This is a genomic window from Alcaligenes nematophilus (assembly GCF_026344155.1).
Classification (GTDB): Bacteria; Pseudomonadota; Gammaproteobacteria; order Burkholderiales; family Burkholderiaceae_B; genus Alcaligenes; species Alcaligenes phenolicus.
This window is the reverse complement of record NZ_JAPKMZ010000002.1, coordinates 344,147-456,978: the sequence shown is the minus strand read 5'-3', so window position 1 is coordinate 456,978 and position 112,832 is coordinate 344,147. Positions and strand designations below refer to the sequence as shown.

Annotated in this window: 106 protein-coding genes, 1 tRNA gene and 1 pseudogene; 62 read left to right on the top strand and 46 right to left on the bottom strand. The window is 57.0% G+C overall.

Annotated features, from left to right (window positions below):
* Positions 1–250: 250 nt before the first annotated feature.
* From OSH04_RS07210 to OSH04_RS07200, 3 genes are all read right to left on the bottom strand, one after another.
* On the bottom strand, positions 251–1,420 hold the full coding sequence (locus OSH04_RS07210) for a YncE family protein (protein WP_009461136.1): 1,170 nt from the start codon (positions 1,418–1,420) through the stop codon (positions 251–253).
* Between the two features lie 131 nt (positions 1,421–1,551).
* On the bottom strand, positions 1,552–2,025 hold the full coding sequence (locus tag OSH04_RS07205; protein WP_042482892.1) for a nucleoside deaminase: 474 nt from the start codon (positions 2,023–2,025) through the stop codon (positions 1,552–1,554).
* 174 nt (positions 2,026–2,199) lie between these two features.
* Positions 2,200–3,036, bottom strand: coding sequence for a bifunctional allantoicase/(S)-ureidoglycine aminohydrolase (locus tag OSH04_RS07200; protein WP_026485011.1), 837 nt, complete (start codon positions 3,034–3,036; stop codon positions 2,200–2,202).
* A gap of 261 nt (positions 3,037–3,297) precedes the next feature.
* On the opposite strand from OSH04_RS07200, the gene OSH04_RS07195 reads away from it, so the two are divergent.
* Positions 3,298–4,173, top strand: coding sequence for a LysR family transcriptional regulator (locus OSH04_RS07195; RefSeq protein ID WP_196784069.1), 876 nt, complete (start codon positions 3,298–3,300; stop codon positions 4,171–4,173).
* A 42-nt stretch (positions 4,174–4,215) separates the two neighbouring features.
* Here OSH04_RS07195 and OSH04_RS07190 read toward each other — a convergent pair whose 3' ends face one another.
* The 3 genes from OSH04_RS07190 to OSH04_RS07180 all read right to left on the bottom strand — a co-directional run bounded on the left by OSH04_RS07190 (position 4,216) and on the right by OSH04_RS07180 (position 7,854).
* Complete coding sequence (locus tag OSH04_RS07190) at positions 4,216–5,112, bottom strand: cation diffusion facilitator family transporter (RefSeq protein WP_060186263.1); 897 nt, start codon at positions 5,110–5,112, stop codon at positions 4,216–4,218.
* Positions 5,113–5,308: 196 nt separating this feature from the next.
* A complete protein-coding gene (gene metG / locus OSH04_RS07185; RefSeq protein ID WP_266108175.1) occupies positions 5,309–7,378 on the bottom strand; it encodes a methionine--tRNA ligase in 2,070 nt (689 codons plus the stop codon).
* Between the two features lie 218 nt (positions 7,379–7,596).
* Entirely contained in the window at positions 7,597–7,854 is a 258-nt protein-coding gene (locus OSH04_RS07180) for a hypothetical protein (protein WP_009461132.1), read from the bottom strand.
* A 102-nt stretch (positions 7,855–7,956) separates the two neighbouring features.
* Between OSH04_RS07180 and apbC the strand changes: the two genes are divergently transcribed.
* From apbC to gcvH, 7 genes are all read left to right on the top strand, one after another.
* Positions 7,957–9,042: an iron-sulfur cluster carrier protein ApbC gene (apbC, locus tag OSH04_RS07175; protein ID WP_060186266.1), complete on the top strand. Its 1,086-nt coding sequence runs from the start codon at positions 7,957–7,959 to the stop codon at positions 9,040–9,042.
* Positions 9,043–9,048: 6 nt separating this feature from the next.
* The gene (locus tag OSH04_RS07170; protein ID WP_060186267.1) at positions 9,049–10,827 is read left to right on the top strand and encodes an autotransporter assembly complex protein TamA; all 1,779 of its coding nucleotides are present in this window, start codon (positions 9,049–9,051) and stop codon (positions 10,825–10,827) included.
* A complete protein-coding gene (locus OSH04_RS07165) occupies positions 10,827–14,870 on the top strand; it encodes a translocation/assembly module TamB domain-containing protein (RefSeq protein WP_266108173.1) in 4,044 nt (1,347 codons plus the stop codon). Before OSH04_RS07170 ends, OSH04_RS07165 begins: the two co-directional genes overlap by 1 nt.
* Before the next feature lie 128 nt (positions 14,871–14,998).
* A complete protein-coding gene (gene dcd, locus OSH04_RS07160) occupies positions 14,999–15,562 on the top strand; it encodes a dCTP deaminase (protein ID WP_009461128.1) in 564 nt (187 codons plus the stop codon).
* Positions 15,563–15,571: 9 nt separating this feature from the next.
* A complete protein-coding gene (locus tag OSH04_RS07155) occupies positions 15,572–17,845 on the top strand; it encodes an arginine/lysine/ornithine decarboxylase (protein ID WP_009461127.1) in 2,274 nt (757 codons plus the stop codon).
* 6 nt (positions 17,846–17,851) lie between these two features.
* A complete protein-coding gene (locus OSH04_RS07150) occupies positions 17,852–19,081 on the top strand; it encodes a BaiN/RdsA family NAD(P)/FAD-dependent oxidoreductase (RefSeq protein ID WP_137430722.1) in 1,230 nt (409 codons plus the stop codon).
* A gap of 86 nt (positions 19,082–19,167) precedes the next feature.
* A complete protein-coding gene (gene gcvH / locus OSH04_RS07145; protein WP_021446974.1) occupies positions 19,168–19,542 on the top strand; it encodes a glycine cleavage system protein GcvH in 375 nt (124 codons plus the stop codon).
* 171 nt (positions 19,543–19,713) lie between these two features.
* On the opposite strand, the gene OSH04_RS07140 is transcribed toward gcvH, so the two are convergent.
* The 3 genes from OSH04_RS07140 to OSH04_RS07130 are packed head-to-tail and all read right to left on the bottom strand — an operon-like array spanning position 19,714 to position 21,435.
* A complete protein-coding gene (locus tag OSH04_RS07140; protein WP_035271262.1) occupies positions 19,714–20,208 on the bottom strand; it encodes a dihydrofolate reductase in 495 nt (164 codons plus the stop codon).
* A complete protein-coding gene (locus tag OSH04_RS07135; protein ID WP_266108172.1) occupies positions 20,205–21,005 on the bottom strand; it encodes a thymidylate synthase in 801 nt (266 codons plus the stop codon). Before OSH04_RS07135 ends, OSH04_RS07140 begins: the two co-directional genes overlap by 4 nt.
* A 7-nt stretch (positions 21,006–21,012) precedes the next feature.
* Positions 21,013–21,435 carry an OsmC family protein gene (locus tag OSH04_RS07130; RefSeq protein WP_009461122.1) on the bottom strand — a complete coding sequence of 141 codons (423 nt, stop codon included), beginning with the start codon at positions 21,433–21,435 and terminating at the stop codon, positions 21,013–21,015.
* Positions 21,436–22,028: 593 nt separating this feature from the next.
* Here OSH04_RS07130 and OSH04_RS07125 point away from each other — a divergent pair.
* The 6 genes from OSH04_RS07125 to coq7 are packed head-to-tail and all read left to right on the top strand — an operon-like array spanning position 22,029 to position 26,917.
* A complete protein-coding gene (locus OSH04_RS07125) occupies positions 22,029–23,684 on the top strand; it encodes a cbb3-type cytochrome c oxidase subunit I (protein ID WP_035271261.1) in 1,656 nt (551 codons plus the stop codon).
* Positions 23,685–23,691: 7 nt separating this feature from the next.
* Entirely contained in the window at positions 23,692–24,282 is a 591-nt protein-coding gene (locus tag OSH04_RS07120; protein ID WP_026485025.1) for a cbb3-type cytochrome c oxidase subunit II, read from the top strand.
* Positions 24,283–24,337: 55 nt separating this feature from the next.
* Positions 24,338–24,925 (top strand): c-type cytochrome, encoded by a 588-nt coding sequence (locus tag OSH04_RS07115; RefSeq protein WP_026485026.1) that lies wholly within the window; start codon positions 24,338–24,340, stop codon positions 24,923–24,925.
* A 21-nt stretch (positions 24,926–24,946) separates the two neighbouring features.
* Positions 24,947–25,582, top strand: a complete 636-nt coding sequence (locus tag OSH04_RS07110; protein WP_009461119.1) for an SCO family protein — start codon at positions 24,947–24,949, stop codon at positions 25,580–25,582.
* Entirely contained in the window at positions 25,582–26,217 is a 636-nt protein-coding gene (locus tag OSH04_RS07105; RefSeq protein WP_035271257.1) for a hypothetical protein, read from the top strand. The genes OSH04_RS07110 and OSH04_RS07105 overlap by 1 nt, the downstream gene beginning before the upstream one ends.
* Positions 26,218–26,248: 31 nt before the next feature.
* Complete coding sequence (gene coq7, locus OSH04_RS07100) at positions 26,249–26,917, top strand: 2-polyprenyl-3-methyl-6-methoxy-1,4-benzoquinone monooxygenase (RefSeq protein WP_009461117.1); 669 nt, start codon at positions 26,249–26,251, stop codon at positions 26,915–26,917.
* Positions 26,918–27,533: 616 nt separating this feature from the next.
* Here coq7 and pyk read toward each other — a convergent pair.
* From pyk to gcl, 6 genes are all read right to left on the bottom strand, one after another.
* Positions 27,534–28,955 carry a pyruvate kinase gene (pyk, locus tag OSH04_RS07095; protein ID WP_060186271.1) on the bottom strand — a complete coding sequence of 474 codons (1,422 nt, stop codon included), beginning with the start codon at positions 28,953–28,955 and terminating at the stop codon, positions 27,534–27,536.
* 29 nt (positions 28,956–28,984) lie between these two features.
* Positions 28,985–29,383: a GlcG/HbpS family heme-binding protein gene (locus OSH04_RS07090; protein WP_083054176.1), complete on the bottom strand. Its 399-nt coding sequence runs from the start codon at positions 29,381–29,383 to the stop codon at positions 28,985–28,987.
* Between the two features lie 22 nt (positions 29,384–29,405).
* Positions 29,406–30,683, bottom strand: a complete 1,278-nt coding sequence (locus tag OSH04_RS07085; RefSeq protein ID WP_060186272.1) for a glycerate kinase type-2 family protein — start codon at positions 30,681–30,683, stop codon at positions 29,406–29,408.
* A 222-nt stretch (positions 30,684–30,905) separates the two neighbouring features.
* The gene (locus tag OSH04_RS07080) at positions 30,906–31,790 is read right to left on the bottom strand and encodes a 2-hydroxy-3-oxopropionate reductase (protein ID WP_203145114.1); all 885 of its coding nucleotides are present in this window, start codon (positions 31,788–31,790) and stop codon (positions 30,906–30,908) included.
* Between the two features lie 39 nt (positions 31,791–31,829).
* A complete protein-coding gene (gene hyi, locus OSH04_RS07075; RefSeq protein ID WP_266108171.1) occupies positions 31,830–32,618 on the bottom strand; it encodes a hydroxypyruvate isomerase in 789 nt (262 codons plus the stop codon).
* 28 nt (positions 32,619–32,646) lie between these two features.
* A complete protein-coding gene (gene gcl / locus OSH04_RS07070; RefSeq protein ID WP_266108170.1) occupies positions 32,647–34,422 on the bottom strand; it encodes a glyoxylate carboligase in 1,776 nt (591 codons plus the stop codon).
* A 110-nt stretch (positions 34,423–34,532) separates the two neighbouring features.
* On the opposite strand from gcl, the gene OSH04_RS07065 reads away from it, so the two are divergent.
* The gene (locus OSH04_RS07065; protein ID WP_026485032.1) at positions 34,533–35,450 is read left to right on the top strand and encodes a LysR family transcriptional regulator; all 918 of its coding nucleotides are present in this window, start codon (positions 34,533–34,535) and stop codon (positions 35,448–35,450) included.
* Positions 35,451–35,514: 64 nt separating this feature from the next.
* Here the strand turns inward: OSH04_RS07065 and OSH04_RS07060 are convergent, their stop codons facing one another.
* The 6 genes from OSH04_RS07060 to uraD form a co-directional block, all read right to left on the bottom strand.
* Complete coding sequence (locus OSH04_RS07060; protein WP_266108169.1) at positions 35,515–36,390, bottom strand: hypothetical protein; 876 nt, start codon at positions 36,388–36,390, stop codon at positions 35,515–35,517.
* Between the two features lie 195 nt (positions 36,391–36,585).
* On the bottom strand, positions 36,586–38,070 hold the full coding sequence (locus OSH04_RS07055; RefSeq protein ID WP_060186274.1) for a nucleobase:cation symporter-2 family protein: 1,485 nt from the start codon (positions 38,068–38,070) through the stop codon (positions 36,586–36,588).
* 373 nt (positions 38,071–38,443) lie between these two features.
* Positions 38,444–38,629 carry a 4-oxalocrotonate tautomerase gene (locus OSH04_RS07050; RefSeq protein ID WP_009461108.1) on the bottom strand — a complete coding sequence of 62 codons (186 nt, stop codon included), beginning with the start codon at positions 38,627–38,629 and terminating at the stop codon, positions 38,444–38,446.
* A gap of 27 nt (positions 38,630–38,656) precedes the next feature.
* Positions 38,657–39,448: a class II aldolase/adducin family protein gene (locus OSH04_RS07045; RefSeq protein WP_022983252.1), complete on the bottom strand. Its 792-nt coding sequence runs from the start codon at positions 39,446–39,448 to the stop codon at positions 38,657–38,659.
* Complete coding sequence (locus OSH04_RS07040; RefSeq protein ID WP_035271249.1) at positions 39,445–39,957, bottom strand: ureidoglycolate lyase; 513 nt, start codon at positions 39,955–39,957, stop codon at positions 39,445–39,447. The genes OSH04_RS07045 and OSH04_RS07040 overlap by 4 nt, the downstream gene beginning before the upstream one ends.
* Before the next feature lie 145 nt (positions 39,958–40,102).
* Positions 40,103–40,633: a 2-oxo-4-hydroxy-4-carboxy-5-ureidoimidazoline decarboxylase gene (gene uraD / locus OSH04_RS07035; RefSeq protein WP_035271248.1), complete on the bottom strand. Its 531-nt coding sequence runs from the start codon at positions 40,631–40,633 to the stop codon at positions 40,103–40,105.
* Positions 40,634–40,922: 289 nt separating this feature from the next.
* Between uraD and OSH04_RS07030 the strand changes: the two genes are divergently transcribed.
* The 9 genes and pseudogenes from OSH04_RS07030 to OSH04_RS19695 all read left to right on the top strand — a co-directional run bounded on the left by OSH04_RS07030 (position 40,923) and on the right by OSH04_RS19695 (position 51,660).
* The gene (locus OSH04_RS07030; RefSeq protein WP_009461103.1) at positions 40,923–41,879 is read left to right on the top strand and encodes a LysR family transcriptional regulator; all 957 of its coding nucleotides are present in this window, start codon (positions 40,923–40,925) and stop codon (positions 41,877–41,879) included.
* 198 nt (positions 41,880–42,077) lie between these two features.
* Positions 42,078–43,202 carry an MraY family glycosyltransferase gene (locus OSH04_RS07025; protein ID WP_009461102.1) on the top strand — a complete coding sequence of 375 codons (1,125 nt, stop codon included), beginning with the start codon at positions 42,078–42,080 and terminating at the stop codon, positions 43,200–43,202.
* A gap of 49 nt (positions 43,203–43,251) precedes the next feature.
* Complete coding sequence (gene tviB / locus OSH04_RS07020) at positions 43,252–44,532, top strand: Vi polysaccharide biosynthesis UDP-N-acetylglucosamine C-6 dehydrogenase TviB (protein WP_022983251.1); 1,281 nt, start codon at positions 43,252–43,254, stop codon at positions 44,530–44,532.
* A gap of 14 nt (positions 44,533–44,546) precedes the next feature.
* Positions 44,547–45,572, top strand: coding sequence for an SDR family oxidoreductase (locus tag OSH04_RS07015; RefSeq protein WP_022983250.1), 1,026 nt, complete (start codon positions 44,547–44,549; stop codon positions 45,570–45,572).
* Positions 45,569–46,930, top strand: a complete 1,362-nt coding sequence (gene murJ / locus OSH04_RS07010; protein ID WP_035271247.1) for a murein biosynthesis integral membrane protein MurJ — start codon at positions 45,569–45,571, stop codon at positions 46,928–46,930. Before OSH04_RS07015 ends, murJ begins: the two co-directional genes overlap by 4 nt.
* A gap of 39 nt (positions 46,931–46,969) precedes the next feature.
* Positions 46,970–48,079: a glycosyltransferase family 4 protein gene (locus OSH04_RS07005; RefSeq protein WP_009461099.1), complete on the top strand. Its 1,110-nt coding sequence runs from the start codon at positions 46,970–46,972 to the stop codon at positions 48,077–48,079.
* 63 nt (positions 48,080–48,142) lie between these two features.
* Positions 48,143–49,270 (top strand): glycosyltransferase family 4 protein, encoded by a 1,128-nt coding sequence (locus OSH04_RS07000; protein WP_266108168.1) that lies wholly within the window; start codon positions 48,143–48,145, stop codon positions 49,268–49,270.
* Positions 49,267–50,337, top strand: a pseudogene (locus OSH04_RS19700) (glycosyltransferase family 4 protein); the annotation flags it as partial. The gene OSH04_RS07000 and the pseudogene OSH04_RS19700, both read left to right, overlap by 4 nt.
* A 207-nt stretch (positions 50,338–50,544) precedes the next feature.
* Positions 50,545–51,660, top strand: coding sequence for a glycosyltransferase family 4 protein (locus OSH04_RS19695; RefSeq protein WP_031232434.1), 1,116 nt, complete (start codon positions 50,545–50,547; stop codon positions 51,658–51,660).
* A 300-nt stretch (positions 51,661–51,960) separates the two neighbouring features.
* On the opposite strand, the gene OSH04_RS06990 is transcribed toward OSH04_RS19695, so the two are convergent.
* Complete coding sequence (locus OSH04_RS06990) at positions 51,961–53,349, bottom strand: phosphomannomutase/phosphoglucomutase (protein WP_266108166.1); 1,389 nt, start codon at positions 53,347–53,349, stop codon at positions 51,961–51,963.
* A gap of 129 nt (positions 53,350–53,478) precedes the next feature.
* On the opposite strand from OSH04_RS06990, the gene OSH04_RS06985 reads away from it, so the two are divergent.
* Positions 53,479–54,894: an FAD-binding oxidoreductase gene (locus OSH04_RS06985; RefSeq protein ID WP_266108165.1), complete on the top strand. Its 1,416-nt coding sequence runs from the start codon at positions 53,479–53,481 to the stop codon at positions 54,892–54,894.
* A gap of 21 nt (positions 54,895–54,915) precedes the next feature.
* The gene (locus OSH04_RS06980) at positions 54,916–55,602 is read left to right on the top strand and encodes a phosphatase PAP2 family protein (protein WP_266108164.1); all 687 of its coding nucleotides are present in this window, start codon (positions 54,916–54,918) and stop codon (positions 55,600–55,602) included.
* Positions 55,603–55,738: 136 nt separating this feature from the next.
* On the opposite strand, the gene fahA is transcribed toward OSH04_RS06980, so the two are convergent.
* The 6 genes from fahA to mutM all read right to left on the bottom strand — a co-directional run bounded on the left by fahA (position 55,739) and on the right by mutM (position 62,224).
* Positions 55,739–57,064, bottom strand: coding sequence for a fumarylacetoacetase (fahA, locus tag OSH04_RS06975; protein ID WP_009461093.1), 1,326 nt, complete (start codon positions 57,062–57,064; stop codon positions 55,739–55,741).
* A complete protein-coding gene (hmgA, locus tag OSH04_RS06970) occupies positions 57,061–58,365 on the bottom strand; it encodes a homogentisate 1,2-dioxygenase (protein WP_266108163.1) in 1,305 nt (434 codons plus the stop codon). Before hmgA ends, fahA begins: the two co-directional genes overlap by 4 nt.
* 15 nt (positions 58,366–58,380) lie before the next feature.
* Positions 58,381–58,590, bottom strand: a complete 210-nt coding sequence (locus OSH04_RS06965) for a DUF2783 domain-containing protein (RefSeq protein ID WP_009461092.1) — start codon at positions 58,588–58,590, stop codon at positions 58,381–58,383.
* Positions 58,578–60,251 (bottom strand): FAD-dependent oxidoreductase, encoded by a 1,674-nt coding sequence (locus OSH04_RS06960; protein ID WP_266108162.1) that lies wholly within the window; start codon positions 60,249–60,251, stop codon positions 58,578–58,580. Before OSH04_RS06960 ends, OSH04_RS06965 begins: the two co-directional genes overlap by 13 nt.
* 24 nt (positions 60,252–60,275) lie before the next feature.
* Positions 60,276–61,232, bottom strand: coding sequence for an MBL fold metallo-hydrolase (locus OSH04_RS06955; RefSeq protein WP_009461090.1), 957 nt, complete (start codon positions 61,230–61,232; stop codon positions 60,276–60,278).
* 164 nt (positions 61,233–61,396) lie between these two features.
* On the bottom strand, positions 61,397–62,224 hold the full coding sequence (mutM, locus tag OSH04_RS06950) for a bifunctional DNA-formamidopyrimidine glycosylase/DNA-(apurinic or apyrimidinic site) lyase (RefSeq protein WP_266108161.1): 828 nt from the start codon (positions 62,222–62,224) through the stop codon (positions 61,397–61,399).
* Positions 62,225–62,346: 122 nt separating this feature from the next.
* Here mutM and OSH04_RS06945 point away from each other — a divergent pair, with 122 nt between their 5' ends.
* From OSH04_RS06945 to ychF, 9 genes are all read left to right on the top strand, one after another.
* Positions 62,347–64,092 carry a tetratricopeptide repeat protein gene (locus OSH04_RS06945; protein WP_266108160.1) on the top strand — a complete coding sequence of 582 codons (1,746 nt, stop codon included), beginning with the start codon at positions 62,347–62,349 and terminating at the stop codon, positions 64,090–64,092.
* Positions 64,089–64,685, top strand: coding sequence for an outer membrane lipoprotein LolB (locus OSH04_RS06940; protein WP_266108159.1), 597 nt, complete (start codon positions 64,089–64,091; stop codon positions 64,683–64,685). The genes OSH04_RS06945 and OSH04_RS06940 overlap by 4 nt, the downstream gene beginning before the upstream one ends.
* 21 nt (positions 64,686–64,706) lie before the next feature.
* Positions 64,707–65,645, top strand: coding sequence for a 4-(cytidine 5'-diphospho)-2-C-methyl-D-erythritol kinase (gene ispE / locus OSH04_RS06935; RefSeq protein WP_266108158.1), 939 nt, complete (start codon positions 64,707–64,709; stop codon positions 65,643–65,645).
* A 5-nt stretch (positions 65,646–65,650) separates the two neighbouring features.
* A tRNA-Gln gene (locus OSH04_RS06930) sits at positions 65,651–65,727 on the top strand.
* A 104-nt stretch (positions 65,728–65,831) separates the two neighbouring features.
* Positions 65,832–66,782 (top strand): ribose-phosphate pyrophosphokinase, encoded by a 951-nt coding sequence (locus OSH04_RS06925; protein ID WP_009461085.1) that lies wholly within the window; start codon positions 65,832–65,834, stop codon positions 66,780–66,782.
* Between the two features lie 96 nt (positions 66,783–66,878).
* Positions 66,879–67,478 (top strand): 50S ribosomal protein L25/general stress protein Ctc, encoded by a 600-nt coding sequence (locus tag OSH04_RS06920; protein WP_035271240.1) that lies wholly within the window; start codon positions 66,879–66,881, stop codon positions 67,476–67,478.
* A gap of 128 nt (positions 67,479–67,606) precedes the next feature.
* Positions 67,607–68,203, top strand: a complete 597-nt coding sequence (gene pth, locus OSH04_RS06915; protein ID WP_009461083.1) for an aminoacyl-tRNA hydrolase — start codon at positions 67,607–67,609, stop codon at positions 68,201–68,203.
* Between the two features lie 3 nt (positions 68,204–68,206).
* On the top strand, positions 68,207–69,028 hold the full coding sequence (locus tag OSH04_RS06910) for a CPBP family glutamic-type intramembrane protease (RefSeq protein ID WP_266108157.1): 822 nt from the start codon (positions 68,207–68,209) through the stop codon (positions 69,026–69,028).
* Positions 69,029–69,159: 131 nt separating this feature from the next.
* Entirely contained in the window at positions 69,160–70,251 is a 1,092-nt protein-coding gene (gene ychF / locus OSH04_RS06905; protein WP_026485056.1) for a redox-regulated ATPase YchF, read from the top strand.
* A gap of 144 nt (positions 70,252–70,395) precedes the next feature.
* Here the strand turns inward: ychF and OSH04_RS06900 are convergent, their stop codons facing one another.
* Positions 70,396–71,193 carry an AraC family transcriptional regulator gene (locus OSH04_RS06900; protein ID WP_266108156.1) on the bottom strand — a complete coding sequence of 266 codons (798 nt, stop codon included), beginning with the start codon at positions 71,191–71,193 and terminating at the stop codon, positions 70,396–70,398.
* A 122-nt stretch (positions 71,194–71,315) separates the two neighbouring features.
* Between OSH04_RS06900 and OSH04_RS06895 the strand changes: the two genes are divergently transcribed.
* Positions 71,316–72,200, top strand: coding sequence for an EamA family transporter (locus OSH04_RS06895; protein WP_266108155.1), 885 nt, complete (start codon positions 71,316–71,318; stop codon positions 72,198–72,200).
* Between the two features lie 107 nt (positions 72,201–72,307).
* Positions 72,308–73,084, top strand: coding sequence for an aminoglycoside adenylyltransferase domain-containing protein (locus tag OSH04_RS06890; protein WP_266108154.1), 777 nt, complete (start codon positions 72,308–72,310; stop codon positions 73,082–73,084).
* 88 nt (positions 73,085–73,172) lie between these two features.
* Here the strand turns inward: OSH04_RS06890 and OSH04_RS06885 are convergent, their stop codons facing one another.
* Positions 73,173–74,786: an ABC-F family ATP-binding cassette domain-containing protein gene (locus OSH04_RS06885; RefSeq protein WP_266108153.1), complete on the bottom strand. Its 1,614-nt coding sequence runs from the start codon at positions 74,784–74,786 to the stop codon at positions 73,173–73,175.
* Positions 74,787–75,277: 491 nt separating this feature from the next.
* Between OSH04_RS06885 and OSH04_RS06880 the strand changes: the two genes are divergently transcribed.
* The gene (locus OSH04_RS06880; protein WP_266108152.1) at positions 75,278–75,919 is read left to right on the top strand and encodes a DsbA family protein; all 642 of its coding nucleotides are present in this window, start codon (positions 75,278–75,280) and stop codon (positions 75,917–75,919) included.
* A gap of 85 nt (positions 75,920–76,004) precedes the next feature.
* On the opposite strand, the gene OSH04_RS06875 is transcribed toward OSH04_RS06880, so the two are convergent.
* Together OSH04_RS06875 and OSH04_RS06870 are read right to left on the bottom strand one after the other, a co-directional pair.
* A complete protein-coding gene (locus OSH04_RS06875) occupies positions 76,005–77,804 on the bottom strand; it encodes an autotransporter outer membrane beta-barrel domain-containing protein (protein WP_266108151.1) in 1,800 nt (599 codons plus the stop codon).
* Between the two features lie 261 nt (positions 77,805–78,065).
* Positions 78,066–78,716 (bottom strand): carbonic anhydrase, encoded by a 651-nt coding sequence (locus OSH04_RS06870; RefSeq protein ID WP_035271229.1) that lies wholly within the window; start codon positions 78,714–78,716, stop codon positions 78,066–78,068.
* Positions 78,717–78,824: 108 nt separating this feature from the next.
* On the opposite strand from OSH04_RS06870, the gene cynR reads away from it, so the two are divergent.
* Entirely contained in the window at positions 78,825–79,712 is an 888-nt protein-coding gene (gene cynR, locus OSH04_RS06865) for a transcriptional regulator CynR (RefSeq protein ID WP_035271228.1), read from the top strand.
* Between the two features lie 45 nt (positions 79,713–79,757).
* On the opposite strand, the gene OSH04_RS06860 is transcribed toward cynR, so the two are convergent.
* Positions 79,758–80,294, bottom strand: a complete 537-nt coding sequence (locus OSH04_RS06860) for an ureidoglycolate lyase (RefSeq protein WP_115634256.1) — start codon at positions 80,292–80,294, stop codon at positions 79,758–79,760.
* Between the two features lie 222 nt (positions 80,295–80,516).
* On the opposite strand from OSH04_RS06860, the gene ccmA reads away from it, so the two are divergent.
* The 10 genes from ccmA to OSH04_RS06810 are packed head-to-tail and all read left to right on the top strand — an operon-like array spanning position 80,517 to position 87,735.
* Positions 80,517–81,137, top strand: a complete 621-nt coding sequence (gene ccmA, locus OSH04_RS06855) for a cytochrome c biogenesis heme-transporting ATPase CcmA (protein WP_035271226.1) — start codon at positions 80,517–80,519, stop codon at positions 81,135–81,137.
* Positions 81,131–81,799, top strand: a complete 669-nt coding sequence (ccmB, locus tag OSH04_RS06850; RefSeq protein ID WP_083054158.1) for a heme exporter protein CcmB — start codon at positions 81,131–81,133, stop codon at positions 81,797–81,799. The genes ccmA and ccmB overlap by 7 nt, the downstream gene beginning before the upstream one ends.
* A 5-nt stretch (positions 81,800–81,804) precedes the next feature.
* Complete coding sequence (gene ccmC, locus OSH04_RS06845) at positions 81,805–82,536, top strand: heme ABC transporter permease CcmC (protein WP_009462363.1); 732 nt, start codon at positions 81,805–81,807, stop codon at positions 82,534–82,536.
* Positions 82,536–82,721: a heme exporter protein CcmD gene (ccmD, locus tag OSH04_RS06840; RefSeq protein WP_080655600.1), complete on the top strand. Its 186-nt coding sequence runs from the start codon at positions 82,536–82,538 to the stop codon at positions 82,719–82,721. The genes ccmC and ccmD overlap by 1 nt, the downstream gene beginning before the upstream one ends.
* Positions 82,714–83,163, top strand: a complete 450-nt coding sequence (gene ccmE / locus OSH04_RS06835; RefSeq protein WP_022983242.1) for a cytochrome c maturation protein CcmE — start codon at positions 82,714–82,716, stop codon at positions 83,161–83,163. The genes ccmD and ccmE overlap by 8 nt, the downstream gene beginning before the upstream one ends.
* The gene (locus OSH04_RS06830) at positions 83,160–85,127 is read left to right on the top strand and encodes a heme lyase CcmF/NrfE family subunit (RefSeq protein WP_137430707.1); all 1,968 of its coding nucleotides are present in this window, start codon (positions 83,160–83,162) and stop codon (positions 85,125–85,127) included. The genes ccmE and OSH04_RS06830 overlap by 4 nt, the downstream gene beginning before the upstream one ends.
* Positions 85,124–85,654: a DsbE family thiol:disulfide interchange protein gene (locus OSH04_RS06825; protein ID WP_009462261.1), complete on the top strand. Its 531-nt coding sequence runs from the start codon at positions 85,124–85,126 to the stop codon at positions 85,652–85,654. The genes OSH04_RS06830 and OSH04_RS06825 overlap by 4 nt, the downstream gene beginning before the upstream one ends.
* Positions 85,651–86,124: a cytochrome c-type biogenesis protein gene (locus tag OSH04_RS06820; protein WP_035271223.1), complete on the top strand. Its 474-nt coding sequence runs from the start codon at positions 85,651–85,653 to the stop codon at positions 86,122–86,124. Before OSH04_RS06825 ends, OSH04_RS06820 begins: the two co-directional genes overlap by 4 nt.
* Positions 86,121–86,996, top strand: coding sequence for a c-type cytochrome biogenesis protein CcmI (ccmI, locus tag OSH04_RS19690; RefSeq protein ID WP_022983240.1), 876 nt, complete (start codon positions 86,121–86,123; stop codon positions 86,994–86,996). Before OSH04_RS06820 ends, ccmI begins: the two co-directional genes overlap by 4 nt.
* Before the next feature lies 1 nt (position 86,997).
* Positions 86,998–87,735 carry a cytochrome c biogenesis CcdA family protein gene (locus tag OSH04_RS06810; RefSeq protein WP_022983239.1) on the top strand — a complete coding sequence of 246 codons (738 nt, stop codon included), beginning with the start codon at positions 86,998–87,000 and terminating at the stop codon, positions 87,733–87,735.
* Positions 87,736–87,799: 64 nt separating this feature from the next.
* Here the strand turns inward: OSH04_RS06810 and OSH04_RS06805 are convergent, their stop codons facing one another.
* The 4 genes from OSH04_RS06805 to OSH04_RS06790 form a co-directional block, all read right to left on the bottom strand.
* A complete protein-coding gene (locus tag OSH04_RS06805; RefSeq protein ID WP_266108149.1) occupies positions 87,800–88,549 on the bottom strand; it encodes an SDR family oxidoreductase in 750 nt (249 codons plus the stop codon).
* A 117-nt stretch (positions 88,550–88,666) separates the two neighbouring features.
* The gene (gene ada, locus OSH04_RS06800; protein ID WP_266108148.1) at positions 88,667–89,731 is read right to left on the bottom strand and encodes a bifunctional DNA-binding transcriptional regulator/O6-methylguanine-DNA methyltransferase Ada; all 1,065 of its coding nucleotides are present in this window, start codon (positions 89,729–89,731) and stop codon (positions 88,667–88,669) included.
* A 229-nt stretch (positions 89,732–89,960) separates the two neighbouring features.
* Complete coding sequence (locus tag OSH04_RS06795) at positions 89,961–90,155, bottom strand: heavy-metal-associated domain-containing protein (RefSeq protein ID WP_022983238.1); 195 nt, start codon at positions 90,153–90,155, stop codon at positions 89,961–89,963.
* A gap of 73 nt (positions 90,156–90,228) precedes the next feature.
* Positions 90,229–90,666 (bottom strand): Ivy family c-type lysozyme inhibitor, encoded by a 438-nt coding sequence (locus OSH04_RS06790; RefSeq protein WP_009462247.1) that lies wholly within the window; start codon positions 90,664–90,666, stop codon positions 90,229–90,231.
* A gap of 325 nt (positions 90,667–90,991) precedes the next feature.
* Between OSH04_RS06790 and OSH04_RS06785 the strand changes: the two genes are divergently transcribed.
* From OSH04_RS06785 to serA, 7 genes are all read left to right on the top strand, one after another.
* Entirely contained in the window at positions 90,992–92,161 is a 1,170-nt protein-coding gene (locus tag OSH04_RS06785; protein WP_009462245.1) for an ABC transporter substrate-binding protein, read from the top strand.
* Positions 92,162–92,181: 20 nt separating this feature from the next.
* Entirely contained in the window at positions 92,182–93,102 is a 921-nt protein-coding gene (locus tag OSH04_RS06780) for a branched-chain amino acid ABC transporter permease (RefSeq protein ID WP_022983237.1), read from the top strand.
* Between the two features lie 3 nt (positions 93,103–93,105).
* Positions 93,106–94,068, top strand: a complete 963-nt coding sequence (locus OSH04_RS06775) for a branched-chain amino acid ABC transporter permease (RefSeq protein WP_035271219.1) — start codon at positions 93,106–93,108, stop codon at positions 94,066–94,068.
* Complete coding sequence (locus OSH04_RS06770) at positions 94,065–94,886, top strand: ABC transporter ATP-binding protein (protein ID WP_009462241.1); 822 nt, start codon at positions 94,065–94,067, stop codon at positions 94,884–94,886. Before OSH04_RS06775 ends, OSH04_RS06770 begins: the two co-directional genes overlap by 4 nt.
* A complete protein-coding gene (locus OSH04_RS06765; RefSeq protein ID WP_009462239.1) occupies positions 94,879–95,583 on the top strand; it encodes an ABC transporter ATP-binding protein in 705 nt (234 codons plus the stop codon). The genes OSH04_RS06770 and OSH04_RS06765 overlap by 8 nt, the downstream gene beginning before the upstream one ends.
* Positions 95,584–95,858: 275 nt before the next feature.
* The gene (locus tag OSH04_RS06760; protein ID WP_009462237.1) at positions 95,859–96,860 is read left to right on the top strand and encodes a cytochrome-c peroxidase; all 1,002 of its coding nucleotides are present in this window, start codon (positions 95,859–95,861) and stop codon (positions 96,858–96,860) included.
* A gap of 220 nt (positions 96,861–97,080) precedes the next feature.
* A complete protein-coding gene (serA, locus tag OSH04_RS06755) occupies positions 97,081–98,289 on the top strand; it encodes a phosphoglycerate dehydrogenase (RefSeq protein ID WP_045930875.1) in 1,209 nt (402 codons plus the stop codon).
* A gap of 166 nt (positions 98,290–98,455) precedes the next feature.
* Here the strand turns inward: serA and OSH04_RS06750 are convergent, their stop codons facing one another.
* Both OSH04_RS06750 and OSH04_RS06745 read right to left on the bottom strand, forming a co-directional pair.
* The gene (locus tag OSH04_RS06750) at positions 98,456–98,908 is read right to left on the bottom strand and encodes an RrF2 family transcriptional regulator (protein WP_009463896.1); all 453 of its coding nucleotides are present in this window, start codon (positions 98,906–98,908) and stop codon (positions 98,456–98,458) included.
* Positions 98,909–98,910: 2 nt separating this feature from the next.
* The gene (locus OSH04_RS06745; RefSeq protein WP_009463895.1) at positions 98,911–99,315 is read right to left on the bottom strand and encodes a group III truncated hemoglobin; all 405 of its coding nucleotides are present in this window, start codon (positions 99,313–99,315) and stop codon (positions 98,911–98,913) included.
* Positions 99,316–99,658: 343 nt separating this feature from the next.
* Between OSH04_RS06745 and OSH04_RS06740 the strand changes: the two genes are divergently transcribed.
* Entirely contained in the window at positions 99,659–100,678 is a 1,020-nt protein-coding gene (locus OSH04_RS06740) for a glycosyltransferase family 2 protein (RefSeq protein ID WP_060186300.1), read from the top strand.
* Between the two features lie 142 nt (positions 100,679–100,820).
* Positions 100,821–102,491, top strand: a complete 1,671-nt coding sequence (locus tag OSH04_RS06735) for an ArnT family glycosyltransferase (protein WP_266108147.1) — start codon at positions 100,821–100,823, stop codon at positions 102,489–102,491.
* Here OSH04_RS06735 and OSH04_RS06730 read toward each other — a convergent pair.
* The gene (locus OSH04_RS06730) at positions 102,430–102,807 is read right to left on the bottom strand and encodes a GtrA family protein (protein WP_022983235.1); all 378 of its coding nucleotides are present in this window, start codon (positions 102,805–102,807) and stop codon (positions 102,430–102,432) included. The two genes, OSH04_RS06735 and OSH04_RS06730, sit on opposite strands and share 62 nt — an antisense overlap.
* A 60-nt stretch (positions 102,808–102,867) precedes the next feature.
* Here OSH04_RS06730 and OSH04_RS06725 point away from each other — a divergent pair, with 60 nt between their 5' ends.
* Positions 102,868–103,626 (top strand): ChbG/HpnK family deacetylase, encoded by a 759-nt coding sequence (locus OSH04_RS06725; protein ID WP_254002700.1) that lies wholly within the window; start codon positions 102,868–102,870, stop codon positions 103,624–103,626.
* Between the two features lie 9 nt (positions 103,627–103,635).
* Here OSH04_RS06725 and OSH04_RS06720 read toward each other — a convergent pair whose 3' ends face one another.
* Positions 103,636–104,232, bottom strand: a complete 597-nt coding sequence (locus OSH04_RS06720) for a GNAT family N-acetyltransferase (protein ID WP_266108146.1) — start codon at positions 104,230–104,232, stop codon at positions 103,636–103,638.
* A gap of 50 nt (positions 104,233–104,282) precedes the next feature.
* Here OSH04_RS06720 and OSH04_RS06715 point away from each other — a divergent pair, with 50 nt between their 5' ends.
* Positions 104,283–104,624, top strand: a complete 342-nt coding sequence (locus OSH04_RS06715; protein ID WP_009463890.1) for a TIGR01244 family sulfur transferase — start codon at positions 104,283–104,285, stop codon at positions 104,622–104,624.
* 87 nt (positions 104,625–104,711) lie between these two features.
* Complete coding sequence (locus OSH04_RS06710) at positions 104,712–105,173, top strand: universal stress protein (RefSeq protein ID WP_035271213.1); 462 nt, start codon at positions 104,712–104,714, stop codon at positions 105,171–105,173.
* A gap of 61 nt (positions 105,174–105,234) precedes the next feature.
* Here the strand turns inward: OSH04_RS06710 and OSH04_RS06705 are convergent, their stop codons facing one another.
* Genes OSH04_RS06705 through OSH04_RS06685 form a run of 5 tightly spaced genes read right to left on the bottom strand, consistent with a single transcriptional unit; the run spans position 105,235 to position 111,388 of the window.
* Positions 105,235–105,486 carry a formate dehydrogenase subunit delta gene (locus OSH04_RS06705; RefSeq protein WP_045930881.1) on the bottom strand — a complete coding sequence of 84 codons (252 nt, stop codon included), beginning with the start codon at positions 105,484–105,486 and terminating at the stop codon, positions 105,235–105,237.
* Positions 105,483–106,349: a formate dehydrogenase accessory sulfurtransferase FdhD gene (gene fdhD, locus OSH04_RS06700; RefSeq protein WP_266108145.1), complete on the bottom strand. Its 867-nt coding sequence runs from the start codon at positions 106,347–106,349 to the stop codon at positions 105,483–105,485. Before fdhD ends, OSH04_RS06705 begins: the two co-directional genes overlap by 4 nt.
* Before the next feature lie 32 nt (positions 106,350–106,381).
* Entirely contained in the window at positions 106,382–109,303 is a 2,922-nt protein-coding gene (gene fdhF, locus OSH04_RS06695; RefSeq protein WP_060186304.1) for a formate dehydrogenase subunit alpha, read from the bottom strand.
* 13 nt (positions 109,304–109,316) lie between these two features.
* Entirely contained in the window at positions 109,317–110,885 is a 1,569-nt protein-coding gene (locus tag OSH04_RS06690) for a formate dehydrogenase beta subunit (RefSeq protein ID WP_083054150.1), read from the bottom strand.
* Positions 110,882–111,388 (bottom strand): formate dehydrogenase subunit gamma, encoded by a 507-nt coding sequence (locus OSH04_RS06685; RefSeq protein ID WP_042483136.1) that lies wholly within the window; start codon positions 111,386–111,388, stop codon positions 110,882–110,884. The genes OSH04_RS06690 and OSH04_RS06685 overlap by 4 nt, the downstream gene beginning before the upstream one ends.
* Before the next feature lie 200 nt (positions 111,389–111,588).
* Between OSH04_RS06685 and OSH04_RS06680 the strand changes: the two genes are divergently transcribed.
* Complete coding sequence (locus OSH04_RS06680; protein ID WP_026485086.1) at positions 111,589–112,695, top strand: substrate-binding domain-containing protein; 1,107 nt, start codon at positions 111,589–111,591, stop codon at positions 112,693–112,695.
* Positions 112,696–112,832: the final 137 nt, after the last annotated feature.

Sequence of the window (112,832 nt, the reverse complement as noted above, 5' to 3'; positions counted from 1 at the left end):
GAGCAAGTGGCCGGTTGCAGCAATCCGCTTTGCTGCTTGTTTCCAGACCGCATTGCTAAAACAGCGTTGAAACGCCCAAGAGCCAGCGATGGCGGGCCTTGGCTTAGAGCTTGAACAGCGGACAAAACTATCCTGCGGCCAAGGCACAGATGAGGGGCAGGCCGCCTGGCAGACCAAAGTGGCAGGTACAAAAAAAGCCGAGCTGCCTTGTGGGCAGTCTCGGCTTGGGACTAGGCTTTAAGCCAGGGGCTTAGAGCTGATTCAGGTTCAGACGCAGAACGCTGTCCTTGGCACCTTTCAGGTAGTGCGGGCTCTTGTCGCCATGAGGGATTTTGATAGTGACAAAAGCGGTCTGGCCGTCAGCGCTCAGCGTGACGCTGTTGGGGTGCACAGGGGCGCTGATACGGTGTTTAACAGCCAAGGTGTTGGCATCCAGAATGGTGACCGAACCTGTACCGGCTGGTGTTTCACGATCCACGCCACGGTTGGTGGCGATCAGCTCTTTGCGAGCGTCGTTGTACACGATATCCAGCAGCCCCAGACCCACTTCAGCCGTGTTTTCCACTTTGCCGGAGCTGGTGTCGAACTGGTAGATCTTGCCGGTATTGGCGTCAGCGCCAAATAGTTTCTTGCCATCCGCGCTCAGGGCGATGTTCACGAAGAAGTGGCGGGAATCTTCACGTTTATCGCTTTTTGCATCGCCAGTGGTGAAGCGCTGTTCGATAGCGCCGGTGGCCGGGTTGATGACGGCAATTTCATCCTTGCCGCCGTGGCCCACGAACAGACGCTTGGTGTTGGCATCGTAGGCAGCGCCAGCAGGCCACAAGCCCACGTTATCGATATTGTGCAGGATACGACCGTCGGCACCATCCACAATCCATACGCGACCACCTTCGGAGGGGTTGGTCACGAAGATGCGGTTGTCTTGCTCGTCAATAACGACTTTACGGGTGTGTTCCCAGCCGCCCTTGTCTTCTTTTTGACCCAGTTGGATCAGTTGCTTGACGGTGCCATTCAGGCTGTTGATTGCCAGCAGCGAGCCGTCCAGGGTGTTGCCCACGTACAGAGTGTGAGTTTTCTGGTTCAGGCCCAGTGCAAAGGCACGGCGCGGCAATTGGATCAGCTGCGATTCACGCAGGGTGTCTTGGTCCAGAACGTGCAGGAAGCCAGCAGCACGGTCTTCAAACAAAGGAGTAGCAGCAACAAACAACTGCTTGCTGTCCTTGGCAGCCAGAATTTCGTAGGCACCATCAATGGTGTCCTGACGGAAAGTGACCTGTGCCTGAGGCGCAGTCGCATTAAAGGACGATGTTTGGCCCGCTTGTTGCGATTGCGGTGCAGTCTGGCATGCACTGAGCAGCAAAGCGCCCATTACGGAGGCAACAATCATTTTTAAAGAGGCTGGGCGGGACGCAATCATGTATTTCCTTTTGGATTCAATAAATGAGAATCGTTACTATAACTGCTCTGTTTTATAAACTTTTCTGACTTGTCTGTCTATGTAAATACGCAAAACCCTGCTTGATGGCAGGGTTTTGAATGGCCTTTGTTTTAGTCCTGCTTGGAGCCGTTTCCAAATCGGGCTTGCCAGGCTTCATACACTTTGCGTTTTTCCGGCAAGGGCAGGTGCTCCATTTTCACGCCCTGTTTGCCAAAGTCCTGCTGCATTTTTTTGTAGAAGGATTCGGTGGACCAGCCAAAGGGTTCGCCTTCCTCATCGTCGGCGCAATACACCACGCGCTCCACGCCCGAGGCGATCATGGCGGCCATGCACATGGGGCAGGGGATGCCGCTGGCATACATGGTGCTGCCTGCATGGCTGCTGCTTTTCACGTTCTGGCTGGCAGTACGCAGCGCCTGGATCTCAGCGTGCGCGGTGGGGTCATGGGCAATGTAGGTCTCATTAACCCCTTCGGCCAGAACTTGACCATCGCGGACCAGCACTGCGCCAAAGGGCTGACCGCCGCGGGCGACATTCTCTTCGGCGATCTGGATGGAGCGCAGCAGATAGTGTTTATCGTTCATGTTTTTCTCCTGTAGAGAAGCAAGGTTGGAATGAGCCTTGGAACCAGAGTCTCTATTTGTGCCGTGTGGGACCCCTGCGGGCACAGGCGGCATCAGGGGGACGCGTTCCGGTTTGGCGTGTTTGTAATGCAAAACAGCCGCTGACGGGCAGCGGCTGTTCTGTTTCAGACCATATTAGCGGGTGCCGCCAAGTGTCAGATTGGCATGACGGTTTACGTCTTTGTACAGCAAGTAGCGGAAACGGCCTGGTCCGCCTGCGTAGCAAGCCTGCGGGCAGAAAGCGCGCAGCCACATGAAGTCACCGGCTTCCACTTCAACCCAGTCCTGGTTCAGACGGTACACCGCCTTACCTTCCAGAACGTACAGACCGTGTTCCATCACGTGCGTTTCAGCGAAGGGGATCACGCCACCGGGTTCAAAGTTCACGATGTTCACGTGCATGTCGTGACGCAGGTCGGACATGTCGGTGAAACGGGTGGTGCTCCAACGGCCTTCGGTGTCAGGCATGACGCCAGGTTTCACGTCTTTTTCGTTGGTCACAAAGGCTTCAGGGGCATCCAGGCCTTCCACACGCTGGTAGCGCTTGCGAATCCAGTGGAAGTTGGCCAGCTCGCCCGTGCGGTTGTGCAAGGTCCAGTTGGTGGAAGGAGGAATAAAGGCATAGCCGCCTTCTTCCATGATGTGCTTGGTGCCTTCCAGAACAAGTTCCAGCTGGCCCTTGACGACAAAAATCACGCCTTCGGCTTCGGGGTCGGACTCAGGATTGTTGCTGCCACCCTGTGGGCCTACTTCCATGATGTATTGGGAGAAGGTCTCGGCAAAGCCGGACAGAGGACGTGCCAATACCCACAGACGGGTATTTTCCCAACCGGGCAGGTAGCTGGTCACGATGTCTTGCAGCACGCCTTTGGGCAGCACGGCATAGGCCTCGGTGAACATGGCGCGGTCCGTCAGCAACTGAGTCTGAGGAGGATGGCCACCTGGAGGGGCGTAGTAATTGACTTTGGACATGTTGATTCCCATTGAAATTCAGTAAGGAAAAATCTGTCGAACGGCACGGCGCAATCCCGGCGGCTGGCAAAAGGCACAGGCGGGATGTCGTTGTAATGCGCGGGACCAATACACCTTAACGACTGCTGGTGATATTTACAAATTAAATGTATAAATCTCTAGTATTTGTTTTTTGAATAAATAGGCGGTGGGGTGGATTGCCCTGGCGGATTTCAGAAAGGGTTTGAACATATGGATCATCAACTATCAAGCAGTCCCAGCCTGAATCGGCCTTTGTACGATCTGGACCTGCTGCTGGCCTTGTTGACGGTAGTCGATTGCGGCAGCTTCACGGCGGCCGCAACGCGTTTGCATTCCACGCAGTCCACGATCAGCCAGAAAGTGCGGCGCCTGGAGGAACTGGCCGGGCTGCGTCTGCTGGACCGGGCTAGCCGGGGCGTCAGCACGACTGAAGCGGGGCAGACCCTGTTGGGTTACGCCCGCCAGATGCTGGCTTTGAATCATCAGCTGTCTGAAGCCCTGTCCGGTTCTCTGGTGACTATTTCCGTGCGTCTTGGCGTGCCTGAGGACTTTACCAATGGACAGACCATGCGGGCCTTGGCGGGCTTCAACCGTCGCTTCCCGCAGGTGCGTCTGGAAGTCAGTAGCGGCCTGAGCAGCGATCTGCTGGCCGCGTACGATCAGGGTGAGCTGGATCTGGTGCTGGTCAAGCAGCGTCACAATGCCCGTGAAGCGGTGGCTTGTCTACCCGAGCAGACAGCCTGGGTGGATAGCGCGACTGATCCGGTCTTTCATCTGGACCCCATTCCCTTGGTGACCTTCCCGCGTCGGGGTGTGTATCGAGAGGAAATCATCAGTGCTGTCGAGTCCTTGGGACGTCGTTGGCGTATCAGCTTTACCAGTTCCAGCTTGAGCGGTATTCAGGGGGCGGTGGCAGACGGGATGGGGATCAGCTTGCTACCGCGGCGTGCGGTGCGCGATGACCATATTGAATTGGGCCAAGCACAAGGTCTGCCCCGTATCGATGCTTTTGAACTGGCGATTTTGCATCGACCCCATGCCAATGAGATGGTGACGGCCTTGTCCCGTGTGCTGGTGGAGATGCTGGCGCCCGAGAGCGCCCGCCGTCCTGGATAGCCTGCTGTTGGGCTGGCGAGGCTCGTAGAGCTTAGACAGGGTTTAGCGCTGGGGTGTGACCGGATCAAAGTGTGTCATGACATCCAGCACGGGCTCTTCGGCCATCACACGGTCCCGTGCGGCCACGGCAATGGCATGACCTTGAGCAATAGTCAGGGTGCTGTCCATTTCCAGATCCACTTCTACCCAGATCATGTCCCCCAGCTTGCGGGTTCGTAGCTGGTGTATGCCTTCCACACCGGGGGTCTCGCGCAAGAGCTTGGCAATGCGCTCTTCCGTTTCCTGATCGACCGCTTTATCGGTCAGGTCGTGAAATGCGCCAATAGAAAACTTCCAGCCCATGCGCAGAATCATCAAACCCACAATACTGGCGGCCAAGGGGTCGCCCAAGGGCAGACCTGCCAGGTTGGCCATCACCCCGACGCTAACGACCAGCGAGGAGGCTGCGTCGGAGCGCGCGTGCCAGGCATTGGCAACCAGCATGGTCGAGCGCAAGCGCTTCGCGACACGCAACATGTAGCGAAACAGGAGTTCTTTACTACAGAGCGCGATGAAGGCAATGGCCAGGGCAATCGGGTGTACTGCTTCGATGCTGCTGGGGTCGCGCAAGGAAGACACAGCATTCCATAACATGCCCAGTCCTACGGCCAGCAAGAGGCCGCCAATGGCCAGGGTGGCCGCCGTTTCGTACCGCAAATGTCCGTAAGGGTGATCTGCGTCCGGACCTCGACGGCTATGGCGGTTGGCGATCAGCACTACAAAGTCTGACAGCAGGTCGGACAGGGAGTGGATGGCGTCAGCAATCAGGGCCTGCGAATGAGCAAACAGACCCACCACAATTTGCAGCACGCTCAAACTGATATTGACGATGACACTGACCCAGGTGGAGCGCTGTGCACCAAGGTGCCGATCCAGTTCAGAAGGGGGGATGTTTTCCATGCCAAGAGGTCCTTGCATTCAAAGCAGCAGACTGTGCATCAATACAGCAGTCTCAAGATAAAGAGTGTATCGGCTTTCCTGGGTTACGGGTCGCTGAAAGGGGCTTGGCAGGCTGTTTTGAGCCTGTTCTTTGGTATATGTAGACAAAAAAGCCTCGCTTTTTCGGCGAGGCTCTTTTGCGTATCAGGAATGCGTCTTAATTGATGCGCATACCGGGCTGGGCACCGGGGAATGGTTCCAGAATATAGATGCCTTGATCCACGGCATCATCCGCATGGCTGGCCGCCAGAACCATGCCCTCGGATACGCCGAAACGCATCTTGCGAGGAGCCAGGTTAGCGACCAGTACCGTCAGCTTGCCGATCAGATCTTCGGGCTGGTAAGCCGACTTGATGCCGGAGAACACTTGGCGCAAGCGGCCTTCGCCAGCGTCCAGGCTCAGACGCAGCAGCTTGTCCGAGCCTTCCACGGCTTCGCAACTGACGATTTTGGCAATGCGCAGGTCCACCTTGATGAAGTCCTTGATGTCGATGGTTTCGGCAATGGCTTCGCCACCGGGCAACACGACGGGAGCGGGTGGCGGAGCCAGCAGCTCGTCCACCATGGCGCTGTCTACACGCTGCATCAGATGCTTGAAGGGAGCGATGTGATCAGGCAAGGCAGCCACGTCGTCCCAGACAAAGTCGCGGTCCAGACCAAACAGTTCGTGGGCCACGCGATGGGTCAGGGTGGGCAAGATGGCGGTCAGCATGACGGACAAGTCCTTGAAGCCGGCCAGGGTGCGCGAGCAAATATCTTGCAGCGCATCTTTCTGAGCTGGCTCGGCCGTCGCAATGCCTTTGGCCATGACCCAGGGCTGGGCCGTATCGAACGCCTGGTTGATGATGTCGGCCTGAGCCATGATCTGGCGCACGGCACGACCATACTCGCGGCTTTCCAAGTCGGCGCGGACTTTCTCGGCGACTTCCTTGAGCTGGTTTTGCAGTTCGGAAGTGTCGCCCTGGTATGCCAGCTTGCCATCAAAATGCTTGCTGATGAAGTTGGCGGCACGGCTGGCGATGTTGACGTACTTGCCAATCAGGTCGCTGTTGACGCGGGCAATGAAGTCGTCAGGATTGAAATCCATGTCTTCGACGTGCGAGTTCAGCTTGGCGGCCATGTAATAGCGCATCCACTCTGCATCCATGCCCAGCTCCAGGTAGCGCAGAGGCGAAATGCCGGTGCCACGGCTCTTGGACATTTTCTCGCCGCTAACCGTGATGAAACCGTGCACGTTCAAGGCATCAGGCACTTTACGGCCGGAGAACTTCAGCATGGCAGGCCAGAACAGGGCGTGGAAGTACACGATGTCCTTGCCGATGAAGTGGACCTGCTCGGTGCTGCCTTCCGGATCCAGCAAGGCATCAAAGTCCAGACCGGCCTTGGCGCAGTAGGCTTTCAAGGAGGCCAGATAGCCAACAGGCGCATCCAGCCAGACGTAGAAATATTTGCCGGGAGCGTCCGGAATCGGGATGCCGTAGTAGGGCTCGTCGCGGGAAATGTCCCAGTCGTTCAGAGAGGCCTCTGCGCCTTCGCCTGTACCCAGCCATTCGCGGGTCTTGCCCAGCACTTCCGATTGCAGACGCGGCTTGCCCTGGGCGTTCTTGCCCGTGGTCCACTCTTGCAGGAAGGCTACGCAGCGCGGGTCGGACAGACGGAAGAAAAAGTGCTCCGAGGTCTTTAACACCGGACGCGCATTGGTCAGGGTGGAGTAGGGCTCGATCAGTTCGGTAGGAGCGTAAACCGCGCTACAGACTTCGCAGCTGTCGCCGTACTGGTCCTTGGCGTGACACTTGGGGCACTCGCCCTTGATGTAACGATCGGGCAGGAACATGCCTTTGACCGGATCGTAGAACTGTTCGATGGTGCGGGTGTCAATAAAGCCGGCGCTTTTCAGCGTGCGGTAGATATCCTGGGCCAGTTCGACGTTGTCTGGCGAGTCCGTACGGTGCCAGTGGTCGAATTTGACGTTAAAGCCGTTCAGGTAGGTGGGGCGCTCGGCCGCGATCTTGTCTACCAACTGAGCGGGGGTAATGCCAGCGCTTTCTGCCTTGAGCATGATGGGCGCGCCATGGGCGTCGTCCGCACACACAAAATGCACAGTATGTCCCGACATTCGCATGGACCGAACCCAGATGTCGGCCTGGATATATTCCATGATGTGGCCGATGTGAAACGAGCCGTTGGCATACGGCAGGGCGGTCGTAACAAATATCGTTCGTGACATGACTTAACAAAATAAAAGAGAAAGGGAACAAGGATTCTACGGTCTATTGCACACTTGTGCTGCGCCAGACCGAGGAATGTCCACGGGCAAAGTGCTGATCGGCAATTGCGAATGATACAAATGCACACACCCTGAGCCTTTGACGACTCAGGGTGTTCGGGGGCAGTGCCTAATCAGCGTTGCTGCTCGCCAAAGGCTTGGCGAACAGTCAAGAACTGTTAAGGAATCTCGCGCATCTCGATGTCGGTGACATCACGCGAACGTGGTGTGGTCGACTGTTTGCTGGCAGCGGCAGGGCGGCGGCGCTGGTCCCAGTAGGCTTTAACGCCGAAAGGACGGCCACTAATACGCGCCACAATGTATAAAATGCCGATCGCAATAGCGGTAGAAACCATGAAGATAAACGCCATGATTGCACCGAAAATTGTCAGCAAGACAAAGAGGGCTGTGCGGATAATCTGGTTAAATGTGTTCATAGGGTTAGTATGACATCATAAGTGTAAAAAAATTCCTCTTGAACCGCTAATTTTCTGGTTTAAAGGTATGGTGATGTTTCTTTATATCAAGGTTTTGGATAAATGACAGTGAGTTCCGAGCGCGTGTTGCAAGCCCTGGCGAGTGTGACCGATCCCAACACGTTAAAGAAGTTATCGGTCGATGCGGGTCGATGCGAACTGAGCATTGACCAGAACCAGGTTGAGCTGACTTTGCATCTGCCCTATACGGCTTATGACATTCAGGGACAGCTGCGCGAACGTATCGAGCAAGCCTTGGCAGGCGTGGGTGCTACCCTGTCCAAGCTGCATTTGAATCCCCGCATTGGCGTGCATGCTGTGCAGGAAGGGTTGCGACCCATGCCCAATATCCGCAACATTATTGCGGTGTCCTCGGGCAAAGGCGGTGTGGGTAAAAGTACAACGTCGGTGAACCTGGCTTTGGCCTTGCATATGCAAGGTGCGCGTGTTGGTTTGCTGGATGCGGATATTTATGGCCCTAGCGTGCCCACCATGCTGGGCCTGCACGAGCGCCCGCGCAGTGCAGACGGCAAGATGATGGAGCCGCTGATCGGTCACGGTCTGCAAGCCAACTCGATTGGTTTCCTGCTGGACGAAGACGCTCCCGCAATCTGGCGCGGCCCGATGGCAACCCAGGCGCTGACACAGCTGCTTACACAAACGCGTTGGGATGATCTGGACTACCTGATTATCGATATGCCTCCCGGCACTGGCGATATCGCCTTGACCTTGTCGCAAAAAGTGCCTTTGACGGGTGCAGTGATTGTGACCACTCCTCAGGATCTGGCGCTGATCGACGCCAAGCGTGGCTTGAACATGTTCCAGAAGGTGAATGTGCCTGTTCTGGGTATTGTGGAAAACATGTCGGTCCATATCTGCTCGAACTGTGGTCATGCTGACCCGGTCTTCGGTCAGCATGGTGGTCGCGATATGGCCAGCCAGTTCAACGTGCCTTGGCTGGGTGCCTTGCCGTTGGCAATGAGCATTCGGGCTCAGACCGACTCCGGTACCCCGACGGTGATTGCCAGCGCAGACAGTCCCGAGGCCCGCCTGTATCACGAGATTGCCAATCGCGTTTCGGCTAACTTGTCGCAACTTCCTCCAGACACGTCGGGGCAGCGCCCCAAGGTTGTTCCTCGTCCTCTTTGAGTACGTATGCGCAAATCCGGCTTTTGCCTGTTGTTTTCGATAGTCCTGAGCCCTGCAGTATGGGCTCAGTCTTCCGTTCCCGATGTCATTATTGATCCGGGGGGCGTGCCCCCCCAGGCGCTGAAAGAAATTCAGCGCGCGGTCAGTGCCATTACACGTTTGGCGGAAGACCAGGACTTGGGAGAGGTCTCGCGTCTGCGGCGCCGGGCTCACGATGCGACCGTCTCTGCCTTGCAGACTCAGGGTTATTTTGACTCTGTGGTCACGCTGGAGGTGGGCGAGGATTCCAGCGGTGAATATTGGGATATCATTATTCAGCCGGGCGAAATCACGCGTGTACGAGACATTGCCCTGGACTTCAAAGGCAAGATTCAGGAGCCGGAATACCAGGTGCGTCTGGAAGGGATCAAAGCCAGCTTTCCTTTGAAAGTGGACGATCCCTTTTTGAATTCGGTCTGGTCCTCCGCCAAATCGGATCTGCTGGAAAGCGTACAGCGCCAGGACTTTTACTACGCTCGTTACATAGACACGCGGGCGACCGTATTGGCCGATGAAGGCGTGGCCGACCTTTCCCTGAAAGTGGATAGCGGGCCGAGGGTTCGCATGGGGCCGCTGGAAACCACTGGCCTGAAGCGAGTTCCCCAGTCTCTGGTAGACCGCTATGTGCGCTATACCCCCGGTGATCCTTACGATCAGGACAAGCTGGACGAGTGGCAGCAATCTTTGGCTGCCACCACTTTTTTCCGGGGTGCCTTTGTCACTCTGGATGAAGAAGCCGGCAAAAAGAAAGAGCTTCCAGATGGTGATGTAGAACTGCCTGTACGTGTACGGGTTACAGAAGCGCCATCCAGGCAGTTCACCGGCTCCTTGGGTTTTGACAGCGACCACGGTGCGCGTGTTGAGGCCTTGTATCGAAAGAATATTGTGTTTGGCCTGCCGATCTGGACCGAGGCCGGTATTGGCGTGGATAAAAAACGTCAGCGGGCCTTTTATGACATTCACTTGCCGCCCACCATTAGCGGCTACAAGAACAGTTTTGGTGTCTTGTACGATCGTTCCGACATTGAAGGTTTGGACACGGAGCGGGCGGCCCTGGGCTGGAAGCTGCGCCAGGAACGACAGGCAGCGGGCAATAGCCGCGTGGAATATGAAACCGAATGGGGTTTACTGGGCGCCTGGGACAAGACCAAGATTTCCGGTCTGCCCACCCGTGAAACACCTTCTGCCATTGCAACCTGGCAATGGCTGCGTCGGGACGTAGACAAGAAGTACGATCCGCGCGAAGGCAATCTGATTGATTTTGGCGTGGGCGCCGGTGTCACGCTGGACAAGGGCGAGACCTTTTACCGCAGTAATTTGCGATTGCAGCAGTGGTGGCCAGTTGGGGAGCGGGATATTTTGTCCCTGCGGGGTGAAATCGGTAAGGTTTGGCGCATGACGGACCGCACACCGCCTGACTTCGGTTATCGCACCGGGGGCGCTCGCAGTGTCCGTGGTTACAAATATCAAAGCATTGGCCTTCGACAAGGCGACGCCGTGGTGGGTGCGCCAGCCATGGCCGTAGCCAGCGTGGAATACACGCACTTTTTCACCAGCATGTATGGCATGCGAGCTTTTGTTGACGTGGGTGATGCTGCGCCCAGCTTTGGTGATATGGATTTAGCCTGGGGCTACGGTTTGGGTGCGGTGGTGCGCACCCCTGCTGGCCCTTTCAATCTTGATCTGGCCTATGGTCAGCGAGACAAACGCGTACGTTTGAGCTTTTCTTTGGGAATCGCATTTTAATGGCTTGGGTTCGGCGCTGGTTCCGATATTTCGCTTTGTGGGGCATTCCCTTTGTGGTGATTGCCCTGCTGCTTGTTTGCGGCTTTGTGTATTGGGTGCTGGCCAGTCAGGCCGGTACAAGCTGGGCCTTGCGCACGGCTTTGCCCTATGCGCAGGGCAGCGCCCAAGGCGTGCGCGGAACCATTTGGGATGGCTTGAGTATCGACCACCTGGTGCTGGGCTTGCCGGACACCCATGTGGATATCGAGCGTTTGCGCTTGCAGGCCAACTGGAAAGAACTGTGGGAACGCCGCCTGCACGTGGTAGAGCTTAGTGCTCAGAAAGTGGATGTGGCCTTGACCTCCTCGGACGAGCCCAAGTCCGATGAGCCCTTCACAATGCCCGAGCTGCCTATCAGTATTGCCGTGGACAAGCTGGCTTTGGGGCAGTTCTTGTTAACGCAGGATGGCACGCCCTTGCCGGTCGCGATTGCGGATTTGTCTTCGGCACTGGCGTTGGATTCCGACAGCGCGCAGCTTCGACTGTACGATTTGATGGTGGCTAATGAGTCCATCCGCGCTGGTTTTCAGGGTGAGGTGGAATTGGCGGGACTGCAAGCGCCTTATCCGGCACGAGCCGATATTCAAATCATTGCTCGCGGTTTGACGGCCGATTCGCCTATTTGTGCGAAACAGTATTTGCCTGCTTATGCAGAGCCGTCGAAATCCGGCAAACCTGCCGAGAAGGCAGTAGTCGATCGGTCCAAACAAACAGCCACTGTTGAAACGGCCAAGACCAGTGCCAAGGCTGCAATAACACAGCAAGGTCAAGCTGAGGCCAGCGCCCCGAGTCATGCAACTCCTGCCAGCCCGCCAGTCGATCAGCCCGTAGACGCCCATGGTGTCGCCGGAGTCATCAGCTCCGAGCCCGAGGGTAGTACGGGTCTTGTCGATGAAGAACGTATCCAGGAACCAGTTGCTGTTCCTGAGCCCGAGCCTTTGCCCGATTGTGTGGTCAACGCTCAAATCACCTTGAATGGCTCTCTGGAACAAGCCACCTTGCTGCTTAACGGACAGGGCCAGGGCTATAGCCTGGACGCCAGCGCAGAATTGAGCCCGCTGGATTCCGTGCCAGTGCGTCAGGCCAAGGTGGCGGTGAAACTGCCGGACGAGTCCTCGCTGGATGCAGACTTCGCCTGGGATGCCACGCAGGAAGGTGTGCACGTTCAAGATCATTTCAAAGGTCAGTTCCGCAGCGACAAGCTGGATCTGCATGCCTTGCTGGGCGATGTGCTGCCCGACGCTCTGATCAATACCCAAGGCCAGTTCGATGTGGTCTTGGCGGATAAAGAACAATTGCTCTCCGCGGATGTGGATGTGCAGCTTTTGCAGGGCAGTCGCTGGAACAAGCAGGCCGCTATCGGGCAGATCAAGGCAAAAGCGTCGGCTCCGGCTCAGCCGGGTCAAGCGGATTGGTGGCGTTTGCTGTCGGTTTCGGATGTGCTCACCGATATGAAGATCGGGGATAACCAGGTTCAGTTGAAAGGTGGTTTTGGCATGTCTGGCAAGGCCGAGCTGGATTTGCTGGCGAAGATGCCTCGTGCCGAGCAACTGTGGCCTGGCCTGGAGCTGGGCAAGGCGTCGGCAGAAGGGCAGTTGCGTGGCGATATCGCTCATCACACCCTGCAGTTGAAGGGTCAGTACGACTTGGGCGGCAAGGCCAAGGGGCAGTTGGGCCAAGGCATGGCCGAGGCCGATCTGGCACTGGAAGGTGGCTGGCATTTTGCCGATCAGGGCAAGGCCGCGTATTGGGATGGCAAGGTAAACCGTTTGGTGGCCGACCATGCCGGTTTGATCGTGCGTTTGCAGTCGGCACTGCCTGTGCGTTTTACCGATGCTCTGCGGGCGCCGGAGCCTCCTGTTCAAGTTGCCACAGCAGAGGCCAAGGACCAATCCAAGGTTGAAGGTGATGTAGCAGGCCAGGGGGCCGCCAAGGAAGAAGGAGCGGCTCAGGCCGGTATAAATCCGGAAACGAAGGACAACCCTGATACTAAGTCTGCTGCTCCGTCTGCTTCAGCGGCAGCAGAGCAAGCGAAGGCACAGGCTGGCGTTCCCGAAAACGCAGCCGATAAAACAGCAAACGCTCCCAAGGCACCCGAGCCATTGGCTCCCTGGTCAGTGCGAGTTGGTGCCGGTACGTTGAGCACCACAGTTGATGGCGAACCCTGGATCAATCTGCGTCATCAGGAATCCACTTACCAGCCTGGACAATGGGCCAGCCGTGGTGAGTTGTTGGATCTGGTGCTGTCCGAGCCTCGCATCGCGCGCTTGCTGCGTAAAGTCGGCGTAGAAGAAAACGCTGACAAGGCCAAGGGTGGCGTCAAGATTGCCAAGAACAAGAAAACCCAGCCGCCCGAAATTGATATCAAAGCGCGCTGGGACCTGAAATTTAATGGCGCCTTGTCCGGCCAGGTGCGCGTCGACCGCGTGGCGGGGGATGTACAGGTTTTTGCTGAGCCGCCCATGTCCCTGGGGCTGGAAGATCTGAGTATCGTCATCAATGCGAAACCTACCTCGGCCACGACCAGCCGTCTGGATGCCCAGATGGATGTGCGTACCAAGGAAATGGGTTACGTCACAGCCAAGGCCCAGACTCCTCTTCACGGGCTGGCCTTGAATGAGAACGATCGCAAAACGGTCAGCATACAAGCCAATATTGATGACTTGAGCTGGACGCGCCTGTTCCTGGGCGATGCCATGGAGCTGGGCGGTCGCTTGAATGCAGACGTGAATATTGATGTGGGTGCGAAATGGGCCTGGACCAGTCGTGGCACGGTAAGGGGCCGCGAGTTGCGTTTCACACGTCTGGATGACGGCATCCGTCTAATTGACGGTCAGTTGGATGCCCGTTTCGATGGTGACATCTTCCGCCTGGAGTCCTTGACGTTCCCGGCCCGCCCACGAGTAGAGCCGCAGGAATGGCGTACCGCAACCTGGTTGAAAGAGAGCCCGGACGCCAAGGATGGCAAGCTGACTGTGTCGGGGCAGTGGAACCTGAGCACTCAGCAAGGGGCCTTTGACGTGGATATTTTCCGCTTCCCGATTCTGCAGCGCTCCGATCGTTACGCCATGATGTCCGGCAATATCAATCTGGACATGGAACTGCCGCGTATTGCCATTACCGGCAAGGTTGTTGCTGATGCGGGTTGGTTCAACCTGGACATGTTGGGTGGTATTCCCACTGTTGATAGCGATGTGGTGATTGTGCGGGCAGGCGACGAGCCGGCTTCCGAGCCTTCCCAGGCCGCAACCGACATGAGCATGGAAATTGATGTGGATCTGGGGCCGCGTTTTTACCTGACGGGTTACGGCGTGAACTCCGGTCTGGTTGGCAGCCTGAGGGTCACCATGATCGGCGGCAAGTTGACCGGCATGGGTGCCTTGCGCACTCGTGGCGGGCGAATTGAGCTCTATGGTCAGAAGTTGCTGCTCAAACGCGGAACCGTGACCTTCCAGGGTGACATTACCTCGCCTATTCTGGACATCGAAGCCTTGCGTACCGGTCAGGCAGTAGAGGCAGGTGTTAAGGTAGCCGGTACGGCTCGCAAGCCCAGAATTGATTTGGTGTCCTACCCGGAAGTCAGCGAAGTTGAAAAACTGTCCTGGCTCCTGCTGGGCCACGGGCCGGATGATTCTGGTGGTGACATGGCCTTACTGCTCAGTGTCGGGACGTCCTTCCTGGGCGATGGCGAGCCCTTCTACCGCAAGTTCGGGATTGATGAAGTGGCCATGCGCTCGGGCGACCTGGGCAGTGCCGGTAGCATTTTGCCGGTGGAAAGTGTGGTCAAATCCCTGAACAGCGGCACCAGCAACGAAGAGCGCAAGTTTATTGCGATCACCAAGGCACTGACGGCGGATATTTCCGTTAGCCTGGAGCAGGCCATGGCCGATACCGGAACGGTGGGTCGAGCCAGCTACCGCCTGGCACGAGGCCTGACGGCTGAGGTCAGCGCCGGTACGGTAAACGGTCTGGCCCTGATTTACCGCTGGTTCTCGAAGGATTGATGCGGGCTTGCCCGGCGCAAAGCGGGCAGAGAATTGTGGCGCAAATGACATATTTGCGCCGCAATTGGCTTGTGTGTGTATCTAAACGATAAAATAACCGGTTACTGATTTAAGGCGGCTAATTTCTTATGAGTATCAAAAGCGACCGTTGGATTCGGCGGGCTGCTGCCCAGGGCATGATCGAGCCTTTCGAACCAGGCCAAGTGCGCAATGTAGACGGACAACGTATCGTCAGCTACGGCACCAGCAGCTATGGCTACGATGTGCGTTGTGCCAACGAATTCAAGATTTTCACCAACATCAACTCGACCATCGTGGACCCCAAGGCTTTCGATGAGAAATCCTTTGTGGATTTTGTCGGTGATGTGTGCATTATTCCGCCCAATTCTTTCGCGCTGGCCCGCACGGTTGAGTACTTCCGTATTCCTCGCAGTGTGTTGACCATGTGTCTGGGCAAGAGCACCTATGCCCGTTGCGGCATCATCGTGAACGTAACTCCGCTGGAACCCGAGTGGGAAGGCCACGTCACCCTGGAGTTTTCCAATACCACCCCGCTGCCAGCCAAGATTTACGCCGGTGAAGGGTGCGCACAGATGTTGTTCTTTGAAAGCGATGAAGTGTGCGAAGTGTCGTACCGCGACCGCGGCGGCAAATATCAAGGTCAGCTAGGCGTTACCCTGCCTCGTACCTAGGAGTTCTGGATGAAGTTTCGTTTTCCCATCGTCATCATCGACGAAGACTACCGTTCCGAAAATACGTCGGGCCTGGGCATTCGAGCCCTGGCCTCGGCGATAGAGGCCGAAGGCGTAGAGGTTCTCGGGGTCACCAGCTATGGTGACCTTAGTTCTTTTGCGCAACAGCAAAGCCGCGCGAGCGCCTTCATTTTGTCGATTGATGATGAGGAATTCGATGTGGATTCCCCGGAGGATGTCGCCAATGCGATCAAGAACCTGCGCTCCTTTATTGGCGAGCTGCGGTTCCGCAACGAGGACATCCCCATCTATCTGTACGGCGAGACACGCACCTCGCAGCATATCCCCAACGATATTTTGCGCGAGCTGCACGGCTTCATTCACATGTTTGAGGACACGCCCGAGTTCGTGGCGCGTCACATCATCCGCGAAGCCCGCTCCTACCTGGAAAGCCTGGCGCCGCCGTTTTTCCGCGAGCTGGTCAAGTACGCTTCTGACGGCTCCTATTCATGGCACTGCCCAGGGCACTCGGGAGGCGTAGCCTTTCTGAAAAGCCCGGTTGGCCAGATGTTTCACCAGTTTTTTGGTGAAAACATGCTGCGTGCCGACGTCTGTAATGCGGTCGATGAATTGGGCCAACTGCTGGACCACACCGGCCCGGTGGCCGAGGCCGAGCGCAATGCTGCCCGTATCTTCCATGCCGACCACTGCTTTTTCGTGACGAACGGAACGTCCACGTCCAACAAGATCGTCTGGCACGCCAATGTGGCCAATAACGACGTGGTGGTTGTGGACCGTAATTGCCACAAGTCGATTCTGCACGCCATTACCATGACGGGCGCTATCCCGGTGTTTCTGCGCCCCACGCGCAACCACCTGGGCATTATTGGCCCGATTCCGCAAGACGAGTTCCTGCCGGAAAACATTGCGCGCAAGATCGAGGCCAACCCCTTTGCCAGCAAGGCCAAGAACAAGAAGCCTCGTATTCTGACGCTGACGCAAAGCACCTATGACGGTGTGATCTACAACGTGGAAATGATCAAGGAAACCCTGGACTCCAAGATCCCCACGCTGCACTTTGATGAAGCCTGGTTGCCGCATGCGGCGTTCCACGATTTCTATCACGACATGCACGCCATTGGTGCGGATCGTCCACGCACCAAAGACACCATGATTTACGCTACGCACTCCACGCACAAAATGCTGGCTGGCTTGTCGCAGGCTTCCCAAATTACGGTGCAGGATGCGGAGAACCGCCCCTTGGACCGCAACGTGTTCAATGAAGCCTACCTGATGCACACCAGCACCAGCCCGCAGTACGCGATTATTGCGTCCTGTGATGTGGCGGCGGCCATGATGGAGCCGCCCGGCGGCACCGCATTGGTCGAGGAGAGCATTTGCGAGGCCATGGACTTTCGTCGCGCCATGCGCAAGGTGTCCAAGGAATACGGCGAGAACGACTGGTGGTTCAAGGTTTGGGGACCGGACAATCTGCCTGAAGAAGGCATAGGCGAGCGTGACGACTGGATTCTGCGCTCCGATGCGGAGTGGCACGGCTTTGGCAAGTTGTCGACCAACTTCAACATGCTGGACCCGGTCAAAGCCACGGTAGTGACTCCTGGCCTGGATATTTCCGGCACCTTTGCTGAACAGGGTATTCCTGCCGCTCTGGTCTCCAAGTATCTGGCCGAGCACGGCGTGGTAGTCGAAAAAACCGGCCTGTATTCCTTCTTTATTCTGTTTACCATTGGCATCACCAAAGGCCGCTGGAATACCTTGCTGACCGCCTTGCAGCAGTTCAAGGACGATTACGACCGCAACCAGCCCATGTGGCGCATTTTGCCGGACTTCTGCAAGACTCAGCCTACCTACGAGCGCATGGGCTTGCGTGACCTGTGTCAGCAGATTCACCAGGCCTATCGCAAGTATGATCTGGCCCGTCTGACGACCGAGGTGTACCTGAGCGACATGGTTCCCGCTTTGAAGCCTTCGGATGCCTATGCCAAGATGGCGCACGGCGATATCGAGCGCGTTGGTATTGACGAACTGGAAGGCCGTGTGACGGGTGTCTTGCTGACGCCTTACCCCCCAGGCATTCCTTTGCTGATTCCTGGCGAACGCTTTAACTCGCGCATTGTGGAGTACCTGCAATTTGCGCGCGAGTTCAATGCCCGCTTCCCTGGCTTTGAGACCTATGTGCATGGACTGGCGCAGGATATCGGCCCTGATGGACTGCCACGCTACTACGTAGATTGTGTGCTTGAGTCTGAAACCAACGAGTAACCCCGCGTGATCCCTTTTTTTGATGTTGCCGTCATCGGCGCAGGTGCGGCCGGTATGATGGCTGCCAGTATCGCAGGCCAGCGTGGCCTGCGAGTGGTACTGATTGATCACGCTGAAAAGCTGGCCGAGAAAATCCGTATTTCCGGTGGAGGGCGCTGCAACTTCACCAATACGGGCACCTCGCCAGAGAATTTTCTGTCCAAGAACCCGCACTTTTGCCGTTCGGCCTTGGCGGGCTATACCCCCCAGGACTTTCTGGAGCTGGTGCGGGAGTATCGCATCGGCTTTCATGAGAAGCACAAAGGCCAGTTGTTTTGTGATGACTCCAGCGAGTCCATCATCCAGATGCTGCGTCAGGAGTGTTTGAAAGGGCAGGTGTCCTGGCGCATGCCCTGTTCGGTGCAGTCCATTGGCCGTACCGAGGACGGCTTTGTGCTGCGCACCGGTCAGGGGGATTTGAATGCCTTGCAAGTGGTGATTGCCACGGGCGGCATGGCGATTCCGCAGCTGGGTTCCACGGACTATGCCTTGCGCGTGGCACGTCACTTCGGCTTGAAAGTGATTGAGCCACACCCCGCTCTAGTCCCTTTGACCTTTGACGGTCGGGATTGGAAGCCATTTTCTGCCTTGAGCGGCATGGCTTTGGAGGTGGAGGTCAGCACAGGGCAGGGCAAGCAACGTCAAGCCTTTTTGGAAGATCTGCTGTTTACGCACCGTGGCTTGTCCGGGCCGGGTATCTTGCAGATCTCCAGCTACTGGCAGTCGGGCGAGAGCATTAGTGTGGACCTGGCCCCCGGTCAGGACATCGCGCAACAATTATTGGATCTGAAGGCGGGTAACCGTCAGCAACTGGTCACTGTCTTGTCGACCTTGTGGCCGCGCCGTCTGGTCGAACAATGGCTGGATACCTCGGACTTGTTGCCCAAAGGCGTGGGACAGCAACGTCTGGCTGATCTGCCGGATCGCGTGTTGCGCACGGTGGGACAGGTGATTAATGGCTGGGAGTTGAAACCTAGTGGCACCGCAGGCTATAAAAAGGCGGAAGTGATGAGCGGTGGCGTGGATACACGCGAGCTGAATCAGAAGAGCATGGAAGCGCGTAAAGTACCTGGTCTGTACTTCATCGGTGAAGCGGTCGATGTCACCGGCTGGCTGGGCGGGTATAACTTCCAATGGGCCTGGGCGTCGGCAGCAGCGTGTGCACGTGCTTTGAAGGCACAGGCAGAGCAGGGTTAAGTATGCGAGCAGGAAGGGCAGTGGGCATGGTCTGCTGCCGTTTCTGAAATCATCGGGATTGTTGGCTGGTCAGTCAGGGAGGCGATATGCAGCTGCCAGGAGATAGAAAGTACGTAGTAAGCCACGAGTGGGCCAAAGATGAAGACGGTGTTGTGCTGGTTGGCATTACCGACTTTGCTCAAGATCAGTTGGGCGACCTGGTGTTTGTGGGTGACTTCACCCCAGGGACGCGTCTGGCTGCGGGTGCTACAGCGGGTGTGGTGGAGTCGGTGAAGGCCGCCTCCGACATTTACGCGCCTGTAGCGGGCGAGCTGGTGGAGTTCAACCAGGCCTTGTCCGATGCACCACATCTGATCAATGAAGCTCCATTTGATACCTGGATTTTCAAGCTCAAGGCTGACAATCCGGCTGATCTGCAAGGTTTGCTGGATGGCCCTGCTTATGCAGCGGTGGCTGAGTAAGTTCAGATATTGAGTTAGCAGGAATACGCCTTGGTCTTGCCTGATTTTGGCGGACTGATCGCAAAAAAGGCCTGAATCCGTGTCATCGGATTCAGGCCTTTTATTTGGTTTCGAGCATACGCGGTTAAGCGTGCAGTGAGACGGATAGCTTGGGCCAAGTAGCCGGTTTTTTTAACTACGGCGGCGGTACGTCACGTAGTCGTAAGTGAAACCGTTTTCCTCAGGCTGAGGCAGGCGCTCCACTTCTTGCCACTCTCCGGTAGGCAGTTCGGGAAAGAACGTATCGCCATCCACATCAGCCTTGATCTCGGTTGCGATTAGTTCCTGCGCCACAGGCAGGGCCAGACGGAAAAGCTGTTCGCCACCAATCACACAAGCGGTTTCAAAGCCGGGGCAGGCTGCCAGGGCTTCGTCCAGATTGCTGAATACCTGCGCACCTTTTGCCTGGTAATCCGCATTGCGGCTGATCACCAGATTCGGGCGGCCGGGCAAGGGGCGGCCCAGAGACTCCCAGGTTTTACGGCCCATGATGATGGGCAAACCCATGGTTACGCGTTTGAAGTGCTGCAAATCGGAAGGCAGGCGCCAGGGCAGGTCATTGTCCTTGCCAATGCAGCGATTGGCCGCATAGGCAACGACCAGGCGAATGAAAGGAGTGGAACTCATACGGCAACCGGCGCCTTGATGTGGGGATGAGGATCGTAGTCGGTGATTTCGAAGTCTTCGTACTCGTAATCAAACAGACTGGCAGGTTTGCGCTTGATCGTCAGCTTGGGGTAGGGGCGAGGCTCGCGCGAGAGCTGTAGCTCTGCTTGTTCGAAGTGGTTGGAGTACAGGTGACAGTCACCACCAGTCCAGATGAAATCACCCACTTCCAGATCACATTGCTGCGCCATCATGTGAGTCAGCAAGGCGTAGCTGGCGATATTGAAGGGCACGCCCAGGAAAATATCGGCACTGCGCTGGTAGAGCTGGCAAGACAGCTTGCCGTCTGCCACATAAAACTGGAACAGGGCATGGCATGGGGGCAGGGCCATCTGGCTCACATCCGCTACGTTCCAGGCCGAAACAATCAGGCGACGTGAGTCGGGATTCTTGCGGATCTGTTCCACTAACTGGCTGATCTGGTCGATATGACGGCCATCGGGAGTGGGCCAGGAACGCCATTGCACACCATAGACCGGGCCCAGATTGCCGTCCTCGTCGGCCCATTCGTCCCAGATGGAGACGCCGCGCTCTTGCAGCCAGCGCACATTGGACTCACCACGCAAAAACCACAGCAACTCAATAAAGATGCTGCGGGTATGCAGTTTCTTGGTGGTGATCAGCGGGAAACCCTGCGACAGATCGAAGCGCATTTGGTGACCAAATACCGAGTTCGTGCCGGTGCCGGTGCGGTCCCCTTTGGGAGTGCCTTGGGTGTAGACCAGGCGCAGCAGGTCTTCGTAGGGATACAGGGACATGGTGGCCTCAGGCTTGCTGAATGTCGACGGAATAGGTGATCTCGGCTGTTTTGCCCAGCATGGCCGAAGCGGAGCAGTACTTGTCGTGCGACAGTTGTACGGCACGCTCAACGGCGGCCTGGGGCAGGTCCTTGCCAGTGACCACAAAAGTGAAGTGAATCTTGGTAAAGACTTTGGGGTCGGTGTCGGCGCGTTCGGCCGTCAGCTTGACCTGGCAGCCGGTAATGGCGTGACGCCCACGCTTGAGGATCAGCACCACGTCGTAGGCTGCGCAGCCACCGGCGCCGGTCAGCAGCATTTCCATGGGGCGTGGAGCCAGGTTATTGCCGCCACCTTCGGGTGCACCGTCCATGGCCGTCACATGACCACTGCCTGTACGGGCAACGAACAACATTCCGTCTTTGCCGCCCCAGTCGATTGTGCATTCCATATGAATTCCTTTGTTTGCAGTGCGAGCCAAGACTCGTCAGTAGATTGATAGCGGTGATTGTACTTTTTGATGAGGGCTGTGTCGCGCCTGGATGGAAACCAGGTTTAGCGTGATTTGATGCGGATTTTTGCAGCTTTATTGCTAATTGAAATGTGAAGCCCGGATGTGGGCCTTGTTACTTCTCAGGGCATCTGATGGTGGCGGATGTGGCACCCGTATAAGAAATTCCATATGGACAAATCAGAGCAGAACCATGCTCTTTGTAAGATTTAGACTGGTTTTGTTGTTTGTCCTAGGATAAACTGCTGTGCGGTACACGGCATTTTGAAACAGATATGTCACAGGGGTTTACCCTCGCCTATAATGGCTGTCGCCCGTATACCAAAAAATGTCGTGCTCGTATTTGTTCTGTCTCAATAAACCTTGCTTTCAATGGGGGCTTTATTCGGACGTCACAAGCGGGTGTTTTAACATGACGGCTCTCGCGACCTAGGCAGTCGCAGATTTTTTGCGTCCATGCTCTTTTGATCTGCGACGCGTCAAGGTGCCGCCGAGCTGCTTGGCAGCTTCACATTAACCAGGCCTGGATCATTGTGAATACCGTTTCAATACTGCTACTAGCTTTCATATTGTCCGTTACAGGACTCTTTGTTTTCATCTGGTCGTTACGCCGTAACTTCTTTGACCACAGTCCCGCTGCTTCGCGAGAGATCTTCTCCAAAGGCGAAATCGGGCAGGTAGATGACCCCTCCGCCACCCCTGAACAACGTCAGGCACTTCAAGAAGAAATGGGCCGCAAGGCAATTTCGGCTGAAGATCGTCAGGCGCTGAGCCTTGAATTGGCAGAACGCGTGGAAGCCGACCGCTCCTCCGCCAAGGTCACTTTCATTTTGCTGGCCTGTTCGGTCTTCTGGCTGATCTTTGCCTCGACGGCAGGCTTGATCAGCTCGATCAAGCTGCACGATCCCGAATTTCTGACGCAACACGCCTGGATGACCTTTGGTCGCATGCGTACGCTGCACCTGAACGGTGTGGCTTACGGCTGGGCTCCAATGGCCGCGTTCGGCGTTGCCATGTGGATGCTGCCTCGTTTGCTCAAGACTCCCCTGATCGGTGCGCGTTATGCCATCACGGGCGGGATCTTGTGGAACATTGGCCTGGCTATCGGTCTGACATGTATCGCGATGGGTATCACCGACGGTATGGAATGGCTGGAAATGCCTTGGCAGGTTGATATCCTGATGGTTATCGGTGGTGCTCTGGCAGCCTTGCCTTTGGTCTTCACCTTGCAAAACCGTCGTGCTCACCACCTGTATGTGTCGGTGTGGTACATGGGCGCAGCCCTGTTCTGGTTCCCTATCCTGTTCTTGGTCGGTAACCTGCCTGCCGTGCACGTGGGTGTTGAACAAGCAACCATGAACTGGTGGTTTGGCCACAACGTGCTGGGTCTGTTCTACACCCCGATGGCTCTGGCTTCGGTGTATTACTTCCTGCCCAAGATCATCGGTCAGCCTATCAGCTCCTACAACCTGTCTCTGGTGGGTTTCTGGGGTCTGGCATTTTTCTACGGTCAGGTTGGTGGTCACCACTTGGTTGGCGGTCCTGTGCCGCAGTGGATGGTTACCCTGTCCATCGTGCAAAGCATGATGATGATCATCCCCGTGCTGGCTTTCTCGATCAACCAGCACTACACCATGAAGGGTCACTTCCGTACCCTGATTCACTCGCCCACCCTGCGCTTTATCGTGCTGGGCGGCATGATGTACACCGTCAGCTCCATTCAAGGTTCTTTTGAAGCGCTGCGCAGCATCAACACGATTACCCACTTCACGCACTTCACGGTTGCCCACGCCCACATCGGCTTGTACGGCTTCTTTACCATCGTGATGTTCGGTGCCATCTACTACGTGATGCCACGCGTGCTGTCCTGGGAGTGGCCTTACCCCAAACTGATCTCCCTGCACTTCTGGCTGGTTGTGATTGGTTTCTCCATCTACGCTATTGGTCTGAGCATTGGCGGTTGGCTGCAAGGTCTGGCCATGCTTGATCCTGCCAAAGCCTTCATGGAATCGGTGTTTGTCACGATGCCTTACCTGAAGTCGCGCTCGATTGGTGGTGGTTTGATGACTCTGGGTCACCTTGTGTTTGCCTTCCACTTTGTGGCAATGGCTTTGCGCTATGGCAGCCGTCGTATTGGTCCAGCCCTGTTTCACCAGCGCTCGGCAACTCGCAATGTAGTGGAGGCATGATTTAGTCATGGAAAGCGAATACAAACTATTGGGCGGCGCCATGGTGACGCTCGCCCTGGCCACATCGGCTCTGGTCGTTGTCCCTTACCTGCAAGTTAAAAAGGTGGAGCCCTCTCCAGGCCTGAAGCCTTACACGGAAGTGCAACTGCGCGGCCGTCAGCAATACATTGATATGGGCTGTGTCTACTGTCACTCGCAGCAGCCACGCAGCCAGAACCAGGCTCCTGACTTCCAGCGTGGCTGGGGTCGTGCCTCGGTAGCAGGCGACTACTTCTACGACACACCTCACCTGCTCGGCACCATGCGTACTGGTCCAGACTTGCTCAATATTGGTGCTCGTCAGCCTAGCGTGGACTGGCACCTGGGTCACTTGTATCAGCCTCGTGCTTATACCCCTGGCAGCAATATGCCTTCTTACCCCTTCATGTTCGAGCTCAAGGACAAGGCAGAGGAAGGCGACAAGGTTGTCAACTTGCCAGGTGATTTCGCACCAGAAGGCAAGGTGGTTGTGGCCAAGCAAGAGGCCCTGGACCTGGTTGAATACCTGTTGGCGCTGGATCGTACGTATCCCGTAGCGCCAGCCAGCGTTATCAAATAAACAGGCATTGCTGAGCTAGCGCGCCCCGCAAGGCGGGGCGCCTCGGAGAATTAGAATGAGCGACAATCGTAAATATGAAGCACAGCTGCGTGAGCATTCCGATCCGGAAGAAAACGCAGCACCGATCCCTTGGGTGGTTCTGCTGATCATTGCAGGTCTGTTCCTGTGGGGCATCTACTATATTTTCAGCAGTGACCTGAGCCATGACGCAACCGTGGGCGACAACCGTATCGTTGCCGACTTCGAATTGCCAGAAGGCGCGGTAGATGGTCAGCAGCTGTTCGTAGCCCAATGTGCCGCCTGTCACCAGGCAACGGGTGCCGGTGTTCCAGGCGTGTTCCCTCCGCTGGTGGGTTCCGAATGGGTACTGCGCAAGCCTGAAGTTTTGGTCCAGATCATGCTGCACGGTATTACGGGTGAGATCACGGTCAAGGGTAATAAGTACAATGGTGCGATGCCCGAGTTCCGCGAGAAGTTCAATGACGAGGAAATGACGGCCGTTGTTAATTACCTGCGTACAGAATTGGGTGGCAATAGCGCCGATCCTGTGGACGTGGCCTTTGTCAAAGCCGAACGTGAAAAAACAGCTGATAAAACCGATCATTGGAATGGGGACGCTGATCTGGCTCCCATGGAAGAGTAAGACTGAAATGATGGGCCAGCGATGAGACTATTTATAAGTATTCTCCTGGTCTTCGCCCTGGGTATTGGGGCACTGGCCCATTTGACGCAAGGGTTCTCCGCCCTGACAGCCGAGACGGCCCGTCGCAATGATGTTGCCGCCTCGCCGCGTCTGATCTCCGATGTCGAAGTACTGCTCCCTGCCGGGGGCAGTACCCAGCTAAGCTCTCTGCTGCAAAACGATGGCCGTATTACCATCGTCAATTTCATCTATACCCGCTGTGTCACGCTATGTCTGGCGATGGGCTCGGAGTATCAGCAACTGCAAAAAGCGATTGTGGATGAAGGCTTGCAGGACCGTATCCGCCTGCTGAGCATCAGTTTTGATCCCACCGATTCGCCTGATCACCTGCGCCGCTATAGCAAAACCATGAAGGCCAACCCGGACGTCTGGCAATTTGTCACCATGATGCCCGGCGAACAGCGTCAACGTGTGCTGGATGATTTTGGTATCGTCGTTATTCCCGCCCCTTTTGATGAGTACGAGCACAACGCGGCCTATCACGTTGTCAGTGCCGAACCGCGCCTGGGTCGTATCGTGGATTACGGTGAACCTATGTTGGCCCTGGCGTATGCCAAGCGTGCCCTCGAGGATCTGGATAAGAAGGGAGCGATGTAATGTCCTTAAAACGTGTCGTCGAATCCCCTAAAGTACGTCCTTATTTTGGTAGTGCCCTGGCATTGGTGGCAGCTTTGCTGTTTGCTGCCGCAGCCTTCTGGGATCGCCCGCTGACCGCCTCCATGAGTCTGCACATGCTGGTGCATATTCCCTTATTGGTCCTGTCGGGCATTACCTTGCAACTGGCCTTGCGCTACCAGGGAGTTGGACGTTCGGCTGCCATGCAGTCTTTACTACGCCCGTATTACGCCTTGAATGAGTATGGTTTGCCTGGCCTGATCATGGTCAGCTTTGCGGCGGCTTACTGGATGGTTCCCAAAGCACTGGACGATGTGCTGGTATCGCCTCCCATGGCTACTGCCAAATATATCGGTCTGGTCTTGATGGGCATGTTGTTCATGGAGTCCTGGCGCCGCGCCCATCTGGTGTTTCGTCTGTTCTTCTTTGGTAACTTCAGTTGGATGATGGCCATTGTTGGTCTGCTGTATTACGACAATCCGGTTCGGCTCTGTAATTTCTATCTGCAGTCTGACCAAGAGATTGCCGGCATAGGCCTGGTTATCATGGCTTGTGTGCTGCCATTGCTTTGGCTCTTGTCTGAGAGCAAGGCAGTGATCGCCTTTTTGCGGCAATAATACCCATCCATTTTGTTTTGCAGGTGTCCTCATGAGCCATACCGTTTCCAACAGCGATACCCGTCTGTACCGACGCAACAGCTTTTTTGACCAGATTCTGAGCGAGACGAATCGGGCCCTGGAAGTATTGGGACGTTCGGCACGCGCGTCGCGCCCGAATCCCGCTGGCAAGGAAGTGTCCGAGATTACGGCTGACGAAGCCCGCCATGCTGCCGGCTTGATGCGTGTGAACCATGTAGGCGAGATTTGCGCCCAAGCCTTGTACCGTAGCCAGGCCATGTTGTGCAAAGATCCCCAGGCAACCGAAGTGCTGCTGCAAGCTGCGCAGGAAGAGGTGGATCACCTGTCCTGGTGCGATGACCGTTTGCGCGAGCTCGATAGCCGCCCCAGCGTGTTCAACCCCTTGTGGTATGCCGGTTCTTTCGCGTTAGGCTTGCTCGCCAGCCGGGCAGGGGTGCCTTATAACCTGGGCTTTATGGCCGAGACCGAGCGCCAGGTTGAAGAGCATCTGGAAAGCCATCTGGAGTCCTTGCCTGCTACAGACAATCGCTCGCGCCGGATCGTAGAAAAAATGCGCGATGACGAGATTGAGCATCGTCGTACCGCCGAGAATCACGGGGCTGTGGGTTTGCCTCCACCCGTTAAAACCTTGATGCGCATGATGTCCAAAGTCATGACGACGACGGCTTATCGCTTGTAAAACGGGGCTCTGGGCCGAATCACTTATTGATGAGTGCCGAGCCTTCATGGAAGCAAGTAGCAAAACGGGTCAGTAATTGACCCGTTTTTCTTTGTAGGTTTGGAGCTTGTTTGGCGGCTTAGGGTTAACGACTAGATACCTGGAATGAGATTTGCGCTAGGAAATTGATGCATTAAAGCGACAAGATGGGCGTCTAAGGGTTTTCCACAGCATTTATCTTGCATTGCACCATTTTTGTGGGTAGACTTTAGTTATTGGATGTTGAAAAGAAAGCGGGAAATAAGCAAAAGCACAAGCGTAATAACCCTTAGCTTTCTGGCTCGATACTTTATCTGGTAGCCCAACTTGCCACGATTGTCTCCTCCACCCTCCTCCTTTGGTGGATTTGCCCGAGATCTCTAGATCTCGGGTTTTTTTTGCCCGTATCTTTTGTTTGTGAGTGTCCTGTCTTGAAGGGCCAGCATTTACGGGGCTTCTGGCCTTGTTGATGCCCGTGCGGCTCGCCGTCGCTGTTTTGGCTTCACGTGAAAAAAATACTGCACAGTCTGAATAGGAAAAGCCTTGCCCATCATTGTGGATGGACAAGGCTTTTTTTTATCGCCAAGGTCGAGCGACCTTACTTCTGTGGAACCGTGGCCACATGCAGCAGGTTGGTGCGACCGCTGGTGCCAAAAGGAACACCGGCAATCATCACGATGGTGTCGCCCGCCTGGGCGAACTCATGTTGCGCTGCCATATCGGTAGCGTGGTCGATCATCTCGCCCAGATCGCTGACGTCCTCGCAAGGCACGGCATGGACACCCCAGGCCAAGCTCAGACGGCGTGCGGTTTCCACACGGGGTGTCAGTGCCAGGATAGGGGCGATGGGCCGTTCACGGCTGGCACGCAAGGCGCTAAAGCCAGTCGTGGTGTAGGCCACGTTCGTTGCCGGTTCCAGAATGCTGGCCACGCGACGCAGGGCGCAGCAGATCGCGTCTGCGGTGCTGGCTTCAGCGGTGCTGTGGTTGGCTTCCAGAATGGTGCGCCAGCTAGGATCGTTTTCGATCTCCTTGATGATGCTGTCCATGATGGACACCGCTTCCAGTGGAAACTGGCCGGAGGCCGATTCGGCGGACAGCATGACGGCATCGGCACCCGAATAGATGGCGGTAGCTACGTCGGAAGCTTCAGCTCGTGTAGGCACAGGCGAGGTAATCATGGATTCCAGCATCTGTGTAGCGACAACCACCGGACGGCCTGCCGCACGGGCAGTACGCACGATTTGACGCTGCAACACAGGCACGCGCTGGGGTGGGACTTCCACGCCCAGGTCGCCACGTGCCACCATCACGCCATCACACAGCTGGACAATTTCTTCCAGGTGTTCCAGCGCTTGCGGTTTTTCCAGCTTGGCCATGATCCAGGCTTTGTCGCCGATCAGCTCGCGGGCTTCACGGATGTCGCCAGGACGTTGCACAAAGGACAGCGCAACCCAATCCACGCCCAATTCCAGTCCAAACTTCAGATCGATCAGGTCTTTTTCGGTCAAGGGCGAGATAGGCAGTACCACGCCGGGTACGTTCACGCCCTTGCGGTCGGACAGCGGGCCGCCGACCATGACCGTGGTTTCTGCAAAATCCGGACCAAAGCTGTCCACACGCAGACGCAGCTTGCCGTCATCGAGCAGCAGGTCTGTCCCATCTTCCAGTGCAGCGAAGATTTCGGGGTGAGGCAGGTAGGCACGCTGGCTGGTCCCTTCGGCGGGGTCCAGGTCCAGGCGGAATTTCTGGCCGGTTTCCAATGTCACGCGGCCATCTTGCATTTTGCCAACGCGCAGCTTGGGCCCTTGCAGGTCCATCAGAATACCGATACTGCGACCGGTTTCCTTTTCAATCTGACGAATGGTGTGATAGCGCGCGGCATGGTCTTCATGTGTGCCGTGGCTGAAGTTCAGGCGGAACACATCAGCGCCGGCCTCGAACAGTTCACGAATGCGTTCTGGCGTAGAACTGGCAGGACCCAGGGTAGCCAGAATGCGGGAATGACGTTGACGTTTCATGGGTTGTTGTCCTTAGGGGGATCGATAGCTCAAAGAGCAGCGATACCGGCGCGGGCGATCTGAGCGTCTTCAGGTGCCTTTACGCCGGACACGCCGACTGCACCAATGACTTGACCGTCCACCACAATCGGCTCGCCGCCTTCCAGTGGCGTGATGGGCATGGACAGAGCGGCAAAGCGACCATTGTTGACCATGTCTTCAAAAACCTTGCTGGGCTTGCCACCGCCCAGCACGCATGTGTGTGCCTTGGCGGGAGCAACCTGCGCGCTCATCAAGGGAGCGCCGTCCATACGTTGCATCCAGAGCGCGTGACCGCCTGCATCGCAAATGGCGATGCTGACAGCCCAGTTGTTCTTCAGCGCTTCTTGCTCGGCAGCAGCAGCAATTTTTTTAACATCGGCCAGGGTCAGTGCTTTCGTGTCTCTCATGTCCAGTCCTTTAAGAAAAGCGTTAATCGCTAGGGGGTAAAACCAGAATTGCACGGAAATCGTTGACGTTGGTCAGGGTAGGGCCCGTAACCAATGCGTCATCCAAGGCTTCAAAGAAGCCATGACCATCATTATTGTCCAGACTGGCCCTTGGGCGTATACCTTGTTGCCAAGCACGCTCCAAAGTGTCCGGACCGCAGAAGGCTCCGGCAATTTCTTCCTGGCCATCCACACCGTCGGTATCGCCTGCCAAACCGTAGATACCGGGTGCCCCGTTCAAGGCAATGGCGGTGGACAACAGAAACTCCACATTGCGACCGCCACGGCCCTGGCCGCGCAAGGTCACGGTGGTTTCTCCGCCCGAGAGCAGCACGCAGGGGGCCTGGGCAGGCTGGCCATGCTGGGAAACGCTCAGGGCAATACCAGCCATGACTTTGCCTACATCGCGCGCTTCGCCTTCAATGCTGTCGCCCAGCAAGACGGGACGCACGCCACGGGCTTCAGCGACACGAGCTGCAGCCAGCAGGGCCAATTGGGGTGTAGCAACCAGATGGGTGGTGACATGAGCCAGGCGTGGATCGTCGGGTTTGATGGTTTCGCCATCGCCGCTCTCCAGCAGGGCACGGGCTGCGGCTGGAATCTCGATGCCGTAGCGGGTAATGATTTCCAGCGCTTGCTCGCACGTGGTGGGATCTGCCACCGTGGGGCCAGAAGCGATGTCCATGGGCTTGTCGCCGGGAACATCGGAAATCAGCAGGTTCAGGACGCGGGCGGGGGCGCAAGCCGCTGCCAGACGGCCACCTTTGATGGCAGATAAGTGACGGCGTACCGTGTTCATCTCACCAATTGAAGCGCCCGATTTGAGCAGCGCTTTGTTGATGGCTTGCTTGTCCGCCAGCGTGATGCCTTCTCCGGCCAAGGGCAGCAGAGACGAGCCGCCACCGGAAATCAGGCAAATAACCAGATCGTCTTCGTTCAGATCGCTGACCGTGCGCAAAATTTCGCGGGCCGCGTCTTCACCGGCCTGGTCCGGCACGGGGTGAGAGGCCTCCAGAATCTTGATGTGATCACAAGGCACGCCGTAGCCATAGCGGGTGACGACAACACCGCTGATGGGGCCTTTGTCCCAGTGACGCTCCAGTGCCTGGGCCATCGCTGCCGATGCTTTGCCAGCACCGATCACAATGGTGCGGCCTTTGGGAGCATCGGGCAGATAAGGCGGGATGCAATGTTCAGGCTGAGCCGCGTTGACGGCAGCTTGAAACATTTTGCTGAGTAAGTCTTGTGGCTCGATCTTCATGGGTCAATCCTAATGCAGAGCGACGGCAACAAACCATCTTACTGCGCTACAACACGCCTTCACCTCCCCGCTTTGACTTGCAGCCTTCTAGAAAGGGTGTGCTGTCTGGGGGGACTTGGCGGTAAAAAAAAGCGGGCCGCAGCCCGCTTGCTGGATGTCCCGGTCGTACTGGCTTGATATCTGGAAAAAATCAGTCCGGACGGGAGCATCCTTGAACCGATCTTATTGACCAATCTCGTAGTTGGCCATGATTTCCAGAGCGCGGACCATGGCGGAGTGGTCTTGTGCGGCGCCACCGTGGGCGGCGCAGGTGTTGAACAGTTCCTGTGCCGTTGCGGTGTTGGGCAGAGCCACGCCCAGCTGGCGCGCCGTGGTCAGGGCCAGGTTCAAGTCTTTCTGGTGCAGTTCGATGCGGAAGCCTGGATCAAACGTGCGCTTGACCATGCGCTCACCGTGAACTTCCAGAATACGGGAGTTTGCGAAACCGCCCATCAGCGCTTCACGAACCTTGCCCGCATCGGCACCGGCCTTGGAGGCCAGCAACAGGGCTTCGCCCACGGCTTCAATGGTCAAGGCCACGATGATCTGGTTGGCCACTTTGGTGATCTGGCCGTCGCCGTAGCTGCCGACCAGGGTGATGTTCTTGCCCATCAGTTCAAACAGGGGCTTGACCTTGTCGAAGGCTTCCTGCTTGCCGCCGACCATGATGGTCAGCGAGCCAGCCTTGGCACCGACTTCGCCACCGGACACAGGAGCGTCCAGGTATTCGCAGCCCAGCTTGACGATGCGCTCGGCAAAGTCTTTCGTGGCCACGGGGGAGATGGAGCTCATGTCCACCACGATCTTGCCAGCGCTCAGACCGGCGGCAATGCCGTCTTCGCCAAACAGCGCATCTTCCACGTGCGGGGTGTCGGGCACCATCGTGATGATGATGTCAGCCTGACGGGTTACTTCGGTGCCGTTGGCGCAAACGGTGGCGCCAGCTTCTTTCACGCTTTTGGGGAAGTCACCACGGGTGTAGGCAAAAAGCTCATGACCACCTTTGATCAGGTTGACGGCCATGGGTGCGCCCATGATGCCCAAACCAATAAAACCGATTTTAGCCATTGTGTAATCTCCTAATAATTATCTGCAGGTATTCGACGATCAGGCAGTGACTTCAGTCAGTTCAGTCATCCAGCCCAGGCCATCCTTGGTCACGCCGGCGGGCTTGTACTCGCCGCCGATCCAGCCCTGGTAGCCAATGCTGTCGATGTACTTGAACAGCCAGGCGTAGTTGATCTCGCCTGTGCCCGGTTCGTTGCGGCCTGGGTTATCCGCGATCTGGATGTGTGCAATCTTGTCCAGGTGCTTTTTCATGGTGGCAGCCAGCTCGCCTTCCATGCGCTGGGCGTGGTAGACGTCGTACTGGATGAACAGATTGTCCGAACCCACGTCCTGCAACAGCGCCGCGGCCTGTTCGGTACGGTTCAGGTAGAAACCTGGAATGTCGAAGGTATTGATGGGTTCAACCAGCAGGCGCAGGCTGGCGTCTTTCAACTTGGCGGCAGCAAACTGCAGATTGCTGACCAAGGTCTTGTGAGCCAGTTCGCGGTCTGCACCTTCGGCCAGCTTGCCAGCCAGGCAGTTGACTTGCTTGCAGCCCAGCGCGGTGGCGTATTCAATGGCACGGCCTACGCCGTCCTGGAATTCACCCACGCGCTCGGGCAGGATTGCAATGCCGCGCTCGCCGCCGTCCCAGTCGCCCGCAGGCAGGTTGTGCAACACTTGGGTCAAACCGTGTTGTTGCAGTTTGTCAGCCAGCTGCTGTTTGTCGTAGGCGTAGGGGAACAGGTACTCCACTCCCTTGAAACCAGCTTCGGCCGCTGCCTGGAAGCGATCCAGGAAGTCGTGCTCGTTAAACAGCATGGTCAGGTTGGCGGCAAATTTTGGCATAGTGCTACTCCGTTTTTTAAATCAGCAATCAGTCCATCAGCGAGATGGCGGTGGGGGCGTCGATACCCGCTTCGGCCAGGGACTCGAATTCCGTCACATTATGCAGTTCGGTACCCATGGCAATGTTGGTGACGCGCTCCAGGATCAGTTCGATCACAACCGGCACGCTGAACTCTTTCATCCATGCGCGAGCCTGTTCAATGGCGGGCTGGATGTCTTCGGGTTTGTGTACGCGGATGGCCTTGCAACCCAGACCTTCCACCACGGTGATGTGATCCACACCATAACCTTCGGTTTCAGGGGCGTTGATGTTGTCAAAGGCCAGTTGTACACAATAGTCCATCTCAAAGCCGCGCTGTGCCTGACGGATCAGACCCAGGTAGGCGTTGTTGACCAGAATGTGCAGGTAAGGCAGCTTGAATTGTGCGCCTACGGCCAGCTCTTCAATCATGAACTGGAAGTCGTAGTCGCCCGAAATGGCTACCACTTCGCGATCGGGGTCAGCCGCAACCACACCCAGTGCAGCAGGAATCGTCCAGCCCAATGGGCCTGCCTGACCGCAGTTGATCCAGTGACGTGGTTTGTACACGTGCAGGAACTGGGCGGCAGCAATCTGCGACAGGCCAATGGTGCTGACGTAGGTGGTCGAAGGGCCAAAGGCGCGGTTCATTTCTTCGTAAACGCGCTGAGGCTTCAGGGGCACGTTGTCGAAATTGGTCTTGCGCTGCAAGGTGGCCTTGCGTTTCTGGCAGTCGGCTACCCAGGCGGCGCGGTCGCGCAGCTTGCCGGCAGCCTTGTACTCCTTGGCCACTTCAATGAACAGCTTCAGTGCAGCGCCAGCGTCCGAGGCAATACCCAGATCAGGCCCAAATACACGGCCAATCTGTGTCGGCTCGATGTCCACGTGCACGAACTTGCGGCCTTCGGTGTAGACGTCTACGGAACCGGTGTGGCGGTTGGCCCAGCGGTTACCGATACCGAATACAAAGTCCGATGCCAGCAAGGTCTGGTTGCCGTAGCGGTGCGAGGTTTGCAGGCCAACCATGCCAGCCATCAATGGGTGATCGTCGGCCACAGTACCCCAGCCCATCAGGGTCGGGATAACGGGTACGTTGACCAGCTCGGCAAATTCCTGCAGCAGCTCGGATGCGTTGGCGTTGATGACGCCGCCACCGGATACGATCAGCGGACGCTCGGAAGTGTTCAGCAGTTCGATGGCTTTTTCAGCCTGGGCACGGGTGGCAGCAGGCTTGTAGGCTTCCAGCGGGGAGTAGGTATCCAGATCAAATTCGATCTCGGCCATTTGCACGTCGATAGGCATATCGATCAGCACAGGACCAGGACGGCCAGAGCGCATGATGTGGAAAGCCTGCTGGAACACGCGCGGGATCAGATCGGGTTCGCGCACGGTGACGGCCCACTTGGTCACGGGCTTGGCAATGGATTCAATATCCACAGCCTGGAAGTCTTCCTTGTACAGGCGGGCACGAGGGGCCTGGCCGGTAATGCACAGAATTGGGATCGAGTCAGCCGATGCGGAGTACAGGCCGGTGATCATGTCTGTGCCAGCGGGGCCGGAAGTACCGATACATACGCCGATATTGCCGGGATTGGCACGGGTAAAACCTTCGGCCATGTGGGAAGCGCCTTCCACGTGGCGGGCGAGAATGTGATCAAAGCCACCTTCCTTGCGCAGTGCGGAGTAGAAGGGGTTGATTGCGGCGCCAGGCACGCCAAATACGGTGCTCACGCCTTCTTTACGTAAAATCGCGGCGGCGGCGTCCACTGCTCTCATTCGAGCCATTGATATCTCCTAGATCATCGTTTGACGAAATTCACAACTCGATAATAAGGAGTGATAGCCCTGCCTAGAAATGGTGGTACGATTGTTTCTATCGATACTTGGAGTATTGAATGAGCCGTTATACCGAAATTCGAAGTTTTGCGCTGGTCGCTGAAAAAGGCAGTTTTGCGGCTGCGTCCGTGATCGAAGGCGTTACCCCGGTGGTGATGGGTAGGCGCCTGGATGCCTTGGAGCAGAGACTGGGAGTGCGTTTGATGCACCGGTCCACGCGCGGGCTGACGTTGACTGATCTGGGCGAGCAGTTTCTGGAGCAGTGCAAACAAATTCTGAAGGACTTTGAAGAGGCTGAAGCCAGCATCAGCGCCCAGCGTAAAGTGGTGCGCGGGCACCTGGTGGTATCGGCTCCGGCTGCCTTTGGGCGCCGTCATGTGGCACCGCATGCCTTGTCCTTCAAGAAGCGTTACCCCGAGCTGAAGCTGTCTTTCAACTTCACCGACAGTGTGGTGGACCTGGTGCGCGAAGGTTATGACATGGCCTTGCGTATTGGCGAGGTCACTGACCCCAACTATGTGGCGGTACGTCTGTATCCGAACCGGCGTGTGGTGTGTGGTACGCCCGAGTATTTCGAGCGTCACGGGGTGCCGCGCGTACCGGAAGATCTGGCTCGTCATAACTGCCTGGCGTTCAATTTGCAGGGTGGGCAGCAACGCGGTTGGACCTTCTTGCGGGATGGTCGTCCTTTGGCGGTACGGGTTGATGGTGATCTGGACTGCAATGACGGTGAATTGCTCTTTAATTGGGTCAAGCAAGGTTGGGGGATTGGCTGGCGCTCCACCTGGGAAATTCAGCCAGAACTCAAGCGAGGCGAGCTGGTGACGGTGCTGAATGAGTTCGAGATTCCCAGCTACGACATCCAGGCGGTGTATCAGCAACAGCGTTATCTGCCAGCCAAAGTGCGACGTTTTATCGACTATTTGCGAGCCATCTACAACACCCCGGGTTATTGGGACGGCGAGGTGCAGTTCTAACTGCTTTGATCTTCTGAATAAAAAAACCGCTTCGAAAAGCGGTTTTTTTTATGCTGCATGGCGCTTAGAAGTGCCATTCCACTTGTACGGTGGGGGCGCTGGTTTTGATGCCAGGCTTCAGGTTGCCGTTCGCCATATAGCGATTACCGAACTTGTTGTACCAGTACTCGTAGCCAATACCCACCCACAGGGTGTTCTTCTTGTCGAAGGCCACTTTACCCACGTCAGCCATCAGGGAGGTACGGACCAGCACTTCAGACTTGGTGCTGATGCCTGCGTAGTCGTCACCTTTGGGGCCGGCGTAGTTGGCAAAGCCCTGGAACTTCAGCGGGACCGAACCCACATCGAAGGGCAGGTTCCAGTTCAGGCTGGCCAGAAACTGGGTGTGGAAGGAGCTGCGACTGTCCGGGCAGGCGGGAGCACCCAGACCGCAGTGGTTCCATTCCTTACCCACCATCAGGCTCAGGTCTACAAAACCTCGGGGGACATCGAATTTGAAGGTCGGGCCCAGCACCAGCAGGCGTTTGCGAGGTGCAAAGGCAGTGTTCTTGGTGTTCAGGTCAAAGCCTGCAGTAATGGCCACATCTTTCACGGGACCAAAGCTCAGATCCTTGTCGAATACCTTGCCCATGGAGAGCTGGTGACGGTAGGTGGCGTAGAACTCGGTGGCGCCATTGCTGCCATTGCCGCTGGACGGGTCGTAGCGATCCGACTGCAGAATATCCAGGTTAAAGAAGTTCTGGCCCAGGCTGTAGCCGTTAACGTGTGTCAGGCTCAGGATGTGCTTCTGGATAGTCCGATCGTTCATCGGCTCGGTGTATTGCGTGCTGAAGCGGTAGCCTAAAAAGGTGTCGCTCCAGTCGGCTGCCAAGGCGGGGCTGGACAGCAGTGGGGCGGCCAGCAGGGCGTATGCCCAGCGAGCAGGGTGTAGCTTTTTCATGGTGTCTCCTCTTTGTTTGAGCGCAAGCAGGTCCTTGGGATCTGATGTCCCTTACGGCCTGCGGCCTTAGTTTTCTTTGAGTGGGTGTTACTGACCTTGCTTAGATTAATTATGGACAGTCGATACTTTTATGAAGGTACTGCGGAAATTTGAACAGCCGCCCATTTCAGGCAGGGCGGCTGATCAAAAAGGGGCTTAGCCGTTTTGCGAGGCCAGGTGATTGCCGCTGTCTTCAGTCGCGTTTTGAGCGGCGGCCTGTTTGCGGGCCTGGGTAGCAGCGGTGGATTCAACGGTGTGACCTTGGTCGGCGTATTTTTCCATGCCGTTGAAAAACAGGTTCAACAAGATGGCAGATACGGCAGCCAGCAAGATTCCGCTATGCAGCAAGGGAGCCAGAGCAGGGGGCATCTTGTCCAGCAGGTGCTCGGCAACCAGGGGAATCATGCCAAAGCCCAGGCTGATGGCCACGATATAGGGGTTGTAAGGGTTACGGTTCAGGTTGGCCGACATCAGGATCTTGATGCCGGTAGCGGCCACCATGCCGAACATCACAATGCCAGCACCGCCCAGAACGTAGTTGGGGATGGAGGCCACAATGAAAGCCATTTTGGGGAACAAGCCCAGCATGATCAGGAAGGCACCGCCCATGACACATACCCAGCGGCTGCGCACGCCGGTCACGCTGACCAGGCCCACGTTTTGCGAGAACGAGCTATGCGGGAAGGTGTTCATGATGCCGCCCACCAGGGTACCCAGACCGTCGGTACGCAGACCGCGCACCAGCGCTTCTCGGTCGGTAGGACGGCCGCAGATGGAACCCAATGCCAGGAACATGCCCAGAGACTCAACCATGATCACAACCATGATCAGGGACAGGACTGCCGCTGCGCCCAGCAGGGCCCAGCTGAAAGTAGGCACGCCAAAGTGGAATGGAGTCACCACCGCAAACCAGCTGGTCTGATCCAGACCTTCAAAGGTGATGCGACCCATGGCCAAAGAGACAAAGAAACCGACCAGCAGGCCAATCAGCACTGCCACGTTTGCCAGGAAACCGCGTGCAAACTTGGTGATCAGCAGGATCACAGTCAGCACCATCAGGGCAATGCCCAGGTTTTCCAGCGAGCCGTATTCGGGGTTGGGGATGGACAGGCCGGTGGCGGCGTCAGTAATAGTAGGGGAGCCGCCGCCGATCCAGTTCAGACCCACGCGCATCAGCGTCACGCCAATCACGGTAATGATGATGCCGGTCACGACCGGGGGGAACAGGCCCATCAGACGGCTAAATACCGGAGCAATCAGAATACTGAAGATACCGGCCAGAATGGTGGCGCCGAAAATACCGGGCAGGCCCAGTTGCGGATCCAGGCCAATGGCGATCATGGGGCTGACCGCTGCAAAGGACACGCCCATCATGACGGGCAGTTTGATACCGAACATACCCAGGCCACGAGCTTGGATGATGGTGATCAGGCCACAGCACAGCAGGTCGGCATTAATCAGGAATGCGATCTGTTCCTTGGACAGGCCCAAGGCCGCACCAATGATCAGGGGGACAGCAACTGCGCCCGCGTACATCACCATGACGTGTTGCAAACCAAGGGTTGCTAGGCGCCCCGTTGGTAGGCGTTCGTCTACACCGTCACAAGCAGCAGGTGTGGACACTTCTGGGTTGGCGGACATCCGGGTCTCCTTATTAATACGTTATGCGCAGCCGATGCCTGGGCCGCGTAAGCATAAAGTTATCGGATGGGCCGTATCACTGGAAGGCAGTACGGCTTGATAAGTAGAATACGTAAAAGCGTATGGCAGGCTGATGCTGACAGGGGGGAAAGGATATAAGCCCTGTAGATGGGGCCTGTGTTCAGGCCACGCCCTAGCAGATTCCTGCTTTTTTCATGCATTTTTCAGTGCTAGGGGTATTGCCCACCTAGTCCGTCCTGAAAATCTATGTTAACAGCCTCCAAACTACTGTTTGATTTACGTTTGAAGAGCCGTTAAGGTGCTGAAAGATATAAAAAAAGCGGCCCTGTGGCCGCTTTTTCATGGGTCTGAGTTATTTGTCCGACCACAGGACGCCGGCCGTGGCCCAGTCCTCGCGTTTGACGTCGGTAAAGACCACGTCGACGGCCTCCGGGGTACAGCCAAGCACGCGACAGGCTTCTTTAGTCAGGGCCTGGGCGAGCTCACGCTTGATTTCCACGGGACGGCCGTCGAATAGTTGTACGTTAATAGAAGGCATAAAAGCTCCGTAGGGGTGGAAAGGGTCTTAGCGGCAAAAATCCGGCTCGCTCTGATAGAGCTTGCGCAGCAAGGCTGGCCATTCTAACAAGCCCTCTGGCTCATCCCCGGGTAAAAGCTGGCGATGTGTCAAATCCAGCACATCCGTCGGGGGCAGGTGCAGTTGCGGGCTGGCAGCCATGGCCGAGAGCTGAATGCGACAGGCGCGCTCCAAGGCATCCATCAGGACATAAGCTTCGGCAACAGTACGGCCACAGGTCAGGGCGCCGTGATTGCGCAAGAGCAGGGCGGGATAGGAGCCTAATTGCTTGAGCAGGGCCTCTTGCTCCTGGGGCGGGAAGGCCAGACCGGCATAGTCGTGATAGCCAATATCCTGCCAGAACCGCATGGCGTGTTGCGATAGAGGCAGCAGTCCACAGGACAGAGCCGAGACGGCAATCGAGGCATCTGTATGTAAGTGGATGACACAGTGTGCATCCGCTCGGGCGCGGTGAACGGCGCCGTGAATGGCAAAACCGCTGGGGTTGGCACGACGGCCTGTGCCGTCCACAACCTGGCCCTGGGTATCAATCAAGAGCAGATTGGAAGCGCAGATTTCATCAAAGCGCAAACCGAAGGGATTGATCAGGAAAGTGTCGTCGTGGCCGGGCAGGCGCAGGGAAATATGGGTGTAGATGATATCGTCCCAGCCCTGGCGGGCCGCCAGCCGGTAGGCGGCGGCCAGATTGACACGGGCGCGCCAGTGCTCAGGATCAATATCGGCCGGACGATGGGCGTAAATGGCCGCTATGTCCGGCGTGATGGGACAGGACTGGCTCACGCTGCTGTGGTTTCCAGTTCAGCAATGATGGCTTTTTCTTCCAGCTGAATCACATCGCAGTTGTCGCCGGGACCTTTGCGGTCAATCACGATGAAGTCGGCCACTTGATTCAGTGCCATCAAGGGGTGGTGCCAAACGCCAGTTGCGTAGTTCACGCCCTGGTCGCCACGGGCCAGGAACAGGCGTAGATCGCTTGCCTTGGGAGTCGGGCCAGCAGGGGCCACAATCACCAGATACGGTTGGCCGGACTGCGGAATGAAGGCCTGGCTACCTTTGGGGTGGCGTTCCATCATTTCCACGGTAAAGGGCAGGGTGCGTGGCTGACCACGGAAAATGGACACAATCGCGTGACCGTCTGCACCCGGCTCGATCTTGGCCAGGTCGTGGTAGCGCTCGGTATTGCCTTCATTGATGGTGAAGTGCTGAACCGTGTCGGAGGCCTCGATGACATCACCAAAGGGGGCGAAGGCTTCGGCTGTCAGGGTTTCCAACTTCAATGTGATTGTCATGGTAGAGGTCCTTGGTAGGGCAGACCCGCGTGGGGCTGAAAGCAGCCGCGCCACGAAGGGTCAGAGGAAACAAAGGGCAGCGTGCCCGCAGGCTGGCGCTACCCCGTGAACTGGATGGGTCAACAAGACCCGGCAGGCAGCAAAATCAGCCCAGCAGCGCATCCAGACGGAAACGGGCAATCTTGCCGATTTCAGTCAGACAAGCTTGAAACTCGGTTTCAGCACTGTTGTTCAGACGAGCTTCTACTGTATCCATGATTTGGTAACGGCTCAAACCCTTGACGGCAATCACGAAGGGAAAACCGAAGCGCTCACGGTATTGGGCATTCAGACCACGCAGACGGGCCAGCTCTTCGGCCGAACACTGATCCAGGCCGGCGCCACGTTGTTCGCCTGTCGATGCGGTGGTCAGTGTCCCTTGCTCGGCTTCTTTACCAGCCAGCTCGGGGTGAGCACAGATCAGGTTCTTCTGTTCTTCGTGCGATGCTTCTTGGACCACTTGCACCATGCAGGCGTGCAACTGATCCACGCTTTCAAAGGGACGCTGGTTCCAGCTACGCTCAGGGACCCAGGGGGAATGTTCAAAAATACCTTCGAGCTTGTCCACAAATTGGCTCTGATCCAGGCTGGAGAGTTCGGTGAGCGCCTGTGTGGTGGTAAGGGTTTGAGTAGTCATGTGTCAGTCCGATTATCTAAGCGTAAATAGTGCGAGCCGAGGCGGCTCCAGGACCAGGCCTGGAGGCCGTTTTATCAAGGGTAGTGGGTGGGCGTTTACACGGTATGTTTGATTTATTCAAACCCTTATAAACCACCGCCTGTGGGCTATGATTTTCTTATATGGGACCAGTTTAAGTTTTCTGTTTATAAATAAAATAGAATTAGGCGTATAAATGATATATGCCATCTCGTATTGTGCATGTATGTCATTATCATGCTGGAAAAAAGCGTAAGAAGGAGAGAATAAGATGGCCGCCCGACGTGGGGATAACCCGCTTGATACCTATCTCTTGAGGGTATTTTGCTTACTCGTTACCGAGCGCAGCGTCTCGCGTACCGCGTTCAAAATGAACCAGTCGCAGCCTGCTATCAGTGCGGCCTTACGACGCTTGCGTGACATTATTGGCGATCCTTTGCTGGTACGCGAAAAAGGGGGCATGGTGCCTACCGAGCGCGCCATTGGCCTGCTGGCCCACGCTAAAGGAGCTCTGGCCGAGATCGACTGTATGGTTAATGCACCCGACAGTTTCGACCCTCAGGTAAGTCGCAGTGAGTTTCATATCGGAGCGCCAGATTATCTGGCGCCTGTCTTTATTGGTGGAGTGGTCGAGCGCATGCGTCGCGAGGCACCGGGGGCACGCTTGAATCTGCATTCTCTGGATGCCAGCTTTGATTTTGAGCGTTCTTTGGCGGAAGGCGACCTGGATATGGTCATTGGGAACTGGCCCGAACCGCCCGATCGCATGCATCTGTCCGTGCTGCTGGAAGATCAGATTGTCTGCCTGGTAGCGGCAACGCACCCCTTGGCTCGCAAGGGGCTGACCATGGATGATTACGTGCGGGCGCGCCATGTGGTGCCCATGCCGTATTCCATCAACCAGCGCGGTGTCATCGATACAACCTTGGCGACCTTACGTATTCAGCGTGATGAAAGCGTGGCGGTGCAGTCCTTTTCGGCAGCACCGTATTTGCTACAGAATACAGACCTGATTTTTACGACTTCGCGTCATTTCGCCGAGTTTTATTGTCGACTATTGCCCCTGGCGATTCTGGAGGCCCCGCTGGAGTTTCCGCCCATGCGCTTTTATCAGCTCTGGCATGAACGTAACCGGCATTCGCCCAGCCATCGCTGGTTACGGCGACTCCTGACCGAGTGCGGTAATCAGCTGGCCTCGACAGAACCGTTGCCGCAACCCGATTCCTGAGCCCCAATCCCGCAAAATACTTGCTTTCGGGCTCGCGCTCGGGCAAATTAGCGAGCTACTCCTGCCTACACGAAAGTGATACGGGACTTGACGGAAATTGTTGCATTTAATGCGACTGGTCACGGACACAAGCCGGAAGGCAGGTTGATAATGTGTAGTTCCTAACCTAGCAGGTGTTTTGCGGTGTCTTTACCTCAGATGGGGGAGTCTCTTACCTGGTTGTATATCTGTGTCGTGGCTTTTATGGTCGGCGGGCTGATCGTGGCCTCCGAACGTTGGCATGGCCGTCTGACCGGGGACAGCGACCTTAGTAAACCCCAAGCGTCCCATTCTCGTCCTACCCCGCGTGTGGGTGGTCTGGCCGTGGTGGCAGGCAGTTTGGCTGGCTTGCTGGTCCTTGGGCCCAGCAATATGACACTGACCTGGCTGTGGCCAGTCTTGTTTCTGGCTGCCATGCCGGTATTTGTGGCGGGCCTGGTCGAGGACATCACCAAGGACGTAGGTTCCCTGAAACGCTTGCTGGCCGCTTTCCTGTCGGCCGCGATTGCCTGGTGGTTGCTGGGCGGTGTGTCGCGTGTTGGGGTGAGCTGGGCTGATTGGGTTCTGGGTTTCTGGCCCATTTCGCTGCTCTTTACCATGATTGCGGTAGGCGGCTGTACCCATGCCCTGAATATTATTGACGGTATGAATGGCCTGGCCGGCATGATCGCCACCTTGATGGCGCTGTCCCTGGCTCTGGTGGCCTTGCAGGTGCAGGACATTCCGATTTTCCTGATTGCCGCCTCGCTGGCGTCGGCCACCCTGGGCTTTCTGGTATGGAACTTTCCTTTCGGACGGGTCTTTCTGGGGGATGGGGGCGCATATTTCCTGGGCTTCATGCTGGCTGAACTGGCTGTGCAACTGGTGGTGCGCAACCCCAGTGTGTCGCCGTTTTACGCCTTGGCCGTGCTGTTTTACCCTGTTTTTGAAACCATGTTTTCGATCTGGCGTCGCCGTTTCAAACGCGGTGTGCCTGTGGATCAGCCGGACGCGCTGCACCTGCATCAACTGGTGTTCCGTCGTCTGGTGCGTTCCACGTTCAGTCGTGACAGTGGCGGAGCCTTGCCCGCGTTTTGTAATGCCATGACCTCGCCGTACCTGTGGGTGCTGGCCCTGATCGGTTTGGTGCCGGCCACGATCTGGTGGGACAATACCTGGGCTTTGTGTGCCAGCATGCTGGCCTTCTCACTGGTTTATATCTGGCTCTATTCCCGTCTGGTTTCGTGGCGTCGCCCTTCCTGGCTGCTGCTACCCTCGGTACGGCGGCGGATAGATCGGGACTGATACTGTCAGGCGTTCAAGATTATTCCTTGCGCATAGCGCTAACTGGAGAATGAAGTTGCAACTTGAGAATGTGAAACTGGCCGTCATCGGCTTGGGATATGTCGGTTTGCCTTTGGCTGTAGAGTTTGGCAAAAAGCGTTCCGTTATTGGTTTTGACATTAACGCGCGTCGTGTCGCCGAACTCAAGGAAGGGGTAGACCGCACGTTGGAGGTCGAGAGCGAAGAACTGGCCCAGGCCAGTGGCTTGAGCTACTCCTGCGAGGCCGATGAACTGGCACAGGCCAATGTGTTCATTGTGACCGTGCCCACGCCTATCGATGAATTCAAGCAGCCTGATCTGACTCCCCTGGTCCGCGCTTCCGAGACCATCGGTAAAGTGCTCAAGCGTGGTGACATTGTGGTTTATGAATCCACGGTTTACCCCGGCGCGACCGAAGAAGTGTGTGTGCCTGTGCTGGAGCAAGTGTCGGGCCTGCGCTTTAACGAAGATTTCTACGCGGGGTACAGCCCGGAGCGTATCAATCCGGGCGACAAGGAACACCGAGTTTCCACCATCAAGAAAGTGACTTCCGGCTCAACCCCCGAAGTCGCTGAATTGGTCGACGCCTTGTACCGCGAGATCATTGTGGTGGGTACCTTCAAGGCCAGCTCCATTCGTGTGGCAGAAGCGGCCAAGGTGATCGAGAACACCCAACGCGACGTGAACATCGCCCTGATCAACGAATTGGCTCTGATCTTCAACCGCCTGGGCATCGATACGCTGGACGTGCTGGAAGCGGCGGGCACCAAGTGGAACTTCCTGCCTTTCCGTCCCGGTCTGGTAGGCGGCCACTGCATTGGTGTGGACCCCTACTACCTGACCCACAAGGCGCAAGCCATTGGCTACCACCCCGAGATCATTCTGGCTGGCCGCCGTCTGAACGACTCCATGGGCGGCTATGTGGCCTCCCAACTGGTTAAAGCCATGACCAAGCGCCGCATTCAGGTGCAAGGTTCGCGCGTCCTGTTGCTGGGTCTGGCCTTTAAAGAAAACTGCCCGGACCTGCGTAACACCCGCATCGTCGATATCGTGCATGAACTCAAGCAATACGATGTTCACGTAGATGTATACGATCCATGGGTTGACCCTAAAGAAGCGCAACATGAATACGGTATTACTCCGGTTGAAACTCCTAAAGCGGGTGAGTACGACGGGGTGATCGTGGCTGTAGCCCACAAGCAGTTCAAGGAACTGGGTGTGGAGGGTGTGCGCCAATGGGGCAAGCCCGAGCATGTGCTCTACGACTTGAAGTATGTGTTTGATCGCGAACAATCCGATCTGCGTCTTTAATTTTGGAAAGCATTATGAGCGCTGCATTTGAACAGGCGAGCCAGCAACTGCGTAATCAGCCTAAAACCTGGCTGGTTACGGGTTGTGCCGGCTTTATCGGTTCCAACCTGCTGGAAGCCCTGCTGAAAATGGATCAGCAGGTGGTAGGTCTGGATAACTTTGCAACCGGCCATCAATACAATCTGGACGAAGTGCGCGATCAGGTTGGTGCCGAGCGCTGGGCTCGTTTTCGCTTTATTGAAGGCGATATCCGCAATCTGGATACCTGTCGCGAAGCTGTTAAAGGCGTGGACTATGTGCTGCACCAGGCCGCTTTGGGGTCGGTGCCTCGTTCCTTGAACGATCCGCTGACTTCCAATGAGGTCAACGTGAACGGCGCCTTGAACGTGATGGTGGCTGCGCGTGACGAACAGGTTAAAGCCTTTGTTTATGCGGCTTCCAGTTCTACCTATGGCGACCATCCCGGTTTGCCCAAGGTGGAGGATACGATTGGTCGTCCACTGTCCCCCTACGCCGTCACCAAGTTCGTGAACGAGCTGTATGCGGACGTGTTTGCCCGTGCCTATGGCTTTTCCAGCGTGGGCCTGCGTTACTTCAATGTATTTGGCAAACGTCAGGACCCCAATGGTGCTTACGCTGCGGTGATCCCCAAATGGGTATCGGCCATGATCCAGAACCAGGATGTGCAAATCAATGGGGATGGCCAGACCAGCCGCGATTTCTGCTTTATCGACAACGTTATTCAGATGAATATCCTGGCCGCCGTGCAGCAAAAACCTGCTGTGGCCGAAGTCTATAACGTGGCCGTCAATGCTCGTACCAGCCTGAACGAGCTGTTCGAGCACTTGAAGCAGACCTTGAGTGCAAATGGTGTGAACTACACCAAACAGCCCATCTATGCGGACTTCCGCGCGGGCGATGTGCTGCACTCTCAAGCCGATATCACTAAGGCTCGCACCCAATTGGGTTACGAGCCGACTCACACGATTTTGCAGGGCCTGAACACAGCCATGCCCTGGTACGTGGCGTTTCTGAGTTGATTTGGGCCAGCCTGAAAGCACGTCTGTCTAGTTTGCATGACGACCACCGTCGCATCGCCCTGGGGGCGATGCGGGTGGCGTTTTTTCTGTTGCTGGGCAAGGCAGCGGGCGCTTTCAAAGAAATGGCGGTGGCTTATCGCTACGGTGTGAGCGATGTAGTCGATGCCTATCAGTTCACGATGGTCATGGCCAATTGGCTGCCAGTGACAATCGTTGGCTCCATGTCCGTTGTGCTGATTCCCGTTCTGGTGCGCTTACATCGTCTGGAACCGGCAGCGCGCAGCCGTTTTCTGGGTGAACTCAAGGCCTGGTGCATTGTGCTGGGCTGCGTGCTGGGTGCATTGATCTGGATTAGCTGGCCCTGGGTGCTGCAATGGACGGGACAGGGTTTAAGCCCTGCAGTCCATGAAATGAGCCAGGAACTGCTGTTTGCCTTTGCGCCAGCGGCGGTTCTGACCCTGATGATTGGCCTGAGTGCCGCCCGTTTGCGGGCGCATGAGCGTCACATCAACACCTTGCTGGAAAGTGTTCCTGCCTTTGTCATCCTGATCTGGGTGCTGGCCGCAGGCGCCAATGCCGGCATTGGCCCCTTGTTGTGGGGCACCTTGCTGGGCATGACGATCCAGGCCGTGTGGCTGATGATTCTGGCTTCTCGGGCTGATCAGATCTGGGCTCGTCCCACGATCAGCTTGCGTGCCGAACAGTGGCCGGATTTGCTCAAGGCCGCCACGATCATGCTAGTGGGGCAGGTTGCCATGAGCTTTGTCGGCCCTATCGACCAATATACGGCGGCCAATCTGGGCGCGAATGCCAACGCGACCTTGGGTTATGCCACGCGCTTGCTGGCCTTGGTTCTAGGTGTGGGTGCGGCCTCTGTAGGTCGTGCTGCCTTGCCTGTGCTGGCTGATATTCAAAGTCGGGGCGATAACGCCCGTGCTCGTTCCATGGCCTTGAAATGGTCGGTCATGATGTTGGCGGCTGGTGGAGTAGCGGCGGCCATCGGCGTCCTGCTGGCTCCTTGGGGCGTGGCACTGCTGTTTGAGCGTGGCGCGTTTACCGCGCAGGATACGGCCACCGTCGCCCAGGTTTTTAGCTGGGGACTGGTGCAACTGCCTTTTTATTTTGGGGTGCTGATTCTGGTGCAGCTATTGGCCAGTCAGAACCGTTATAAATCCATGGCAATTATTGCCGTGATCAATTTTTTGGTGAAAGCGGCCCTGAACCCGATTCTGGCGGCGCGCATGGGTCCGTCGGGCATCATGCTGGCGACCAGCCTGATGTATGCGGCTTCTTTCACTTGTTATTTCATCTTGGCTTTGAAGCCAGCCAGTGCCTTTGCGCCTGGTTCGCAGGAATAGGAAAACGTGCACAGTCATTCGGGAGTTCGCCCTCATATCATGCTGCTTATCCACTCTTTGGGTGGGGGCGGGGCAGAACGTGTCGCCGTCGATTTAAGCGCAGCCTGGGTGGCGCGCGGCTATCGAGTGTCTCTGGTGACGCAGGCCGGCCGTGACAAAGACGCGTATACCGTAGCAGAGGGCGTAGAGCGCCACGTGCTGGGAACGGCAGGCAGCAGTCGTGGCCGCCTGGATGCCTTGTGGAAGAACTGGCGGCGCGTGAGCCGGGTGCGATCCCTGATACGCAAGACCAAACCCGATGTGGTTCTGGGCATGATGACCACTTCCTCGGTACTGGCCATTTCTGCCGCCAAAGGCTTGCCCTGCAAGGTGATTGCTACCGAGCATACGCATCCGCCCTCCCAATCCTTGTCCTCTTTCTGGCAAAAAGCCCGTTTGCGTACCTATCCGCAAGCTCATGCCGTGATCGCGCTGACTGCTGGTACTGCAGACTGGTTGCGCGAGCATGTGCCCGGCAGCCAGGTTCAGGTAATTCCTAATGCCGTACGCTGGCCTATGGATAGTGCCGAGCCTGTCGTGCCGGTGCCCGAACTGCCAGAAGGCCGCAAACGTTTGCTGGCTGTGGGGCGACTGCACCCGGTTAAAGGGTTTGACACCCTGATCGAATCCTTTGCCATGTTGTCCAACTATTTCCCGGACTGGGACTTGGTGATTCTGGGCGAAGGCGAGCAGCGTGCTCCTCTGGAAGCACGAATTGAAGAGTTGGAGCTGCAAGAGCGGATTCAGCTTCCCGGCCGCGTCGGCAATATGGCGGACTGGTACGAGCAGTCTGATCTGTATGTACTCAGCTCCCGCATGGAAGGCTTGTCCAACAGCCTGCTGGAAGCCATGGCCAGCGGTTTGACCGCGGTTGCCTTTGATTGCGATACCGGCCCGCGCGAGATTATCCGTGCCAATATTGACGGCGTCTTGGTACGCCCGATTGAAGACGTGGAAGCCCTGGCAGCCCATTTATCCGACCTGATGTCCAACGACGACAAGCGTCAGCGATTGGCGCGCCGCGCCACGGATGTGCGCGATCGTTTTTCCTCGGCCCGAGTTCTGGCGCTATGGCAGCAAGTGTTGGAACAGTGCTTGCGTCGGCCTTAAAATGGCGCTTTGCCTAGTGCCAGCAGGCCCAAGCTACCCGGTCGATGAGCCCACGGAGGCCCAGTGAATATTCTGTTTTTCGTCAGCTCCCTGAACGCAGGCGGCGCCGAGCGCGTCGCTTCCACCCTGGCCAATGCCTGGGGTTTGCGGGGCGATCAGGTCACCCTGGTGCCTACTTATAGTGGAGGAGGCAGCGCCTTTTACCCTATTGACTCCAAGGTGGAACTGGTGTGGCTGGCCCATCGCATGCGCGGTAGCTGGTTGCCCAAACCCTTGGCCAAGCTGCACGCCATGCGCAAGCTGGTGCATGAAAAACAGCCTGATGTCATCGTGTCTTTTCTGACCAATGTGAATATCAATGTGTTGCTGGGGCTGGGCGGCATGGGCGTCCCTATTGTGGTGGGTGAACGCACCAACCCGGCCTTTAGCAGCAGCGCAGGCAAGCTGCTGCAAAGCCTGCGCCGCCGTCTGTACCCCAAGGCGCAGGTAGTGACTGTGCAAACCCGAGCCAGTGTGGCGGCGTTCCAGGCCATGGTGCCGGGCATGAAGCAGGTCATGGTGGTTCCCAACCCCTTGCCGCAGGCCTTGAATGCCGTGCAGCGCGAGGTGCGGGTGGAGGAGAACCGTCACTGCACCTTGATGGCCATGGGGCGTCTGGTGCCCTCCAAACGTTTTGATGTCTTGATCCGCGTATTTGCAGGCCTGGCCGCCGAGCATCCGGAATGGAAATTGAAAATCTGGGGTGATGGCCCGCAGCGAGCCCAATTGGTGCAGCAGATTGCCATGTCCGGCGCGGGCGATCGTATCGAACTGGCCGGCAAGACCGCTGAGCCCTGGCAGGAAATGGCGCGCTCCCATGCCTTTGTCATGACTTCGGAAGTAGAGGGCTTTCCGAACGTGTTGCTGGAAGCCATGGCCATGGGCCTGCCCGCCGTGACGGTTGATTGCCCCAGCGGCCCGCGCGAAATCAGTTCCGATGGCAAGGATGCCCTGCTGGTGCCGGTAGGGGATGAAGGTGCCTTGACTGCCGCCCTGGCCGAGCTGATGGGGGATGGCGTCTTTCGGGGCGTCTTGGGCCGTCGTGCCGCTGCAGCGGTGCGTCAGCGTTATGAACTAGAGCAGGTTTTGCTTAACTGGGACCAGGTCTTTCAGGCCGCCCGTGGCGGTATCGAAGAGGGAGCCAAAGCATGAGTGCAATGCAGCCAAGGTCGTTGAATCAGGAAACAGACGCCGTGGATGACAAGCTGGAGAAAGTAACGCCGCCTTTGCGAGTCGTGCATATTATTGCGGGACTGGGGCAGGGTGGGGCAGAAACCGTCTTGTTCCGCTTGGTGACGGCACCCGGTCAAGATACCGAACATATTGTGATTTCTCTGGGCGAGGAAGACGTTTTTGGGCCGCAATTGCGGGCTGCAGGCGTTCCTTTGTACTGCCTGCACATGCACTCGCCGCTGGGCTTTTTGAAAGGTCTGCGATCGCTGACGCGCTTGCTGCGCGATTTGCAGCCCGATGTGGTGCAGACCTGGATGTATCACTCCGATCTGATCGGTGGTGCCGCAGCGCGACTGGTCGGCATTCCGGCTGTGTCCTGGGGTATTCGTAACTCCGGCGCGAATCTGTATCAAGGCAGCCCGAAAGCTCGTATGGTGGCCTGGCTGTGCGCCCGCCTGTCACGCTTTATTCCCAATTTGATTGTGTCCTGCGCAGAAAATGCCGCCCGACGTCACAAGCAGTGGGGTTATCGTGCGGACATCATGAAAGTGATTCCCAATGGCTACGATCTAAGCCGTTGGCACCCTGACCCGCAGGCACGTGAAGAAGTGCGCGAAGAATTGGGCCTGTCACTGGATACGCCTGTCATTGGCAGTGTGGCCCGCTGGAATCCGCTTAAAGATCATCCCAATCTGCTGGCCGCCTTAGCTCGCAGCCTGCACCGTCATCCGGGCTTGCGTTGCCTTTTGATTGGCGACGGCATGGACAGCAATAACGAAACCTTGATGCGCTTGCTGGATCAGCATCAGTTGCGCGAGAGCGTCATCCTGATGGGACGACGCAGCGATGTCCCTCGCCTGATGAATGCGCTGGACGTGCATGTCTTGTCCAGCTCGGCAGAAGGTTTTCCCAACGTGGTCTGCGAAGCAATGGCTGCGGGGGTGTCCAATGTGGTCACCGATGTGGGTGATGCTGCCTTGATCGTCGGTAATGAGGGCTGGATTGTACCCCCCAGCAATGCTGAAGCCTTGGCAGGCGCGATCAATAGCGCGGTTGATGAACTGGGTGCACCTTCCTGGCAGGCTCGTCATGAGCATGCGCGTGAACGGGTTGCCCGCCTGTTCTCCCTGGAAGGCATGGTCAAGAATTACACGCAGGCCTGGAAGACCTTGACGGCGCAGTATCCCCCCAAGCGCAAGCGCAGCCGTCAGGCCTTGAGTGCCTTGACGGACGAAACCAGCAAGAAAACGAGCATGCTGATGTTCGTGGTCAATAACCCCGCTTTTTTCCTGTCACATCGTTTGCCTTTGGCGCAAGCCGCTCAACGTGAGGGTTATGACGTGCATGTCGCCACCATGGACGGCCCGGCGGTTGCCGAGATCGAGCGTCACGGCCTGCATCACCATGCTTTGCCCATGACACGCAGCGGGACCAACCCCTTGCAAGAGCTGCACACCATTTGGGCTTTATGGCGCTTGTTTCGCCGTGAGCGTCCGGAGCTGGTGCATGCGGTCACCATCAAGCCGGTTCTGTATGGAGGGATTGCAGCGCGACTGGCCGGCGTGCCTGGTTTTCTGGCCGCTGTATCCGGGCTGGGCTATGTATTTACCAAGCGCGACAAGTCCTTTGATCCGGTGCGCTGGATTGCCCTGCAGCTTTACCGCATTGCCTTGGGACATCCGAATAGCCGCGTGATTTTCCAGAACAGCAATGACCGTGATGTCTTGCTGGAAGACCGTGTTGTCAAACGCGATCAGTGCGTCCTGATTCGTGGCTCAGGCGTGGACTTGAATCAGTTTCAGGCTTTGCCAGAGCCCGAAGGCCCGCCCGTTGCCCTGATGGTATCGCGCCTGTTGGTAGATAAAGGTGTGCGTGAGTTTGTTGAAGCTGCACGCATCAGCGCTGCTCAAGGTAGCCCGGTTAAATGGGTACTGGCTGGCAGTCCCGACCCCGGTAATCCGGCCAGTATCAGCGATCAGGAGTGGCAGAGCTGGCAAAAGCAGGGCGTGGTGGAGTGTCTGGGCGAACGTAGCGATATTGCGCAGCTTTACGCTCAATCACACATTGCCGTGCTGCCGTCCTACCGTGAGGGCCTGCCTAAGTCCTTGGTAGAAGCCGCAGCCTGCGGGCGCGCGGTGGTTACAACGGATGTACCCGGTTGCCGTGATGCCATCGAACCTGGCGTGACCGGTGTGCTGGTGCCAGTGCGTAATGCGCAGGCATTGGCGGCGGCTGTGATGGACTTGGGTGAAGATACGGCCAAGCGGCAAGCCATGGGGGCGGAAAGCCGCCGTCTGGCTGAAGAGGCTTTTGATATAGGCCGCATCAGCGAGGCTCATCTGGATCTGTATCAGTATTTGAGCCGTTAAGGCTTTGACTGCCTGGGGCTTGGGCCAAGGCATAAAAAACGGGCTGAACTGCTTGCTGTGACTTAGGGTTGAATCCAAGGTTTCAGAGGCAGTGCAGCTCTTTTTTTATCGCAGTGCTGCCCCAAGGCTAGTCGTCCCGGTAAAAAGTGCCCCCTTGGGGGACAGCAAGCCAAAGTTGCCGCGTGGAGGCATTTTTATACTGCGCTGGAGACTAGAGACTAGAGACTAGAGACTAGAGACTAGAGACTAGAGACTAGAGACCAGCGAGCAGGGATCTGGTATTGGCGAACCTCCACCGCCTTAGAAAGGCAAAGCAGCATCAGGCTTCAAAGCCAACAGTGCAGCACGGAATTCCCCCTGAATCCGATCCAGCGCCTCTTGGGACTGGGCCTCAAAACGCAGCACAATCACAGGCGTGGTGTTGGAGGCACGAGCCAGACCGAAGCCATCCGGATACTCGGCACGCACACCATCAATCGTGTTGAGCTGATTGGAGCTGGGGAAGCGGCCATCTTTTTGCAGGCGGGCAATCAAGGCATGGGGCTCGCCCTCGGCCAAAGGCAGTTTCAGTTCCGGTGTAGACAGGTCTTGCGGCAAGGCTTCCAGCTCTGCCGTAGGGTTGTCACCGCGAGAAAGGATCGCCAGCAGACGTGCGCCGGTGTACAGGCCATCGTCAAAGCCGTACCAGCCTTCCTTGAAGAATACGTGGCCGCTCATTTCGCCAGCTAAAGGGGCACCCGTTTCGGCCAGTTTGGCCTTGATCAGCGAATGGCCGGTTTGCCACATCAAGGGCTCACCCCCGGCCTTGGCAATTTCCAGGGCGACGTGGCGGCTGCATTTCACGTCAAAAATAATCGTGGAGCCAGGTTCGCGCTGCAAAATATCGCGCGCGTACAGAATCAACTGACGATCAGGCCAGATGATCTGACCCGTTCGAGTCACCACACCCAGGCGGTCGGCATCGCCGTCAAAGGCCAGACCCACTTCGCAGTCCGTGTTTTGAACATGGGCGATCAGGTCTTGCAGGTTGTGCGGCTCGGCCGGGTCCGGGTGGTGATTGGGGAAGCTGCCGTCTACATCCTCAAACAGCATGTCCACTTCGCAACCCAGGGCCTTGAACAGGCGAGCAGCCACGACGCCACCCACGCCGTTGCCGCAGTCCAGGGCAATTTTCATGGGACGGGCCAGTTTGACACGTTCGGCGATGGTGCTGACGTACTGGTCCAGCAAGTCCTTTTTCTCGCCGGTGCCTGCTTGAGCCGCAGGCTCAATACCGGCTTGCATGCGTATCATCAGGCCCTGGATATCCTGGCCGTGCAAGGTCTTGCCGGCCATCATCATCTTGAAGCCGTTGTAGTTGGACGGATTATGGCTACCTGTGATGGCTACGCCCGAGCCGGTTTCCAGTACATTGGCCGCAAAATAGACGACGGGAGTAGGAACCATACCCAGATCGACTGTGTCGATTCCGCCTGCCTGGATCCCTTGTTGCAGGGCACGAGACAGAGCAGGGCTGCTGTGGCGGCCGTCGTAACCCACTACCAGGGTTTGCACGCTTTGTTCACGGGCCAAGGCCGCCAGGGCCAGACCTAATTGGTAGGCGAAGTCGGGATTCAGTTGCTCGGGAACGGTGCCCCGAATATCGTAGGCTTTGAATACAGCGGTCGGTAGAGCGGGAATGTGGGTCACTGTCGCGTCCTGAACGAATACACAAAGAAAGAAGTTTAGCGCGAATGCCACCGGCTTTCGTGAGTTACCATTAAGAGCTGTAGCGCGACAGCAAGAGCGCCTGATTGTTTTTCTTGAGTGGCTTGGGTCATGACTTTTCTGAACGAACTTGAACAGCGTATTGGTCAGCAACATGTGCTGACAGGACAATCCATGCAGCAGTACCTGGAGGATTGGCGTGGACGCTATACCGGTACTGCCTTGGCGGTGGCCCGGCCTGCAACGACGGAAGAAGTGGCCCAGGTCGTGCGTCTATGTGCCGAGTATCGCGTGCCTATTGTCCCTCAAGGCGGCAATACCGGTTTGTGCGGGGGCGCAACGCCGGACAACAGCGCCACTGCGCTGGTGCTGTCTTTGGAGCGCCTGAACAAGATTCGCAGCGTGGATACCGACAACGACACCATGGTGGTGGAAGCAGGCTGCATTTTGCAAAATGTGCAGCAGGCCGCCCGCGATCATCAGCGTCTGTTCCCCTTAAGTCTGGCCGCAGAAGGCAGCTGCACGATTGGCGGCAATCTGGCCACCAATGCAGGCGGTACGCAGGTTTTGCGTTACGGCAATGCTCGTGACCTGACCCTGGGATTGGAAGTGGTGACTGCCCAAGGTGAAATTCTGCATGGGCTGCTTGGGCTGCGCAAAGACAATACCGGTTACGACCTGCGCAACCTGTTTATTGGTAGCGAAGGCACCCTGGGTATCATCACCGCCGCGACCATCAAGCTCTATCCCCAGCCTGTAGCAGCGTGCACCGCCTTGCTGGCATTGAATACGATTGAAGATGCCGTTCAGGTGCTGGCATTGGCGCGCCAGGGGCTGGCGGCGTCCTTGACCGGCTTTGAGCTGATTGCAGGCAATTGTCTGCAAGCCGTGCTGCATTGCTATCCCGATCAACGTATGCCTTTCCAGGGCCCGGCTGAAAAAGCAGCCTGGTATGCCTTGCTGGAGCTGTCTGATAGCGAAAGCCTGGAGCATGCCCGCGAGCGTTTTGAAAGCGTGATCGGCCAGGCTCTGGAGCAAGATCTGGTGCAAGACGCCGTTATCGCCGAGACCATCGCACAAAGCAAGGCGCTCTGGCATTTGCGTGAAAGCATTCCACTGGCAGAGAAAGCCTATGGGAAAAGCATCAAGCATGATGTGTCCATCCCTGTGTCCGTGATGTCCCAATTCGTGCACGAGACGGACAAGGCTTTGCAAGAAGCCTTCCCGGGTCTGGAAAACGTGACATTCGGGCATTTGGGTGATGGCAACCTGCACTACAACGTTGCGCGCGGCACGGCCTTCACGGAGGAAGAGCTGCTGAAGCGTCAGGACGAGATCTATGCGCTGGTCCATGACAGCGTGCACCGTTTCCATGGCTCCATCAGTGCCGAACATGGCGTAGGCCAGCTCAAGCGCCAACTGCTGCCCCGTTATAAAGACCCGGTTTCCCTGGCCTTGATGAAGCAGATCAAGACGGCGCTGGATCCTTTGGGGATCATGAACCCCGGTAAAGTATTGCCCGACTGATTGAAGCTACTTGGTGTGTAGATGTTTTTTCGTCCTTATATCGTTGCCAGTGCCGTTTTTTTTACTGTTTTGGGAATCGTTGCGGCAGTGACGATGGGTTCAGCAACGGACCTGTCACTCAGTGCCTATTTCTATGACCCACAAGTCCAGGACTTTTCCTGGCGATTGCAGCCTTTTGTCGATTTGTTCGGGCGCAGGCTGGTGTGGTTCGTTCCCTTTGGCGGCGCAGTGGTATGGACGATCGTGGCCTGGCGGCAGCCCAAGGGTTCCCGCCGCCAACTGGCTTGGGCGGGGGCGGCTTTCTTCATGGGTAGTGGCCCGTTAATGGTAGGCGTACTGAAACATCTGACCGCCATGCCAAGACCCTTTAATCTGGCCATGTTTGGCGGTATAGAATTCATGCCCACCTACTTCTGGGCGCATTCCTGGGCTGAGGCAGGCAATGCCTTGCCCAGTGCTCATGCCGCATCCGGCTTTGTGCTCCTGTCCCTGTTCTTTGTGGGCGTCATGACAGGCTGCCGCAAACTGGCCGCCGGGGGCTTTGTGCTGGGTATCAGCGCCGGTTTGTTGTTCGGCTTTCTACGCATCATGCAGGGCTACCATTTTCTTAGCCAGGTGCTGGCTTCAGGCGCTGTGCTGGGGCTGTATGGCTGCGTTCTGTTTTATATCCTCTGGTCTTGGGCCAGACATAAGCAACTGCCTGCCTAGGGCTCTCCGAGTTTGCAGAAAGGGGACTTCAAGTCCCTTTTTTGTTTTTGCGAGCCTGTTTCGATAAAGCTTTACGTAAAAACACCCCGAAGCCAGATACCGGCTGCGGGGTGTCGTTTACAAAGGTGTCTTGAATTTAAGGCACGGCAGGCAATACTCGACCGGCACATTCACCAAAAGACAGGGTCGGGTAGCCATCTTGACGGCACAGGCCTTTCAAAATGATCTCGTCCTGATCTTCCAGGAATTTACGCTGTTCGCCCCAAGGCAGGTCGATGGGGTTTTTGCCGCCCTGGTTCATTTCCAGCAAGGAGCCTTCCTGACCCTTGGCCGGGCCGGACAAGGTGCCGGTGCCCAGCAGGTCTCCAGTTTGCAGATTGCAGCCGTTGACGCTGTGATGGGCGACCAGTTGAGCCACCGTCCAATACGCTTCCTTGAAGTTGCTGCGCGAGAGCAAAGCGGGGTCTTTCTTTTGCTGGCGAGACTGCTCGGTGCTCAGGTACACCTCCAGTTCCACGTCCAGAACGCCACTTTCCTGGTTGGTCTGATCCTGCAAATAAGGCAGGGGCTGGGGATCAGACTCGGGGCGGCTGAAGGGGCGACGGAAGGGAGCCAGGGCTTCCAGCGTCACTACCCAGGGAGAGATCGTCGAGGCAAAGTTCTTGGCCAGGAAGGGGCCCAGAGGCTGGTATTCCCAGGCTTGCAGATCGCGCGCCGACCAGTCATTGAACAGGCACAGGCCAAAAACGTGCTCGTCTGCCTGAGCGATAGGGATACGGCGACCGGCTTCGTTGCCTTTGCCAATCAGAATGCCCATTTCCAGTTCGAAGTCCAGGCGCTGGCAGGGACCAAAATTGGGCTGCTCCTGCCCTTCGGGTGGGCGGGTCTGGCCGACGGGTCGTGGGAATTGCTGGCCGGACACACCGATGCTGGAGGCACGGCCGTGGTAGCCAATGGGTACCCACTTGTAGTTGGGCAGCAAGGGCGCATCAGGGCGGAACTGTTTGCCTACCGCCGTTGCGTGGTGCACGGAAATATAGAAGTCGGTGTAGTCCCCAATTTGGGCGGGCAGGGCGTATTCCAGCTTGCTGCGCTCGATCAGCATGGGGCGCAGGCGTGACTCGGCTGAGGAGCCTTGGCGCAAGTCATGTGACAAGGCGGCACGCAGCGCGCTCCAGTATTCCTGGCCCAAGGCCATCAGGCCGTTCAGTGCAGGTTTGACGCAAGCGGCCAGGGCGTCGGCGGCTTTGCCGTGCCAAGGGGTATCGCAGGCCAGCAGGCCCAGGTCCAGCGCGTAAGGGCCGATAGCCACCATGACGCGGAAGTCTTCCTGACTGTCACGGCGACGGGCCACGGCAAAGGGCAGGTTCTGGATGGGGAAACCGTTATCGGCCTCGTTGGCGCCGGGCACCCAGCTTTGCAGCTTGGGGTCGTGAGTGTCATTCAGATAAGGTCGGGTCATGCCTTTTGTTCCGTAGAGAAGTGTTTTTCCAGTCCGTCCCAGACGGCATCGTAATTGGCTTGCAGGCTGCCGCTTTGCAAGGCCTGTTGCGAGGGGCGGATGACTTTGCGGGTCTCGAACATAAAGGCCATGGTACCGCGCAGATAGTCTGCCTTGCTCAAGTCCGCACTGCTGGCCTTGTCAAAGGTGTTGGCATCGGGGCCATGCGGGCTCATGCAATTGTGCAGGCTGGAGCCGCCGGGAGCAAAGCCATCGGCCTTGGCATCGTACACACCCTGGATCAGGCCCATGAATTCGCTGGCGAAGTTACGGTGGAACCACGGTGGGCGGAAGGTGTTTTCCATGGCCAGAATGCGTGGCGGGAAAATCGCAAAGTCCAGGTTGGCCGTGCCGGGGGTGTCGGAGGGCGAGGTCAATACACTGAAAATGCAGGGATCGGGGTGATCGTAGCTGATCGAGCCGATCACATTGAAGTCGCGTAAATCGTATTTGTAGGGGGCGTGCGTGCCATGCCAGGCCACGACGTCCAGCGGCGAGTGCGTCAGTTGCGCAACCCAGAAGCCGCCTGTGAATTTGGTGACCAACTCATGAGGCTCGCTGACATCTTCGTACCAGGCTACCGGCGTTTTGAAGTCACGGGCATTGGCCAGGCCGTTAGAGCCGATTGGACCCAGTTCGGGCAAACGCAGAGGGGCGCCGAAGTTTTCCAGCAAGTAACCACGGGCCACATCGTCCAGCAACTCTACCTTGAAGCGCACGCCACGCGGCATGACGGCAATCTCGCAAGGCTCGATTTCCATGATGCCCAATTCGCTGACCAGACGCAGGCGGCCTTGTTCAGGCACGAACATCATTTCGGCGTCGGCGTTGTAGAACACGCGCCGCCCCATGGACTTGTTGATGGCGTACAGATGGATGGCAACGCCGCTTTGCGAGTCGCTGCTGCCATTGCCTGCCCAGGTATGGACACCAGCCAGAAAATCGGTCGGCTTGCTGGGCAGATTCAGCGGGCTCCAGCGCAGGCGATTGGGGTTGGCCGGGCCTTGTCCAAAGTCTTCGTTCCAGTGGGGAGCGCCTTCAAATGCCGTAAATGCTCCTTGCTTGGCGCTGGGGCGAATGCGGTACAGCCAGGAGCGGCGGTTATCGGCGCGTGGCGCGGTAAAGGCCGTGCCGGACAACTGCTCGGCATACAGCCCGTAAGGGCAGCGCTGCGGCGAGTTGCGTCCCAGTGGCAGCGCACCGGGCAGAGCCTCGGTGGCAAAAGCGTTACCAAAACCAATCTGATAATTCAAAGAGCTCATTAGGGGTCTCCAGATTCAGGCAGCCTGCTCCAGGCAGGTCTGGCGGGCGGCGTCCAAGGCTTGCTTGATCACATCCAGCGAGCCGACATGATTGCACAGCAACAGCACCAAAGCGGCATTCATGGCATGACTTTGTGCTGTGCTCAGGCCTTGGTGGGCATCGATCAACATTTGGTAGAAATCGTCAGCCCGTTCCAGGGGGGTATCGGTATTCAGTGTAGACATGAAGCACTCTCCAGGAAATGGCCACAGGCTTTGTGCAAGGCAGCCTGGACAGTTTGCCCATCCAGATGACGCCAGCGGGCGCACAGGTGTTGATCGGGGCGAATCAGATAGCAGGAACCGGGTTGGGCGTCGTAACGCTGACGCAGCATATCCTGGCTGTCGATGATGCCGCCCTGGGCCTGGGTAGCGCTGGTGCCAGCGGGCCAGACACGCAGGCGGGTCAAGAGACCTTGGGCGACCAGTTCGTCTACCACTTCAGACTGGCTGGCCTGGCCTTCGCCAAATTCCAGCAGGGTGAAGCCGCTGCCCAATTGACCCAGCCACCAGCCTTGCTGACCGTTTTGTTCTATAGGTGCATCGGGGACGCAGGCTCCTAGCGGTGTGGCCGTGGCGGAGAACTCGTGTGTGTCAGCCGTATTCAAGGGGCTGTCTGGGTAGGCGCTGGGCAAGGACAGGCGGCCGCTATTGACCAGTACACGGGCAAAGGCGTGGCGACGCGCCAGAATCAGGGCCGCATCACGGAACAGGCGGCTGACTTCGCTTTTAGGCGTAATGAAATCTGTTGAGCGGCTGGAATGGCGAATGTTCTCGTCTGCAGCCAATTCACGTTCATGGCTGTAGCTGTCCAGCAGGCTGTCGGGAGCCTGGGCATTCAGAACCAGATTCAGCTTCCAGGCCAGGTTGTCGGCGTCCTGGATACCGCTGTTGGCGCCGCGTGCGCCAAAAGGCGAGACACGGTGGGCCGAGTCTCCGGCAAACAGAATACGGCCATGGCGAAAGCGCTCCATGCGCTCGCAGGCAAAGGTGTAAATGCTGACCCATTCCAGCTCAAAGGGGGCGTCGGCACCCAGGAGGGCACGAATGCGGGGCAGCACGTTTTCTGGTTTGACGGCTTCAACCGGGTCGGCATCCCAGCCTAATTGGAAGTCGATACGCCAGACGTTGTCCGGCTGGCTGTGCAACAAGACAGATTGATTGGGGTGGAAGGGCGGGTCAAACCAGAACCAGCGCTCGGCGGGGAAGTCGGCTTGCATGCGTACGTCTGCAATCAGGAAACGGTCCTTGAATACGCGTCCGCTGCTGCTTTCACCCAAGGCACGGCGAATGGCCGAGCGCGAGCCGTCGCAGGCCAGCAGCCATTCTGCTTCCAGGGTGTAATTGCCTTGCTGCGTTTCTACGTCCAGATGCACGCCTTCTGCCTGATTCACCACGTTCAGCACTTTATGGCCGGAACGCAGTTCGATCAGGGGCTGAGCGCAGACTGCTTCGTAGAGATAACCTTCGCAGTAATACTGCTGCAAATTGATAAAGGCGGGGCGCTGGTGGCCTTCTTCGGGCCGCAAATTGAAGCTCCAGACTTCCTGATTGCGGAAAAAAACCTTGCCCACATTCCAGGACACGCCTTTGTCCATCATGCGCGAGCCCACGCCCAATCGATCCCAGATATCCAGGGTGCGTTTGGCAAAGCAAATGGCCCGTGACCCTTTGGACAGCGTGGTGTCGTCGTCCAGAATCACGACCCGGTGGCCTTTGGCCGCCAGATCCAGGGCCATGGTCAGCCCCACCGGGCCGGCACCCACCACCACAACGGGGTGGCGGGCATGGGTAGCCGGTGGGGGCGCTTGCGTCAGCTCCAGGGTCTGGTAATTAATGTCTCCCATTTTCTTTCTCCCTGGCCTTGCGTCTTACTGACCTTCGAGCTGTTTCCACATCTCCAGATCGCGTTCGGCGGTCCAGATGCGTGGGTCTTCGTGTCCGTTGACTTCGTCGTAGGCACGGGACACGTCAAAGGGCATGCAGTGATCAAAAATGACCCAGTCTGCGTAGCGAGGCTTCATGAAATCGTAGGTTTCGCGGTAAATGGTCTTCAGATCTTTACCGGCGGCTGCGCCTTGCTGCACGCTGGAGTACAGGTCGGTCAGAAACGCGCGTGTGCCAGCCAGGGCCTGACGCACTTCGGTGGCGTTTTTCAGTGCCGGGCCACGGCCAGGAACCATTTGTTCAGCTTTGAAGTCTCCCAGACGGTCCAGTGTGCGTGGCCATTCGCGAAAGTAGCAGTCGCCTGCGTACGGGGTGGATTGGTATTCCACCAGGTCACCGGCGAACAGGATTTTCTGCTTGGGTAGCCAGGCGATGGTGTCGCCCTTGGTGTGGCCACGACCCACTTGCATCAGGTGTACTTCCAGATTGCCCAGGTCCACCGTCATATGACCTTCAAAGGTCATGGTGGGCCAGGTCAGGCCGGGAGGAATGGATTCGGCGTTGCGGAACAGGCGGGGAAAGCGGCCGATTTCGCTGGCCTTGTCTTGCTCGCCACGTTCCACGATCAGGTCGTAGGTGTCGCGGCTGGCCAGGATTTCCTGGGCGTTGTAGGCCGAGGCACCCAGCACGCGCACGGCGTGGTAGTGCGACAGCAAGACATACTTGATCGGTTTGTCGCTGACTTCGCGGATGCGGCGAATCACGTCTTCAGCCATGACCGGCGTGGCCTGGGTGTCGATCACCATAATGGCCTCGTCACCAATGATGATGCCCGTGTTGGGATCACCTTCAGCCGTGTAGGCGTAGGCGTTGTCGGACAGTTTTTCAAAGGCAACGACTTTGTCTTCCAGGTCGTTATGCGAGGCGAAGGACTTGCTCATGAAAATGACTCCACAGTCGATAGGGATGGTGTCAGATTAGTTTATGGTGAATCAGTTAGATATAGGTGAATACCTGAATAGGGTAGGCTTAGTTGGAAAAAAAGCAGACGAGCGCCTGCCTGCCGGAACCGGCATCAGACGCTGTCAGAAAAAAGGGGGAGGGTTTAGCGGCGCTGGCAGCGCGAGCAGTAATAGGTCGCGCGTTGGCCTTGGACTATCCGTTTGATAGGTTGTTGGCAGCGTGGGCAGGGTTTGCCGGCACGCTCATATACATTGGCGTGAATGTCGAAGTAAGCGCCCGGTTCACCACTGGCATTGACGTAATCGCGCAAGGTGCTGCCCCCGGAGTCCAGGGCGGATTGCAAGGTGCTCAAGATGGCCGAGTGCAGTTTTTCGCAGCGATGCAAGGAAACTTCACCGGCGGGCAGTTCGGGGTGAATACCGGCCAGGAACAAGGATTCGGACGCGTAGATATTGCCTACTCCCACCACAATCTTGCCGCCCAGCAGGGCCTGTTTGATGGCGACGCGCCGCCCTTGCAGATGCCGGTGCAGATACTCGGGGGTGAACAGGGGATCGAAAGGCTCTACGCCTAAAGTACGTAGTAAAAGGTGGTTTTCCAGAGGGCCGTCCCTATGGGCGTGCCATAATATCGCACCAAATCGTCGTGGGTCGTGCAGCAGGAAGCGGGCCTCATCAAAGATCCATTCCGCATGATCATGCTTGCGGCGTTCTTCATCCAGATCCACACGACGCAGGGAGCCGGACATTCCTAAATGGATGATCTGGACGCCTTGTTCAAAATGCAACAACAAGTATTTGCCTCGACGCGTGCAATTCTGGACGACCTGGCCTTCAATCCATTGCGGCAAAGAGGCAGGCACGGGCCAGCGCAGACGGGGCTCGTGAACCAGGAATTGTCGGACATTTTTTCCCTGGATAACCGTCGCAATTCCGCGACGAGTTGTTTCAACTTCTGGCAGTTCAGGCATGGGGGGGTGATACCATCAACAAATCTGATTCCTTTATTGTGCCATCGGGCGTTTTGTCGCGCGTATCAGGGCACGGGTTTTTCTGGATGAATGCTCTGACCTTAGCACTAAAGCTGGGCCTGATGTCGTTGCTTGCAGCGGTTTCGGTGCAAGCCCAACCCTCACTTCCCATACTCAAGGCGGAGCCGCCTGCTGACAAGATTCGTTTGCGCAGCGGGCAATTGCCTTTGGTCAGCCTGACTTCGGACATTCTGTATCGCATTCTGGTTGCCGAAGTGGCTGCTTCGCGTGGTGAATACGACGTTGCCAGCCAGACTTTCCTGTCTTTGGCGCGTGACACCAGCGATCCTCGCCTGGCTCAAAACGCCTTTCAATACGCCATGGCCGACCGTGATTTGGGTCGTGCGCTGCGTGCCGCTAAAGAATGGGCCTTGCTGGCCCCGAATGATCCCGAAGCTAAAGCAACGGCTCTGGCCCTGGAAGCCTCCAGCGGTCAGACCGAAGGCTTGGCCGATGCCTTGTGGCTGCGTATCTCTCGCGCCCAGGATAAAGAGCAGGCCGTGGTCCAAGCCATGAGCATGGTCAGCAAGATGGTGGATCGCCGTTTGGCGCTGGAAGTGCTGGACAAGGCCTTGCAGCAACCCGTGCGCTCCTTGGCCATTGCCCGTCTGGCCTTGGCGGATACCGCCTGGAGTGCTGGGGACATGAGCCGGGCCGAGCGCGAAGCACGGGAAGCCCTGAAGCTGGACCCGCATTCCGAAGCCGCCGCGCAGCGCGTGCTGGAATACGGTATCAAGATTGATCCTTCGGCTGCCTTGCAAAGTGCACGTACCTTTGTGCGAGCCAATCCGGATAGCCGCAAGTTGCAACTGCTGCTGGCCAACCGGCTGGTAGAGCGCCAGCAGTTCGACGAAGCCCAGTCCATCGTCAGCGCCTTGCAACGCGCCAATCCTGAAGATTTTGATCTGCTCTACACCCAGGCCGAAATTCATATTCGTGCCCAGGAGTTTGACCAGGCCCGTAAATTGCTGGAGCAATACATTGCGGTCCAGCAGCAGCGCCGCCAGTCCTTGAACGACGCCGTCAATACGGCTTTGGCCAGTATTTCTGAAGCCCGCTTGTCCTTGGTGCAAATTGCTGAAGCTCAGGGCGATATGAACGAAGCCATTCGCCAGCTGGACTTGATTGAAGAGCCCGCGCTGCGTTTCCAGGCCCAGATTCATAAAGCCGTCCTGCAAGCCCGCCAAGGCAATCTGCCGCAAGCACGTCGTACCCTTGAAAACTCCCGGCCACGCGACATGAGCGAGCAGGTCGTTGTGGCTTTGACGTATTCTTCTATCTACCAAGACAGCGGTCGTACCGACCAGGCTCTGGAAGTGCTGGAGCGGGCGGACCGTGAGTTGCCCGATAGTGCCGAGATCAAATACAACCTGGCCATGTTGTACGAGCAGCGCGCCAAGCACGACAAGTTTGAAACCTTGATGCGTCGTGTTATTGAGCTGCGCCCGGACCATGCCAATGCGTATAACGCCTTGGGCTACACCTATGCGGATCAGAATCGCCGTCTGGACGAGGCCCAGGATTTGCTGGAACGCGCCATGGAGCTGGAGCCGGACAATCCTTATATTCTGGATAGCGTAGGCTGGTATCTGTTCCGTGTTGGCGATCTGCAAGCCGCGCTGGAATACTTGCAGCGTTCCTACGAGCGCCTGCCTGAAGCGGACGTTGCCGCCCACTTGGGTGAAGTGCTGTGGGTCAAAGGCCGTCGTGATGATGCCATGCTGGTCTTTCGGGCTGGCTTGAGCAAAGACCCCGAAAACCGAACTCTGACAGAAACCATCAAGCGTCTGGGAGTACCGCTGCCGTGAGTACCTTGAAACAGCGGGCTTGGACCCGAGCAGGGGCTTTGGCCCTGGTTGCTTTGCTCAGTGCTTGTGCGACACCGCCCAAATCTGACCTTGGCAGCGTTACGGATGCGTCGCAAGAGGCAAGCGCCTTGTCTCGTTCAGGCCGTTTTGCGCTGAGCGTGACTCATTCCAGCTCGCAGGTCGAAGCCGTGCAGGGGGGCTTTTCCTGGCGCGACGACGGCCAAAAGCTGATGCTGGATTTGAGCAATCCTTTGGGTAATACCTTGGCGCGAGTCTGGGTGTTACCGGGGCGCGCCATTCTGGAACGCACAGACGGTAGTCAGGAAATGGCCTCCCATCCCGATGCCCTGGTTGAACAGGTCTTGGGCAGTCCTGTTCCTGTTGCAGGCTTGCGTGACTGGCTGCATGGCCGCACGGGTAGTGCCCCCGTTCAAAGCGAACGCCGGGATGATCAGCAAAAGCTAAACAGTTTCGAGCAGTCCGGCTGGCGTGTGACGCTCTCGCGTTACGACGAACAAGGCCCACGCCTGCTGCAATTGAATCGTCATGAAGCCAACCGCTCCATCAGCGTGCGCTTGGTCGTGGATCAGTAAAGCCCCGAGCAGGTTTGTGTAATGGCGCTCTACAACGTCCCGGCTCCGGCCAAGATCAATCTGTTTTTGCACGTCACGGGTCGTCGTGAGGACGGCTACCATTTCTTGCAAACTGCTTTTCGTTTTGTGGACCTGAATGATTACCTGAGCTTCGTACCACGTAGCGATGGGCAGATCCATCGGGCACACAGTACCTTGAGCGATGTGGAGCCTGAGCAGGATCTGGTGATCAAAGCGGCTCGTGCCCTGCAACAAGCGACCGGCGCTCGGCAAGGCGTAGACATCTCTTGTATTAAGAATATTCCTTCGGGAGCGGGGATGGGCGGCGGCTCCAGCGATGCGGCCACCACCTTGATTGCCCTGAATCGTTTATGGAACCTGGGCCTGAGCCGTCAGGCCTTGATGGATATTGGCTTGCCCCTGGGTGCTGATGTACCGGTTTTTGTATTCGGACAGGCCGCATTTGCGCAAGGGATAGGCGAGCAGTTGCAGGCCATTCAAATGCCGCCACGACACTACATCATCATCCGTCCGCCGCAATTTATATCCACGGGGGAAATATTTACCTCCGAATGCTTGACACGTGATGAAAAACCCATCACAATGACGTTCTTTACTGATTGGCAAGAAAAATTCTGGCAAGCCAAGGGCGACAATCCTTATTTTGGCAGAAACAATCTGGAGTCAGTAGCATTCAGTCTTTATCCTGATTTAAGAAATTTAAAACAGGGCTTGCAAAGATTAAAATTGAATGCTAGAATGACGGGCTCAGGTTCTTGTTTGTTTGTTGAGTGCAGAGACGAACAAAGCGCCAAGACAGGTCAGTTTGAAATTGACCAAAATAGCAGTAAAATAGATTTTTCTGGTAGCGAAGAATCAAATAGTGGTAAATTGCTGGTCGAACAAACTTGGGTTTGTTCAGGTTTGCAAGATCATCCGCTACGCGACTGGATTAAGTAAGTATTTGGGGAATCGCCAAGCTGGTTAAGGCACTGGATTTTGATTCCAGCATGCGAAGGTTCGAATCCTTCTTCCCCAGCCACCTTTCAGGCCTAGCCTGCGATAATGTAAAGCTGTTGAGTCGTTTCCTTGTAGGGGTTTCGATCAACAGCTTTGCTTTTCCTGCATCAAAATCTATCTCCCATCATGGCACAAGACCGATTCATGATCTTCACCGGCACGGCTAATCCTCGCCTTGCTGTCGATGTCGTCAACCACCTTGATATGTCGCTGGGGAAAATGACGGTGGGTCGCTTCTCTGATGGGGAAGCCATGGTTGAAATCAACGAGAACGTGCGCGGTCGCGATGTTTTCGTTCTGCAGCCCACCTGTGCTCCCACCAACGACAATCTGATGGAAATCATGGTGATGGTCGATGCCTTGCGCCGTGCTTCGGCCGGTCGCATCACCGCCGCCATCCCTTACTTTGGTTACGCCCGCCAGGATCGACGCCCCCGTTCGGCGCGTGTGTCGATCTCTGCCAAAGTCGTGGCCAATATGTTGCAAGTGGTCGGTGTCGATCGCGTCATGATGATGGATCTGCACGCTGACCAAATCCAGGGTTTCTTCGATATCCCTGTCGACAATATCTACGCTTCCCCCATTTTGCTGGGCGATATCTGGCGCTGTAATTACCAGGATATGGTGGTTGTCTCGCCTGACATCGGCGGTGTGGTGCGCGCACGTGCACTGGCCAAGCAACTGGAAGTGGACCTGGCTATTATCGACAAGCGTCGCCCACGTGCCAACGTCTCCGAAGTCATGAACATCATTGGTGATGTCAATGGACGCACCTGCATCCTGATGGACGATATGGTGGATACGGCCGGTACGCTGTGCAAAGCGGCTGAAGCTCTGAAAGAGCGCGGTGCCAAGGCGGTTTACGCCTACTGTACGCACCCTGTGCTCTCGGGCGAAGCTATCGAACGTATTACGCAGTCCCAATTGAACGAGCTGGTTGTAACGGACACCATTCCTTTGTCCGCCAAGGCACGTGAATGCAGCAAGATTCGCCAGCTGTCCTGTGCAGCACTGTTGGGCGAGACCATCTTGCGTATCTCCAACGCCGAGTCCGTCAGCTCCTTGTTCACTGATTAAGTTTTTTAGCGTGCGCTGGTCGCGGCGCACGTCAACTTGGTAGTTCGCTACCACTTTCCGCAGTACGTATTAAGCGTTCTGCAATTGGAGTTCTACATGAAATTCACCGCTACTTCGCGTGATGTACAGGGTACGGGTGCGAGCCGCCGCCTGCGTCGCGCTGGCCAGGTTCCCGCTATCGTTTACGGTGGCGACGAACAACCCGTCGTGATCGCTCTGGATCACAACGAGACCTACCACAACCTGCGCAAAGAAGCCTTCCACGCTTCCATCCTGACGATGGAACTGGACGGTAAAGCTGAAAAAGTGCTGTTGCGCTCGGTTCAGTGGCACCCTTACAAGCAGCAAGTTCTGCACGTTGATTTCCAACGCGTTCTGGCTTCGCAAGCCATCACCACCAAAGTTCCTCTGAACTTTGAAGGTGGCGACGTGTCCCCAGCCGTCAAGCTGAGCAGCCAAGTTATCAGCCACATCCTGACCGATCTGGAAATCACCTGCTTGCCAGCTAACCTGCCAGCGTCCATCACTGTGGACCTGAGCGGCATGACTGCCAACGCCAACGTGCACCTGGACAGCATCAAGCTGCCACGTGGTGTTACTTACGCTGGTAACGAAGCCAACCCTCTGCTGGCTGCTGCTTTGCCAGTTGGCGGTGGTGCTGCTGCTTCGGAAGCAACAGAAGAAAGCGCCGAGTAATCAAGATTGCCAGCCGGCTTCGGTCGGCTCGCAGCTTGGCGAATCAACCCCTGTCAGCGTATGCTGGCGGGGGTTTGTTATTTGTGCCTGCGCCTTTGCCGGAGCAGGCGCTTTCTGCGAAAACATTCATGTCTGAGCCTATCCGTTTGATTGTTGGCCTGGGTAATCCTGGCCCTGAGTACGAAACCACCCGTCACAATGCGGGCTTTTGGTTGGCAGACCAGTTGGCTGATGATCTGCATGCAACGTTCAACCTGGAAAAATCCTTTTTCTCCTGGGTGGCCAAAGCGCGTTTTGAAGGTGAAAACGTCATCATCGCCAAACCCATTACCTTCATGAACAAGTCCGGGCAAGCCGCCGGTGCCTTGATGCGTTTCTACAAGCTCAAGCCCGAACAGGTGCTGGTCCTGCATGACGAACTGGATTTGCTGCCCGGTCAGGTGAAGATGAAAAAAGGCGGTGGGCACGCCGGGCATAACGGCCTGCGCGACATCCAGTCCGCCTTTGGGACACCGGATTTCTGGCGCTTGCGCCTGGGCATTGGTCACCCTCGCACCTTGGGCCTGGCCCAGCAAGTGGTGAACTTTGTACTGCATACCCCTCGCAATGAAGAGCTGCGCGAGATTGAAGACGGCATGAACCGTTGCCGCGTCATGATGCCTGCTTTGCTGCGTGGCGACTTTGAGCAGGCGACCCGTCAGCTTTACGCGCCCCAGAAGGCTTGACGCATGAAGCCAGCGCCAAGCAGCCAGATGCGTTTCCGGGACGAGCTTAAAGATTTCTTTTATTTTCTGCGTCACCCTCGTAGCGCCCGGCGTTTGCCTGGCAGAGTCCAGGGTGACGGCTGGTATCTGGATTGGTTTGCTCCCTTGCCCTGGAAGCGTCTGCTGCAGTGGGCGGGCATGCTGTGGCTGATCAATGCGCTGGTACTGGGCCCGATTGCTGTCTCGGTAGCAGGTGTGGGCGGTGCGCAGCATCGCCTGGACCCGACGCGTATTCCTTGGGTGCAAGCCATTATCTGGGCACCCATTGTGGAAGAGCTGGTCTTTCGTTTCGTGCTGAGACGGCCGTCACAATGGCTGACGGTTGTTCCGCTGGCGGCGTTCCTGATGTTTCAGGGACCAGGCTGGTGGTTGATACAAGGCTTGCTGGTCTTGTGCCTGGCAATCTGGATCAGCCGTTATACCGGCATGCCACGCCAAGCCTTGCCCGCAGGCAGTAGCTGGTGGCGCAAGCTGGTGGGTGCCTTGCAGGGAAGGGCATGGCGCTTTTCATCCATGCGACGCTATTGGCGTTTCTTTCCCTGGGTGTTTTATGGTGCAACGCTGGCTTTTGGAGCGCTGCATTTGTATAACTTCCAGCTCAACAGTATGAGCTGGTATTTGCTGCCCATGCTGGTGCTGCCCCAATGTTTGACAGGGTTGGTACTGGCCTGGCTGCGAGTGCGTCGAGGCATTGGTGCATCGATCGTGCTGCATGCCATCTTCAATGGTGGCCCGGTCTTGCTGATTATTGGCTTGCTCAAGCTGTTTGACGGCATTCCAGTCTAGACAAGCCCGCGTCTCAAGGCGCTATCCTGTGTCCCCGGCACGACTGTTCTGATCTGTCTGCAGGCTCTGTAGCGCCCAAGGGCGCTACAATAGCGCATCGTTTATATAACTCTTTGATTTTCAGGATACTCATGGCACTGCAATGCGGCATCGTTGGCTTGCCCAACGTTGGTAAATCCACTCTGTTCAACGCTCTGACCAAAGCCGGCATTGCGGCTGAAAACTACCCCTTCTGCACCATCGAACCGAACGTCGGTGTGGTCGAAGTTCCTGACCAGCGTTTGCAAGATCTGGCCAAGATCGTGAACCCCGAGCGCATTTTGCCTGCCGTGGTGGAATTTGTGGACATCGCTGGTCTGGTCGCCGGTGCTTCCAAAGGCGAAGGCCTAGGTAACCAGTTCCTGGCCAACATCCGTGAAACCGATGCCACCGTGCACGTGGTGCGCTGCTTTGCCGATGACAACGTCATTCACGTTGCCGGTAAGGTTGACCCCTTGGCTGACATTGAAATCATCAACACCGAGCTGGCGCTGGCCGACCTGGGCGTGGTTGAAAAAGCCGTGCACCGTAACCAGAAACTGGCTCGCTCGGGCGATAAAGACGCTGCCAAGCTGGTAGCTCTGCTGGAGCGTATCGAGAAAGCACTGGGCGAAGGCAAGTCCGTGCGTTCGTTGAAACTGGATGCTGAAGAGCTGCACCAGATCAAATCCTACGGTTTCATCACTGCCAAGCCCACCATGTACGTGGCCAACGTGAAAGAAGACGGCTTCACCAACAACCCACACCTGGAAGCTGTGCAGAACTACGCTGCTGCCGATGGTGCTCCTGTTGTGGCTGTCTGTGCTGCTGTAGAAGCCGAAATCGCTGAGCTGGATGATGCAGACAAGCTCGAATTCCTGTCTGATCTGGGCATGGAAGAGCCTGGCCTGAACCGCGTTATCCGCGCTGCCTACAGCCTGCTGGGCCTGCAAACTTACTTCACTGCAGGTGTTAAAGAAGTCCGCGCCTGGACCATCCGCGTGGGCGATACCGCCCCTCAAGCTGCAGGCGTGATCCACACCGACTTTGAGCGCGGCTTCATCCGTGCACAGACCATCGCGTTTGATGACTTCGTAGCCTGCAAGGGCGAACAAGGCGCCAAGGAAGCCGGCAAGATGCGCGCTGAAGGTAAGGAATATGTCGTGAAAGATGGTGACGTGCTGAACTTCTTGTTCAACGTCTAATACCCTAGAGCGTCTTTTGACGTGCAGAGTAAATAGCAGGCCTTTGGATATTCCAAAGGCCTGTTTTTTTATGACGCGTGACGTTGCTCTTAAAGTTTATAAAAAAAGCCAGAAAATTAAGCTAATGAAAAGCGAGCGTTAGACTTAATAAACCGGTGCTTCCCTGCTCGTCGCCAGATACTGGCTAGGCGGTTGCCCCAAAGCGCGGCGAAAAATAGTTGAAAATGCGCTGGGGCTGCTAAAGCCCAGATCCGAGGCCACTCGGGTGATCGGCTCCCCATTTCCCAAACGAGTAATTGACACCAGCAGGCACATTTGCTGTCGCCAGGCCAGGTACGTCATGCCCATATGTTCCTTGAAGCGACGGGTGAAGGTGCGGCGGCTTAGCATGGCCCAGGCGGCCATCTCATCAGTAGAGATATTCTGGGTGGGATTATCCAGAAAGCGCTGACAGGCGGCCCCGAGTCTGCTGTCAGAGGGCAGGGGGGCACTCAGGCCCAGCCTGGGCATCAGCCGGATTTCTTCTACCAGTAGACCAATGACGTGATGAGTACGTTCGCAATCCGGCCGCTCGGCAGGTAGTTCCATGGCTGCGCTGAACAGATGCCGCAGCAAGGGCGAGACGCCGAACACCTGGCAGTCATCAGGCAGTTGCGCCTGTTCGATTGCCTGTCGTGTCAGATAAGTATTCACCATCGTGACATCGCCACGCATATGCATTTCATGCGCCACGCCCGGCGGCACCCACAGTGCCCTTTTGCTGGGCACGACCCAGTTTCCCTTTTCCGTGAACATCGACAAAACCCCCGATGCGGCATAGGCAAGCTGTCCGCACTGGTGCACGTGCTTGGGAAAGATCGACCCTGATGTGAAGGCACGCAGGCTGACTTCCACATCCCAGTTCGAGTTTTCCAGAGGGTAGTCATTCACGGAAATGCTCATGGCCCAATTTTGCCAAAAACTGACCCACTTTTAAAGGTGGGAAATGGCATGGCTTCATAAGATCAACAGACATTTAACGGCTTGAGGAATTGAACCCCCGGCCTTGTCTGGAGCTGTCGGACATGCAAAAAAAACACCTGATTCTTGCCATTTTGGTCACTCTGGTTTGGGGAGTGAATTTCCCGATCACCAAGCTGGGCTTGCTTTCCATGGAGCCTTTTCTGCTTACAGGGATACGTTTTACTCTGGCGGCCTTGCCGCTGGTGTTCTTCATTCCCAGACCCAATATCCCGTTCCGCTATGTGGTGATTTATGGCTTTATTTTTGGCCTGGGCATGTGGGGGATTATCAACTATGGCATTCAGGTGGGTGTCCATCCGGGCGTGGCCTCGCTGCTGATTCAGCTTAGTGCCTTCTTTACGATGGGCTGGGGCGCTTTGCTGTTCAAGGAACGCTTGCGAGCGACGCAACTGCTGGGAGCCTTGATCGCGTTTGTGGGCCTGGTGGGCATTATCTTGTCTCAGGGTGGTGGGGATGCCACCTTCGGGTTGGTGCTGGTTGTGTTGAGTGCCGTGTCCTGGAGTATCGGGAATGTGATCATCAAACTGTCCGGTGTGAAGGAGATTTTCTCGTTCATGGTGTGGGCCAGCTTGTTTCCACCTATCCCACTTTTTCTGGTCTCGTACTGGCTGCATGGGGCCGAACCCTTCACGACTCTGCCAGAGGCGATCAAGCTGATGTCGGTCATGTCGATTCTGTTTCAGGTTTATCTGGCTACGCACTTTTCTTACTGGGGCTGGAATTCCTTGCTCAAGCTGTATCCGGTGTCCACGGTAGCCCCCTTGTCTTTGCTGATTCCGGTGTTCGGTTTGGGCAGTTCCATGCTGATATTGGGCGAGCAAGTAAGTTTTGTGGAGGCCTTGTCGATCAGCGCGATTATTGCGGGTCTGGCCTTTGGGCTTTATAAAGGGCCGGTGCGTCCGGTTTCGTATCCAGCGACGCGCTAAGAGTTTGACGGGCAGTCGGGGTTTGTGAGGGTGCATGGCAGGAAGGGGCCACCAACCTTGATGGCTGTCTTATGTCGCTAATCCTGTTTTTGAAGAGACTTTGTTGAATGCTGGATTCAGAAAATCCAAACAACCAGTTGCGCGCTACCTTGGAACTCGTACAAAAAATCTTGACCCCTAATGTGCAAGCTCTTTATCTGCACGGTTCCGCTGTGGCCGGAGGGCTCCGGCCACATAGCGATCTGGATATATTGGCGGTGGTTGATGCTCCCCTGTCAGATGAACAGCGGCAGGACCTGATTGCAGCTTTATTGCCTGTTTCAGCCCCTCATCCGGCCACGCCTGGTGGTCCGCGTTGTATCGAGCTGGTGGTGTGTCGTCTGGCAGATATTCAACGCAATGTTCATCCGGCCCAGGTGGAGTTTATTTACGGTGAATGGCTGCGGGATGCCTTCAAGGAGGGCTACTTATCCGACGCCGCTGCTGACCCGGAATATACCTTGCTCTTGGCCCAGGCCCGCCAGCAGCCGCAGTTGTTATGGGGGAGCGATGTGCTGGCAGATGTTCCGGCTACACCGATCGAGCATATACGCCAGGCAATGCGGGATGGTGTAGATCCCTTGTATGAAGGGCTGCGTGGAGACGAGCGCAATGTTCTGCTGACCTTGGCGCGCATGTGGCGAACAGGTGTTCATGGGGATTTTGTGACTAAAGAGCAGGCAGCAGAGTGGGCTATTCCCAGGCTGTCCGCGGAGTTGGCCAAGACCTTGGAATATGCGCGTCTGGCGTATGTCGGTGAGGTGCTTGATCGCTGGGACACAAGGGGCAAGGAAGCAGAGCGTTTGGCGCAGGCACTACTTGGGAACATTAAGCAGGCTTTGTAAGAGTGCGCCCTGAATTTGGCCCTCGGTCCCACCGCTATCAGTGGTTGTCGTTCAGATAGCGGGGGAGCGCCACTTATGTTTTGCGCCGCTACCAAGGTAGCAATCTCCAGCGTTCTTCACTGAATTCCAGCCGTTCCGTCAGCCCAAGATTGTTCATGAAGGCATCGTCGTGCGAGACCACCATCAGCGTGCCCTGGTAGCTGCTCAACATGGTTTCCAGGGCCAAGGTTGAAGGCAGATCCAAATGGTTGCTGGGTTCATCCAGAAGCAGCAGTTGTGGCGGAGGATCCGCGTACAGCACGCAGGCCAGGGCGGCTTTCAGGCGTTCGCCACCGCTCAAGGCAGCGCTGGGGCCGGTGACTTTTTGGGCGTCCAGTCCCAGTTGTGCCAGACGCATGCGCAAGTCGCCTTCGCTGCTTTTGCGGTTGACGGCCTGTATCTGCTCCAGCACGGTTTGCTGTGGATCCAGATCGGCCAAGCCCTGATCCAGATAAACATGTTGTGGCACTACTTTGCAGTGGCCTGAAACGGGTGCCAATTGGCCTGCAATGACCTTGAGTAGCGTGGATTTCCCGCATCCGTTCGGGCCTATGACACTTATCCGTTGCTGGCCGCTTAGTAGCATCGAGATTGGGGCTTGGTCTACCGGGGCAAAAGGGAGCTTTACTTCATCCAGCTCCACAACGCGTTGGCGGCTTAGCGGCATCAAGGGCAGGGCATGCAGATTGATGGCGCTGTCCTGTTCGATCAACTCGGCCGCTTCCTGCACGCGTTGCGCTAACTGCTTTTGAGCCGTCACGTGTTGCTGGCGCAGCTTGCCGGTGGTGGCTTCACTGCGACCTTTTTGCCTGTCCAGCAGGATTTTGGCCTGATTGGCCTGCTTGCCCTGTTGATTGCCGCGTGCCTGTCTACGCTCCTGACGTTGACGCTGCTCTTGCATGGTGCTTTCTGCGCGCTGACGCTCCAGCTTGCGGTGCTCCAGCTGGTCCATGGCGCTTTGCTGCTCCAAGGCTTTCTGCTCGGCGTAGTGGCTGTAATTGCCGCCATAGCTACGTAGCCCCAGGGAAGACAGCTCCACAATGCGCTCCATCGTGTCCAGTAGTTGGCGATCATGGCTGATGACCAGCAGGCCATGGGGCCAGTGTCGTAGCTGCTCAATCAGCGCAAGCCGGTTGTCGCGATCCAGGTGGTTGCTGGGTTCATCCAGAATCAGGAAATCGGCCTGAGACAGCAAGGCATTGATCAGCGACACCCGCATGGCCTGGCCGCCGCTTAATGTTTCGGCAGGCGTCTCGGCAGTCAGATGACCCAGACCATTGCGCTCCAGCGCTTCCTGCAATTGCTGTCGAATATCCCAACGGTCTTCGATCAGAGTGAAGTCTTCTACGGCGCTACTGCCGGATTCAATCCGGGCAAGGGCGTCCAGTGCCGGTCCTACGCCCGCCAGATCGGCGACGCGCAAGCCGCTGACAGAAGCCACTTGCTGCGCCAGATAATGCACTTTTCCCGAGCGCAGGCAACGGCCGCTGCTAGGCTGAATTTCTCCGGCCAGGATTTGAGCCAGAATGGTTTTGCCCACACCGTTGCGTCCGACAAGGCCAGTGCGCCGCGAGTCGAAGGTTTCGTTCAGTTGGGAAAACAGGGTCTTGCCTTGCGGCAAGGTATAGGACACGCCTTCCAGCGTCAGATAAGGATTCGTCATGCGTAATGCTTCCATTAATGCCAGGAACTCCCCCTGAGTCGTAGTGGGGGCGGGTGGAGACTGGCCGTCAAAGAGACGGCGGCATTAGTGGCGCATTGGACGAATACCTCACGGGAAATGAATCGAAGCCACACTATAAAAGCATTTTGCCGGGAAGGTAAAGCCGGTCGGGCTCTCAAGGGGGAGGTGAAAGTCGTGTCATTCCAACACAGGAGCCGGTTTGGGTTCAGAAGCTTAGGTTTGTCTCACGGTTTGGAGGTCTTGTTTTACAGGTTTCAGCGCGGTGAGGTCTGTACTGCTGCAGGCCGCTTGAAATACCGAGCCGCGAGGGACTTTCACCCGACAGGAAATGAAGTTTATTTCCTGACGTTTATTCAATAAAGTGGAGTCCTCGGCTTTTCATCCTCTGTACCGCTTCATGTCTGGAGGCTAGAGCCAGGACTGCCTTTTCTCCCCCAATTCGGGAAGCCGCACCATTTTGAAGGAATGTCATGAACACATTCAATTTACCCGCTCGTTCGATTGTGTATGTGCAGGATGTGTATTGCGGTTGGTGCTGGGGTTTTGCCGAACGCATGGTCGAGTTCGAAGTGGCCAATAAGCACCGCATTCCTTTTACCGCTGTCTCGGGTGGCTTGTTCGTGGGTGACCGGGCTGCTCCTATGTCCCGCTACCCTTATATTTCCGAATCCAACGAGCGCATCGCGCAAATGACGGGGGCGACGTTTGGGGCTGCTTATAAAGCCTTGGCAGAGGAGGGCTCGACTGTCATGGATTCACTGGATGCGGCCACGGCCTTGGCGGTGCTGCGAGCGCAAGATCCGGAGCAGGCCATTCATTGGGTGCACGAGTTGCAGCAGGCTTTCTACTTGAACGGACGCAGCTTGTCTGATCAGGAGGTCTGCCTGGGAATCGCTGCTGCCAATGGCCTGGATGTAGATGCTGTGCGACGCCATTTGACTGACGGTTCAGGCCGGGAACAAGCCTTGGCTGATTTTGCCCTGGCTCGGGCTTTAGGCGCGCAATCCTATCCGACCTTGCTGTATGTGGATGGTCGAAAAGTGACTAAGCTACCCGCGGTTGGTACTCCTTTGGAAACGCTGAATCAGACCCTGGATTCCTTGTTGGGCTGATCAGCAGATCGGTACGTAAAGCAGATTGAAATTGCGGCATCCTGGCCTGGCCAGGATGCCGCAATAGCTGTGAAGACTTGCCGACTTAGAAGCGGTAAGCCGTATTCAGGTACAAGGCTGTTTGAGCGCTGGTGCCTTTACCAACCTGGGTGCTGACACCGGCTCCCAGCGTCCAGTTATTGCTTAGCTGACCCGTCGCACCCAATTCCAGCAGGCCTGTGTCACGCACGCGCTCCTGATCCGTAGGCAGATAAAAGTGGCGGTGGTTGTAGACGCCGTCCTGCAAGCGCGCGCCCAGCAGCTCTGCCGGTTTCTTGAATTCATGCAGCCACTGTGCGGAGGCATAAACGGACCACTGATTGCTGACAGCAACATTGATCTGGTAACCGAGGCTGCTTTGTATCGAAGTCTGGTCCTGAGCATCAAAACCCATGGAGGTAGACAAACCTCGGCCATCTTCCGACAGAGCCTTGATCTTGGATTTCTGCATGCTCAGGCTTAACAGCGGGCCATGGATGACGGCACCGGCCTGCCAGTCGTAACCCGTGCTGATCTTGCCGCCGTATTGGCTACCGCCTGCTTTGGCCTGGTGCTCGCGCGTGGCGGCACCCAGACGGATATGACGGCGGGTTTTATTGTCCAGATCGCTGTAGAAAAGCTGGGCGTTCACCCATAGATTCTCGGCCTGCCAGCGGCCGTACAGACCAGCGGACTGACGCTTCTGGCTATAAGTGCCTTTTTCGTTCGTATCGCCATCCAGATTGTCGTAAGACAGGTAGGCACCGACCGTCCAATCAGCCAGACGCTTATCCAAACCCAGCTTCCAGGCTGCCTGCGTGCCATCCAGATGTGAGTTCGCACTGCTGCCATTGCGCGTGATGGCCTCTCCCTGGAACCAGACTGCCAGATCCCTGTCTTGTGACGAACTGACCGTTTGCAGACGACGGTCAATGTGCTGCATTTGCATCTGCCCGGCGGTATTGGCTGCGGAGGCCAGCATGGCTACCTGACTGGGGGCGCTGACGACAGCGTGGGCATAGTCGGCAATAACAGCATGGCCGCCTGACGTGGGGTGGACACCATCAGCAAACAGATAGTTCTGGTCTGCACCAGGAGCCACCAGATCGGCAGGCGTACACAGGCGAGAGGACACACTGCCGCAAGCTGCTGTATTGACGTTGCTGAAGCCGTAGGCCTGCGGGTCGGCAGCCACTTCATGCAAGAGTGCCGAGACGTTCAAGGGAATGATATTGGCAGAGCTGGAACTGAGCTGCTGGGTAAACGCCTGGTTGTAGCTGTCACTGAGCAAGGTGGCGATACCCGCGCTGATAGGGGAGCCGGCGAACTCTGGAGTCATGCCCAGATCAGGAATGTTGGGGACCAGAATGTAGCGAGCGCCCGCTTGCGATAGCGTGTTGATCAAGGCGGCTTGATTGCCTACGGAATCAGCCACGATTTGGGACATATTGAACGGATCTTTTACGGCGGCAAACAAGTCATTTGCGCCACCCCAGACGGTGTACAGGGCCTGTCCGTCCAGGCGTCCATTGTGCATGGCCAGCAGTTGAGCGGTCTGCGTGGTCATGGCGGGCAAAGGGGGATTAGTGGGGCTGGGAGGCTTGCTGGGATCCAGCAGCTCATCGACAGCCACGCGGGCTCCGCCGACGGCATAGTTGTTACCACCTTGGCTGCTAGGGGCCGCGTCGGTTCCCAGTTTCTGAGCCAGTACCTGGGACCAGACCTGGCCAGGATTGGTGGTAAAGCGCGAGCCGAACTGCCCACTGTCAGTCAGGCTGTCGCCGATAAAGTAGGTGTTGGAGAAGCCTTGTGCCTGTGTCCCGGCATGCAAGGCCATCAAGGCCAGGGCAAGACATGTTTTTTTCATTGTTCAGCCATTAAAAAAGAGTCTCCGAGCGGCATGTTCTGAACAGCGCTTTGCTTGTTATATCGTGATGTTCAAGATGAACGCGCTACTCGGATGGAATAGAGGGATGAAAAGATCATCGGATCAGGACCATCATAGTGGGGAGGCGTTTATTCCTGACACAGACAGGCACAGGTTTTTGAAGGCGGGATAAACGTAGGTAGGTAGCAAAAAAAACGCCATGCATTTGCATGGCGTTTTTTTGTTCAGTCCGGGAGGAACTTATCGGCGTACCAAGGGAGCAACACACACATTCGGGTTGTCAGCCAGAGGCACAAATTTCATGCTGCCACCGTCGTAAGCGTCGATCGTGCCCGATTCAATGTCGTAGACCCAGCCGTGCAGGGTCAAGCGGCCTTCGGACATGGCCAGACGCACGGAAGGGTGAGTCTGGATATTGGCCAGCTGGGCCACCACGTTTTCACGCACCATGGAAGAGATGCGTTCTTGCTCGTTGGCGTGGGTGCGGGCTTCGTTCACCAGGCGGGCCGAGTCGGCGTAGCGTAGCCAGTGTTCTACAGCGGGCATATGGTCCAGGCACTGACAGGAGGCAATGGCGGTCATGGCACCACAATCCGAGTGTCCACAAATCACGACGTCGGATACACGCAGGGCGGACACGGCGTATTCCACGGAGGCGGTCACACCACCGGGTTCCGGGCCGTAGGAGGGAACGATGTTGCCAGCGTTACGAATCACGAACAGATCGCCGGGTTCACGTTGTGTTACCAGCTCGGGGACCAGACGGCTATCGGAGCAAGAGATAAACAAAGCGCGGGGGTTTTGTTGTGTGGCCAGATTTTTGAAGAGCTTGGCGCGCTTGGGATAGGCTTCCCGTTGGAATTTCAGGAAACCGTCGATAATGTCTTTCATCCTTGTCCTTGTAGTTCGGCTTGGATAGAAGATTAACCCTTCAGGGTCATAAGGTAAAATACCGATTTCTGATGCTTTGCATTGGGTTTGCTTATAGAAGGGTCCCTTATGCTTTTGCGCCATCTTAATTATTTTCTGGCGGTTGCCCAGTATCAAAGCTTTACCCGCGCCGCACGCGCCTTGCACGTGTCTCAACCGGCCTTGTCTCAGCAGGTACGCCAGCTGGAAGAACATCTGGGCGCACAACTGTTTGATCGCACCGGACGTCTTGTGCGTTTGACGGATGCGGGCGAGGTCTACTTGCGCTATGCCCGGCAAGCCTTGCAGGATCTGGAAGAAGGGCGGCGGGCCTTGCATGACGTCAGCGATTTGAGTCGAGGCTCCTTGCGAGTGGCGGTGGCGCCTACCTTTACGTCTTACTTGATTGGCCCTCTGGTAGAGGCCTTTTACCGCCGTTATCCCAATGTGCGCCTGGTGGTGCAGGAAATGCTGCAGGAGCGTGTGGAAACGCAATTGGTCGAAGACGAGCTGGATATTGGTATCGCTTTTGAAAAGCCGACTTCGGCTGCCGTGGAGTTTCAGCCTTTACTGGTGGAGACGCTGGCGTTGGTGATGAGCCGCACGCACCCCTTGGCCGAGCGCCGCAGCATCGATAGGGACACGCTGATGCGTGAGTCTTTGGTTTTGCTGACGCCCGAGTTTGCCACGCGTGGGCAGATCGAACGCCATTGTCGTCAGCATGATCTGGATTTGAACGTATCAATGGAGTCGAATTCGCTCAATGCCGTGATCGAGGTGGTTCGGCGCACGGGTCTGGCGACTTTGTTGCCTGCCGCGATTGCCGGCAATAGCGAGTATTTGGTGGCTGTGAGTCTGGACCCGGCCCCGCCGCAACGACGGGCCATTTTGATGCAGCGCAAGGGCGCCTATCAATCTGCTGCAATGCGCGCCTTTATTGAGCTGGCGCTGAAATACGGCGCGGCATCAACGTTTTGATGCGAGTGTCGGGCAGAGCGATGGTCCCCCTCTGCTGCGGGCACCTTATAGCGTCACCACCACACTTTGTTCCAGAGGGCGCAGCTCGCTTTCCGTGGCGGGTTTGCCCTCGTTCAAATGGGCGACCAGATCTACCGTGGTAGAGATGCGCGTCAACATCAAACAGGCGACTTCACCTCCGGCTACACGGCTGCTGTGCCAGCAACCGGGGCGCATGCAGACGCCTTGCCCTTGAGGAATGCGAAAGGCTTTCAGGGTCGACAAATCCGGACCCCCTTCGGGCTTGCTGTCAGCCACGATATGGATCACTGCGCCAGTCAGCGGTATCAAGGCCTGTTGCGTCAGCAGGTGGTTTTCCAGGGTCGTGATGTTGGGGTCTTGAATGCGGTAATTCACCCATAGCACTTCGGTCTGACCGCTTGGACCTGTGTCAAACGCATGTTCGTGCCAGAAGTCAGTGGCGGCATTGCTGAAGGCGGCCGTCGCCGGCGCCGTGGCCAGACCTTTACCCAACATCCAGCCATAAGGAGCAAAAGCCTCGGGGCTGAGGGGCTGGGGAGTCAGGGTGATTGGGGTGCTCATGGTTTATTGCTCAAAGAAAGTACTAAGGCAGCATCTTATCAAGAATGCAGCCTTGAACCCGGATTGGCCTAGATCAATAAGCTTGAGTTTCTCGTGGGTATTGTGGAACTAAGTAAAACATCCCCTGTCTTGAAGAGGGCTCGTCTTTACTTAGCGAGCTAAGCAAGCCGCCTTTTTTCAGGGGCGGCTTCGCTCTGTTTGCTTTCTTGACAAGGGGTTGCTGTGCTTCAAGCTGTTTCGCTGACCTGTAGACGGGGCCAGCGTCGTGTGTTCTCCGAGCTGAGCCTAAGGCTTGAAGCTGGCCAATGCTGTTTGGTCAGTGGGCCCAATGGCAGCGGCAAAACCAGCTTGTTGCGTATCCTGGCCAATATCGCCCAGGCCGACGAAGGCCAACTGATCTGGCACGACCGTCCCGTGCAAAGCAACGATAGCGATTACCGACGGCAGCTGGTGTATGGCGGACATGCGCCTGGACTCAATAGCAGTTTGTCGGTGCAAGAAAATCTGGACAGCCTGCTCATGCAGGATCGCGTTCCCCTAGAGCGGGACGCTTGCGACCAAGCGTTGTTGGCTGGCGGTTTGCTGGCTTACCGTCGCGTGCCTGTACGGCAACTGTCAGCCGGACAACGTCGCCGCGTGTTTCTGGTGCGCCTGTCCCTGAGCAATCGCCCCTTGTGGATTCTGGACGAGCAGCTGACTGCGCTGGACAGCGCCGGTCAGAAGTTTCTGGGCGAGTTGATTGCGCAGCATCTGCATAAGCAGGGCGCTGTCATTCTAACTAGCCACCAGACCTTGCCCTGGGATTTGAAGGTGCAGCACCTGGATTTGGGGCAGGCATGTTGAGTCTCTTTTTAGCCTTGATGAAGCGTGAGTGGCGCGTGGCGATGCGTCGCCCCGGCGATGTCCTGATTCCACTGGTTTTCTTTTTGGTGGTGTGCAGCCTGTTTCCCTTGGGTGTGGGGGCGGATGCGGCCTTGCTGTCCAAGATGGCGCCTGGCGTGCTGTGGGTGTCGGCCTTGCTGGCCACCATGCTGTCGCTAAGCCGCCTGTTTGAACAGGACGAGCAGGATGGTGCACTGGAGCAGGTTCTGTTTTCTCACCTGCCGCTTAGCCTTTGGGTTTTGGGCAAGGTGCTGGCACATACCTTTTTGACAGGCCTGCCCTTGCTTTTGCTGGCTCCGATTCTGGGGCTGCAATTCAGTCTGCCTACGTCCAGCCTGGGCGTGCTGATGCTGTCCCTGGCGCTGGGCCTGCCCGTTCTGACCTTGTTGGGGGCGATTGGCGCGGCTCTGGTGTTGGGCCTGCGCTCGGCAGGGGTTTTGCTGGCTTTATTGATTTTGCCCTTTTACGTGCCTGTGCTGGTTTTCGGGGCGGGGGCGGTGCAAGCGGTTCAGGCCGGATTGGGTGCGCAAGCGCATCTGTCCGTTCTGGCCGCTTTTTTACTGTTGGCTTTGTTCTTTGCGCCACCTGCTACGGCAGCGGCGTTGCGCCTTGCTCTTGAGTAAATTCCATGAACTTTCTGTATCGCTACGCCGCTCCTCAAAACTTCTATGTTCTGGCCGGACGCATTATCCCGTGGGCTGCCATCCTGGCCTTTCTGCTGTTTCTGGTCGGCGCTTATGTAGGCTTCTTTTTGGCCCCTACCGACTTCCAGCAAGGCGAAGGCTATCGCATCATTTTCCTGCATGTGCCCGTGTCCTGGATGTCCATGCTGATCTATCTGGCCATGGGCTTCTGGTCCTTGATCTGCCTGGTTTTCAATAGTCGTACCGCCGCCATGATGGCAGCCGCGCTGGCCCCGACCGGGGCGATCTGTACGGTCTTGTCCCTGGTAACCGGAGCCCTGTGGGGCAAGCCTATGTGGGGCGCCTGGTGGGTCTGGGATGCCCGTCTGACTTCCGAATTGCTGCTGCTGTTTTTGTACATGGGTTTCATGGGCTTGCGTGGTGCCATTGACGACCCACGTCGCGCTGACAAAGCCGCTTCCATCCTGGCCCTGGTCGGGGTGGTGAATGTGCCCGTTATCTATTTCTCGGTGCAGTGGTGGAACACCTTGCATCAGGGGGCTTCGGTATCGCTGACCAGCTCGCCATCCATGGCCACCGTCATGCTGACGGGCATGTTGCTGATGAGTCTGGCCATGTGGTGCTACAGCATTGCCATCGCACTGTACCGGGTGCGCAATTTGATTCTTGAACGTGAGGCGCATACCGCCTGGGTTCGCAACTTGACGGAGGGCTGATGATGCATTGGTCGAGTGTGGGCGATTTTTTCGCTATGGGCGGCTATGCCGTGTATGTGTGGGGCTCGGTGCTGGCCTGTACCGTGTTGATGCTGGGTGAAGTGCTCAGCGTCCGGGCAGGGCGGGCACGGGCCTGGCAGCGGGTACGTGACGAGCGCGCCCTGGGGGACCAGCGCCATGACTAAGCGACAAAATCGTCTGGTCCTGATTCTGGGCGCATTGATCGTGCTGGGGGCGGCAACCGCCCTGATCCTCAATGCCTTCCAAAGCAGCCTGGTGTTCTTTTTTACCCCTACTGAAGTCAGCCAGGGGCAAAGCCCTGAAAACCGGACCTTCCGGGTGGGCGGCATTGTGCAGATGGACAGCATTCGCCGTGGTGGCGCCCAAGGCATGGCCGTGAACTTTGTGGTGACAGACGGCGCGGCCCAGGTGCCTGTCAGCTATACGGGAATTTTGCCGGACCTGTTTCAAGAGGGGAAAGGCGTGGTGGCTCAAGGTCGCTTGAACGAGCAGGGCCATTTTGTGGCGGAAGAAGTGCTGGCCAAGCACGATGAAAACTACATGCCGCCCGAGGCCATGCATGCCATGGAGCAGGCCGAGCGCGCGAAACAAGGAGCCCAGCCATGATCCCGGAGCTTGGACACTTTGCCCTGATTCTGACTTTTGTACTGGCGCTGGCCCAAGGCATTGTGTCCTTGTATGGTGCCTGGCGTGGCAATTTGGCCTGGATGGCTTTTGCACGTCCCGCAGCCCGCTGGCAATTCGGTTTGGTGGCCTTCAGCTTGCTGTGTCTGGCCTGGTCCTTTGTGAGCTTTGATTTCTCTGTTGCCTATGTGGCGCAGAACTCCAGCACCAAACTGCCTTTGTTCTACCGGATTGCTGCTGTGTGGGGCGGGCATGAGGGCTCGCTGCTGCTCTGGATGTTCATGCAAACGGGTTGGGCCTTTGCTGTCAGCATTTATTCGCGTTCCTTGCCGGAAGCCATGCTGGCCCGTGTGCTGGGTGTATTGGGTCTGATTACCGCCGGTTTTCTGCTGTTTGTGTTGGTTAGCTCCAACCCCTTTGAGCGCATGTTCCCGGTTCCGGCTGAAGGCCTGGATCTGAATACGCTCTTGCAGGATATTGGCCTGATTGTTCACCCTCCCTTGCTGTATATGGGCTATGTGGGCTTTTCGGTGGCCTTTGCTTTTGCGATTGCCGCTTTGCTGGCAGGCCGTCTGGACGCCAGTTGGGCACGTTGGTCGCGTCCCTGGACAACCTCGGCCTGGCTTTTTCTGACCTTGGGTATTGCCGTAGGTAGCTGGTGGGCCTATTACGAGCTGGGTTGGGGCGGCTGGTGGTTCTGGGACCCGGTAGAGAACTCCTCGTTTGTGCCGTGGTTGGCGGGTACCGCCCTGATTCACTCGTTGGCGGTCACGGAGAAACGTGGCAGCTTCAAGAACTGGACCGTGTTGCTGGCAATCAGCACCTTCTCGCTGTCCATTTTGGGCGCTTTCCTGGTGCGCTCCGGCGTGCTGACCTCAGTACACGCGTTTGCTACAGATCCGGCCCGAGGTGTGTTCATTCTGAGTCTGTTCGCCGTCATTGTGGGCAGCTCCCTGATCCTGTTTGCCTGGCGCGCACCGCGTGTCGGAGCAGGTGGGCAGTTTGCCGTGGTGTCGCGTGAGTCCTTGCTGCTGGTCAACAACGTTTTGCTGGTAGTGGTGACGGGCACGGTGCTGTTGGGGACCTTGTATCCCCTGATTATGGATACGCTGGGCCTGGGCAAAATCTCCGTGGGGCCACCTTATTTCAACAAGGTGTTTGTGCCTTTGATGATTCCGGCTCTGGTTCTGATCGTGTTTGGCGTCATGGCGAATTGGAAGCGTGCCAGCATGATGGATATGGTGCGCCAACTGGCCCTGGTGATCGTGTTCAGTATCGTGCTGGGTGCAGCCATTCCTTTGCTGTACGGCCAGTGGCAGGGCACCGCCGCCTTGGGCGCGGGTCTGGCCATGTGGATTGTTTTGGGCAGCTTGTTTGATGTGGTCAAGCGTGTGCGCGCCACGCGGTCCGGCGTGTTCTCGCAACCACGCAGTTGGCTGGGTCAGCACCTGGCCCACATCGGGGTCGCAGTCTTTGTCCTGGGGGTGACCATGGTCAGCCACTACGAGACAGAAACCGATGTCTTGTTGCAGCCCGGTCAGACGGCGCAGGTGGGCGCGTATGACGCGCGCTTCCAGGGCGTGCGTATTGTGCCCGGCCCGAACTATTCGGCCGAACGCGGCACGGTAGAACTGCTGCAGGATGGCAAGGTGGTGTCCACCTTGTATCCGGAAAAGCGTACCTATTTGTCCTCGGCCTTGCCCATGACGGAATCGGCCATCAACGCCAATGGTTTGCGTCATATTTACGTGGCGCTGGGCGACAACTTTGATCAGGGCGGTTGGAGTGTTCGTCTGTACTACAAGCCTCTGGTGGACTTTATCTGGCTGGGTTGTTTGCTGATGGCCTTGGGCGGTGCGCTGGCAATCAGTGATCGACGTTATCGCGCCAAGCAAACCCGTGCCGCTGTGCAAAACAAAGCCATGAATACGCAGGTGCAGGCATGAACCGTTTTACTGTTCCCTTGATCGGTTTTGTACTGTTGCTGGTATTTCTGGGCATAGGTTTGACCTTGAAGCCCAGCGAAGTGCCTTCGCCCTTGGTCGATAAACCGGCTCCGGCGTTCAGCCTGCCTCAATTGCACAATCCCGAAGCCAGTTTTTCGGGGGAGCAAATGAAGGGACGCGTCTGGTTGCTGAACGTGTGGGCCTCGTGGTGTTACCCGTGCCTGACCGAACATGCTTTCATCAAAGAGCTGTCCACCAAGCACAAGGTGCCGATTGTGGGCTTGAACTACAAGGACGTACCTGAAGAAAGCCGCGAGTGGCTGCTACGCAATGGCAATTCTTATGAAGTCTCTGTCATGGACAGGGACGGTCGTGTGGGCATTGATTTCGGCGTATACGGTGTGCCGGAAACCTTTGTGATCGACAAGCAGGGCATTGTGCGCTTCAAGCACATAGGCCCCGTGTCGCGTGAATCCATGGAGGAAACCTTGTTGCCTTTGATCCGTCGTTTGGAGCAGCAGCCATGATGATGCGTCAATGGATGGCGGCCTTGATGGCCAGTGTGTGGTTTCTGGTGCCGGCGGCGCAGGCCCAGTCGGGGGAGCAGGGTGCCCAGGAATCGGTGATGCTGGAAATTGCGGCCGAGCTGCGTTGTCTGGTGTGCCAGAACGAATCCATTGCGGCATCGCGTGCCGAGCTGGCGGTGGACTTGCGTCAGCAGATCATGGAGCAGTTGGGGCAGGGGCGTAGCCCCGATCAGATCCGCACGTATATGGTGGATCGCTATGGCGACTTCATTTTGTATCGCCCGCCCTTTAAATCCACCACCTTGCTGCTCTGGTTCGGGCCAGCTCTGTTATTGCTGACTGGCTTTCTGGTTTATGCCTTTACCCTGCGCCGTCGACGCCGCGCGGGTGATGACACGGCCTTGACCGAGGAACAACGTCGTCAAGCCGATGCTCTCTTGCAGGGCTCTTCTCGGGATGAACAATCGTGACTATTGTTTTTTATATTGTGGCCGCGCTACTGGTGCTGCTGTGCGCGGTGTATTTGATGTTGAGCGTCAAGCGCAAGCCCGCCGTGCAGCGTGTGGTTGAACACAAGCAGGCCAATCTGGCGATTCTGCGTGAGCAGCTCAAGGAAATCGAACGGGACAAGCAGGCCGGTGTCTTGTCTGCCCAGGACTTTGAACAGGCGCAGATGGATTTGCGCCAGCGTGTGCTGGAAGAAAACGAAGGGCTGAAAACGGAATCTGTGCAGCAAGCAGGCGCACCGAAGCTGGCCTGGACCTTGATGGTCAGCATTCCGGTCGCGGCTATCGCCTTGTACTTTTATCTGGGCAATCCGGCCATGCTGGATCCTGCCGCCGTGCAGCAGCAGGCCAACGCACAGCCCGTGGATATTGAGGCCATGGTGGCCCGTCTGGAGCAGCGTCTGAAAGAAAACCCGGACGATCCGGGCGCCTGGTTGATGATGGCCCGTTCGCATCGCTATTACGGCCGCCATCAGGAGGCGACACAGGCGTATGCCAAGGCCATGGCCGTGGTGGATGGAGACCCGACGGCATTGGCTGAGTATGCGGAATCCATGCTGCTGGCCGGTGTCGATACCTTGGACGGTTTGCCGGGTCGTTTGGTCAAGCGATCACTGGAGCTGTATCCCGAAGAGCCATTGGGCTTGATGCTGGCCGGCGCTGCCGCTTTGCATAAAGAGGAATATCCGGCGGCGATCGACTACTGGCAGCGTTTGCTGGCGCAGTTTCCACCTGATTCGGAAACTGCCAAGGTCGTGAACCAGGGCTTGCAACTGGCGCGCGAACGTATGCGTATGCCGGCCGCCCCTGCAGCGGAACCTGCCACGGCCCCTTGATATGGAAATAGTGTCTTTGGATTTGGGCCTGATCGCCCTGATAACGGCATTTCTGGCGGGGATGGCTTCGTTTCTGTCCCCCTGCGTCTTGCCCTTGGTTCCCGGTTATTTGTCTTATCTGGCCGGGGACGGGCAGGTGTATACGCAGGTCAAGCGCAGCCAGCTACTGGGTCGCAGCGTTTGCTTTGTGGCTGGCTTTTCACTGGTTTTTATCGCCTTGGGAGCCAGTCTCTCTTACCTTGGCCAGCTGTTGATGGCCTATCGCTACGAGTTGAATGTGGCGGCAGGTGTCATGGTGGCTTTAGCGGGTTTGAGTGTGATGGGGGTGCTGCGCATGCCCATGAGTCTGCAACGTTACTATCGCTTTGAATCCGGCAAAGCGGCAGGCCCTGGCGGGGCAACGGTAATGGGGCTGGCGTTCGGCTTTGGCTGGACTCCCTGCATCGGCCCGATTCTGGCGGGCATTTTGATGATGGGAGCCAGCACGGCCAGTGCGGGCAAGGCCAGTATCCTGTTGTCCGTCTACGCTTTGGGTCTGGGTGTGCCTTTCATCCTGGCCGCCTGCTTCCTGACCCCCTTCTTGCAGCGCATGACCCAGATCAGGAAGATCGGGCGCTATGTGCGCTGGGGGGCGGGTCTGGTGCTGATTGTGATGGGCTGGGCCATGGCAACCGGCGAGCTGGCGCGGTTTGCTATCTGGGTGCTCAAGACCTTCCCGGTGTTAGGGCAACTGGGCTAACAAGCCTCAGTATTTGCCTGTTATCAGTGTGGTGCTTCATCAGCTATCAGGAAGCACCGCATTGTCACTTCACGGCCGCATTGCCTCCATCCGCGAACAAGGCGGAGCCGGTCACAAAACTGGACATGGGGCTGGCCAGAAAGAGTGCTGCGGACGCAATTTCTTCAGGTTGGGCGATTCGCTTCATGGCGTGCAGCCCCGCCGCCCAATCCTTGGCGCTCTGATCTCCGGCAATGTCTGTGTCAGTTCCGCCAGGCAATAGAGCGTTGGCACGTATTCCTTGCGCCGCATAGTCCGCCGTGATGCCTTTGACCAGCCCCATGAGCGCCGCTTTGGCGGCACCATAAGCGCTCATCCCGGGCAGGCCGACACTGGTGCCCACAAAGCTCGAGGTGAACACAATCGAGCCGCCACCGCGATGGAGCATGGCTGGAATCTGGCTACGGGCACCCAGAAAGGCTGCCTCAAGATTGGTATCCAGTGTTGTTTGCCATTCTTCTAGTGACATCTCGGCCAGCGGCTTGAGGGCACCGACAATACCGGCGTTATTGATCGCAATATCCAGCCCACCGAATCTGCTGTTCGCGGCTTCGATCACTTGCTCATGGGTTTCAGCCTGCGTAATGTCCCCCGCCACAAACTCGGCACGGCCGCCAGACTGCCGGATCTCCTTGGCGACGGCCTCAAGCAATGCGCCACGCCTTGCCGTAAGAACAAGTGCCGCTCCCTGCTCAGCAAACATCAATGCGATGGCGCGTCCAATACCAGAGGATGCGCCGGTAACAAGGGCAACCTTTCCATCAAGCAAAGCCATGAGTGAAATCTCCTGTATTTCTATTGGGAGCTCACATCGTATGTGTCCTGGCCTGACGGGGAACTCCGTTTCTTGCCTTCAAAACTCGTTCTTGATGATTGGGCAGGCAGCCGACTATCAGTCTTGTACTTCGCGGCGTAGCAGTTCACGTTTTCGGTCTATCCCCCAGCGGTAACCGGCCAGATCGCCATCGCGTCGTACGACGCGGTGGCATGGGATGGCCACGGCAATGTGGTTGTTGGCGCAAGCCTGGGCCACGGCACGCACAGCTTTGGGCGAGCCTATGCGTTCGGCAATGTCGGTGTAGCTGACGGTGACGCCTGGCGGGATCTCACAGAGCGCGCGCCAGACTCGTTCCTGGAAGGCCGTTCCTTGTACATCCAGTGGCAGGTGCAAGCCAATAGAGGGCGTTTCGATGAAGCCCACGACTTGAGCGATCAGTTGCTCGAAGTCGCCGTCGCAGCCGATGATTTCGGCTTTGGGAAACTGATCCTGCAGGTCACGAACCAGTTGATCGGGATCGTCGCCCAGCAAGATGGCGCAGATGCCGCGTTGGCTTTGGGCTACCAGAATCGCTCCTAGAGAGCACTGACCCACAGCGAAACGGATGACAGCACCGGCCCCTCCAGCCCGGTAGTCCCGTGCACGCATGCCTAACAACTGTTCAGAGGCTTCGTAGAATCGGCTGTTGGAGTTGAATCCGCTGTCGTAGATCGCATTGGTGATGGACGTGTCCGGACTACTCAGTTCCTCGCGCAGTCTGCGAGCACGATAGGCCGAGCTGTATGCCTTGGGCGTCAGACCTGTTTCGGCTTTGAACAGACGATGAAAATGGAAGGGGCTTTTGCCCACCGCGGCTGCCAGCGTGTCCAGCGATGGCGGCGTCTCCGAAGTTTCGATCAGGCGGCAGGCACGAGCCACGATGGCGGCCCGTTCTGCTGCGGCGCTGGTTTGAGAGCCATGGGCCCTACGGCTATAACGATAGCCTGCCGCTTCAGCGCTCTGGGGCGAATCGAAAAATTCGACATTCTCGCGCTTGGGCAACCGTGTTGTTGAGCTGGGTTGGCAGTACACGCCTGTGGTACGCACCGCATAGACGAACTGGCCATCGGCAGCGGGGTCTCGTGCCTGCACAGCCGCCCAGCGCTGATCGTCGGTTTTGTAAGCAGGGTTCGTAGTCATAGGGCAGGGATCCTGACATCATCAATTACGAAGCCAGAATACGCGGGTCTTTCATCGCAAGCACTCCGATTCTTGCGGTCAATATTGACAGACCCGGCTGACACCAAACAAGAGCCTGTCAGTTGCTGACGGTATGTGCGTGCTAAACGAAGCAGTATGAAAAAAGGCCGGTATCAACCGGCCTTCTTATTGGCTCTGAAGCGCTGGCACCGTGAAAGGCGCGTCGTGCTTACAGGGCGCTGGGGGTGTAACCCGCTTCTTCAATCACTTTCAGGGCTTGTGCGCCATCCAGACCTTGAACGGTAACTTGGTGTTTTTCCAGATCCGTGCTGACGGTGGCTTGAGGGGCGACAGCCTGAATGGCTTCAGTGATGCTGCGTACACAGTGGCCGCAGGTCATGTCGGGTACGGAGAAGGTGGACATAGCTGACTCCTTTGATAAAAACAATGGAGTCAGCTTAAGGCTTGCCACGGGGGCAAGGTCAAGTGCTGTTTTTTTAAAACAGGGCCGGTGACATCAGGCGGATCTGATCAAACTCGGGATTGCCCAGCCATTGAATCTGGCTGCTGGCCAAACCTGGGCCTGATTCCTTGTTTTCCACAAAAGCACCGTAGGAGATGGTCTGCTTTTGGGTGTCCAGTAGCACTACGTAGCTGGAGCTGGTGCAGTCATGGGGTTTGCAGCCCTGGAAAACCTGGTAGTCGCGGCCATCCAGAGACACGGTTTCGCCCGGCGAAGCCGTACCGAAATCTTTAACCCAGCTGGCGTTTTTGGCGACGTCCTGCATCAGGCTCTGATACTGCTGGGCCACTTGCTTGTTGGACTTGGCCAGGTCAGCCAGATAAACGGATTCCGAGGACTGTGCATTGCTCAGGAAAGGGGCGAGCAGGGCGCTGCCAAGGACAAGGCGGCACAGAGAATGGGAAATACGCATGGGATCTCCAATAATGAGGCGAGCCCTCAGTTTAGCAGCGCGCTTAGTGCGGGATTGTTAACAAAATCAAGGAAAACCTGCATAAACGGCTATCCCTACAGTCGTTATAGTGCTTATCCGTCCATGGGATTGGCACGGGGCTTTGTTTCCTGTCGAATTACCAGGGCATTTGAGGGGTGTAGGTAAAAACCACAGCTTGCCAGCAAAATTGTTTCATAACTAAACTATTTATAAATGAATGGTTGGCATAGTTGAATTTGTAGTTCGATCTGCTGTGCATCTTATTTAAAGACAGCCTATAAGCGCGGTGGCGCAAGGAGATAACATGAAACGTATTGCATTGACCGTAGCTCTGGCGGCGGCTTTTGGCGGTTCTTTGGCTCATGCCGATACCATCAAAGTGGGGATGGCAATGGACACATCCGGTCCGTTCGCTGCCGTTGGTGGTGAAGTTCGTGATGGCTTTAATCTGGCCATCAAACAACTGGACGGCAAGCTGGGCGGTTTCCCGGCCGAGTTCATTCAACAGGATATGGCCGGTAACCCCGACCAGGCCCGCCAATTGGTCAATCGCTTCGTGCAGCGCGACAAGATCGACTTCTTTACTGGCCCCGTGGGCTCCAACGTAGCCCTGGCAGTGGCTCCCGCCCTGTTCTCGGCCAAAGTGCCCTACCTGACCAGCAATCCGGGTCCTAGCCAATTGGCCGGTGCCGGTTGTAATCCGTACTTCTTTGGCGTGTCCTACCAGAACGATGCCTTTGACGAGGCCGCCGGTAAAGTGGCTGCGGATCGCAACTACGAAAAAATGTTCATCATTGCCCCTGATTATCCAGCCGGCAAGGATCACCTGAACGGCTTCAAGCGTGGTTACGGCAAACCCGTCAACGACGAGCTCTACACCAAGCTGGGCCAGATTGACTACTCGGCTGAACTGGCACAGATCCGTGCGGCCAAGCCCCAGGCCGTGTTCTTCTTCCTGCCCGGCGCCATGGGCATCAACTTCATCAAACAGTTTGTGGCCGCTGGCCTGAATAAAGATGTGGTGTTGCTGGGCCCAGCCTTCTCGGGTGACGAGGACATCATCCCCGCCGTGGGCGAGCCTATCCTGGGCATGTTGAACACGGCTCAGTGGTCGCCTGACCTGGATGTTCCTGCCAACAAGACCTTTGTGGAAGAGTTCCGCAAAGCCTACGACGGCCGCTATCCATCGGTTTACGCTGCTCAGGCCTATGACGTGATTCTGGCTATTGACGCCGCCGTCAAACAGGTTGATGGCAAGGTGTCCGACCGCGAAGCGGTGCTCAAGGCACTGAAAGCCGCCGACTACAACTCGGTTCGCGGCCCATTTACCTACGGCAACAACAACTTCCCCGTGCAGGCTTATTACTTGCGTGAAGTGGTCAAGGATCAGGACGGACGTCTTGTGAACCGTATGGTCAGCAAGGTGTTTGACTCCTACCAGGACGTCTACGCCAAAGAATGCAAACTTAATTAAGATTCACAGGTGGTAAAAGCATGTCGCTCATTCTGATTAGCGAGCAATTGCTGAATGGTTTGCAGTTTGGTTTGATGTTGTTTCTGATTGCCGCGGGCCTGACTTTGGTCTTCGGCATTATGGATATCATGAACCTGGCCCACGGCTCCCTCTATATGGCGGGAGCCTATGTGGCCGCGGAAACCATGCAGCGTACAGGGTCTTTTACCGCCGCCATTGTGGTGGCGGTGGCGGTGACAGCCCTGGTCGGTATTGCCTTGGAAATTCTCATTCTGCGCAAGCTGGTCACTCGTGATCACCTGGCTCAGGTACTGGGAACCTATGCCGTTATTTTGATCGCCAATGATGTGGTCAAAATGATTTGGGGCCCAACCCCCGTTATGTTGAATATGCCTGCCTTGTTGTCCGGGCCGGTAGAACTCTTGCCTGACTTTCTCTATCCCGCCTTCCGTCTGATGATTATTGCGGTCGGTCTGGTGATGGCGCTGGCCCTGTATGCCTTCGTGACCAAAACACGAGCTGGGGTGCTGGTGCGTGCCGGTGCTTCCAACCGACAAATGGCCACCCTGATGGGGGTGCGTGTGCCTATTCTGTTCCTGGGTGTGTTCACTCTGGGAGCCGCTTTGGCAGCGCTGGCCGGTGCCTTGTTGGGTCCGATTACCGCGGTTCAGATCGGTATGGGCGAGGACATTCTGATCCTGGTTCTGGTCTGCATCGTGATTGGCGGGATTGGCTCGATTCGTGGCGCGTTTGTAGGGGCCTTGCTGGTGGGTATGGTTGATACCGCTGGCCGTGCATTCCTGCCCATGTTGCTGCGTAACGTTTTCCCGGCAGATGTGGCTTCCAGCGTCGGTCCTACGATTGCCGCCATTTCGATCTATGTCCTGATGGCTGTTGTTCTTGTTTTCCGTCCTTCGGGCCTGTTCCCGGCGCGAGGTTAATGTATGTCTACTTCGCGTATTTTGTCCGCCCTGGTGCTGGTGGCCTTATTGGCTTTCCCCTTGATTGCACCGATGTACGGACTTGAGTTCTACATTTCATTTGTACGCCGTATCTTCATCTATGCCCTGGCTGCCAGTGCCTTGAATCTGGTGCTGGGTTATGGCGGGATGGTGGCCCTGGGCCATGCCGCGTTTTTCGGGGCAGGGGCCTACACCGTAGGTATCCTGGCTACCGAAGGCGTGCAAAGCGGCCTGATTGCCTGGCCTGCTGCCATGGTGATCTCCGGCTTGCTGGCTTTCCTGACCGGTGCCGTGTCGCTGCGTACTCGTGGTGTGTACTTCATCATGATCACGCTGGCGTTTGCCCAGATGATCTTTTATCTGTTCATTTCCTTGCGCCAGTACGGTGGCGAGGACGGCCTGAACATGTACAGCCATTCATCCTTGCCCGGGATTGATCTGAGCAATGAGCTGAGCTTTTACTACCTGGTTCTGGCTATTCTGGTGGGGGTGCTGTTCCTGTTCAATCGTCTGGTTAAAGCCCGTTTCGGGCAGGCCTTGATGGGCACGCGTGAAAACGAAAGCCGCATGACAACCTTGGGTTACCCCGTCTACCGCATTCGCCTGACGGCTTACACCTTGAGCGGAGCCATCATGGGTCTGGCCGGAGCCTTGCTGGCCAACCACAACCTGTTTGTCTCGCCTAGCCTGATGAACTGGACCCAGTCGGCTGACCTGATCATCATGGTGCTGGTTGGGGGTATTGGCTTGCTGTATGGCGGTGCTCTGGGCGCGTTCGTGATGTTGGTGCTGGAAGAGTTGCTGCGCAACTGGACCGAGTACTGGCACATGCCTTTGGGTATCTTGTTGCTGCTGGTGGTGTTTTTTGCACCCAAGGGGCTGGCCGGGCTGGTGCGTGTCCGCTCGGCCGCTGATCCCGCTACTACCGCCAAGGAGCAAGCATGACGAACACGATAGCAACCGCCTCCAAGGCGGGCAGCGGCTCGGCCGCTTTGCAAGCCCGTGGTCTGATGAAGCGCTTTGGTGCTTTGCAGGCTACCAACGATGTGTCCCTGGACCTGGTGCCTGGTGAAATTCATGGTTTGATCGGCCCGAACGGCGCAGGTAAATCGACCCTGATTCATTTGCTGTCGGGCACCTTGACCCCGGATTCGGGCCAGCTCTTGCTGGGTGGCCGGGATGTGACTTCCTTGTCGGGTCACCAGCGTGTGGCTGCCGGTCTGGCACGTTCGTTCCAGATCACCAACATCTTCAAGAACTACACGGTGCTGGATAACCTGGTGCTGGCTTTGCAGGCATGCAGTGGCAGCAGCTTCCGCTTCTGGCGTGCTCGTCAGGCGGAAACCGAGCTGTACGAGCAAGCCCGTGCTTTGGCCGCCGAATGTGCCATTGATGCGTCCTTGCTGCATACCCAGGCCGGTGTGTTGCCGCATGGCGAGCAGCGCAAGGTGGAGTTCGCCCTGGCTTTGGCCAGCCGTCCGCAAGTTCTGTTGCTGGACGAGCCTATGGCCGGGATGGGGCCGGACGAAACGCTGCGCCTGACTGAATTGATCGAAACCATGCGTGGCAAAGCCACCATGTTGCTTGTCGAGCATGATATGGAAGCCGTTTTCCGTCTGGCTGACCGGATTTCTGTGCTGGTGGCGGGGCACATTATTGCTACCGGCACGGCTGCCGAAATCCGCGATAACGAGGCTGTGCGTCAAGCTTATCTGGGCGACGACGACACGCCAGTTCCAACCAAGGTGGAAAGCCATGCTTGAAACGACTCAATTACAAAGCGGCTATGGCGCCAGCCAGGTGCTGTTCGGGGTGGATCTGTCCATTCGTAGCGGGCAGGTTGTGACTGTGCTGGGCCGTAATGGCATGGGCAAGACCACCTTGCTGAAAACCATTCTGGGCCAGTTGCCGGTGCGCGGCGGCGATGTGAAGTTCGACGGCCAGTCCATTGCGGGCTGGAATCCGGACCGTATTGCCCGTGCCGGGATTGCCATTGTGCCCGAAGGGCGTCAGTGCTTTCCCAACCTGACCGTGGCCGAGCACTTGACGGCCTTTGCCTGCAATCGCAACCCCAAAGCCAACAAGACCTGGACGCCCGAGCGTGTCTATGACTTTTTTCCACGCTTGCGTGAGCGTGCGTCCAATATGGGCAACCAGCTCTCGGGCGGTGAGCAGCAAATGCTGGCCATTGGCCGTGCGCTGGTCACCAACCCCAAGCTGCTGATTCTGGATGAAGCCTCCGAGGGACTGGCGCCCAAGGTGCGTGAAGAAATCTGGAACTGTCTGGCCGTCTTGCGTGAGGAAGGGCAAACCATCTTGCTGATCGACAAATATGTCGAGCGGCTGATGGCCTTGTCGGATCACCACATCATTCTGGAACGTGGCAAATTGGTCTGGCAGGGGAACTCCGAAGCATTGGGGGCTGATCGCACCTTGTGGACGCGCTATTTGGGCGTATAAAAAAACACAAACTGCAACAATCCCAAGATGCCGCCTGCTGGACTGCAGGCGGCATTTTTTATGCGTTTCGTCAAGGCACTATAGGGGATTGTGGCGGAGGAGTTGCACTTTCTTCTGAAAGTTCCCTAAGCATCTCTGGAAAGATTATTTCCTTGCGATGTATCAATGTGTAATGAAATGGCATTCCTTACGATGTCCATAAGGCCAGCAGGGTTATGGGTCCTAACCGGACCACTCACTGGCAGGAAGCTCTGTCATCCCATAAGGAAGTTGTTATGAAATTACGCCTGTTCACTCTCTCTGCTCTGGCCGCCGGTCTACTGCTCGGCAGTGCCGCGCAAGCTCAGGAAAATGAGCCTGTACAGCCGATTCCCGCCGCAGTTGTCACTGATCCGGCACGCGTTGAACTGGGCAAGAAGCTGTGGTTTGAACCTCGCCTGTCCCGTTCTGGTTTCATCTCCTGTAACTCCTGTCATAACCTGAGCATGGGTGGCACGGACAATATCCGTACCTCCATCGGGGATCGCTGGCAGGAAGGCCCCATCAACTCGCCTACCGTCCTGAACTCCAGCCTGAACGTGGCCCAGTTCTGGGACGGCCGTGCCAGCGACCTGAAAGAGCAGGCCGGTGGCCCGATTGCCAACCCCAAGGAAATGGCGTTCACACACGAGCTGGCCATGGAGTTCCTGAGCTCCATCCCCGAGTACAAGGCCGAGTTCAAGCAAGTCTTTGGCAAGGCCGACTTCGGTATTGATGAAGTCACCTCCGCAATTGCTGCCTTTGAAGAAACCTTGGTGACGCCCGATTCCCGCTTTGACCTGTGGTTGAAGGGTGACAAGAAAGCCATTACCGATCAGGAGCTGGCTGGCTATCAACTGTTCAAGAATAGTGGTTGCGTGGCCTGCCACAACGGTCCCAATCTGGGCGGTACCTCCTTCCAGAAAATGGGTCTGATCGAACCCTACCAAACGACCAATCCGGCCGAAGGCCGTGCGGCTGTGACAGGGAAAGATGCCGACCGTTTCAACTTCAAGGTTCCTACCTTGCGTAACGTCGAGCTGACCTACCCTTACTTCCACGATGGTGCTGTCAATACCTTGACCGAAGCCGTGGATACAATGGGTCGTCTGCAGTTGGGTCGCAGTTTCTCTGCAGAGGAAAATGCCCAGATCGTCGCGTTCCTGAAAACGCTGACGGGCAAACAGCCTGAAATCGTGCTGCCAATCCTGCCACCTTCGCGTGACAACACACCACGTCCGGTGCCATTTGGTTCTTGATAGCAGGCTATTCAGGCGGCTTTTCATGAGCTAGGCCGCCTTGAAGTGACCCAGGTCCTGGATTTTTTATTTTCCTGGCCTGGGTTTTTGTATTTGGCTGTGGATTCATGGCTTTGCTTGGTGTTCAAGACAAGAATCCCCTGCTGTTATTGTTGATGCTCGATCAGGCGGGCTAAAAAAATAGTACCATTTAGATACTATTTCAATGACTGGAACCATCATGAGTCGCATTGTCCTGTTTGAGAACATTCATCCTAGCGCCCGTGAAGTTTTTGAGGCTGCGGGTTTGACCGATATTCAGACCTACAAGGGAGCCTTGTCGGGTCAGGAGCTGCTGGACGCTGTCAAAGGCGCCGAAGTTGTCGGAATTCGTTCCCGTACCCAGTTTGACAGCCGGGTGCTGGAGCACGCAGACCAGCTCAAAGTGCTGGGATGCTTTTGTATTGGTACCAACCAGGTGGATCTGGATCAAGCCCAGAACCATGGTGTACCGGTCTTTAATGCGCCGTTCTCCAATACCCGCTCCGTTGCCGAGCTGGTGCTGGGTGAGGCCATCTTGTTGCTACGTCGTATCCCCGAGAAGAACCTGCGCGTACACCAGGGTTTCTGGGACAAAAGTGCCGATGGCGCTTTCGAGATCCGTGGCAAGACTTTGGGCGTGATTGGTTACGGCAATATTGGTTCCCAAGTCGGTACTCTGGCCGAAGCGCTGGGTATGCGCGTGCTCTACCACGATGTGGAGTCCAAACTGCCGCTGAGCAATGCCCGTGTCTATGGCAGCTTGAAGCAGATGCTGGCCGAGTCCGATGTGGTCACCTTGCACGTACCAGGCGGGCAGGGCACGCACAACATCATGAATGCCGAGACGATTGCGGCCATGAAACCCGGTTCCATCCTGATCAATGCTTCGCGCGGGACGGTGGTGGATATTGATGCCTTGCACCAAGCCTTGGTCAGCGGTCATCTGGCGGGTGCTGCGCTGGACGTGTTCCCAACCGAACCGAAAAGCGTGGACGAACCTTTGAAGAGCCCCTTGATCGGTATGCCTAATGTGATCCTGACGCCGCATATTGGCGGTAGTACTCAGGAATCCCAGGAAAACATCGGCCGTGAAGTGGCCGAGAAACTGGTTAGCTATTTGCGTAGCGGCGCTACCAAGGGCGCGGTGAACTTCCCCGAAGTGTCTTACTACGACATCCAGGGTGCTGTGCGCCTGCTGCATGTTCATCGCAACGTTCCCGGCGCGATGGGTGGCTTGAACAATATTCTGGCTCAGCACGGTATCAACATCACCCGCCAGCAGCTGCAAACGCAAGGCGAGTTGGGTTATGCCATGACGGACCTGGATCGTGTGCCCGAGCAGGGTTTGCTGGAAGCTGTGCGTGCCCATCCTGGTACTGTACGGAGCGATCTGATTTTCCCGGCTTGAAGCGGTAGTCGGACCCTAAACAAACGGCCCCGGATTCTTTTGAATCCGGGGCCGTTTGCTATCCGTCCGTCTGCTATCCGTCCGTCTGCTATCCGTCCGTCTGCTATCCGTCCGTCTGCTATCCGTCCGTCTGCTATCCGTCCGTCTGCTATCCGTCCGTCTGCGATCAGGCCGAGTGCATGGACTTGGTGGGCCAGGCAATCGTCTGTTCCGGGCTGCTGCCGGGAACAATAATGTCGCGCAAGGTGTAGTTATCCAGATAACTCAGGAACTGGACCAGCGCCTGTTTAAGGATATTGCTCAGGTTGCAGCGACCGCTCAGGATGCAGTGGGTGCCGCTGCCCAGGCACTCCACCACCGCCAGATCGGTTTCGGTATAGCGTACCAGCTCGCCCAGGTTGATGTCTTCCGGCGCACGGGCCAGCCGCATTCCGCCGTTTTTCCCGCGCTGTGTCTGAATCCACCCGCCCTTGGCAAGCAGGTGGGTGACTTTCATCAGATGGGCTTGGGAAATCTGGTGGTACTGGGCAATTTCCGCGATGGTACAGAGCCTGTCTTCGTTCTGACCCAGATACATCAATTGACGCAGGGCGTAGTCGGTAAGGTTGGTCAGACGCATGATCAGGGCAGTTGCAGCTCGCTGGCCACTTGAGTGGGGTTGTGCTGGAACTGGTAGCCAAACCAGAAGCTGCGGGCGATGCGCTGGGCATATTCCAATGCCAGCGCGGCCATGGCCTGGTTTTCACGCTCCTGGCAGGTTTCCTTGAACAGGCGTAGCCATTGTTCAAAGTGGCTGGCCTGAATATGCTTGAGCGACAAATGCTTGGCCATGGGATTGCCATTGAAGCCATCGGTCTTGAGCAATAGAGATGACCAGAACTCTTCCATTACGCCCAGATGCGTATCCCAATCCTTGATGCGCTCGGAGAAAATGGGGCCAAGGACGTCGTCCATGCGGATGCGATCGTAAAAGTCCCAGACCAGGTCATGAATTTCCTGGCGGGTACACAAAGGGTTGAGAGCCATAATATTTTGAATTTAAAGATATATATTTTATCTATCTTATTGGTAGGACTCATCGGGGTCAAGCCGGAAAGAAAACGCTTGGGAACGGGACATTTTCACGCCGGATTTCACGCTGATTCAACGCTTGCTTTCCTACACTGCTTGCACGTTTCAGCGTATGGATGTTGCGTTTGCGGTGTTTGGCCAGTCTGGCCGGCTTGCAAGGGCTGTACAAGTCTTGAACGGTGCTCTTTAAGAAAGACAAGTATCACCGAAGGTAAATTGCACTAGGCGGTCTGGCGGGCTACGATTACTTTTTGTTGGCTAGACCTTGGTTTTGTTACAGCACGGTGCTCAAGGAATAATGATTACAAAACGACAGGCCCAAACGCTTTCTTGCGTTATCCCTGGTTTGAATGAAGCAGAAAACCTGCCCGCATTGCTGCCGGTTTTGGTGGCAAAGTTGCGCGAACTGGTTCCGGACTTTGAAATCATTTTCGTTGACGATGGCAGTACCGACGCAACGCCTTTGGTTATTGAGCAATTGCGTCAAACCTACCCTCAATTGGTCTATTTGCAGTTATCGCGCAACTTTGGCAAAGAGGCGGCGTTGACGGCAGGGCTGGAGGCCAGCCGCGGGCAGGTAGTCGTGTGCATGGATGCGGATTTGCAGCATCCCCCTGCCTTGATCGAAGCCATGCTGGAGCGCTGGTCTACAGGCCTGGAAATGGTCTATGCCGTGCGGGAAACCCGTGACGACGAGACCTGGATGAAGCGGGCGGGCACCAGTTTGTTTTACAAGCTGATGCGCACGTCTAACGGTTTGCGTGTGCCGCGTGATGCAGGCGATTTTCGCCTGATGGATCGCTGTGTCGTTGATGCCTTGATGGCCTTGCCCGAGCGCAGCCGCTTCATGAAAGGCTTGTTTGCCTGGGTGGGTTTTCCGTCCGAGCCCATTTACTACTCGCCTGCCGAACGCTTGCATGGTGTCAGCCGATTCCGCCCCACTAAACTATTGCGCTTTGCGGTGGATGGTTTGACGGCATTCACCACCTGGCCACTGCGGTTGTTGAGCCTGTTAGGGGCAGTGTTGGCCATGCTGTCTTTCAGCTACGGCTTGTTCATTATCTTCAAGCACTTGTTGTATGGGGATGCCGTTCGGGGCTGGGCAACCTTGATTACGGTGGTACTGTTTTTCGCGGGGGTGAATATGCTCTCGCTGGGTGTGGTGGGCGAGTATGTCGCCAGCATCTTTGCCGAGGTCAAGCATCGGCCCTTGTATCTGGTGCATCGTCGCCGGGGGCAGGGACTGGCTCAGGCCTCTGAACCGGCACCTGACCAGAAGCAGTTAGCGACCCCCGATCAGGACCCGCAGCAAGGCTGAAGGCAAGCCTGGTTTTGAAGGCAGGCCGGATCGTTTAATTGGCGAACTGCTCTCATTTGTAATTGAACGCTACATCGATATTCTGAATCGCTTCGACAGCTACACAAGTAGCTGCCTACCCCTATTGGTTTGGCTTTGAGCGATGAGTATCGATAATTCCTTTTCCTCTTCCGGTGCAACGCTACCGCTTGGACAAGCGCGTGGACCGGCCTATTGGTTACGTTGCGGCGTCCAGCGCCTGGGTACGCTCTCTAGTGTGTCCGTGGGGCTGCTGGCACTGCTGTGGTTTGCGCTGACCCTGGGGGCGTACCCCTTGTTGATTCCGGATGAGGGGCGTTATGTCGGCGTGGCCCTGTCCATGCTGGAATCCGGTGATTATCTGGTGCCGCGTCTGGACGGCCTGCCGTTTTTCCATAAACCTCCCTTGCATTATTGGCTGACTGCCCTGAGCCTGAAAGTGTTGGGTGTGAATTTTGTGGCTGCTCGTCTGGTACCTGCCTTGATGGCGGCCTTGTTGATTGCCGGTATGCACGCGTTCTTGAAGCGTCATGCCAGCCAGCAACATGCGGGCTGGACGGCTTTGATTCTGGTCAGCAGCCCCTTGCTTTTCGGTGCTTCCCATTACGCCAATCTGGACATGACGGTTGCTGCCTTGATCAGTAGCTGTGTGCTCTTGGGAGGTCATGCTGCCTTGCAGATGGAGCAAGGGCGCTCCTATCGTTGGGCCTTGATGGGGCTGTATGCCACCGCAGGCCTGGCTTTTCTGGCAAAAGGCTTGATCGGTATTTTGATCCCCGGCGGTATCTTGGTGTTCTGGCTGCTGGGTCGAGGCCAGTGGCGTACGTTGTTGCGCCTGTTTTCTGTGACAGGCCTGGGGGTTTTGCTGCTGGTTGCCACGCCCTGGATGTGGGCCATGCAGGCGCGCTACCCCGGATTTTTTGACTATTACATCGTCTATCAGCACTTCCAGCGCTTTCTGGAAACCGGCTTTAACAACCCTCAGCCTTTCTGGTTCTACTTTGCCCTGATGCCTGTTGCCACCTTGGGTTGGACGCCATTCTTGTTCAAGCGCTTTCGTGGTTCTGCTAATGCTTCCGACGGTTTGGGCGCGGTACGGGGCCTGATGCTGTCGGCATTGCTGACTGTGCTGGTTTTCTTTTCCATTCCTACGTCCAAGCTGGTGGGCTATGTCCTGCCTGCGATTGGCCCTTGGGCTTTTTTTCTGGCGGATGTGGTGATTCGCCGTAGTCAGCGGGATGGGGAAGCAAAGGTAGAGCGCTTTGCGGTCTGGAGCCTGGGTGTTTGTGTTGCGATTTGTGCGTTTGCCGTGGTGACGATGATGTTGCGCCCACAGGTTAACAGTCAGGCCTTGGGCCGTGTACTGGCCAGTGAATACCAAAAGGGTGACCGTGTCGTCTTTCTGAATAATTACCGTTATGACCTGGGCTTCTATGTTCCGGGCCTGCAGAACATCAGCGTGATGGGACGCTGGGATGATCCGGAAATCATGCGCACCGATAGTTGGCGCAAGGAGCTGCTGGAGGCAGCTCGCTTTGAGCCGCAACGTGGGGCGCTGACCTTGATAGATCGGGCAACCCTTCGTCAGCAGTTATGTCGGGACAGCAAGGCGGTAGTCTGGTTGATCGGCTCGCCAGATGCCGTGCGCCAAAGCCAGGTGCTTAACCATGCTCAGCGCCTGTATGAAGACCAGCGTATTGCTCTGTGGCGCTTCGATCACGACGAGTACGAGCTTATGTGCGGCGGAACGCCCAAAGCCGCCCAGCCAGAAACGTCAGCACAGCCAAGCCGATAAGAATCAGGCCCAGCAGCAAGTCGTAGCGCAGACCAGAATGATTCAGTAAAAACGCATAGCTGGCTTCGTTGACGGCGAAGCCAGCGGCAGACACCAGAAAAAAACGTGTCAGAGCCGGCAGAAAGCGGGCATTCTGGGAGCGGAATGTCAGCCAGTAGTGGCCACCAAAGGACACCAGGAACGCAATCAGCCAGCCAAAAAGATTGGCCAGCAGCGGAGACAGGCTCAGCGTTTGCACCAGGGCGATTACAATGCCCCAGTGCGTGAAGGCGGCCAAAGTGCCGACCAGTATGAACAGAATGATTTGACGAGACATAAAGCGGAGCGAGCAGTGGCCAAGGACAGGCAGATCAGTATATGCGCGGATGATTTTGGGATGGCCCCTGCCGTGGACGAGGCCATACTGAAATTGGCCCAGGCCCGACGCCTGACAGGAACATCCTGCCTGGTCGATGGGGACAGCTTTGTGCAAAATGCACCAGCACTGCGCCAGAGCACGCTGCAAAAAGGTTTGCACCTGAATTTTACCGAGTTTGCTTCCCAAGCGGGCGTGTATGCCATGCCGCTCAAGCAGGTGATTATCCGCAGCCTGCTGCATCGTCTGGATGATCAGAAGGTCAAGGATAGCGTGGCTCGCCAGCTGGATCGTTTTGAAGAGGTGATGGGGCAGGGCCCGGACTATATCGACGGGCATCAGCACGTGCATCAGCTACCCATGATACGCGAGGCCTTGCTGGCGGAAATGGAGCGTCGTTACGCCGCTTCCATGCCCTGGCTGCGCTATACCGGTGCCCAGCGTCTGGCTACGGGTTTTGCGTTTAAAGACCGATTCAAGGCGCAGATTATTGCCGGGCTGGGTTCCAGAGATTTGTTGCGTCTGGCCAGAGCCAAAGGTGCCACCTTGAATAGCAGCTTTACCGGTGTATACGACTTTCAGGGTGGTAAGGAGCGCTACAGCGCCTTGGTCAAAGCCTGGCTGGCGGTGATGCAGCACGGGGACAGCATGATGTGCCATCCCTCCTTGAGCAGCGTGCAGGACGATCCTGTGGGCTTGCAACGTCAGGCAGAGTACGAGGTGCTGGCTGGCGATGAGATGCAGCAATGGCTGGATCAATACAGCCTGCGCATTGCCTGAGAAGGAAAATCAGGGCGTCTGGGCTGGCTGGCTTTGGCTGCCGTCACCCAGACTGCGCTGCATGATGACCACGTCAATCCACTGCTGGAATTTATAGCCTACCGCTGGCTGAGTACCTACATGGGCAAAGCCCAGCGAACGGTGCAGAGCAATTGAGCCACGGCTGTCATGGCCGGAGATGATGGCCACCATTTGCCGCCACGGGCCTTTCTCGCATTCCAGCAGCAATTGTTCCAGCAAGGCTTTTCCCAGACCTTTGCCAATCTGACCTTGAGCCAGATAGATGGAATCTTCTACCGTGAAGCGGTAGGCCGGGCGGGAGCGATACGTTCCTGCATAGGCATAGCCCACGATCTGCCCGTCCAGTTCCGCGACCAGCCAGGGCAAGTTTTGCTCGCGCACTTGTATATAGCGGGCACCCATTTCCTGTTCGTCGGGCGGGCTTTGTTCAAAGGTCGCCGTGCTGTGCAGCACGTGATAGGCATAGATGTTTTGCACTGCTGCCATATCGTCCAACGTGGCCTGACGTATCAACAAGGCACTGGCGTGATTGCCTTGCGGCAGGGAGGCAGAGAAAGGGGCTTGCGTACTATCGGGGGGGAACATACTATTTTTCCTTTGAACTGATTTAGTTTATCCCGATTTCAGGAGTTTCTATGTCCTTCCCGCACCAGTTTTTGACCGAGCAATTGGCCGTCGCCCCTCAATTATCGGGAGAGGACATGCAAGCCGTGGCCGATGCCGGTTTTAAAAGTGTCATCATCAATCGTCCCGATATGGAAGGCGGTCCCGACCAGCCCTTGTCGGCAGACGTGATGAAGGCCGCCCAGGCGGCAGGCTTGCAGGTGGAGTATCAGCCAGTAGTGGGTAGCGCTATTACTTCTGCTGATGTTGCCCGTTTTGGTCAATTGCTTGAAGCCTTGCCTGGCCCGACTTTGGCCTACTGCCGCACGGGTACTCGCTGTGCCGTATTGTTCCGCGCATTGAACGAATCCTGACCTGGCTCAAGGTTCAGGTCTGTACTAGCTTGTCCTGTGCCGGTATGCAGCGGTAAGCTATCTGTCTCCATTCAAAGGGGTTATGCCATGTTCAAGAAAATTCTGATTCCAACTGACGGTTCCGAGCTCTCCTCCCAAGCAGCCAACAAAGGCGTGACCTTTGCCCGCCAAATTGGTGCCGAGGTTCTGGCTTTGCACGTGACGCAGCCATTTGCTGCCACCGTTGGTTTTGATGGTATGGCTGCTGCCTACGCCATCACCGACGAGGACTACGACAAGACCGCCAAAGAACAGTCGCAGAAATACCTGCAACAGATTCTGGACCGTGCCGAGACCGCAGGCGTCAAGGCTACCGGCAAATCCGTATCGAACTTCAACGTGGCCGACGGTGTGGTCCAGGTTGCCGAGCAGGAAGGTTGCGACCTGATCTTTATCGGTAGTCACGGCCGCAGTGGTCTGTCCCGCCTGTTGCTGGGTAGCGTGACCATCAAGGTGCTGAATATGGCCAAGAACACCGTGCTGGTGTACCGCGTCAAAGAAAGCGATTAATCGTTTTTCAGCCCAAAGAAAAAGCCCGCCTAGGCGGGCTTTTCTGTGTCTGCGGCAAGTCTTATTGGCTGCGTGGCTCCAGCTGCTGTTTATGGGTCACGACTGCCTGCAAAACAATAGGCAGCAGCTCGCCATCTTCGCTTTTACCGCTGGGGTTTTGCGCCACAAAATCCAGCAGGGAGCGGCGCATGCGCGGGTCCCAGAATTTCTGGATATGTTCCGCAATCTCGCGCAGTCCTTGCTCCCGATTGCTCAGGATTTCAAAGAACTGACCGATCTGGTTGGCCATGGGAATCAAAGGAACAATGTTCATGGTGATGTGGCCGAGCGTGACTCGGCAGAATTCAGATAGTGGGGATGGCTGTACAGCGTGAAGCTGCGGTCACGGGCGAAGGCGGCCAGCATGACACCCAGTTCATCGGCAATCTGCACGGCATAGGCGGTGGGGGCGGAGACGGCCACCACAAAGTTGATGCCCATGGCAGCGGCCTTCTGGACCATCTCGAAGCTGGCACGGCTGGAGATCAGCACCATGCCAGAGCGGGGATCAATATCGTTGCGCAGCATGTGGCCCAGCAGTTTGTCCAGCGCGTTGTGGCGACCTACATCCTCACGCACGGCCAGGATATCGCCTTGCAGATTGCACCAGGCAGCCGCATGGGTAGCGCCCGTCAGACGATGCAAGGGCTGGCTGGAGCGCAAGGCATCCAGGGCCTGGAAGATGGCGGCAGCATCGGGGCGGTGCTCGGGAGCGTCCAGACGGGGTAGCTGTCGGCGTACCTCGTCCAGACTTTCCAGTCCACACAGGCCACAGCCTGTACGGCCAGCCAGCTGACGGCGACGCGCCTTGAGCTGATGCTGGCAAGCACTGGCAATCTCGATTTGCAGCAGGCTGCCGCGCTCGCCTTCCAGCACATCCACGCTGCGTATATCGTCAGCGGTACGGATGATGCCCTCGGTCATGGAAAATCCGTAAGCCAGATCCTCCAGATCGCTGGGGCTGCATAACAAGGCACTATGGCTGATGCCATTGAACTCCAGAGCCACGGCCTGTTCGCGTGCCAGCGCATCCTGATCCTCTTGGGGCAGGGTGTCAGCTTGTGCTTCTGCTGGGGTACGCGCCTGCCGCCATACGGTGGCAGGGGCGCTGGCATCACGAAAATCTGCCTGGCTCACGTGGGCAACTCCTTAGGGCCTGTTGGGACGCATCATACTTTCGCGACGGCCTCGGCATGCTCATGCGAATGGCTGTGATCCGCCTGGGCCAAATCCTCGGCCGGGACGGTCTCGCCTTGCAGGAGACGCTGCTGAATATCGTGGAAACGGTTCCAGCGATTTTGCCAGGCCGACTCGGAGGTCACGCGCTGAATCTGCACGGCCGTCACCTTGTACTCGGGGCAGTTGGTTGCCCAGTCCGAGTTGTTGGTGGTGACCACGTTGGCGCCCGACTCGGGAAAGTGGAAAGTAGTATAGACCACCCCTGGCTGCACTCGTTCGGTCACCGTCGCGCGCAGGGCGGTCTCGCCCGCACGGCTCTTGACCGAGACTTTGTCGCCACTGCGAATGCCACGATCTTCGGCATCCACCGGGTGAATTTCCAGCAAGTCCTCTGCATGCCAGGCCACGTTGTCGGTACGGCGGGTTTGTGCGCCCACGTTGTATTGCGACAGGATACGGCCGGTGGTCAGCAGCAAGGGGAACTTGCGGCTGCTGCGCTCTTCGGTGGGTACGTACTGAGTCAGCATGAAGCGGCCCTTGCCGCGCACGAACTCGTCGATGTGCATGGTGGGGGTGCCTTCAGGCGCCTGTTCGTTGCAAGGCCATTGCACGCTGCCACCCAGCTCCTGGATACGATCGTAAGACACGCCGGCAAAGGTCGGGGTCAGACGGGCGATCTCGTCCATGATCTGGCCGGGATGCTCGTAATTCATGGGGTAGCCCAAAGCACGGGCCAGAGCGCAGGTGACTTCCCAGTCGGCCATGCCCGCCTTGGGCTCCATCACTTTGCGTACGCGCGAAATGCGGCGCTCGGCGTTGGTGAAGGTGCCGTCTTTTTCCAGGAAGGATGAACCGGGCAGGAACACGTGGGCGTACTTGGCGGTTTCGTTCAGGAACAGATCCTGTACCACCACACACTCCATGGCAGCCATGGCGGCGGCCACGTGCTGGGTGTTCGGGTCGGACTGAACAATGTCTTCGCCCTGGCAGTACAGCCCCTTGAAGCTGCCACTCAAGGCGGCGTCAAACATATTGGGAATGCGCAGACCGGGTTCAGATTGCAGAGATACGCCCCAGGCCTCTTCAAACTGCTGGCGTACGCTGGTGTCGGAGACGTGACGGTAGCCGGGGAACTCGTGCGGGAAGGAGCCCATATCGCAGGAGCCTTGCACGTTGTTCTGACCACGCAGCGGGTTCACACCCACACCTTCGCGGCCTACGTTGCCGGTGGCCATGGCCAGGTTGGCAATGGCCATCACGGTGGTGGAGCCCTGGCTGTGTTCTGTCACACCCAGGCCGTAGTAAATCGAACCGTTGCCGCCGGTGGCGTACAGACGGGCTGCGCCACGGATGTCGTCGGCGGACACACCGCAGATCTCGGCCATGGCTTCCGGCGAGTTCTGGGGCTGGCTGACAAAGCTGCGCCATTCATTGAAGGCCGCGGTATCGCAGCGTTCGGCCACATAGGCCTCGTTCACCAGATTTTCGGTGACGATCACGTGGGCCATGGCGGTCAGCATGGCGGTGTTGGTGCCTGGACGCAGGGGCAGGTGATAGTCGGCCTGGATGTGCGGCGAGCTGACCAGTTCAGTCTGACGCGGGTCGATCACGATCAGGCGGGCACCCTGGCGCAGGCGACGTTTCAGGCGCGACGCAAATACGGGGTGAGCGGCGCTGGGGTTGGCACCCATCACGATCACCACGTCGGTGTGCATCACCGAGTCAAAGGTTTGCGTACCGGCGGACTCACCCAGGGTCATCTTCAGACCGTAGCCGGTCGGGGAGTGACACACGCGGGCACAGGTGTCCACGTTATTGGTACCAAAGGCGGCACGAACCAGCTTTTGCACCAGATAGGTTTCTTCGTTGGTGCAACGCGAGGAGGTGATACCGCCCACCGCGTCACGACCGTGCTGATCCTGAATGCGACGGAACTCGGAGGCAGCGTAATTGATGGCCTCGTCCCACGACACTTCCTGCCAGGGGTCCGTAATGCTCTTGCGTATCATGGGGCTCAGGATACGGTCCTGGTGTGTGGCGTAACCCCAGGCGAAACGACCTTTCACGCAGGCGTGGCCACGGTTGGCCTTGCCGTCTTTCCAGGGTGTCATGCGAATGACTTTGTCGCCCTTCATCTCGGCCTTGAAGCCGCAACCGACACCGCAATAGGCGCAGGTGGTGATGACGGCGTGCTCGGGTTGACCCAGGTCGATAACCGACTTTTCCATCAAGGAGGAAGTCGGGCAGGCCTGGACACAAGCACCGCAGGAGACGCAATCGCTGCCCAGAAAACCATCGTTCTGGCCGGCGGTGACACGCGATTCAAAACCGCGTTTGTCGATAGTCAGCGCAAAGGTGCCCTGAACTTCCTCACAGGCACGTACGCAGCGATTGCAGACAATGCATTTGCTGGAGTCGTAGGCAAAGTAAGGGTTGGAATTGTCGGTAGTATCGTCCAGGTGGTTGGCACCATCAAAGCCGTAGCGCACGCTGCGCAGGCCCACCACACCGGCCATGTCTTGCAGTTCGCAATTGCCGTTGGCAGGACAGGTCAGGCAGTCCAGCGGGTGATCGGAGATGTACAGCTCCATCACGTTGCGGCGCAGCTTGTGCAGGGTGTCGTTTTCGGTCTGGACGACCATGCCTTCTTCCACCAGGGTGGTGCAGGAAGCAGGGTGGCCGCGACGGCCTTCAATGTCCACCAGGCACAGACGGCAGGAGCCAAAGGCCTCCAGCGAATCGGTGGCGCACAGCTTGGGAATATTGATACCGGCCAAGGCGGCTGCGTGCATCACGGAAGTGCCGACGGGCACTTCAATCAATTTGCCATCGATGGTCAGGTTGACCATCTCGGTCTGGGTCGAGGCTGGGGTGCCCAGGTCACGTTCGCGTACGGCGACTGTTTCTTTCATGGTGATCTCCGTCTTAGACCTTGGCCAGGTCCTGCTCGGTTTGCGGGGCCAGTCCAAAATCCTGGGGGAAGTGTTCCAGCGCGGACAGGACGGGATAAGGGGTCATGCCGCCCAAGGCGCACAAGGACCCGGAGAACATGGTGTCGCACAGGTCGCGCAGCAGCTCGACATGGTTATCCATGTCTTCGCGGCGACGGATCTTCTGGATGGTCTCCACACCACGCGTAGAGCCGATGCGACAGGGTGTGCATTTGCCACAGGATTCGATGGCACAGAATTCCATGGCGTACTGCGCCATGTGGGCCATGTCCACCGTATCGTCAAAAGCCACCAGGCCACCGTGGCCGACCATGGCATTGATCTTCATGTAGGCTTCGTAGTCCAGCGGGACATCCCACTGGTGTTCGGGCAGATAGGCTCCCAAGGGGCCACCGACTTGCACTGCACGCAAGGGACGACCGCTGGCACTGCCACCACCGTAGTCGTACAGCAATTCGCGCAGGGTGACGCCAAAGGCTTTTTCTACCAAGCCGCCGTTTTGCAGATTGCCGGTCAACTGGAATGCCAGTGTGCCACGCGAGCGGCCCATGCCGTAGTTCTGGTAGTAAGCACCGCCCTTGGCCAGAATCACCGGCACGGAAGCCAGGGACACCACGTTATTGATGACTGTAGGTTGGCCAAACAAGCCTTTGATGGCGGGCAGAGGCGGTTTCACACGCACCACGCCGCGCTTGCCCTCCAGACTGTCGAGCAGGGCGGTTTCTTCACCACAGATGTAGGCGCCGGCTGCCTTGCGTACTTCCAGATCGAACTCGCAGCCGCTGCCTTGAATGTTCTTGCCCAGCCAGCCTGCTGCGCGCGCCGCCACGATGGCTTCGTTCAACGCTTGCACGGCCAGAGGGTATTCGGAACGCACGTAGATGTAGCCATAGGTCGCACCTACGGCCAGACCAGCAATTGCCATGCCTTCAACCAGGCACAGTGGATCGCCCTCCATCAGCATGCGGTCAGAGAAGGTGCCCGAGTCGCCTTCGTCGGCATTACAGACAATGTATTTCTGCTGTGCCGGGGTGTTGAGTACCGTGTTCCATTTGATGCCGGTCGGGAAAGCCGCACCGCCACGGCCACGCAGGCCGGAGTCGGTCACTTCTTTCACAATGGCGGCCGGTTCCATGCTCAGCGCCTTGCGCAAACCTTCGAAGCCACCACAGGATTGGTAATCGGCCACGCTGACCGGATCAATAATCCCCACACGGGCAAAAGTCAGGCGTTCCTGATTCTTCAGGTAAGGGATGGCGTCCGTCAGACCGTGGCACAACTTATGTGCACCGCCTTGCAGAAAACCAGCGTCGAACAGACCGGGCAGATCTTCAGTCTGGACAGGGCCGTAAGCGACGCGGCCTTCAGCCGTTTGCACTTCCACCATGGGCTCCAGCCATAGCAAACCGCGCGAGCCATTGCGCACAATCTGCACATCCAGACCGCGCTCCTGAGCCTGGGCCGCCAGTTGCTGGGCAATCTCATGGGCGCCCATGGCGACCGCTGCGGTGTCACGCGGAACGTAAACGGTAATGGTGCTCATGACTGGGCCTCCTGGCTGCTTAGCAGGGCATCCAGTTTTTCGGGGGTGACGCGTGCATGGGGTACGCCATCGAGCATGACGGCGGGGGACTGAGCACAAAGGCCCAGACAGTAGACAGGCTCCAGCGTGTACTGGCCGTCGTCGCTGTTTTCATGGAAGTCGCAGTTCAGGCGGCGACGGGCATGAGCCGTCAGCTCCAGCCCGCCCCGCGCCTGACAGGCTTCTGCCCGGCAGATTTCCAGGGTATGAGTCGCGTGGGGCTGGGTGCGGAAGTGGGCGTAAAAAGAGATAACGCCATGGATTTCCGCACGGGACAGCGCCAGCTGCTCGGCCAGCACCGGCACCACGGACTCGGGAATACAGGCAATCCGGTCCTGAATCGTGTGCAAAATAGGCAACAGGTTACCTTTCTGGCCGGCGTGCTCCTGCACGGCCTGCAAGGCGACCTCTTCAGGAGTCAGACCGGACAGGTCCTGCTCCTGGTGATGAGGGGTTGTTTGCATGTCCTGTGTGCGCGGTGCCCGAATAGGGTGCCTGCGCCTCCATATTTTTTATGCACAGCGGTGCATATTATTTGACAGTGTTTTCCCTTGTAATCTAACCACTTAAGTCCATAACTTCAATAAGCAATATTTCGCATATATAATGTTTGGTACATGCAGCACAAAACATAAATACGAAAACACACTGGTCTTAAAAACACATGACCAAACAGAAATTCAAAGCCCGGCTGCGCTCTGAATGGATTCTGGAAAATGCAGACGGCGTGGACCTCCCCATGGGGGATGTATTGCGTTTGTTGGGTGCCATCGAGCGACTGGGGCACTTGGCGGGAGCCAGCAAGGAATGCCAGTTTTCCTACAGACATGCCTGGGGCTTGTTGCGTAATGCCGAAAAACAGTTTGATGCGGCCTTGCTGGAAACCTCCCGGCGCAAAGGTACCAAGCTGACCGAGTTCGCCCAGCGTTTGCTGTGGGCGAATCGGCGACTGGATGCGCGTTTGACGCCAACCCTGGAGAGCATGGCTTCCGAGCTGGAAGAGGAGCTGGGCCGCTTGTATGCGCAGCCTCTGGACCGTTTGCGCTTTCAGGCCAGTCACGGATTTGCGATTGAAGGCCTGATGCGCTTTGCCAATGAGCACGATGGTCTGCCGCTGGAGCTGCGCTACCGCACAGCCATTGAAGCGCTGGCTTCGCTGGAGCGCGGGGATTGCGATCTGGCCGGTTTTCAGGTTCCGGTGGGTGAGTTCGAGGTGGCTGCCATGCGCCGTTATGGGCAGTGGCTGTCTCCGGCGCGTCACAGGCTGATTTTCCTTTCCACTCGCCGGACCGGCTTGTTTGTGGAGAAGGGCAATCCCAAGAACATCACCGGCATGGCCGACTTGTTGCGGCCCGATGTGCGCTTTGTGAACCGTCAGATGGGGTCCAGTACCCGCTTTCTGGCGACCTTGCTGCTGGGGCAGTTAGGGGTAAACACGAATGCGGTGCTGGGCTTTGAAACAACAGAATTGACGCATATGGCGGTGGCGGCTCACGTTGCCAGTGGCATGGCCGATACCGGCCTGGGTGTGGAAACAGCGGCCAGCCGATGCGGGCTGGAGTTCATTCCCCTGGCCCAGGAGCGTTATTTCATTGCGGTCGAGCAAGAAGCGCTGGATAAGGCTCCTATGCAGGAACTGATGAACGTGATTGGCGGTTCCGCGTATAGTCAATTCATGGAAGATCTGGTGGGTTACGACCCACGGGGTTTGGGACAGATCATGACGCTGGAACAGGCATTCGGGCAGGCTGCCGACATGCTCTGGCGTTAGACCCCATTGCATGACGAAAACACACACCATGAGACGGGGACGAACCCTGTCCTTGAAAAAGAGAACACCATGAGCGATGAGCATGGGCCAAAACGTGAACCGGTGTCTGTAGACCAGGTTCAGTACAGGCCATATCA

Excerpts from the sequence above, each read along its gene's own strand:
- OSH04_RS06875 (WP_266108151.1), bottom strand. The coding sequence starts at position 77,804 with ATGAAAAAAACATGTCTTGCCCTGGCCTTGATGGCCTTGCATGCCGGG.
- OSH04_RS06860 (WP_115634256.1), bottom strand. The coding sequence starts at position 80,294 with ATGAGCACCCCAATCACCCTGACTCCCCAGCCCCTCAGCCCCGAGGCT.
- OSH04_RS19695 (WP_031232434.1), top strand. The coding sequence starts at position 50,545 with ATGCTGATGTTCGTGGTCAATAACCCCGCTTTTTTCCTGTCACATCGT.
- OSH04_RS06805 (WP_266108149.1), bottom strand. The coding sequence starts at position 88,549 with ATGGCTTTGCTTGATGGAAAGGTTGCCCTTGTTACCGGCGCATCCTCT.
- OSH04_RS06980 (WP_266108164.1), top strand. The coding sequence starts at position 54,916 with ATGTTTTTTCGTCCTTATATCGTTGCCAGTGCCGTTTTTTTTACTGTT.
- OSH04_RS06720 (WP_266108146.1), bottom strand. The coding sequence starts at position 104,232 with ATGTTCCCCCCCGATAGTACGCAAGCCCCTTTCTCTGCCTCCCTGCCG.
- OSH04_RS06690 (WP_083054150.1), bottom strand. The coding sequence starts at position 110,885 with ATGAGCACCATTACCGTTTACGTTCCGCGTGACACCGCAGCGGTCGCC.
- OSH04_RS07080 (WP_203145114.1), bottom strand. The coding sequence starts at position 31,790 with ATGGCTAAAATCGGTTTTATTGGTTTGGGCATCATGGGCGCACCCATG.
- OSH04_RS06920 (WP_035271240.1), top strand. The coding sequence starts at position 66,879 with ATGAAATTCACCGCTACTTCGCGTGATGTACAGGGTACGGGTGCGAGC.
- OSH04_RS07060 (WP_266108169.1), bottom strand. The coding sequence starts at position 36,390 with ATGAAAAAGCTACACCCTGCTCGCTGGGCATACGCCCTGCTGGCCGCC.
- OSH04_RS06790 (WP_009462247.1), bottom strand. The coding sequence starts at position 90,666 with ATGCGTATTTCCCATTCTCTGTGCCGCCTTGTCCTTGGCAGCGCCCTG.
- OSH04_RS06830 (WP_137430707.1), top strand. The coding sequence starts at position 83,160 with ATGATCCCGGAGCTTGGACACTTTGCCCTGATTCTGACTTTTGTACTG.
- OSH04_RS06735 (WP_266108147.1), top strand. The coding sequence starts at position 100,821 with ATGAGTATCGATAATTCCTTTTCCTCTTCCGGTGCAACGCTACCGCTT.
- OSH04_RS07205 (WP_042482892.1), bottom strand. The coding sequence starts at position 2,025 with ATGAACGATAAACACTATCTGCTGCGCTCCATCCAGATCGCCGAAGAG.
- ccmD (WP_080655600.1), top strand. The coding sequence starts at position 82,536 with ATGATGCATTGGTCGAGTGTGGGCGATTTTTTCGCTATGGGCGGCTAT.
- uraD (WP_035271248.1), bottom strand. The coding sequence starts at position 40,633 with ATGACTACTCAAACCCTTACCACCACACAGGCGCTCACCGAACTCTCC.
- ccmC (WP_009462363.1), top strand. The coding sequence starts at position 81,805 with ATGAACTTTCTGTATCGCTACGCCGCTCCTCAAAACTTCTATGTTCTG.
- OSH04_RS06795 (WP_022983238.1), bottom strand. The coding sequence starts at position 90,155 with ATGTCCACCTTCTCCGTACCCGACATGACCTGCGGCCACTGTGTACGC.
- OSH04_RS07015 (WP_022983250.1), top strand. The coding sequence starts at position 44,547 with ATGAGCGCTGCATTTGAACAGGCGAGCCAGCAACTGCGTAATCAGCCT.
- OSH04_RS06890 (WP_266108154.1), top strand. The coding sequence starts at position 72,308 with ATGCTGGATTCAGAAAATCCAAACAACCAGTTGCGCGCTACCTTGGAA.
- coq7 (WP_009461117.1), top strand. The coding sequence starts at position 26,249 with ATGAGCCATACCGTTTCCAACAGCGATACCCGTCTGTACCGACGCAAC.
- ispE (WP_266108158.1), top strand. The coding sequence starts at position 64,707 with ATGGCGCTCTACAACGTCCCGGCTCCGGCCAAGATCAATCTGTTTTTG.
- pyk (WP_060186271.1), bottom strand. The coding sequence starts at position 28,955 with ATGAAACGTCAACGTCATTCCCGCATTCTGGCTACCCTGGGTCCTGCC.
- OSH04_RS06810 (WP_022983239.1), top strand. The coding sequence starts at position 86,998 with ATGGAAATAGTGTCTTTGGATTTGGGCCTGATCGCCCTGATAACGGCA.
- tviB (WP_022983251.1), top strand. The coding sequence starts at position 43,252 with ATGAAGTTGCAACTTGAGAATGTGAAACTGGCCGTCATCGGCTTGGGA.
- OSH04_RS07030 (WP_009461103.1), top strand. The coding sequence starts at position 40,923 with ATGGCCGCCCGACGTGGGGATAACCCGCTTGATACCTATCTCTTGAGG.
- OSH04_RS06710 (WP_035271213.1), top strand. The coding sequence starts at position 104,712 with ATGTTCAAGAAAATTCTGATTCCAACTGACGGTTCCGAGCTCTCCTCC.
- gcvH (WP_021446974.1), top strand. The coding sequence starts at position 19,168 with ATGCAGCTGCCAGGAGATAGAAAGTACGTAGTAAGCCACGAGTGGGCC.
- OSH04_RS06870 (WP_035271229.1), bottom strand. The coding sequence starts at position 78,716 with ATGAAAGACATTATCGACGGTTTCCTGAAATTCCAACGGGAAGCCTAT.
- OSH04_RS07110 (WP_009461119.1), top strand. The coding sequence starts at position 24,947 with ATGAGACTATTTATAAGTATTCTCCTGGTCTTCGCCCTGGGTATTGGG.
- OSH04_RS06715 (WP_009463890.1), top strand. The coding sequence starts at position 104,283 with ATGTCCTTCCCGCACCAGTTTTTGACCGAGCAATTGGCCGTCGCCCCT.
- OSH04_RS06770 (WP_009462241.1), top strand. The coding sequence starts at position 94,065 with ATGACGAACACGATAGCAACCGCCTCCAAGGCGGGCAGCGGCTCGGCC.
- OSH04_RS07165 (WP_266108173.1), top strand. The coding sequence starts at position 10,827 with ATGGCTTGGGTTCGGCGCTGGTTCCGATATTTCGCTTTGTGGGGCATT.
- serA (WP_045930875.1), top strand. The coding sequence starts at position 97,081 with ATGAGTCGCATTGTCCTGTTTGAGAACATTCATCCTAGCGCCCGTGAA.
- OSH04_RS06955 (WP_009461090.1), bottom strand. The coding sequence starts at position 61,232 with ATGAGCAAGTCCTTCGCCTCGCATAACGACCTGGAAGACAAAGTCGTT.
- ada (WP_266108148.1), bottom strand. The coding sequence starts at position 89,731 with ATGACTACGAACCCTGCTTACAAAACCGACGATCAGCGCTGGGCGGCT.
- OSH04_RS07140 (WP_035271262.1), bottom strand. The coding sequence starts at position 20,208 with ATGAGTTCCACTCCTTTCATTCGCCTGGTCGTTGCCTATGCGGCCAAT.
- OSH04_RS07210 (WP_009461136.1), bottom strand. The coding sequence starts at position 1,420 with ATGATTGCGTCCCGCCCAGCCTCTTTAAAAATGATTGTTGCCTCCGTA.
- OSH04_RS06765 (WP_009462239.1), top strand. The coding sequence starts at position 94,879 with ATGCTTGAAACGACTCAATTACAAAGCGGCTATGGCGCCAGCCAGGTG.
- apbC (WP_060186266.1), top strand. The coding sequence starts at position 7,957 with ATGACAGTGAGTTCCGAGCGCGTGTTGCAAGCCCTGGCGAGTGTGACC.
- OSH04_RS06705 (WP_045930881.1), bottom strand. The coding sequence starts at position 105,486 with ATGAACATTGTTCCTTTGATTCCCATGGCCAACCAGATCGGTCAGTTC.
- OSH04_RS07055 (WP_060186274.1), bottom strand. The coding sequence starts at position 38,070 with ATGTCCGCCAACCCAGAAGTGTCCACACCTGCTGCTTGTGACGGTGTA.
- OSH04_RS06825 (WP_009462261.1), top strand. The coding sequence starts at position 85,124 with ATGAACCGTTTTACTGTTCCCTTGATCGGTTTTGTACTGTTGCTGGTA.
- OSH04_RS06680 (WP_026485086.1), top strand. The coding sequence starts at position 111,589 with ATGACCAAACAGAAATTCAAAGCCCGGCTGCGCTCTGAATGGATTCTG.
- pth (WP_009461083.1), top strand. The coding sequence starts at position 67,607 with ATGTCTGAGCCTATCCGTTTGATTGTTGGCCTGGGTAATCCTGGCCCT.
- OSH04_RS06780 (WP_022983237.1), top strand. The coding sequence starts at position 92,182 with ATGTCGCTCATTCTGATTAGCGAGCAATTGCTGAATGGTTTGCAGTTT.
- OSH04_RS07085 (WP_060186272.1), bottom strand. The coding sequence starts at position 30,683 with ATGAAGATCGAGCCACAAGACTTACTCAGCAAAATGTTTCAAGCTGCC.
- mutM (WP_266108161.1), bottom strand. The coding sequence starts at position 62,224 with ATGCCTGAACTGCCAGAAGTTGAAACAACTCGTCGCGGAATTGCGACG.
- OSH04_RS07155 (WP_009461127.1), top strand. The coding sequence starts at position 15,572 with ATGAAGTTTCGTTTTCCCATCGTCATCATCGACGAAGACTACCGTTCC.
- OSH04_RS07170 (WP_060186267.1), top strand. The coding sequence starts at position 9,049 with ATGCGCAAATCCGGCTTTTGCCTGTTGTTTTCGATAGTCCTGAGCCCT.
- OSH04_RS06945 (WP_266108160.1), top strand. The coding sequence starts at position 62,347 with ATGTCGTTGCTTGCAGCGGTTTCGGTGCAAGCCCAACCCTCACTTCCC.
- hmgA (WP_266108163.1), bottom strand. The coding sequence starts at position 58,365 with ATGAGCTCTTTGAATTATCAGATTGGTTTTGGTAACGCTTTTGCCACC.
- OSH04_RS07200 (WP_026485011.1), bottom strand. The coding sequence starts at position 3,036 with ATGTCCAAAGTCAATTACTACGCCCCTCCAGGTGGCCATCCTCCTCAG.
- ychF (WP_026485056.1), top strand. The coding sequence starts at position 69,160 with ATGGCACTGCAATGCGGCATCGTTGGCTTGCCCAACGTTGGTAAATCC.
- OSH04_RS06775 (WP_035271219.1), top strand. The coding sequence starts at position 93,106 with ATGTCTACTTCGCGTATTTTGTCCGCCCTGGTGCTGGTGGCCTTATTG.
- OSH04_RS07190 (WP_060186263.1), bottom strand. The coding sequence starts at position 5,112 with ATGGAAAACATCCCCCCTTCTGAACTGGATCGGCACCTTGGTGCACAG.
- OSH04_RS06880 (WP_266108152.1), top strand. The coding sequence starts at position 75,278 with ATGAACACATTCAATTTACCCGCTCGTTCGATTGTGTATGTGCAGGAT.
- OSH04_RS06685 (WP_042483136.1), bottom strand. The coding sequence starts at position 111,388 with ATGCAAACAACCCCTCATCACCAGGAGCAGGACCTGTCCGGTCTGACT.
- OSH04_RS07105 (WP_035271257.1), top strand. The coding sequence starts at position 25,582 with ATGTCCTTAAAACGTGTCGTCGAATCCCCTAAAGTACGTCCTTATTTT.
- dcd (WP_009461128.1), top strand. The coding sequence starts at position 14,999 with ATGAGTATCAAAAGCGACCGTTGGATTCGGCGGGCTGCTGCCCAGGGC.
- OSH04_RS06725 (WP_254002700.1), top strand. The coding sequence starts at position 102,868 with ATGGCCCCTGCCGTGGACGAGGCCATACTGAAATTGGCCCAGGCCCGA.
- OSH04_RS06740 (WP_060186300.1), top strand. The coding sequence starts at position 99,659 with ATGATTACAAAACGACAGGCCCAAACGCTTTCTTGCGTTATCCCTGGT.
- OSH04_RS06985 (WP_266108165.1), top strand. The coding sequence starts at position 53,479 with ATGACTTTTCTGAACGAACTTGAACAGCGTATTGGTCAGCAACATGTG.
- OSH04_RS07025 (WP_009461102.1), top strand. The coding sequence starts at position 42,078 with ATGGGGGAGTCTCTTACCTGGTTGTATATCTGTGTCGTGGCTTTTATG.
- hyi (WP_266108171.1), bottom strand. The coding sequence starts at position 32,618 with ATGCCAAAATTTGCCGCCAACCTGACCATGCTGTTTAACGAGCACGAC.
- OSH04_RS06960 (WP_266108162.1), bottom strand. The coding sequence starts at position 60,251 with ATGGGAGACATTAATTACCAGACCCTGGAGCTGACGCAAGCGCCCCCA.
- fdhF (WP_060186304.1), bottom strand. The coding sequence starts at position 109,303 with ATGAAAGAAACAGTCGCCGTACGCGAACGTGACCTGGGCACCCCAGCC.
- OSH04_RS07090 (WP_083054176.1), bottom strand. The coding sequence starts at position 29,383 with ATGAGAGACACGAAAGCACTGACCCTGGCCGATGTTAAAAAAATTGCT.
- OSH04_RS07005 (WP_009461099.1), top strand. The coding sequence starts at position 46,970 with ATGCTGCTTATCCACTCTTTGGGTGGGGGCGGGGCAGAACGTGTCGCC.
- OSH04_RS07130 (WP_009461122.1), bottom strand. The coding sequence starts at position 21,435 with ATGGAATGCACAATCGACTGGGGCGGCAAAGACGGAATGTTGTTCGTT.
- OSH04_RS06910 (WP_266108157.1), top strand. The coding sequence starts at position 68,207 with ATGAAGCCAGCGCCAAGCAGCCAGATGCGTTTCCGGGACGAGCTTAAA.
- cynR (WP_035271228.1), top strand. The coding sequence starts at position 78,825 with ATGCTTTTGCGCCATCTTAATTATTTTCTGGCGGTTGCCCAGTATCAA.
- OSH04_RS06745 (WP_009463895.1), bottom strand. The coding sequence starts at position 99,315 with ATGGCTCTCAACCCTTTGTGTACCCGCCAGGAAATTCATGACCTGGTC.
- OSH04_RS06820 (WP_035271223.1), top strand. The coding sequence starts at position 85,651 with ATGATGATGCGTCAATGGATGGCGGCCTTGATGGCCAGTGTGTGGTTT.
- OSH04_RS06900 (WP_266108156.1), bottom strand. The coding sequence starts at position 71,193 with ATGAGCATTTCCGTGAATGACTACCCTCTGGAAAACTCGAACTGGGAT.
- OSH04_RS07135 (WP_266108172.1), bottom strand. The coding sequence starts at position 21,005 with ATGTCCCTGTATCCCTACGAAGACCTGCTGCGCCTGGTCTACACCCAA.
- OSH04_RS06750 (WP_009463896.1), bottom strand. The coding sequence starts at position 98,908 with ATGCGTCTGACCAACCTTACCGACTACGCCCTGCGTCAATTGATGTAT.
- OSH04_RS06965 (WP_009461092.1), bottom strand. The coding sequence starts at position 58,590 with ATGTCTACACTGAATACCGATACCCCCCTGGAACGGGCTGACGATTTC.
- OSH04_RS07120 (WP_026485025.1), top strand. The coding sequence starts at position 23,692 with ATGGAAAGCGAATACAAACTATTGGGCGGCGCCATGGTGACGCTCGCC.
- fahA (WP_009461093.1), bottom strand. The coding sequence starts at position 57,064 with ATGACCCGACCTTATCTGAATGACACTCACGACCCCAAGCTGCAAAGC.
- OSH04_RS06885 (WP_266108153.1), bottom strand. The coding sequence starts at position 74,786 with ATGACGAATCCTTATCTGACGCTGGAAGGCGTGTCCTATACCTTGCCG.
- OSH04_RS07050 (WP_009461108.1), bottom strand. The coding sequence starts at position 38,629 with ATGCCTTCTATTAACGTACAACTATTCGACGGCCGTCCCGTGGAAATC.
- OSH04_RS07065 (WP_026485032.1), top strand. The coding sequence starts at position 34,533 with ATGAGCCGTTATACCGAAATTCGAAGTTTTGCGCTGGTCGCTGAAAAA.
- ccmE (WP_022983242.1), top strand. The coding sequence starts at position 82,714 with ATGACTAAGCGACAAAATCGTCTGGTCCTGATTCTGGGCGCATTGATC.
- OSH04_RS07115 (WP_026485026.1), top strand. The coding sequence starts at position 24,338 with ATGAGCGACAATCGTAAATATGAAGCACAGCTGCGTGAGCATTCCGAT.
- OSH04_RS06895 (WP_266108155.1), top strand. The coding sequence starts at position 71,316 with ATGCAAAAAAAACACCTGATTCTTGCCATTTTGGTCACTCTGGTTTGG.
- OSH04_RS06760 (WP_009462237.1), top strand. The coding sequence starts at position 95,859 with ATGAAATTACGCCTGTTCACTCTCTCTGCTCTGGCCGCCGGTCTACTG.
- OSH04_RS07040 (WP_035271249.1), bottom strand. The coding sequence starts at position 39,957 with ATGACAATCACATTGAAGTTGGAAACCCTGACAGCCGAAGCCTTCGCC.
- OSH04_RS06925 (WP_009461085.1), top strand. The coding sequence starts at position 65,832 with ATGGCACAAGACCGATTCATGATCTTCACCGGCACGGCTAATCCTCGC.
- ccmB (WP_083054158.1), top strand. The coding sequence starts at position 81,131 with ATGTTGAGTCTCTTTTTAGCCTTGATGAAGCGTGAGTGGCGCGTGGCG.
- gcl (WP_266108170.1), bottom strand. The coding sequence starts at position 34,422 with ATGGCTCGAATGAGAGCAGTGGACGCCGCCGCCGCGATTTTACGTAAA.
- metG (WP_266108175.1), bottom strand. The coding sequence starts at position 7,378 with ATGTCACGAACGATATTTGTTACGACCGCCCTGCCGTATGCCAACGGC.
- OSH04_RS07180 (WP_009461132.1), bottom strand. The coding sequence starts at position 7,854 with ATGAACACATTTAACCAGATTATCCGCACAGCCCTCTTTGTCTTGCTG.
- OSH04_RS06730 (WP_022983235.1), bottom strand. The coding sequence starts at position 102,807 with ATGTCTCGTCAAATCATTCTGTTCATACTGGTCGGCACTTTGGCCGCC.
- OSH04_RS06785 (WP_009462245.1), top strand. The coding sequence starts at position 90,992 with ATGAAACGTATTGCATTGACCGTAGCTCTGGCGGCGGCTTTTGGCGGT.